Here is an 84,290-nt window from a genome sequence, read left to right as displayed (position 1 = left end):
CGGGGAAAGCCCGACAGGCTGCTAGCGCCAGTTCGAGGGCGGACCACGCGGGCGAGGCGGCAACAAAAAAACTAAATGGCTCGAAAATGTACGGATGCCAGATCTGGTGCCCAATGGAAGTGCGCATGATTACGTCCGATGTCGCGCTATCGCCGTTGACGCATCCGTTCCATTTCTCCACCGAGCTACTTCGCCAGGTGGTTCATCGCTAACATCCTCACCGGTGGTAAGCTACTACTATTGTCACATTTAACCTGAAGGGATTCCATGAAACCCCTGTTCTCCTCCGACGACGACGCGCAGGCAGCATCGGTGCCTCCAGTGGCTCCCGCAGCGAGCTTGCCGCCGCTATTCAATCCTGCCGGCACTTCGGACATGCTGCCGGCGTCGCGGCCGGAGGCGGGCGCGCCCGCGCCGGCGGTCCGTGTCGACATCTCCGGCATCGACGACAAAGCCATCGAGTCGCTGGGCGGCTCCACCGGCTCCGGCGTGGCCAAGGTGTCGGCCAAATTGCTCGGCACCGTGCGTGCGTCGGACGCGGACGTGTTCGGCACGCAGCTCAACGAACTGATCGCGACCTCGAAGGGCCTCGACCCGGCCAAGCTGCGTTCGGGCGGACTGATGTCGCGCGTCACCAACCTGTTCGGCTCGGTCAAAGAAAAAATGCTTTCGCAATACCAAGTGGTCGAATCCCGCATGGACACCCTGGTCGCCGAAATGACGCGCCACGCAAACGTGCACAAGGGCCGCATCCAGGATTTCGACGAGATGTACAAGGGACTCGAAATCTACTATCAAGGCCTCGATGCCGACGTGAAAAAGGGCGAGGGCTGGGCGCTTAAGCTTCAGGACGCCATCGCGCAGCAGGCCGCGCCGATGAACGCCTTCGAGGCGCAGCAGGCCACCGAGCTCAAGCGCCGTCTGGAGCGACTTGAAAAACGCATCGACGACCTGCGCCGCGCCATGCTGATGGCCACGCAAATGGTGCCGCAAATCCGGCTGTCGCAGGACAATGCGCGCTCCCTGACGGACACCTTCACCGATATCGTCAACGTGTCGATTCCGGCCTGGCGCAACGTGTTCTCGCTCTACCTGCTGCAGCTCGAGGCCAAGCAGAGCGCCGCCGTCGCCAACGCCGCCTACGACGCCACCGACGCGGCCTTCCGCGCCCAGGCCGACATGTTGCTGGAAAACACCGAGACGGTGGCCCGCGTCAAACAGCGCTCCCTGGTCAGCCTCGAAACGGCGCAGCACGTCCAGACGCAGCTCATTACCGCGTTCGACAAGCTCGAGCAAATCTCGAAGGAAGGCCAGCAGCGCCGCAAGGACGAGCTGCCAAAACTGCAGGAGCTCGAGCGCGAGTTGCTTGCGCGGTTCTCGCCGGCGGCGTAACCGCGGCAAGCGCCCATTGCGCCCGCTCCCCGTTCCAACCAAAATGCAACCTCCACAATAGAAGGAAAATCCATGCCGATTACTCTCGAAACTGGCCATCGCATCAACCTCGAAAAAACCAACCCCGGCCTCAAGCGCGTTCGCATCGGCCTCGGATGGAAGGTCAACGCGGCCGACGGCCAAGCGTTCGACCTGGACTCGTCCGTGTTCCTGTGCAAGAAGAACGCGGCCGACGATCCGGTCATGATCAGCAACGCCCACTTCGTCTACTACAACCAGACCACGTCGCCGGACGGCGCCGTCGTGCACTCCGGCGACAACCGCACCGGCGACAAGGATGGAGACGACGAGGTCATCACCGTCGACCTGGCCAAGGTCCAGGCGGAAGTGGTGGAGATGCCGATTGTCGTGACCATCCACGACGCCGAGGCGCGCAAGCAGAACTTTGGCCGTGTCAATGGCTCCTACGTCAAGGTGTACAACGACGAGACCGGCGAAGAGATCGCGAGTTACGACCTCAACGAGGACTACTCGGACAAGACCGCGCTGCAGTTCGGCTCGTTGTACCGCAAGGACGGCGAATGGCGCTTCCAGGCAGTCGGCGCCGGCTTCAAGCTCAATCTGGCGACCTTCATCCGCAAGCTTGGCGGCACCATTTAAGGACTGCCTGGCCCGGGAAGCACTGTTTCAATCGAAGCCAATGGCTCCCGACTCCGACTGCCGATGACAAACAAGACGCCCAAGGCATTCGACTTCGGAGAGGAGCCGGTGCCGTCCCCAGAGAGCATCGATCGCCCGGTTGCGCCAAAGGCGTTCGACTTCGGCGACGCCGAGGTTTCCTCGCCGGCGCCGCAACCCGCTGTGCCTGCCCTAGACGCCACGCCACCGAAGAAGCTGTCGTTTGACGACATGCCCGACGCGCCGGCGGCGAGCGTGCCCCCCAAAGCCGCGCCGAGCGCACTGTTCGACAGCGAGGACCATCCCGCAGTCCGCGATGCCTTGGCAACCGTCCGGTCCGACTACCCTGTGTTGTTCGCGCACTCGGAGCAGCGCTTCGCCGCCATGTTCCGGCGCGTCCTGCCGGTCAAGCTGTCACTGGTCACGGACTGGGCGGAGGCGCCATTGATGGAGCAGGCCGCTCTGCTCCAGCCAGTTACCGGGCTGGTCCGCAAATTCTCGGAAATGGGCGTGCCGGCACTGCTCGAGGACGCACTAGAGAGCGGCAAGGCGCCGACCGGCGTATTCGGCAAGCTGCTGCGCCGCACGACATCGCCGGCCCAGTACAAGCCAAAGCTGATAGCGTCCCGTGCGCAGCTCCAGCAGCTGATGGCGGACAGCGAGGTCGCAACGCGCAACTTGGACGAGTCGGCGAAGACCCTGACCTTGCACTGGGTCGCGCTTGCCGTTGTGTCGGAACTGGTCGGCGGCGCTTTGGATGCGACGCTGTTGGATGTTCTCCAGCAGCGCCGCGCGCTGATTCAGCAGGCGGTTCGCCAGGCGGAACTGTCGATGCTGCAAATGGGGCAGGTGCGTCAGCAAGCCGCCGAGCTGATCGGCCAGGTGTCATCCTTCCTGACCGTCACCTTGCCCGCGCTCGAGATGGCGCAGACCCAGAGTGGAAGCTAAGGAAGTTTTCGTTGGCGCACTTACAAGGACCGTTTGCAGACGCGGCTCGTCGACATCCCCCGCCAGCGCGGTGTGATACGCCAACAGATGCAGCGGAACCACGTGCATGATCGGTGAAAAAAGCGGTCGTCCGTGATGTGGATTCCAGTGCTTTCGCGACCGCTAAGACAAATCGTGCCACATCGGCTGCCACTCGTTGAATCCCGCCGAACTACGGCTCTGTCCGCCTGACCAGGGTCAACCCGCTCCCGTCCAGCATTACTAGAATGGTCCACACGCCCCAGGGTCTCTTCTGTCGCGGCGTCTATTCGCCCGTACTCTCGCCGGGCACATCTCAATGCACAAAGCCAAGGGGAAGAACATGTCGAACTCACACGACGACGCGGACGATTCATCGAGCCCGGAATTTAAGACGGTACTGGAAGCTCTCATTGCTGTGTACCGACCGATGCTCGAGGAAGATCTCAAGCGTGCGGATGACCTCGACGCGCTTAGCAAAGAGGCACATGGTGCGCCGCCCGACTGCGAGGCGGAACTGGCGGCCGCCGAGCGTCTGCTTGGCAGCTTTCCCGACGAGCAAGTGGTCATGGCGCTACTACCCGCACAGGCCCGCGAGCTGCTTGGGCCAATCGAGCGCTGGCGCTGGTGCCTGTTGCACATCCGCTGCTGCATGATCTTTGGCTGGCTGGTGTGCCGCCGGCCGCGCACCTTCCGGCTGTCGGCGTATTACCTGTACCGCTATTGGCTATGCGTGCGGCGTGCGGTTGGCGCTCCGGTCACGCCGGGCCAGCTGACGGCGCTGGAGCGGCGCGACCTGAATACCTTGGCCGAGGCACTGGCCAAGGCCTACCGGCCGTATCTGAGCGACCAGTTGGCAAGTATCGATTTCATCGACGGCCTGGCCGACGATGTTGCCGATGGCCAGCTTGACTGCTCCGAGGGCGAAGAGGAAGCTGCCGCCGTGTTCGAGCGGCTGCTGACAGTTGACACCGCCCAGGCATTACTAGGCGATGCGGCATTTGAACAACACAGCCGGGAACCTTGGTTCTGGTTCTGCCGCTGCTGGTGCCTGTGCGCCATCCGCTTTGGTTGCTGCCTGGCGCGTGCCAAGAACCTGGTCGATGTGTTCCGTTGCCTATTGCAATATCGGCGCTGCCTGCGCGCCTGTTTCAGGCCGCTCCGGTGCGAGCTGACCGGTCCGCACGATTGCATTGCCGAAGTCGTCAATCCGGATATTCCAGCGCTGGTGGTACCGATTCAAGGAACCGCGGCCGGCGCTGGCTTCGTGCGCTACGTGCTCGAGTGGTCGCGCGACAACGTTGTGTGGCACGCTGCCAACTTCGTCTATCCGCCTATCCCGCCTGGAAATACGACGCAGGGTACGACCCCGGTCGTTGCCGGCCTGCTGGGCTACCTGGACACCACCTTGCTCGATGCCGGCACCTATTTCGTACGTCTGACCGTGTATGGTGCCAATCATAGCTTGCCACCTTGTGGCCCGATCATCTTCTCGGTATTTAAAAAAGACGTGCGCATCCTTGGCGTCGATGGCAACTTCACGCTCGACAGCACACCGTACGACCCGGCAGCACGCTTTCTCGATCACGTTCCCGCGCTGTGCACCCGCGCCGCGGGCACGTTTGAAGCATCGTTTGGCACCTGCCTACAAATCTGGGGCGCCGCCTACCTGGGCGGCTGCGACGACAATCAGCGAATCAAGCGCTACGCGCTCGACTACAAGCCCGGCTACGAGACGGACTGCGGCACCGGCGGCTGGACCAACTTCTGGCAGGTCGAGTTCAACACTGCCGCCCAATATCGCGCCATAAACATGCGCACCGACACCTCCGTGCTCACTGCCAACTGGGTGCCGGACTGCCTAGTGCCGATACCGTTCCCGCCGTACTGCCTGTTGACCGATCCACAAGGGCGGCTGGCGCCGTCGTCGTGGAGCAGCAACGTGGGCGGCTGCCAGTTAAGCGGCTTGACCACGCTCCGCCTGGTGCTCGAAGACACGCTAGGCAACACCTACTGCGACACCCAACGGGTATGGATCGACAACAAGCCGATTACTGCGCTCATCCAGATCACCGCGGTGCCAAAGTGCGCCGACCTGTTCGTCAGTCAGTTTGCCTCACCGCCGGACTGCAGCATCCCCTGGCCGCTGCCAATTTCCGGCATTGCCTACGATGAGTACATCGACGAGACTTTGCCGCTGACCCGGCCCAATGACAATTTTGACCACTACGTGGTCAGGGTGGAAAAGCAGGGCGGTCCAACGATATCGATTCCGGGTCCTGGCGGCACCTGCTTCCATGGCACCTCCCGGGTGGGCGACCCCGGAACGCGCTGCGGCGCGCCGACCATACCTACCGTCATCGGCACACTTGCCTTGTTCGACCTGCGCGCGGTCGATCCGATCTGCCAGGCTTCTCTGCCCTATCCGGTGCAAGCCGGCTTTGAGTTGGCACGCGGCGAATGCTGCGTTTACATTTTCCACCTGACCGTGTACGACCGCACTGTCCGCGCCTGCGGAGTCAGCCACGCCACATCGAGTTGGCCGGTCAAGATCTGTAACGACTTGCCGCGGTCGTAAGCGAATGGACGCGCCTTGGTTCGGCTTCGTGCTGGGCTTGCTCGCCAGCTGGCGCCTAGCCCATCTGCTGGCGTACGAGGACGGGCCTTGGGACGTCCTGGTGCGCCTGCGGCGGGCGCTCGGCGGTGGCGTGCTGGGGAAGCTGATGGATTGTTTCTACTGTGTGAGCCTGTGGGTCGCCTTGCCGTTTGGCATACTGATCGGGCGTAGTACCCAAGAAAGCGTGCTCGCCTGGCTGGCCATGTCCGGCGCGGCCTGCCTGCTGGAACGGGTCGGATACAAACCGTTAACGATTGAGCCATTTCCCATGGAAGGAGAAGATCATGAGCTGTTGCGGCAGCAAGCGGGCGGAACTGAAAAACAGCCCCCGGACGAATGCGAACAGTAGCCAAGCGACAGTGCCGCCACCCGGTCGGGTAACAGGAACAATATCCGAGCCGGCTGCCCCTCCACCCCGCGTGGCGCCCCGGTCCGGCACGCACGCGCCCTTGGGCCAGGTAACGCTGCGCTACCTGGCCAGCCCACCGATCCGGGTAGTGGGACAAGTCACCGGTACCACCTATCGTTTTTCGCGCGCCGAACCGCTACAACGCGTCGCGCGCGGGGACGTCGAGCCGCTGCTGGCCAGCGGGCATTTCACGCGTGTGCTGTAACCGGTTCGTAGGCACCAAAACAACGGCTTCCGAGGGGGCCGTTTTATGTACGCCGCGGGTTTCAGTCAGCGCTAAGTGCAGTCATTCTTGGCGACTCTCACGAAATTCGCACCAAAGAGCACCAGCTTTCGCGGCGCCAGCAAATCCTGATGGTCGAGAGCATGGACGGATTGAATGCAACGCGCGCGCCTTATCGATTGTCACAGCGGACGATGGCGGCGCCGATTCGCGAGCACACGCCGATAGCAAGAGCGACGAGGGTCGGCAGTTGGATTGATGCCTTGGACGGCAACCTCGGCAGATCAGCGGCATTTGCAAATCGGGAAGCGCGAATTGAAAACGCTACGAACTGTCCAGATACCGCTGCGTCTCCGCTGAAATCGAACGTTTACTGCATCCCAAACGATTGCAGAGATAGCAAAGCTTCTAGCCGGCAATCATCATCGTTGAAGATGGCAGGGTCAATTTCGTCTCTGACTAATGCGCGCCAACACATGTAAGCCCCATACGCACGTTCTCGACGGAAGCGTGCCTCAAGTCCATTGTGGCGCTGTGCGTCTGCCATAAATTGCAAAATTTGGTCCGCAAACTCCTGGGTAATGGACGTGTACGAAAATCTATTCCGACTGAAATTCGACTGGGAGTTCATGAATACTCAAATGAAAAAAAAATGTCCAGTTCGGCTGCCGTTTAGTCCTGCATCTACTCTTTCGACAGTGAGGTTAAACATGCGTTCCTTGGAATTTCTGTGGCGCGCCCCTGATAAGGCTTGAAATTTGATACCATTAAAAATTCTCAAATTGCAGGGGAAAATGATGCTCAGCCGCAAGGAATGCGCCAGCGCAATTGATACTGCTCATGAAGAAATTTGCGAATTGATGGCGCAGATAATTTTTCACGATCCCAATGCCATCCCTGGGTCCAGTTCGGAGCTGTTAAATCGGCTGGCTAGCAGAATGAGGAGAATTCTAGGCAGAGACGAGTTTGATATTTTGCTCGACCGCGCGGCCAAGCGTTCAGGAATCGATTTATCGATGCTGAATTTTCAATTGCCATTGCGCCACAGCAATCGGCATTCCGAGAACACATCGAATTCGAATGAACGCGACCGGGAGCAGACTGGCCCGGAAACCTTGCTGCTTCTAATAACGTTATTTGACCTTCTATCGGTGTTGGTCGGAAGAACTTTGTCATTTCAGCTATTTCGAAATACAGTCCAATCTTTTTCGAACCACGACTCCTGACCCATAGTCATTCCTCCTGTCACATTCGGGGGTTTCGACTTCTTACGTCGCACCTTCTCGGTTTCTCCCCGCTCCTCTCGAAGCATTAGTGTATTTGCAACTCGTCTGCATCTCTGCTAAATTGAAACTTCTGGTAGGGAGCGAATATGCAAAACTATACGCGATACTTAGTTTCTCAGCACTTGGGGCGGATGGTTGCGACTGTCAGCATAAATGGATGCGATGCTGGCCAAGTTCGCCTTTCCGATGAGCAAGGGCGCGTCCAAGTCAACTTTTCATTTGATCCGAGGGCTGTCCAAGAAAAAGCAATCGCTTTAGATACGTGGCGAGATCTGGCGGTGAAAATAGCTATCGCACAAGCGCACCGAATTCATTCAAAGCAGAAAATCGAAACAGCCTTGAAAGAAATACTTAGTCTGGACGTGCAACCTTGGTTCGGTGATCTGTCATCTTGCCGAAGTGGAGGAGGCACACTTGGCGTTGAATCGAGAATTCGGGGCCCTCGGTGATGGGAACTACAGCTGACCAAGTACGCGCTGACTTTTCGGAGCGCTTAAAGGCATCTCTGCGCGCGGCAAATTGTTGCACCTCTGTCGCTACCGTAACAAGAGGATTTAACCTTAGGGCGGATGGCGCGCGCGTCAGTATTCATGCGGTTCGCAAATGGCTTGGAGGTGAGTCGATTCCGACTCAAGACAAGGTTCACATCCTTGCCCGATGGATGGGCGTTTCGGCTCAATGGCTGCGATTTGGGGAAAACAGCAACTTCCTTGGGGACGCCGTCGACTTCGAACCACGCGATCTTCAGCTCATCAATGATATTCGACTTTTGAGCGAAAGCGAACGAGATGTAATCGGATCGATGATCAGTTTGCTCTTGAGAGCGCGGCAAAATAGATGAGTCAATCGATCAGACTATTGCCGGTCGGAATCTATTTTTGACGCCGGCCGTGGGCGCGCTTCGTACCGTCGATGGTGTGGCGCTGAGGTCAAATGATTATGCGTTGTCGGGCGGGCACAGCTGAGCGCAGGAGTGTTTTCGCTGGGACATCGGGCCGCATGAAGTTTCGGGTGTTACGTGCCCAAGAACTGGAAAGTAATGTGCTCATCGCTGACGAGACTGAGACGCGCTCGATCAGCTCAGCATTAAAAATGCCCACGTGGCCGACTCAGGGCACACATGGGCTACTGCAGTGAGGTCTGCTTGTGTCAAACTTAATTGTTTCGTGCCAGACTTAATTGTTTTGTGTTGAACTTAATTGTTTGTGCACATCAGGATGCGAACCGGGAGGCCGATTTACTCAACCGTCACCGATTTCGCCAAATTGCGCGGCTTGTCGACATCGGTCCCCCGCGCCAGCGCGGTGTGATACGCCAGCAGCTGCAGTGCGACCACGTGCAGGATCGGCGACAGCAAACCGTAATGCTCCGGCAAACGGATCACATGCAATCCCTCGCCCGAGGTGATGCGCGAATCGACGTCGGCAAACACATACAACTGGCCGCCGCGGGCGCGCACTTCCTGCATGTTCGACTTGAGTTTTTCGAGCAGCGCGTCGTTCGGGGCGATGGTGACGACCGGCATTTCCTCGGTCACGAGCGCCAATGGACCATGCTTGAGTTCGCCGGCGGGATACGCCTCGGCGTGGATGTACGAGATCTCCTTGAGCTTGAGCGCGCCTTCGAGGGCGATCGGGTAGTGCATGCCGCGGCCGAGGAACAGGGCGTTCTCTTTGCGCGCGAAGTCGTCGGCCCAGGCCATGATCTGCGGCTCGAGCGCCAGCACGGCGGCGATCGCCACCGGCAGATGGCGCATTTCTTTAAGGAATTCGGCTTCGGCGTCGGGGCTCAGCTTGTCGTTGACCTGGGCCAGCGTCAGCGTCAGCAGGAACAGCGCGGCCAGCTGGGTGGTGAAGGCCTTGGTCGATGCGACCCCGACTTCGACCCCGGCGCGGGTGATGTAAGCGAGCGCGCACTCGCGCACCATGGCGCTGGTGGACACGTTGCAGATGGTCAGCGTGTGCAGCATGCCGAGGCTGCGCGCATGCTTGAGCGCGGCCAGGGTGTCGGCCGTTTCGCCGCTTTGCGAGATCGTCACGACCAGCGTGTTGGGGTGCGGCACGCTGTCGCGGTAGCGGTATTCACTCGCGATTTCCACATTGCATTGCACTTTGGCCACCGACTCGATCCAGTACTTGGCCGTCATGCCCGAGTAGTAGCTGGTGCCGCAGGCCAAAATCAGCACGCGGTCGACCTTCTTGAACACCTCGGCCGCGCCCTCGCCGAACAGGTCGGGCGTGATTCCGGTGACGCCCTCGAGCGTGTCGCCGATGACGCGCGGCTGCTCGAAGATTTCTTTTTGCATGTAGTGGCGGTACGGGCCCAGCTCGGCCGCGCCGGTGTGCGCATGCACGGTCTTGACTTCGCGCGTGACGGCGCGGCCGTCGGCGTCGACGATCCAGGCGCGCGCCAGTTGCAGGTCGACCACGTCGCCCTCTTCGAGGTAGATGATCTGGTTGGTGGTGCCGGCCAGCGCCATGGCGTCGGAGGCGACGAAGTTCTCGCCCTCTCCGAGGCCGACGATCAGCGGCGAACCCTGGCGCGCGGCGACCACGCGGTGCGGCTCCTCGCGGCAGAACACGGCGATCGCGTAGGCGCCGTGCAGGCGCTTGACCGCCTGCTGCACGGTGTCGAACAGGTCGCCGTTGTACATGTGGTCGACCAGGTGGCAGATCACCTCGGTGTCGGTCTGGCTCGTGAACACGTAGCCGAGCGCGCGCAGCTCGTCGCGCAGCTCGTCGTGGTTCTCGATGATGCCGTTGTGCACCAGCGCGATGCGGGCCGCCTCGTCGTTGGGCGAGAAGTGCGGGTGCGCGTTGTGCGACACCGGCGCGCCGTGGGTGGCCCAGCGCGTGTGGGCGATGCCGGTGAAGCCTTGCAGGCTGGCGTCGCCGATCTGGCTTTCGAGGTCGACCACGCGCGAGGTGCTGCGCGAACGCTGCAGCTTGCCGTCCACGTGCAGCGCGACGCCGCAGGAGTCGTAGCCGCGGTACTCGAGGCGCTTGAGGCCTTCAACCAGGACCGGGGTGATGTTTCTTTGCGCTACTGCGCCGACGATGCCGCACATAAAGACCTCTTATCAATTTGTTTTACACGATGCGCACATGCTAAACCATCGTCCTTGATGAGATATGAAATTTTCTAACTAAATGGCAGTTGTTTTGATATATTATTTCATCGCATATATTGCATGAAATAATATTTCATAAATAGCTTATTTTTTCTCTAATTGGACATGTCGAATGCCGGAAACCCTGCCAACACTCGACGATCTTGATCGTCGCATCCTCAACGCCCTCCAACTTGACGCCTCGCACACCAACGCCGAGTTGGCCGAGCTCGTGCACGTGTCGGCGCCCACCTGCCTGCGCCGGGTCAAGCAGCTCGTCGCCAGCGGCGTGATCCTGCGCCGGGTCGCCATCGTGGCGCCGGCCATGGTCGGGGCGCGGCTGTCGGCGATCGTCGAGATCACGCTCGACGTCCAGGCCGCCGAGCGCATGGCCGAGTTCGAGCTGCTCGCCGGCGCCGAGTCCGCCGTGCTGCAGTGCTACCGGGTCGCGCCCGGCCCCGACTTCGTGCTCATCGTCGAGGTCGCCGACATGCCGGCCTACCACGCGCTGGCGCACCGCCTGTTCGCCGCGCACGCCAACGTGCGCAATGTGAAAGCCTATTTTTCAACCTTCCGCAGCAAATTCGACACCCGCATCGCCGTCTGAAGCCCCCCTTGTGTAAGCGCAACGGCGTGCCCGTATGAACGGTGTTTACTTGGGCCACATGCGCCCCGGCTGGGGCCGGCAGGTGGATGCGAGGAATCACGATGAATGCGATTTGGAGGAACGGCCCCGCCCCCGCGGCCACGCCAGCCGGGCTAGTCCGCCTCAGCGGGGTGCACAAGCGCTTCGGCAACGGCCAGCAGCGCGTGCACGCCCTGCACGACATCAGCTTCGAGCTCGCCGCCGGCGAGATCGTGGCGCTGTTCGGCGCCAGCGGCGACGGCAAATCGACCCTGCTCAACATCGTCGGCCTGCTCGAGACGCCGAGCGAGGGCAGTGTGGTCATCGGCAATTTGCTCGCCTCCAAGATGTCCGAGCAGGCCAGGGTCGAGCTGCGCTGCGACATGATCGGCTACGTGTTCCAGTCGTGCAACCTGGTGCCGGTGCTGACGGCGCACGAGAACGTGCTGCTGCCGCTCATGCTGCGGGCCCGGCCCGGTCCGGCCGACATGGCCGCCAAGTGCGCGCTGGCGACCGAACTGCTGGGCCAGCTGGGCTTGTCGAAGCAGGCCGGGCACTATCCCAAGCGGCTCGACCCCAGCCAGAGCCAGCGGGTGGCGATCGCGCGCGCGCTGGTCACGCGGCCGCGCCTGGTCATCGCCGACGAGCCCGGCGCCCGGCTCAACGCGCGCGCGGCGCGCCTGATGATGGACCTGTTCGTGCGCTGCCAGCGCGACGATGGCACCGCCTTCCTGATCTCGACGCGCGACCAACGCCAGCTGGTGCGCGTCGACCGCACCCTGCAACTTTGCGCCGGGCGCCTGCGCGCCCCCTGCGCCGCCAGCGCGCGCACCACGCAGCGCCTGCCGCGATGAGCCCGCAACGCCTCGCCCTGCGCACCATATTGCTCGGGCGCGCGCGCAGCGTGCTGGCCGTGTTGCTGATCGGCGCCAGCCTGTGCGTGCTCGACCTGTTCGCCGGCCACCTCGGCGGCGTGCGCGCCCGCTTCGAGCAGCAGGCCGTGTTCGGCGAGCGCCTCGGCCACCTCGCCATCTTCCGCTCCGGCACCGCGCGCGACGGCAGCGCGCAAAGCAAGTCGTTCGACCGCGACGAGGCGGCGCGCGTGCTGCGGCTGGTGCGCGCGAGCGCGCTGGTGACGCACGTCGCGCCGCAAACCAACGTGCACGGGATCGCCTCTACCGGCCAGCGCTCGGCGCTGTTCCGCGGCCTCGGCGTCGGGCCGGCCGGCCCGGCCGCGGCGCGCGCGTTGCCGGCGCTTGGCGGCGACCTGGCCGGCGCGCCCGCCAACGGCGTCTTGCTCAGCGGCGAGCAGGCGCGCGCGCTCGGCATGCAAGCCGGCGACACCGTGGCGCTCAGCGCGGTCAGCGCCGGGGCGCCGGCCAGCACCCGCACGGCCGAGATGGTCGGGGTGTTCGAGGGCGACCCGTCCTCCGCGCAGGCGCCATCGCTGCTGATGCCCTTCGCCATGGCGCAGGAGATGCTGGCGCAGCGGCGAACCGAACGCTTCGTGGTGTTCCTGGCCGACCCGGACCGCCTCGAGCAGGGCCGCACCGCCCTGCTGGCGCTCCTGCGCGCGGGCGGCGTCAACGCCGAAGTGCTGGGCTGGCAGGATCAATCGGTCGCGTACATGCAGGCGCGCAAGGTGTCCGACCTCGCCTTCGACAGCGTGGCCGGGATGGTCATCGCGGTGATCGCGGCCACGGTCGCGTTCACCATTTCGATGAACGCGACCGAGCGCCGGCGCGAGATCGCGACCATGCGCGCGCTCGGCATGCGCAGCAGCACCGTGTATGTGATGTTTTCGGCCGAGGCCCTGTGGCTGGCCGCGCTCGGGATCGTGCTCAGCGTGGTCGCCAGCGGCGTCAGCGCCTGGGTCGTGAACCGGATCACGCTGTTGCGTACCGATGCGGCCGCCGCGGGCGGCACGCCGATGCTGGTCGAACTCGACCCGCACCGCATGCTCATGGCGGTGGTGACGGTGTTGTCGGTGACCCTGATGGCGGCCTTGCTGCCGGCCTACAAGGCGGCCCGGCTGCCGATCGCCGAGGCGCCGCCCGCCTGAAAGGCTGAGAGGTTGAGAGTCTTTCGATCATGCCCGCTCATCACGCCAGAAAGCGCCAGTTCGTCGTTGCAAATGCTCGCCATAGCCCGCTATGGCTGTGCTTTGCGCCTCGACCTGCCGCTTTCTGGCGGCCTGCTCGGACACGCAAGAAAAACTCTCAGCCTCTGAGGCGGCCGCCCCCGGCTTTGGCTTTGGAGTCGTTAAAAATAACTGCAACAATTGGATCGGCCCTGACGGGCGCGCTGCTGCGTTGTTCGTCGTCGCCATAGCTCGCTATGACTCCTTCTCGCGCCTTGCATCGCATTCCGCCAGAGCCGCCCAATTGTCACACTTATTTATTCACGGCTCCTTACTTCGGCTTCTTGACCGGGCGGGTCCAGCCTTCGATGGTCATCTGCTTGGTGCGCGAGATCGTCAGCTTGCCCGGCGGCGCGTCCTTCGACAACGTGGTGCCGGCCGCGAGCGTGGCGCCCTTGCCGACGGTGACCGGCGCGACGAGCTGGCTGTCGCTGCCGATGAAGGCGTCGTCCTCGATCACGGTGCGGTACTTGTTGGCGCCGTCGTAATTGCAGGTGATGGTGCCGGCGCCGATGTTGACGCGCGAACCAACCGTGGCGTCGCCCACGTAGGACAGGTGGTTGGCCTTGCTGTGCGCGGCCACCTGGCTGTTCTTGATTTCGACGAAGTTGCCGATGTGGACGTCCTCACCCAGTTCGGTGCCCGGGCGCAGGCGCGCATACGGTCCGATGACCGATTTCTCGCCCACCAGCGCCTGCTCGATGTGGCAGAACGGCTTGATGACGGCGCCGGCGGCGATGGTCGCGTCGACCAGCACGCTGTGCGCGCCGATGCTGACGTTGTCACCGAGCACCACGCGGCCCTCGAACACGCAGCCGACGTCGATCGTCACGTCGCGCCCGCAAACGAGCTCGCCGCGCACGTCGATCCGGGCCGGGTCGAGCAGGGTCACGCCCCGCTCGAGCATGGCGTGGGCCAGGTTGAGCTGGTGCCGGCGCTCGAGCTCGGCCAGTTGCACCTTGCTGTTGACGCCGGCGACCTCCCATTCGCCGCCCGGCTGCGCGCCGACCACCTCGACGCCGTCGGCCACGGCCCGCGCCACGATGTCGGTGAGGTAGTACTCGCCCTGGGCGTTTTTATTGGACAAGCCGGCCAGCCAGTTCTTGAGGTGGCGGGTGGGCGCGACCATGATGCCGCTGTTGATCTCGTTGATCGCGCGTTCGGCGGCGGTGGCGTCTTTTTCCTCGACGATGCGCACGATCTGGCCGTCCTCGCGCACGATGCGCCCGAGCCCGAACGGGTTGGCCTGCACCACCGTCAAAATGCCGAGCCGGTCGGTGCCGGCGGCGTCGATCAGGCCCTGCAGCGAGGCGGCGGCGGTCAGCGGCACGTCGCCGTACAGCACCAGCGTCGGCACCGATTCGTCGAGCACGGGCAGCGCCTGCATCACGGCGTGGCCGGTGCCGAGCTGGGGTTCCTGCAGGGCGGTGTCGATGGCCACGCCGCCGCGCGCGTTCTGCTCCGCGTTCTGCTCTTTAACGAGCGCGGGCACCGCTGCGCCACCATGTCCGTAAATAACGCATAATTTGCTTGGTGCAAGGGAACGTGCGGTATCGATTACATGGAGTAAAAGCGGTTTACCCGCCAACGGATGCAACACTTTTGGCAGCGCGGATTGCATGCGCTTACCCATACCGGCGGCGAGGATGACGACATTCATAGGCCGAAGAAGAGAAGAGTTATAGATGAAAAATTTTAACATGCATTCAACTACCATCCGGCGCTTTCGCGCCTTCTGCCTTATCGCCGTCGTCATGCTGGCGGCCGGCTGCAGCAGTTTCCGGCTCGGCTACAACAACGGCGACACGCTCATGTACTGGTGGCTCAACAGCTACCTCGACTTCGATTCCGACCAGTCCGGCACGGTCAAAAAGGACATCGCCAAGATCTTCCAATGGCACCGCAAGAGCGAACTCGACGACTACGGCCGCCTGCTGGCCAAGGCCAAAGGGCAACTGGCGGGCAATCCGACCCAGGCCGACTTGCTCACCAACTACCGCGAGGCGATGGTGCTGAGCATGCGCGTGGCCAACTACGCGATCCCGGAACTGTCCCGCATGGCGCGCTCGGCCAAGCCGTCCCAGATCGCCAACATGGAACAGAAGTTCGCCTCGACCAACGAGACCTACCGCAAGAAGTTCCTCAAAGGCGACGCCGAGAAGCGCCAAAAGGTGCGCTACAAGAAATCGATGACCCAGCTCGAACTGTGGTTCGGCAATTTCTCGAACGAGCAGGAGGCCGCGCTGCGCAAGGCGTCCGACGCGCGTCCGCTCAATAACGAGTTCTGGTACGAGGAGCGCCTGTTGCGCCAAAAGAACATCCTGGCCGCGCTGCGCAAGATCCAGAGCGAAAAACTGGGCCAGGAGGCGACCCAGACCGTCATCCAGAACCTGATCAAGGACATGTTCGCACGCTTCGAGGCGCCCGACCGCAAGCCCTTCTTCGACGCCTCGATCGCCGGCACCAACGAGATGGTCCTGACCGCGATCCGGATCGCCACCCCGGAGCAGAAGGCGCACGCGCAAAAGCGCATGCAGGGCTGGATCGACGACTTCAACGAGCTGGCCGCCAAAAACGGCAAGTAAAACGGCAAGCAGGGCGGCAGGCAGGGAGGCAAGCAAGGCGGCAAGCAAGGGGGCAAGCAAAGCAGGGCCGTGGCGGGCCCCGCGGAGGCGGCGGGCCGCCATGCTATAGTGCCGGCGATCAATTTCCGCGAACGCCATCATGCAAAAAAAACCAGCCAAAGTCCCGGTCCACCGGGCCCCGCCACCGAAGCAGGTGCGCATCATCGGCGGCCTCTGGAAGCGCAGCACGCTGCCGGTGCTCGACGCGCTGGGCCTGCGCCCCACGCCCGACCGGGTCCGCGAGACCGTGTTCAACTGGATCAACCATTTGTGGGACGGCGCGTGGACGCACAGGCACTGCCTCGACCTGTTCGCCGGCACCGGCGCGCTCGGCTTCGAGGCGGCCAGCCGCGGCGCCGCCGCCGTCACCATGGTCGACAGCCACAGCCCCGTCATCACCCAATTGCACGCGGTCAAGGACAAGCTCGGCGCCGACACGGTCGAGCTGATCCGCGGCGACGCGCTCGCCACCGCCCAGGGCATGGGCTTGCGCGGGCGCCGCTTCGACCTAATCTTCCTCGACCCGCCCTACCACCAGGATTTCCTGGCCAAGGCGCTGCCGCTGTGCCGCACCCTGCTCGCCGAGGGCGGGCTGGTGTACGCGGAATCGGGCGCGCCGCTGCCGTTCGCGCCCGAGGACGGCGGCGCCGCGCCCGAATGGCTGGCGCCGTGGGAGGCGGTGCGCGCCGACAAGGCCGGCATCGTGTTTTACCAATTGCTCAAACTACAAGAAGCGCTGCCATAGACACAAAACGGCATCGGGCCGGCGGCTCCGGCGGGGCCCGCCAAAATTTCAGGCATAATGCGCCTTCTATATAGGTGCATCTCTAGGGAGCCGCAATGGTTGTAGCCGTTTATCCAGGAACCTTTGACCCGCTCACGCGCGGCCATGAAGATTTGGTGCGCCGTGCCTCCGGCCTGTTCGACCAGCTCATCGTCGGCGTGGCGGACAGCAAGAACAAGCGCCCCTTTTTTTCCCTCGAGGAACGGCTCGAGATCGCCAACGAGGTGCTCGGGCACTACCCCAACGTCAAGGTCGAGAGTTTCTCGGGCCTGCTCAAGGATTTCGTGCGCAAGCACGACGCGCGCGTGATCGTGCGCGGCCTGCGCGCGGTGTCGGACTTCGAATACGAGTTCCAGATGGCGGGCATGAACCGCTACCTGCTGCCCGACGTCGAAACCTTGTTCCTTACACCGTCGGACCAATACCAGTTCATCTCGGGCACGATCGTGCGCGAAATCGCCGTGCTCGGCGGCGACGTCTCGAAGTTCGTGTTCCCGTCGGTCGACCGCTGGCTCCAGAAAAAAATCGCCGAAATGGCGCCGCCGGCGGCCTGACCGCCGGCACCACGGCACGCAAGCAATCAAGCAAGCAACAAAGAGCGACAACCATGGCCCTACTGATCACCGACGACTGCATCAATTGCGACGTGTGCGAGCCCGAGTGCCCGAACGACGCCATCACCATGGGCGCCGAGATCTACGAGATCGCCCCCAACAAATGCACCGAATGCGTCGGCCACTTCGACGAGCCGCAGTGCCAGCAGGTGTGCCCGGTCAGCTGCATCCCCTTCAATCCGGCCTGGCGCGAAACCCAGGACGAGTTGTTCGCCAAGTACACCCTGCTTCAGGCCGCCAAGGCCTGATTCACGCGCCGGATCGCGTTGACGGAGCAAATCAACATCGTCCTCGCGCAGCCGGCCGTCGCAAAACCCGATTGGACAGTCGCCGGACAGGAGCGGCCGCCTTGAATCTTCCGGAGAATTAAACAACATCGTCCCCGCAGAGGACGATGTGGATTTTATTCTGGCCGTGCGTCGACATCGCGAAGCCTGGCGCGCGCCCCATCACCGCGCACCCGCCTAAACAAGCACAACCCCCCTTGTCTCGCCGCCCACAAATTATTGTCGCAAGACAACGAACGATATATCCGATATCATTAAACCGCATAATGGTATCCGCCGCGCCACACAACACGGCGGAAATCACGTGAAAATTACTAGAATGGGTTCTGGCACGTAACTTCCCATAGGCAAGAGTGATATATTTGGGTCAAGGTTTTTAGCACGATCATACTTTTCCATGGCCGGTGCGGCCTGCGGGCGGCGGATTCAGCGCCCCCGAGGACGGGTATCCACCGGAGCGGCGATAATGATTATTAGAAACATGGGGATAGGGCAGCGCCTGGCCATCGGCTTTGGCGTCGTCATCGCCTTGTTGGTGATGCTGGCCACCATCTCCTACGGGCGCATCTCGAGCCTCAACACCGAAGTCGATTCGATGGTCAACGAGCGCTATCCAAAAACGGTGGCGGTCAACGGCATCAAGAACGACGTCAACGAGCTCACCCGCAGCATGCTCAACGTGCTGATCATGACCGACCCCGACCAGATCAAGGCCGAGCTCGCCAACATCGCCGCCAGGAACGCCGGCGCCGACCGCGCCCTCGGGGAGCTGACCAGGCACACGAGCGACGCCGAGGGCAAGAAGATCCTCGCCGCCATCGCCGTCATCCGCAACCGTTTCGGGCCGGCCACCGACGCCTTCGTCAAACTGATCAGCGAAGACAAGAAGGACGAGGCGCTGGTCAAGTTCCTGTTTTCGCTGCGCCCCCAGCAAAGCAAGTATTTCGTCCAGCTCGACGCGTTCGTCGCCCACCAGCACGGCGCGATGGTCATGGGCGGCAACGAGGCGTCGAGCTCGACCAGGACGACCCAGATGCTGATCCTGATGCTCACGCTGGTGGCAGGCGCGATCTCGCTGACGGTCGCCTACCTGCTCACGCGCAGCATCACGGCCCCGCTCAACGAGGCGGTCGGGGTGGCCAAGCGGGTCGCCGGCGGCGACCTGACCGGCGGCATCGCGGTGCGCCGCAACGACGAGACCGGCCAGATGATGGCCGCGCTCAAGGAGATGCACGAAGGCCTGATCCGGATCGTGGCCGAGGTGCGCTCCGGCACCGACTCGATCGCCGCGGCCTCGACCGAGATCGCAACCGGCAACCTCGACCTGTCCTCGCGCACCGAGGAGCAGGCCGCGGCGCTCGGCCAGACCTCGAGCGCGATGCGCGAACTGACCGACACGGTCCAGCAAAACGCCGACAACGCGCGCCAGGCCAACAAGCTCGCGGCCCAGGCCTCCGAGGTGGCGGTGCGCGGCGGCTCGGTCGTGACCCACGTGATCGCCACCATGGGCTCGATCACGGCCTCGTCGAAAAAAATCGTCGACATCATCGGCGTCATCGACGGCATCGCCTTCCAGACCAACATCCTCGCGCTCAACGCGGCGGTCGAGGCGGCCCGCGCCGGCGAGCAGGGCCGCGGCTTCGCGGTGGTCGCGGCCGAGGTGCGCAACCTGGCCCAGCGTTCGGCCGCGGCGGCCAAGGAGATCAAGGCCCTGATCGGCGACTCGGTGCACAAGGTCAACGAGGGCAGCGACCTGGTGGCCCAGGCCGGCGTGACGATGGAGGAGGTGGTCGCGAGCGTGCGCCGGGTCACCGACATCATGGCCGACATCACCGCGGCCAGCCAGGAACAGAGCAGCGGCATCGCCCAGGTCAACCTGACGATCCACCAGATGGACGAGTCGACCCAGCAGAACGCGGCGCTGGTCGAGGAGGCGGCCGCAGCGGCGGCCTCGATGCAGGACCAGGCGGCCAATCTGGCACGCGTGGTCAGCATCTTCAAGCTCGACGGCGAGGATGCCCACCCCCGCGCGCAAGCGCGCTTGTCCACCGGCAACGGTCGGCGCGCGTTAAAAGGGGACAGGAAGCCATCGACTGCCACGGGACCCAAGGCGCTTGCCCGGCAACAAGCCGCGGACGGGGATTGGGAAGAATTTTAGAATTGGCAGGACAACAAGAGCTTCGGCTTAATTTAACTTTGGAGACAACAATGATTTTATCGTACAAGGGCGCTTTCAAAACGCTGCTCGCCACCGCCTTCCTCGCATGCGCCATCGGCCAGTCGGCCAGCGCGGCCGAGGTCAACGGGATCAAATTCGACGAAACCGTCAAGGTCGCCGGCAAGGACCTCAAGCTCAACGGCGCAGGCATGCGCACCAAGTTCATCCTCAAGGTCTATGCGGCCGGGCTCTACCTGACCGAGAAAAAGACCAACACCGCCGATATCCTCAAAACCGAGGGCCCGCGGCGCGTCGCGATCACGTTCGCGCGCGACGTCTCGACCGACTCCTTCGGCGAGTCCTTCATGACCGGCATCAACAAGAACACCAACGAAGCCGAGCGTGCGCGCCTGGCCACCCAGTTCGCCAAGATCGGCGAGGTGTTCGGCATGCTCGACGGGATGAAAAAAGGTGACGTGATGAACATCGACTGGATCCCCGGATCCGGCACCCTGCTCACCATGAACGGCAAGAAAGTTGGCGACGTGCCTTCCGAAATCGCCGCCTACAACGCCATGCTGCGCATCTGGCTGGGCGAAAACCCGGCCGACGCCAGCCTCAAGCGGGCGATGCTCAACGCGCCCAACACCTGATCGACGAAGCACACGTTGAGGACCATCGCCGCCGCGTCTTGGCGGCGACGCAAGGCGCACGGCACGCGAGCTGGCATACTATGCCAGGCTTATCCGAAGTAAGATCTGAGCAAGAATCCTTACATCAACTGTGGAGACAAACAAAATGACAATCACCAAAATGACTTTCAAAAGCCTGCTGGCGGGCGCCTTCCTCGCCTGCGCCTTCAGCGTGCCGGCCGCCGCGGCCGAGATCGCCGGCGTCAAGTTCGAAGAAACCGTCAAACAGGCCGGCAAGGAGATCAAGCTCAACGGCGTGGGCATGCGCACCAAGTTCTTCCTCAAGATCTACGCGACCGGCATGTACCTGCCCGAAAAAGCCACCACGACCGAGGAAGTGCTCAAGATGGACGGCCCGCGCCGCATGTCGCTCGTGATGATGCGCGACGTCTCCTCGGACGAATTCGGCTCGGCCTTCATAACCGGCCTGAACGACAATTCCAACTCCGCCGAAAAGGCCAAGATCATCGCCCAGATCAGCAAGTTCGGCGAAATGTTCGCCCTGCTCGAGAGCATCAAGAAGGGCGACGAGCTGCAGCTGAACTGGATGCCCGGCGTCGGCACCATGAGCACGCTCAACGGCAAGAAGATCGGTGAAGTGCTCCCCGACATCGCCTTTTACAACGCCGTCACCCGCATCTGGCTCGGCGAGAAGCCGGTCGACAGGTCGCTCAAGGTCGCCCTGCTTGGCGGTAAGAAGTAGGCTTAAGTAGGCTTCGTTGGCGCCGGCCCCCGGGCCGGCGCCGGAACGACAATGCGGCGCCCGGTTTGCACCTGGCGCCGCATTGCGTTTGCGAACCGCCGCGGAACGCGGCGTCCGAAGCGTTTCGTCCGAAGCGGATGGTCAGTAGCGGGCGCCCAGGGCGCGCAGTTCCGACGCCTGGCTGGCGTCGCCGGCGGCGTTGATCATCCGTTGCAGCATCTCGGCGTCGCGCATGTGGGCGCGCGCGGCCAGCTCTTCCTTGCTCAGGCGCGGGTTGAGCATCAGCATGAAGGCGCGTCCGAGACCCGTCAGCAGCGGTTGGAACATGACGAACAGGGCTGAGAGCAGCGCCAGGCTTAGCAGAAATACGGTCATGGTCACGATGATGTTCCGGTGGATGGTAAGTTGATGTACAGAACTATAGTGCAGTGCGGTATATAAATCTAATTTCAATTTCCGATGACTATCATACGAATCGTGAATGGGTGCATCTATAATGGGTGTGCGCAACGTCCGATCGAATTGACCTTTTTTGCAGGCCAGCCATGAGCTTTCTGACCCTCGACTTGAACCTGTTGCGCGTCTTCGACGCTGTGATGACGGAACAAAACCTCACGCGCGCGGCCGGCCACCTGGCCATGACCCAGCCGGCGGTCTCGAACGCGATCAAGCGCCTGCGCGAGAGCATCGGCGACGAGTTGCTCATACGCACCGCCTACGGCGTCAAACCGACCCCGCGCGCCGAGGCCCTGTGGCCGGCCGTGCGGCTGGCCCTGTCGGGGCTCGAGGCGGCCGTCACGCCGGAGACCTTCGACGTGTCCAAGGCGCACGCGACCTTCCGCATGGCGATGGCCGACGCGACCGCCGCGTTCTGGCTGCCGTCGCTGATGCGATCGATCGAAAGGGAGGCGCCCGGCGTCAACGTGCGGATGGTGCCGCTGACCACGCGCGAGCCGCGCCCTATGCTGCTGCGCGGGGACATCGACCTGGCGGTCGGTTTCTTCCCGGGCGTCGCGGCCCAGCTCTCGAGCGACACCGGTTCGCCGATCCGGCACGAGCGCCTGTATTCGGGCAAGTACGTGTGCGTGATGCGCAAGGGCCATCCGCTGGCCAGGGGCGAGCTCACGCTCGACAACTATTGCGCGGCGAACCACCTGCTCGTGAGTTTTTCGGGGCGCGCGCACGGCCTGTCGGACGAGGCGCTGGCCCAGCTCGGACGCGAGCGCCGCATCCTGCTCACGGTCAACCAGTTCTTCACGGCGGGCCGGGTGGTCGCCAACAGCGACCTGATCACGGTGCTGCCGAAGCATTTGATCGCCTCGACCGGCATGACCGACGCGCTGGTCTACCGCGACCTGCCGTTCGCGCTGCCGGCGGTCCACCTCGACATGCTCTGGCACGAGCGCGACGCGCGCAGTCCGGCCCACAAGTGGCTGCGCAAGAACCTCGACGGAATGCGCTCGAGCGTGGTGGCCCCGCCCGACAGCGACTAAGCGGCTCCCTGCGAAGGCCGCGGGCTTGGCGCGGCGCCCGCGCGCGCCTTGATCCGGGCGATCGCGTTGCCCGCCTTGCGCGCGAGCGTAGACGCCGGATCGGCGCGCGCCTTTTCGAGCGCCTTTTCGAGCGCCCCCAGCGCCTGCGGCGAGCCTATCCGGCCCAGGCCGAACGCGGCCAGCTCGCGCACCAACGCCTGTTCGTCCTTCAGCGCCGACACCAGCGCCGGCACCGCGAACGGGGCGGCCGGTCCCATCATGCCCGCCATTCGCATGGTGGCGGCCCGTTTTTCGGGCGCCGCCGCGGGCAGTTCGGCGAGCGCGCCTTGCAATTGTTTGAGCGCCCCGGGCATGGCCGCGTTCGCCTGCGCGAGGCCGCCGGCGTCGCCCATGATGAAGGCGGGGACGAGGTCCGCCGGCTCAGCCGGCGCCGGCGCGCCGCCCGGCAGGGCGATCGCGCGCCGGGCGCGCTTGGCGAGCAATTTTTCCACGCCATCGCCGCGGGCGGCGAGCGCCGCCAGCGGGGCCGCCGCGGCGGCGGGCACGACCGTCATGTCGGCCAGCGCCACGAGCATCAGCTTGCGCACCTTGCGGTCCGGGCTGCGCAGGTGTCCCAGCATCGCGTCGACGGTGGCGGCATCGGCATCGTCGAGATCGCTCTGCGCGAACGCGCGCAGGAGCGATTCGCCGCAGTGTTTCCTGCCGCCCTTGCCGATCGCGTTCAGTATTGGCAGGGCGGCGGCGGCGCCCATCCCGCGCAGGCTGTCCTCCATGCCGCGCAGCTGGCCGTTGGGCCCGGCGGGGCCGCCGACGCCGATGTTGACCGTGGCCGGATCGCGCCTTTGTCCCGAGCACATCGACCTGACCATCGCCTCGGCGGCCGCGCGCGAGCCGCTGTTGCCGGCGATGACGGTGGCGGCCATCTCGGGCGCCATGGCCCATGCGCTCTTGCCGCCGGCCTGGAACACGATGGTGTCGCCGCGGTCCTGGACGACGGGTTTGGCGCCGTCCGCCGGCGCCGGCAGATACGCCAGCACCACCGGTTCGACGAGGCTGTCGGCGAAGGGCCGCGCGGCGTACGGGCGCCATTCGGCCAGCAGGGTCGCGCCCGCCAGACGCACCTGCGCATCGTCCGCCATCAGCGCCGGGGTGAGGGCGGCCGCGACGTCAAGCCTCTGCCGTGCCGCCGCCGGCGCCCAGTCGAGCTCCCTGAGCACTACGAACAGCATCTCGCGCGTGGCCTCGCTTTGCGTGCTGCCCACCTTGCCGATCACGGGCATGAGCACCACCGGGCCGAACTTGGCCAGCGCCCGGGCCGCGGCGCCCGCCAGGGCCAGCGCCTCCTCCCGCTGCGCGTCGGACATGGCGCCGGGCTGCGCGGCGCCGCGCTTGTCGGCCTCCAGCACCGTTTGCAGCAGCAGTTCGAGCACTTCGGGGGTGCGCCGGCGCGACAGGGCGGCGACGGCCTCGATGGCGCCGGTGCCGCCCGCCTTGAGCCGGGCCGCCTGCGCGGCCAGGTCGACCGGCGCCACCACCAGCTTGCCCGCCAACGCCTCGGTGGCGTTGGCGCGCACCTGCTGGTCGGCGTCCTTGAGCAGGGGGACAAGCACGGCGATGTCGGCGCCGTTGTGCTTGGCGAGCCGCCCGAGCGCGCTGGCGGCCCCGGCGCGCACCGGCGGCGCGGCGTCGGCGGCCGTTTTGACGAGAGCGGCATGGAGCCGGCCGAGCGCCGCCGGCGGCAGCACCGGCAACAGGTCGCCCCACCGCTTGTCGGCGTCGCGCGCGGCGGCGTCGACCAGCGCGCCCATCACCCGCATCGCGGCCACCCGCACCGGCTCGGCCGGGTAGTCGAGCAGCTCCACCAGCTTGTCCACCAAGTCGCCGCGCGGGTCCTGGTTCAGGCGGCCGTTGCGCAGCAGCTCGGCCAGCTTGTCGAGCAGGGGCACGCGCCAGTCGGCGTCGATCGGCCCCCGGTGGTCGCGGTTCAATTGCAACCCCGCCACCGTCGATTCGTACGACTGCCAGATTTCGGCCGAGGCCGCCGCGTCGCCGGTCGTGCCCGCGCCGGCGCCGGCGCCGGCCCCATCTTCCGGCACGTTGGGCCGGCGCGCCTTGTTGGCCACGGCGGCCTGCTCGAGGATGTCGCCGAGCACCACCAGTGCGCGGCTGGCGCTGACGTTGACGCCGCGCGAGGCCGCCATCTCTTCGGCCCCGCGGCTGCGTGGCGACCCGTTGCCGAGCCCGATCTGGTCGATCAGCGCGCCCACGGTGGGGCCGTCGTCCCAGCGCAACGCGGCGCGGCTTGGCAGCAGCTTGGCGATGCTGTCGTACTGGGCCGCGACCACGGTGGCGTCGTTTTCGGACCCGAGGGCCTTGAGCAGGGCGGCGAAGGCGGGCCGCGGGTCGCCCTTGACGCCGCCGAGCACGCCGGCGGCGCGGGCCCTGGCCAGCGCGAGCGGGTCCAGGGTCATCAATGCGATGACGAGCGCCTGCTCGTCGGCGCTGCCGGGGCCGCGGAAAAGCTGGGTCCCCAGACAGGCCGGCGCGACTTCCAATGCGAGCAGGGCGGCGCGCAGCTGCCCGACGCGGGTGGCCGCGGCGTCGTCCCCGGGCCGCGGCGCGGCGGCCGGAATCGCCACCTCGGCGCACGCCGCCTCGGCGGCGACAATCGGCGCCGCCGGCGCGCCCTGGTTGTTTGGCCGGCAGCCGAGCAACAAGAACAACGGCAGGCACACGGCCCAGCCGCGTGCGCGGCGCTTATCCAGGTTCGAACGCATGCTATTCCAGTTCTCAAAGGTGATGTTCGGCGCCGCCGGCGCGAAGCATAGCGCGCTACTTGATCGGCAGCTTGGTGGTGTTCTTGACCTCTTCCATGACGGCGTAGGTGTGCGTCTCGCGCACGCCCTTTTGCAGCAGGGTCTTGCCCAAAAATTCGCGGTAGGCCGCCATGTCCTTCACGCGCGCCTTGACCAGGTAGTCGAAGCCGCCCGCCACCATATGGCATTCGAGCACTTCGGGAATGGTTTGCACGCTGTGCTTGAAGGCGTCGAACACCTCGGGCGTGGTGCGGTCGAGCACAACCTCGATGAACACGAGCAGGGAGACGTCGAGCAATAGCGGATTGAGCTGGGCCGTGTAACCCATGATGTAGCCCGAGTCGTGCAGCTTGCGCACGCGCTCGAGGCAGGCGGCCGGCGACAGGTTGACCCGCGCGGCGAGCTCCACATTGCTGATGCGCCCGTCGCTTTGGAGCTCCGAAAGTATTTTCTTGCTTATCTTGTCGAGCATCTGAGTCGTCCCCGCCGATATATTATTCGGTTAAATTGTCTCACTAAAAACTATCTATGGCTAGTCTTCTGTAATTCCAGAATTAATCCAGAAGAATTCACTTTACAATCGAATCATCTTTCCGCGCCATACCGGGCGCGGTCCGGCTGTGATTTCCGTTTTATTTTCAACACTTTAAGAAGACTTGTTCATGCAAACTGCCGCCGCCCCGGCCCCCGCCTTCGTTCCATTTTCCGCGCTGCGTGTGGAAACCCAGCATCAGCCGAGCGCGCTGCGCGCCGCCATCACGGCCGCCTACCGCACCGACGAGCCCGCCGCAGTCGGCGCGCTGCTGGCCCAGGGCGCCGGCGACGACGCCGGCGCCAACGCCGACGCCCGCGCGCTGGCGCACCGGCTGGTATCGGCGGTGCGCGAAAAACGCACCCGCGCCTCGGGCGTGGACGCGCTGATGCACGAGTTTTCGCTCTCGTCCGAGGAGGGCGTGGCGCTGATGTGCCTGGCCGAGGCGCTGTTGCGCATCCCCGACAGCGAGACCGCCGACCGCCTGATCGCCGACAAGATCAGCAAGGGCGACTGGCGCAAGCACCTTGGCGAATCGCCCTCGCTGTTCGTCAACGCGGCCACCTGGGGCCTGCTCATCACCGGCAAGCTGGTGGGCACGAGCAGCGAGACCGGGCTTGGCTCGGCGCTCGGCAACCTGATCACGCGCGGCGGCGAGCCGCTGATCCGCAAGGGGGTCGACCTCGCCATGCGCATGCTGGGCAACCAGTTCGTGACCGGCCAGACCATCGACGAGGCGCTCAAGAACAGCCGCGACAACGAGCAGCGCGGCTACCGCTACTCCTACGACATGCTGGGCGAGGCGGCCCTGACCGAGGCCGACGCCGTCAACTACTACGCCTCCTACGAGCGCGCGATCCACGCGATCGGCAAGGCCTCCAACGGGCGCGGCATCAAGGACGGCCCGGGCATCTCGGTCAAGCTGTCGGCGCTGCATCCGCGCTACAGCCGCGCCCAGCACGCGCGCATGATGGGCGAACTGCTGCCGCGCGTGCGCAGCCTGGCGCTGCTGGCCAAGCGCTACAACATCGGCCTCAACATCGACGCCGAGGAGGCCGACCGCCTCGAGATCTCGCTCGACATGATGGAGTCGCTCGCGTTCGACCCCGAACTGGCCGGCTTCGAGGGCATCGGCTTCGTGGTGCAGGCCTACCAGAAGCGCTGCCCGTTCGTGATCGACTTTTTGGCCGACCTGGCGCGCCGCAGCGGCCGCAAGTTCATGGTCCGGCTGGTCAAGGGCGCCTATTGGGACGCCGAGATCAAGCGCGCCCAGGTCGACGGCATGCCCGGCTACCCGGTCTACACGCGCAAGGTCCACACCGACGTCTCGTACCTGGTGTGCGCCAAAAAGCTGCTCGCCGCGGTTGGCCTGCTGTACCCGCAGTTCGCCACCCACAACGCGCACAGCCTGGCCGTCATCTACACCTGGGCCAAGCGGGCGCGCATCGACGACTACGAGTTCCAGTGCCTGCACGGCATGGGCGAGACCCTGTACGACCAGGTGGTCGGCGGCGCCAACCTGGACAAACCGTGCCGCATCTACGCGCCGGTCGGTTCGCACGAGACCCTGCTCGCCTACCTGGTGCGGCGCCTGCTCGAAAACGGCGCCAACTCCTCGTTCGTCAACCAGATCGTCGACGAGGGCGTTAGCATCGACACCCTGGTGGACGATCCGTTCGCCGCCGCGCGCGCCGACGGCGGCGCGCCGCATCCGGGCATCGCGCTGCCGCCGGCCCTGTTCGGCGGCGAGCGCGCCAACTCGGCCGGCCTCGACCTGAGCGACGAGTCCACCCTGCGCGCGCTCGGCGCCGCGCTGGCCCGGCCGCGCCAATGGCAGGCCGCGCCGCTGATCGACGGCGCCACCGGCGCCGGCGCGCCCGCGCTCGACATCGTCAATCCGGCGCAAAAGGCCGATCTCGTCGGCCGGGTGCGCGAAGCTTCGGCGGACGAGGTCGAAACCGCGCTCGCCGCCGCCGCCGCCTACGCGATGGACTGGCAGACCACGCCGCCGTCGCGGCGCGCGGCGATGCTCACGCGCGTGGCCGAATTGTTCGAGCGGCACCGCGACGAGCTGATGGGACTGGCCGTGCGCGAGGCGGGCAAGTCGCTGCCGAACGCGATCGCCGAGATCCGCGAGGCGGTCGACTTCCTGCGCTACTACGCGGCCCAGGTGGACGGCACCCAGAACCTGCTCGCGCTCGGCCCGGTCGCCTGCATCAGCCCCTGGAACTTCCCGCTCGCGATCTTCACCGGGCAGGTGGCCGCGGCGCTCGCCGCCGGCAATGTGGTGCTGGCCAAGCCGGCGGAACAAACCCCGCTGATCGCGCACCGCGCCGTCGAATTGTTCCGCGAGGCGGGGGTCCCGTCCGGCGCGCTGCAACTGCTGCCGGGCCGCGGCGAAAGCGTCGGCGCGGCGCTGTGCAACGACGCCCGCGTCAAGGGCGTGATCTTCACCGGCTCGACCGGGGTCGCACAACTGATCAACCAGACGCTCGCCAAACGCGCGGTCCGGGAGTCGGCCGACATCGCCCTGATCGCCGAGACCGGCGGCCAGAACGCGCTCATCGTCGACTCGTCGGCGCTGCCCGAGCAGGTGGTGCAGGACGTGATGAGCTCGGCCTTCGACAGCGCCGGCCAGCGCTGCTCGGCGCTGCGGGTGCTGCTGCTGCAGGAGGAGATCGCCGACAAGACCATCAAGATGCTCAGGGGCGCGATGCAGGAGCTGCGCGTCGGCAACCCCGACCGCCTCGAAACCGACATCGGCCCCGTGATCGACGCCCAAGCCAGGCAAGAGCTGCTGGATCACATCGCGCGCCTCAAGCCGACCGCCAAGAGCCACTTCGCGCTCGAGCTGGCGCCCGAACTGGCGGCCCAGGGCACCTTCGTGGCGCCGACCGTGCTCGAAATCGGTTCGCTGTCGGAGCTCACGCGCGAGGTGTTCGGCCCGGTGCTGCACATCATCCGCTACCGCCGCGCCGACCTGCCCAAGCTGATCGACGCGATCAACGCGAGCGGCTTCGGCCTCACGCTCGGGGTCCATTCGCGCATCGACGAGACCATCGACTTCGTCGCCTCGCGCGCCCATGTCGGCAACATCTACGTGAACCGCAATATCGTCGGCGCGGTCGTCGGCGTGCAGCCGTTCGGCGGCGAGGGCATGTCCGGCACCGGTCCGAAGGCCGGCGGCCCGCTCTACCTCAAGCGCCTGCAGCATGGCGCGCCGGCGCTGCTCCAGCACGACCGCCACGCCAGCGCCGGCCTCGAGGCCCTGTTGGCGTGGGCCCGCAACCACGGCCACCAGCGCGTCGTCACGCTGGCCGAACAATACATGCGCACCACGCTGTTCGGCAGCACACTGACGCTGCCCGGACCGACCGGCGAGCGCAACAGCCTCGCGTTCGCCAGGCGCGGCACGGTGCTGTGCGCGGCGGCCGACATCGGCGTGCTGCTCAACCAGTTGGCGGCCGTGCTGGCCACCGGCAACCGGGCGGTGGTGGTGGCGCGCTCGCAGGACGTGATACCGAACGGCCTGCCGCCGCAGGTCAAGGAGCACATCGAATTCGTCTCCAGCGTCGACGCCTGCAAGCACGGATTCCAGCTCGCGCTGGTCGAGTCTTCGCTGGTGGCCGGGCTGCGTCCGGTGCTGGCGGCGCGCTCCGGACCCATCGTCGGCGTGATCGACACCTCGGAGGAGGGTGCGATCCCGCTCTGGCGGCTGGTGGCCGAACGCGCCCTGTGCGTCAACACGACCGCCGCTGGCGGTAACGCAAGCCTGATGACGCTGGGCCTGTAATGATTGACGACTGTAATGATTGAAGAATTGGATGCGCGACATCCAAATTAAACCACCCGCCGGTCCGATTCCCGGCGCCGGCGGGCCAGTAGCAGCACATCTTGGAGGATGACATGATTGTAGGCGTACCAAAAGAGATAAAAAACCACGAGTACCGGGTGGGCCTGACCCCGCCGAGCGTACGCGAACTGACCCTGCGCGGCCACCAGGTGCTGGTGCAAAAAGACGCCGGTTCGGCGATCGGCCTGTCCGACGACCAGTATGTCGCGGCGGGCGCCAGCATTGTCGAGACGGCCAAAGAGATCTTCGCGCGCAGCGCCATGATCGTCAAAGTCAAGGAGCCGCAGCCGGGCGAATGCGCCATGCTCAGCGAGGGCCAGATCCTTTACACCTACCTGCATCTCGCGCCGGACCCGGAACAGACGGCGGCGCTGGTCAAATCGGGCGCGGTGTGCATCGCCTACGAAACCATCACCGGCGCCGGCGGCGGCCTGCCGCTGCTGGCCCCGATGAGCGAAGTGGCCGGCCGCATGGCGATCCAGGCCGGCGCCGCCCACCTCGAAAAATCGAAAGGCGGCATGGGTTTGCTGCTCGGCGGCGTGCCGGGCGTGGCCCAGGGCCACGTGGTCATCATCGGCGCCGGCGTGGTCGGCACCAACGCCATGCAGATGGCGGTCGGCACTGGCGCGCGCGTGACGGTGCTCGACAAAAGCATCGAGCGCCTGCGCCAGCTCGACCTTGTGTACGGCAACCGGATTTCGACCCTGTACTCGAACGCGCATGCGATCGAAGAATCGGTGCTGTCGGCCGACCTGGTCGTGGGCGGCGTGCTGGTGCCGGGCGCGGCCGCGCCCAAGCTGGTCACGCGCGCCATGATCTCGCGCATGAAGCCCGGCGCGGTCGTGGTCGACGTGGCGATCGACCAGGGCGGCTGCTTCGAGACCTCGCATGCGACCACCCATGCCGATCCGACCTACGTGGTCGACGGCGTGGTGCACTACTGCGTGGCCAACATGCCCGGCGCGGTGGCGCGCACCTCGACCTTCGCGCTCAACAACGCGACCATCGGGCACGCGGTCGCGCTGGCCGAAAAAGGCTGGCGCCAGGCGATGCGCGACGATCCCCACCTCAAAAACGGCCTGAACGTATGCCTGGGCAAGGTGACGTACGGCGCGGTCGCGGGCGCGCTCGGTTTCGACCACGTTCCGGCCGACAAAATGCTGGCCTGATGCGGTGGCAGCCATCGCGCCAGGCCGGGGCGGCGCGATGGCCTTCTAACGGGCTGTGCGAAATGGCCGGCGGTCGTATAATCGGACCCTGATCAGCCGTTATCAATCCGCCATGCCCCTCGACAAACAAACACAACCGACCGAACCGCTCGCGCCGCCCGACCTTAATGACGACGGTGATTTTTCCGACATGCTCAGCGAGTTGCGCATCCTGTTGCCGGGCGCGCAGATGCTGACGGCCTTCCTGATCATCCTGCCTTTCAACGGCGGTTTCAGGCAGATCCAGCACCTGGAAAAAATCATCTTCCTGGCGACGTTCGTGTTTTCGCTGGCCAGCCTGGTCCTGCTCAGCGGACCGGCGATCCAGCACCGTTTGATGCGTCCGCTCCAAGACCGCGCCCGCTTCAAGCGCATGGCCACCAGGCAGATCCTGTTTGGTGCGCTCAGCCTGGCTTGTTCGCTGATATTGGGAACCAACCTCGTGATATCCGAGGTGTTTGGCCTCGCCATCGGGCTGGGCATCAGCGGCATCATGGCCACACTCATCATTTGCGTGTGGTGGCTGTGGCCCGTCTATCTCAAGAATAAACACGGCTACTGATCCGGTCCCGCCCGGCGGTCGCTACCTGCTGGGCGCCTTGGCTTTCATGTCGACGCAGAATCGATGAATGATGTGCAAGGCATAGAGCGAGGCGACCGATTTCACAAAACGCAGAAAGTTGTTTCCTGCATCCTCATTCGCACTTTCGGAAATCGTCCTGATGCCCGCAAACGGCACGCCCAGTTCAAAACACACCTGGGCCACCGCCGCCCCCTCCATCTCCACCGCCAGCAAGCCCGGAAGCGATGCACCTAGCTGGGCGAGGTGCGCGCGGTTGCTGATGAACTGATCGCCACTGGCCACGAGCCCACGGTGCACCCGCGGCCATTCGAGTTTGAACTCGCGTCGATCCTTGCTTTGGATGACGCTGGAAAAATCGATGTCGAAGAAGTCGTCCGCCGCCTGCCCCAGTACATTGCTCAGCTCTGGATCAGGCTTGAAGTGCGATTGGCCCGTGAGCGGCACTTCAAATTTTGGAAACTGGGGGCGGCAGTCCATATCGTGTTGAACCAGTGCTTCCGCGATAACAACATCGCCGACACGCACCTTTGCATCGCCCGCGCCGGCGACGCCGGTGAAGATGATGTGGGTAACTTCGAACTTCTCCACAAGCACGGTCGCCGCCATCGCTGCGGCAACCTTGCCAATGCGCGAGACGACGCACACAGCCTCGATACCCCACAACTGGCCTAGTGAGTAGTCACGCATGCCGTGCGTGAGCCTGGCGGGGCCTCCCATGGCCTCTATTAAGCCCTTCTGTTCATCAGGGAGGGCGCTAATGATCCCCAAGCGCATTTTTTTTGACGTTTTCATAGGGTCTGCAAGCCTGCTTTTCGGGTGTTTCCGGGGTTGTTCACGGGGTTTGTCCTGTTTACTGTTTTATATAAAAGGTATGTATACAAATTTAGTAGTGATAGTAAACGACGCTTTTTTTGTGGATAAGTCAAAAAAAAGTAACAATATCATCGGTTTACGCGAATTTAAAGTAGCAGGATAAGCCTTGTATCCAACGGGGACGGTTGTTGGATAAAAACTTGCCTGTGGAAAAAGTAGTGACTTCTTCACAGTTCACCCTGTGGATATCCAGCGGCTTATCCACAGGCGTCCGTGAATCTGTGTCGAAAAGCAACATTATGCCCGTTTGATCTCAACCTTGAACATGCCTGCGTCAAGCTTAGGTTGACTAAAGTGCTTGTAGGCAAGGATCCATCTTGGCGAACGGTTTGGCGTGCATTCCTGTTAAGTTTCGATGACACGGGACGTGGACCGTTTTTTTTTCGTTTGGCGTGGCTTCAGGGTCGTCAAAAGTGGGGCCATTTTGTCTTCAGGGGGTCCAGGTGCCGTTTTAGGCCAAGATTGCGATGTCCGGGGTGAACGGTCTTGCAGTCGAGGTGGCGATGCCTTAGATGGCTTGTGCTTGCTTGTTCAGTTTTTCAGGATGAGGCTTTCTTTGGCCCTGGTCTTTTTTTTGATCTTCGGGGTTTGCTCGCGCTTCGCTGTCTTTTCTTGTTTACTCAAAAAGTGTGTATACAAGTTTAGTAATAGTTGTTAACAGGGGGTGTTTTCTGTGGACAAGCGTAAAAATTTGAAGGAGATCAATGGTTTATGAGAAGTATAACTGGCTTAGCTAGTCTGTATGCTCGAAGAACACTTTCTGGATAAAAAATGGCGTGTGGATAAAGTCTCGTTTATCCACAATCGATACCTGTGGATATGCATAGAGTTATCCACAGCCCGCTTGCGGTGTTCACAGCGCGGATTGGCGCTCCCTTGGTCGCGCCTTCTGCTAATCTTGTCATGTTCGCAGCCGAGGAGAAGCGCATGAATCTGCAAGCCTTGTGGAAATTTCCCATCATTCAAGGGCCGATGGCGGGCGGGGGTAGCACGCCTGCGCTTGCCGCGGCCGTATCGAATGCCGGTGGACTCGGTTCGCTCGGATGCGGCATGCTATCGCCCGACGCTATTGCCCAGCAGGTTGCCGAGCTGAGGAAATTGAGCGACCGGCCCTTCGTGCTCAATCTATTTATTCAGGACAGGCCGAGCCCGACTGCCGACGAGATTGTGCGTGGGACTCAATTATTGCGCCCCGTCTTCGAGGGTCTGGGTTGGGATTCGTTGCCGCTGCCGTCTTCCTGGTGCGAGGATTTCGCGGCGCAATTGGACACGCTGATAGCGCTCAAGCCGGCTGTCGGCAGCTTTACTTTCGGAATTCTCAACGAGGTTCAAATTGAACGGCTGCACGACGCCGGCATCATCGTGATCGGCACCGCGACCACGGTCGACGAGGCGCAGGCGTGGGAGGCCGTGGGTGCCGATGCGGTCATTGCGTCGGGTATAGAGTCGGGTGGCCACCGCGGCACCTTCATGGGGCCGCAGGAGGCGGCCAACCTGCCTGCGCGCGAGCTCTGGTCCGCCGCGGCGGACGAGGTGCGCATCCCGCTGATCGCCGCTGGCGGCATCATGACGGGGGTCGATATCAACGAGGCGCTTCGGCTCGGTGCGTGCGCGGTGCAAATGGGCACGGCCTTCCTTGTTTGCGACGAGTCCGGTATCAACCCGGCGTACAGGCACGCGCTTGTCAATGCGGGCGGTATCGACACCCGTTTGACCCGGGCCTTCACCGGCCGTTATGCGCGCGGCCTGGTCAACGGTTTTATGCGGCGCATGCAGGCGGTCGAGTCGCAGGTGCCCAATTATCCCGTGCAAAACGCCTTGACGGCGGGTATCCGCAAGGCGGCCGGGCAAAGCGGCGATACCGACAATATGTCGTTGTGGGCCGGGGCCGAAGTGCGCAGGGCCAGGCCGATGCCGTGCGCGCAGTTGATGCAAACCCTGGTCGCCGAAATGCGCACCCAATGAAGGAGTACTGATTGGAATCGGCAGGAGAATACGACTACATAATCGTCGGCGCCGGCACCGCCGGTTGCGTGTTGGCAAACCGCCTCACGAAAGACAAGAAGGCCAAGGTGCTGCTGATTGAAGCCGGCGGCAAAGATGATTACATCTGGATCCATATTCCGGTGGGCTATTTGTACTGCATCGGCAATCCCCGCACCGATTGGCTGTTCAAAACCGAACCGGACGCCGGCCTTGGCGGGCGCAGCCTGGTCTACCCGCGCGGGAAGGTACTGGGTGGAAGTTCCTCGATCAACGGCATGATCTACATGCGCGGGCAATCCCACGATTACGACCGCTGGGCCGAGGCCACGGGCGATCCGTCCTGGGCCTGGGACAAGGTGCTGCCAATTTTTATGCGCAGCGAGGATCACCACGCTGGCGCTTCTGACGAGCACGGCGTCGGTGGCGAGTGGCGTGTTGAGAAGCAGAGGCTGTCCTGGGAAATACTCGACGCCTTCCGCGACGCGGCCGAACAGAGCGGCATTCCCAAGACCGCCGACTTCAACCGTGGGGACAATGCGGGGTGCGCCTACTTCGAGGTCAACCAGAAACGCGGAATCCGCTGGAATACGGCGAAGGCCTTCCTCAGGCCGATCGCGTTGCGTCCCAACCTGACCATCATGACGGGATGTCATGTCGAGCGTCTGTTGATTCAAAATGGTGTCGTGGGCAAAGTCTGCCGCGGTGTCGAATTTACCGGCGGCGGGACGGCCTACCGCGCGCTCGCTCGCAGGGAGACTTTGCTCACTGCGGGCGCCATCGGTTCACCCCAGCTGTTGCAGCTGTCCGGGATCGGGCCCGCAGCGTTGCTGCATGGACTTGGGGTAGGGGTGCAGGTCGATTTGGCCGGCGTTGGCGAGAATCTGCAAGACCACCTGCAGCTGCGCATGATTTACAAGGTCGCGGGGGCGCGGACCTTGAATACGACCTCAGCCGGTTGGTTTGGAAAAATGAAGATCGGGCTCGAGTATGCGATGTTCCAAAGCGGACCGATGTCGATGGCGCCGTCCCAACTCGGCGCGTTCGCGCGGTCGACGCCGGCGCAGGCCACGCCCGACCTCGAATACCACGTCCAGCCGCTGTCGCTCGAAAGATTCGGCGAACCGCTGCACGCCTTCCCGGCATTCACGGCCAGCGTGTGCAACTTGCGGCCGACATCGCGCGGCCATGTTCGCATCGCCGGCGTCGATTCCTATGCCGCCGCGAGAATCACCCCCAATTACCTCAGCACCGCCGAGGACAGGACGACGGCCGCCGCGGCCCTGCGCCTGACGCGGCGCATTGTCGCGGCGCCTGCGCTGGCGCGTTTTTCGCCCGAGGAATTCAGGCCCGGCATCGGCTACAGCACGGAGGAGGAGCTGGCCCAAGCCGCCGGACTGATCGGGACGACGATCTTCCATCCGGTGGGCACGTGCAGGATGGGGCGCGTGGACGACCCGAACGCCGTTGTCGACAGCGCCTTGCGGGTGATCGGTGTTGGGGGACTGCGGGTGGTCGACGCGTCGGTCATGCCGTTTATAACCTCAGGCAATACCAACGCCCCGACCTTGATGATTGCCGAGAAGGCGGCGGCGCTGATCGCCGCCGCCTGGGTGTGAGCCCGCTTGCTATTTGCCGCGTGACAGCGTGGCCATCGTATCGACCAATTTTGCCGTCAGCGTGGCTTCGGCGAGCGTGCGCCCGCCCAAGGGAAGCATCAGTCGCGCGGTAGTGTCCGCCTTGCCGCTGCGGCGCATGAAATACATGGATTGCGTGCCGACCTTGACCGGGTTGACTTTGTTTTCCGGGCAGGCTTCGGCGTTCTCGGGATAGGTGTATTCAAGCACGCCGAGGGGTTTGCCCTTGAACACGCGGGCCGGTTCTATCGTGGCCTTGAGTGTAGGCGTGTTCGCTTGCGCCACGCGGCTGATGTTGACCACCTTGCCGACGAAGACCGCATCTGCGAGTCGGTATTCGGCGCTGGCCTTGACCAGCATCGTGGATGGCGTGCCGGGTGGCGGGGGCGGTTCGCATGCCAGGACGGGGAGGGAGAGGCAGACGGCGACGGCGGCCGGGGCGAACAAAATGCGGCTGGTCATAATGATCCTTCAAATGGAAACAGGCAGTTTGTTGTTACGTACACAATTAATGTTTTCGCCTGTTACGTTTGATAGTAGCTGATTTCGGACGCCATGTGTGTTTACTACGTTGTCTACGGGCAACGACTTTAAGCGGGCTAGAGCGCGGCCGAATAAATCGCGTGGGCGTCGGCGCGGTTCAATTCGCGCGGATTATTACCGAGCAGCCGGGTTTGCAGCATCGCGTCGTCGGCCAGGCGGTCGAGGTCGGCTTCGCCGATGCCAACTTGCCGGAGCGTCGTTTCGATCCCTGTCTGCGCTGCTACTTGTTGCATTGCAACAATCAGAGCGTTGGCGCGCGCTTCGACGGTGCCGGTCGCATGCGGCGCGACGATGGCCGCCAGGTCGGCGTACTGCTCGGATGCATGCTCGAGGTTGAAGCGCAGGACGTGCGGCAGGACCAGGGAATTGGACAAACCGTGCGGCACATGGAAGATGCCACCGATCGGGTAGGCCAGCGCGTGCACCGCCGCCACCGGCGCGTTCGAGAACGCCTGCCCGGCGAAGTAAGCGCCCAACAGCATTGCCTGCCGTGCCGCAAGATCGGCGCCATTCTCGCAGGCATTGACCAGGTTGGTCGACAGCAGGTGCAGGGCCTGCCTGGCCAGCATGTCCGACATCGGGTTTTTTTTGTGCTTGGTGGTGTAGGCCTCGATCGCGTGCACCATCGCGTCGATCCCGGTGGCGGCCGTGAGTGTGCGCGGCAGCCCGAGGATGAGCTCTGCGTCGAGCACGGCCATGTCGGCGTAGAGCTGCGGCGCTACCACGCCCATCTTGCTCGACTCCCCCGTCGTGACGATCGCGATGTTGGTGACCTCCGATCCGGTGCCGGCGGTGGTCGGCACTTGCACCAGCGGCAGCCGGTCGCCCTTGACGTTGCCGATGCCGTAGATCTGGGCCAATGCCTGCTCGCCGCCTGCCAGTACGGCGATCAGTTTGGCCACATCCATCGAGCTGCCGCCGCCAATGCCGATCACGATGTCGATTGCCGCGTCCCGCGCGGCGGCGACCGCGCGCAAGACCACCGCCTCCGGCGGATCTGCCTCGACGTCCGAGTAGACCATCGCCGCGATCCCGTGCGCCTCTAGACTAAGGCGCGGCGCGTCGACCAGGCCGGTACGTAAAAAGCCGGGGTCGGTCACGAGCATGGCGCGTCGTACCGACGGGAAGCGGTTGGCGACATGCTGTCCCATTTCCTTGACCGCGCCCGGGGCGGAGATCAGGTGGGCCACGGTGCTGAACGTAAATGGAGCGATGTGCATGCGGCTCTCGTCGGGGTGGGTTTGGCAGTCGGGGTGGGTTTGACATCAAGCTTACACCAATGTCGAGCGGCTCGGTCGCCTCTCGGCCACGGCTTTCTTTTGTACAATGTATGCCTCGACAGGCAGGCGATTCGCGTTAAGGGCAGCGTCATGGTGGATGTGGTATTTCTTTGCGTGGCAGCCTTTTTGGCTGGACTGGTCGACGCCGTGGTTGGCGGCGGTGGATTGATCCAGCTGCCGGCGCTGTTCTCGATATTCCCGAAGGAGGCGCCGGCCACGTTGTTAGGGACCAGCAAACTCGCCGGCATTTTTGGCACCGGTTCGGCGGCGATCGATTACGCGCGCAGGGTGAGGGTGGCTTGGAGCGCGGCGGCGCCCGCGGCGGTCGCGGCCTTCGTCCTCGCCTTCGCCGGGGCGTGGACCGTGACCCGCGTGCCCTCCGATTTCATGCGCACGCTGTTGCCGTTCGTGTTGGTGTTGGTGGCCGTCTACACCTTTCATAAAAAGGATCTGGGGTCGGTGCACGCACCGCTGCATACCGGATGGAACGAGCGGCTGGCCGCGGCCGGCATGGGCGCGTGCATCGGCTTTTATGACGGCTTTTTTGGCCCCGGCACGGGCAGCTTCCTAATCTTTCTCTACGTGCGGTTTTTCGGCTTCGATTTCCTCGGCGCCTCCGCCGCGGCCAAGTTGGTCAATGTCGCCTGCAATTTTTCTGCGCTGATGTGGTTTGGCTACAGCGGGCATGTTCTGGTGCAACTCGGGCTGCTGATGGCCGCCTGCCAGATCGCCGGATCGCTGTTCGGCACCCGGCTCGCGATCCGCAACGGCAGCGCCTTTGTGCGTAAACTGTTCCTCGTGGTCGTCTCCCTGTTGATCCTCAAGACCTCCTACACGGCGGTCATGACCTGGCTGAACTAGCCGTGGAGTGTTCCACGTGGAACATCGGACCGGTTTTCCCGCCCCGTCCGCTATGTTCCACGTGAAACAATAGTAGAGAGGGCGGCCCAATATCTGCCCAAAAAAGAGTCGTTGGAGCAAAAAGACTCTATAATCCGGCCTCATATCCTCGCTTCACACTTCCATCATGCTATTTCCTACAGAATTCGACGTCATCGTCGTCGGCGGCGGTCACGCCGGCACCGAGGCGGCCCTCGCCTCAGCCCGCATGGGTCAGAAGACTTTGTTGCTTACGCATAACATCGAGACCCTCGGCCAGATGTCGTGCAACCCGTCCATCGGAGGCATCGGCAAGGGGCACCTGGTCAAGGAACTCGACGCGATGGGCGGCGCGATGGCCATCGCGACCGACGAGGCGGGCATCCAGTTCCGCATCTTGAACTCGTCCAAAGGCCCGGCCGTGCGCGCCACCCGGGCCCAGGCCGACCGCATACTGTACAAGCAGGCGATCCGTTCGCGCCTCGAGAACCAGCCAAACCTGTGGCTGTTCCAGGGCGCCGTCGACGACCTGATGGTCGAGGGCGAGCGCGTGGTCGGCGCCGTGTTGCAGATCGGGCTCAAGTTCCCGGCCCGTTCGGTGGTGCTCACGGCCGGCACTTTCCTCGACGGGAAGATCCACGTCGGCCTGCAAAACTACTCGGCCGGCCGCGCCGGCGACCCGCCGGCGATCTCGCTCTCGGCGCGACTGAAGGAACTCAAGCTGCCGCAAGGGCGCCTCAAGACCGGCACGCCGCCGCGCATCGACGGGCGCAGCATCGACTTTTCGCAAATGGCGGAGCAGGGCGGCGACCTCGACCCGGTTCCCGTGTTCTCGGTCATGGGCACGGCCGCCATGCACCCGCGCCAGGTGCCGTGCTACGTCACGCACACCAACGCGCAGACCCACGACATCATCCGCGCCGGCCTCGACCGCAGCCCCATGTACACGGGCGTGATCGAAGGCGTCGGCCCGCGCTACTGTCCGTCGATCGAAGACAAGATCCACCGCTTCGCGGGCAAGGAGTCGCACCAGATCTTCCTCGAGCCCGAAGGCCTGACCACCAACGAGTACTACCCGAACGGGATCTCGACGAGCCTGCCGTTCGACGTGCAGATCGACCTGGTGCGCTCGATGAAGGGCATGGAGAACGCCTTCATCCTGCGTCCCGGCTACGCCATCGAATACGACTACTTCGACCCGCGCGGCCTCAAGACCTCGCTCGAGACCAAGGCCATCGCCGGCCTGTTTTTCGCCGGCCAGATCAACGGCACCACCGGCTACGAAGAGGCGGCCGCCCAGGGAATGCTGGCCGGTATCAACGCCGCCTTGCTCACCCGCGGCCAGGACGCGTGGGTGCCGGGCCGCGCCGAGGCCTACCTCGGCGTGCTGGTCGACGACCTCACGACCCAGGGCGTGGCCGAGCCGTACCGCATGTTCACCAGCCGCGCCGAGTACCGCCTGAGCCTGCGCGAAGACAATGCCGACATGCGCCTGACCGAAATCGGCCGCAAGCTCGGCGTGGTCGGCGACGCCCAGTGGGCCGCCTTCGAGGCCAAGCGCGAGGCGGTCGCGGTCGAACTCGAACGCCTGCGCTCGACCTGGGTCAACCCGCGCATCCTCGCCAGCGCCGAATCGGAGCGCGTGATCGGCCAGGCCATCGAGCGCGAATACTCGCTGGCCGACCTGCTGCGCCGTCCCGGCGTCGAGTACCAAAAGCTGATGAGCATCCAGGGCCTCGACGGCCAGTCGCTGGCCGGGCCCGGCGTGAGCGACAGCGCGGTCATGGAGCAGGTCGAAATCCAGCTCAAATACGCCGGCTACATCGACCGCCAGGCCAAGGAGGTCGAACGCCACGACCACTTCGAAAACCTCAAGCTGCCGGCCCAATTCGACTACCTCGACATCGGCGCGCTGTCGATCGAGGTGCGCCAGAAGCTCGACAAACAGCGTCCCGAAACCCTGGGCCAGGCCTCGAGAATATCTGGAGTGACACCGGCCGCGATCTCGCTTTTGCTGGTACATTTGAAGAAGCGCGGCGCCAAAGGCTTCACGCCCCTGAACCAGGAGCTGACCCAGTGAAGCATTTCGACCGCGCGGTAATCGGCCGCATCCTGGCCGACGGCATCAAAGAACTCAAGCTCGAGCTGGACCCGCAACAGCACGAGAAACTGCTCGACTATCTCGCGCTGCTATTCAAGTGGAATGCGGTGTACAACCTGACCTCGGTGCGCGACCCGCTGCAAATGGTCACGCACCACCTGCTCGACTCGCTCGCCGCCGTGCCCGCGTTCGCGGGCGCGGTCAGCGTGCTCGATGTGGGGGCGGGCGGTGGTTTGCCGGGCATGGTGCTGGCGATCGCGCGGCCCGACCTGAAGGTGGCCATGATCGACACGGTCCACAAAAAAACGGCCTTCCTGACCCAAGTGAAGGCCGAGCTCGGATTGACCAATGTAAGCGTGCACACGATGCGCGTCGAGCAGCTGCAGGTGCCCCACAAATACGACGTCATCACCTCGCGCGCCTTTGCCGACCTTTCCGACTTCGTCAACTGGTCGGGCCATCTGCTGGCCGAGGGCGGGCGATTCATCGCATTGAAAGGGGTGGAGACGCCGAGCGAGCACGAAAATTTGCCGGCACCCTGGAAAGCGACCGAATTGCGGCAATTGCAGGTGCCGGGCCTGCAGGCCGAACGCCACCTCGTGTTCATCCAAAAATCGGAAACCGAGTAAACCATATAAACCGAATAGTCGATTTATACCAAATAAACTAAATAAACCGAATAAACGGTTTAAATAGTATAAATGGTATAAATCATTATTGTTGCGTCCACGATAAGAATGAACCATGGCCAAGATATTTTGCGTTGCAAACCAAAAGGGCGGGGTGGGCAAGACCACCACCAGCGTCAACCTGGCCGCGGGCCTCGCCAAGCTTGACCAGCGGGTGCTGCTGGTCGACCTCGACCCGCAGGGCAACGCCACCATGGGGGCAGGCATCAACAAGGCGGGCCTGAAGGCCTCGACCTACGAAGTGCTGCTAGGCGAGGCCAACGTGGACGCCGCGCGCCAGCGCTCCGAGTCCGGCGGCTTCGACGTGCTGCCGTCGAACCGCGAGCTGGCCGGCGCCGAAGTCGAGATGGTCGAACTCGACCAGCGCGAACGGCGCCTCAAGGACGCGCTGGCCGTGGTCGACAAGGAGTACGACTTCATCCTGGTCGACTGCCCGCCGGCGCTGTCGATGCTGACCCTCAACGGCCTGTGCGCCGCGCACGGCGTGATCATCCCGATGCAATGCGAGTACTACGCGCTCGAGGGCTTGTCCGACCTTGTCAACACGATCAAAAAGGTGCACGCGAACCTGAACCCCGACCTCAAGATCATCGGCCTGCTGCGGGTGATGTTCGACCCGCGCATGACGCTGTCGCAGCAGGTCTCGGCGCAGCTCGAGGAGCACTTCGGCGACAAGGTATTCAAGACCATCATTCCGCGCAACGTGCGGCTGGCCGAGGCGCCGTCCTACGGCGTGCCCGGCGTTGTCTTCGACCCGCTCTCGAAAGGCGCGCAGGCGTACATCGCCTTCGGCGCCGAGATGGTCAAGCGAATCAAATCAATGTAATCAAAGTAATAGGACGGACACGAACCATGGCGACCAAAAAACTCAAGGGCCTCGGCCGCGGCCTCGAAGCACTGCTCGGCGGCGACGTCGACCTCAACACGGCCGACGCCGGCACGCCGTCGTCGCTGCCGGTGTCGCAGATGCAGGCCGGCAAATACCAGCCGCGCACGCGCATGGACGAGGGCGCGCTGGCCGAGCTGGCCGCCTCGATCCGCACCCAGGGCATCATGCAGCCGGTGCTGGTGCGCCCGGTCGGCCAGGACGTGCTGACCGGCGCCATCAAGTACGAGATCATCGCCGGCGAGCGCCGCTTCCGCGCGGCCCAGCTGGCCGGGCTCGACCAGATCCCGGTGCTGGTGCGCGACGTCGACGACCAGGCCGCCGCCGCGATGGCCCTGATCGAGAACATCCAGCGCGAGGACCTCAACCCGCTTGAGGAGGCGCAGGGGATCGGACGGTTGATCTCGGACTTCAGCTTCACGCACGAGCAGGCGGCCACCGCGGTGGGGCGTTCGCGCAGCGCCGTGTCGAACCTGCTGCGCCTGATGAACCTGGCGCCGCCGGTGCAGACCATGCTGATGGCCGGCGACATCGACATGGGCCACGCGCGCGCGCTGCTGGCGGTCGACGCGGCCAGCCAGATCAACCTGGCCAACCAGGTGGTCGCCAAACGCTTGTCGGTGCGCGAAACCGAAAAGCTCGTCACGCGCACGATGGACGAGCAGGCCAACCCGCCGACCCCGCGCGAGAAGGAAAAATCGGGCGACATCGCGCGGCTCGAGGAGGAGTTGTCGGACAAGCTGGCCACACCGGTGCTGTTCAAGATGGGCAGCAAGGGAAAAGGGCAGATGATCATCGATTTCGCCGACCTCGATGTGCTCGACGGGGTGCTGGCGCGCCTGCGCGCCTGACGCAGTTGCCCATCAATAATTGTGTTGCGCACGAGGAACTAATCCTCCGGCGGTGATGACTGCCCCGAATTAGGAGGATGGCACTAAAATCAGGTGGCATATCACCACACTTTGCCTCTTGCGCGGTGCAGCAACGTTTGACGCATAAGGGCGTATCGCCTTATAATCCCGCTGATTCACTTAAACCCAACAGTCGAAACAGCTTATCCGATGGCTGGCGCGAAGAACAAAAAATGCTGCGCTTAGTCTCCCTGCAATTGATCGTGACCGTGGTCGCCGGCCTGGTCGCCGGGCTTCTGGGAGGGTGGCACGCGCTGGTGTCCGCGCTATTCGGCGGTTTGTGTTGTGTGGTGCCGAACGCGATCATGGCGGGGCGCCTGTTCCTCAACACGATGCGCCCGGGCGGCGCCGACCCGATCTCGTTTTTTATTTGGGAATTCATAAAGATTGCATTGACGGTGGCGCTGATTGGCGCGGCCGCGTGGCTGTACCGCGATTTGAACTGGTTCGCCCTGCTGGGTGGCTTCATCGTGGCGCTCAAAAGTTACATCATTTTATTATTTAGGCACTGACACCATGAGTTCAACAGTTGAAGGCGCAGCGGCGCACGCACCAACCGCGTCAGAGTACATCAAGCACCACCTGCAGCATTATTCGAACCACCACCAGACATCTGTGGTCGATTTCTCCGTTATCAATATGGACACGCTGTTTTGGTCCATTTTCTGCGGCGTGCTCGGCAGTTTGCTGATGTGGATGGCCGCGCGCCGCGCCACCTCGGGCGTGCCGGGCCGCTTCCAGGCCGCCGTCGAAATTCTGTTCGAAATGGTCGACAACCAAGCCAAGGCCATCGTGCACGGCGACCGCAGCTTCATCGCCCCGCTGGCGCTGACCGTGTTCGTCTGGGTCGCCCTGATGAACTCGATGGACTTCCTGCCGGTCGACGCGCCGTCGGCCCTGATCAACCTGCTTGGGCTTGGCACCGTGTTCCCCTACCAGCGCGTGGTTCCCACCGCCGACCTGAACGGCACCATGGGCATCGCGCTCGGCGTGTTCGCCCTGATGATCTACTACAGCATCAAGATCAAGGGCTTCGGCGGCTGGATGCACGAATTGTTCGCCGCCCCGTTCGGCATCGCCATGGCGCCGTTCAACCTGCTGTTGAACATCATCGAGTACGCAGCAAAAACCGTGTCGCTCGGCATGCGACTGTTCGGCAACATGTTTGCTGGCGAACTGCTGTTCATGTTGATCGCTTTGTTGGGTGCGATGGCAACCACGTTCGGCTTTTTCGGCCACGTGATCGCCGGGTCGATCTGGGCTATTTTCCACATCCTGATCGTGTTCTTGCAGGCATTCATCTTCATGATGCTCACGCTGGTGTATCTCGGCCAGGCGCATGAGGGCCACTGACCGGCGCGGCACGACCGGCATTCAAAGATAGTTGTAGTAACCAAGTTTGATTTTTAATTTTTTTATTTTACTTTTTGAAGGAACACTCATGACTGACCTTTCTTTTGTTGCTCTGGCTTGCGGTTTGATCATCGGCCTGGGCGCCATCGGCGCCTGTATCGGTATCGCTATCATGGGCGGCAAATACCTCGAAGCTTCGGCGCGTCAGCCTGAACTGATGAACACCCTGCAGACCAAGATGTTCCTGCTCGCCGGTCTGATCGACGCCGCGTTCCTGATCGGTGTTGGTATCGCAATGCTGTTCGCATTCGCAAACCCGTTCGTCCCACCTGTAGCCTAAGTTCGGCACTTCGCTGGTAATGAATTGCCGAACCCGCCGGGTTCGGCATCCGTTTTTTTGAGAAGGATATTCCCGTGAACTTAAACGCAACCTTGTTTGCACAGTTCGTGGTCTTCTTCATCCTGGCGGGCTTCACGATGAAATTCGTGTGGCCGCCACTGATGAAAGCGCTCGACGAGCGCGCCGAGAGGATCGCGAACGGCCTCGCCGCCGCCGACCGTGGCAAGGCCGAGATGGCCGCCGCCGCCAAGACCGCCCAGACCGAACTAGCAGCGGCCCGTGACGAAGGCCAGAAGCGCATCGCCGACGCCGAAAAGCGCGCCCAGATGATCGCCGACGAAATCAAGGCGAACGCCCAGGCCGAGGCGGTCCGCATCGTCTCGCAAGCCAAAGCCGATGCTGACCAGCAACTTGCCAAGGCCAAGGAAGCGCTGCGCTCGCAGATCGCCGGCCTGGCCGTCAAGGGCGCCGAGCAGATCCTCAAGCGCGAAGTGAACGCAGCGGCCCACGCCGACCTGCTGTCGCAATTGGCTGTCGAGCTGTAACCATGGCCGAACTCGCAACCGTCGCCCGTCCCTACGCTGAAGCAGTGTTCCGTGTCGCCCAAGGCGGCGACATGGCCGCCTGGTCCACACTGATCGACGAACTGGCGCAAGTCGGCGCCAATGTCGACGTTCAAAACTACGCCCGCAATCCGAACGTCTCGGAGGCGCAGGTCGCCGACGCGTTCGCGTCGCTGGTCAAGGCGCCACTGTCGGCCGAAGCGAACAACTTCGTCAAGATGCTGATCGAAAACCACCGCGTGCCGCTGCTGCCGGAAATCGGCGCCCAGTTCGCGGTGCTCAAAAACGCCCAGGAAGGTGCCGCCGACGCCCACATCACGAGCGCGTTCGACATGGCCGCGCAACAGGTCTCAGACCTGGTCCGGACGCTGGAAAAGAAATTTGGCCGCAAGCTCAACCCAACGGTGACAGTGGATCCCTCGCTGATCGGTGGTGTGCGCGTGGTCGTTGGTGATGAAGTGCTCGATACCTCGGTGCGCGCCCGCCTGCAACAGATGAACGTTGCGCTCGCGTCGTAAAGAAATTCGCACGGAAGACCGGCGCCCTCGCCCCTTGCCCTACGCATCAAGAAACTATTAGGAGTTAGCATGCAACTTAACCCATCTGAAATCAGTGAACTGATCAAGAGCCGGATCCAAGGCCTCGAAAGTTCCGCTGAAGTTCGCAATCAAGGCACGGTTATCTCCGTGGCCGACGGTATCTGCCGCATCCATGGTCTGTCGGACGTGATGCAGGGCGAGATGCTCGAATTCCCTGGCAACACGTTCGGTCTGGCGATGAACCTGGAGCGCGACTCCGTCGGTTCCGTCATTCTGGGTGCTTACGAGCACATCTCCGAAGGCGACACGGTCAAGTGCACCGGCCGCATCCTGGAAGTGCCGATCGGTCCGGAACTCAAGGGCCGCGTGGTCAACGCGCTGGGCCAGCCGATCGACGGCAAGGGTCCGATCAACGCCAAGCTGACCACCCCGATCGAAAAAATCGCGCCGGGCGTTATTGCCCGCCAGTCCGTCTCGCAGCCAATGCAGACCGGCCTGAAGTCGATCGACTCGATGGTGCCAATCGGCCGTGGCCAGCGCGAGCTGATCATTGGCGACCGCCAAACCGGTAAATCGGCCGTGGCGATCGACGCGATCATCAATCAAAAGGGTCAGAACATGACCTGCATCTACGTCGCGATCGGCCAGAAGGCGTCGTCGATCAAGAACATCGTGCGCTCGCTCGAGATCCACGGCGCGATGGAATACACGATCGTTGTTGCCGCCTCGGCTTCCGAGTCGGCCGCGATGCAGTACATCTCCCCGTACTCCGGTTGCGCCATGGGCGAATACTTCCGTGACCGCGGCGAAGACGCGCTGATCGTCTACGACGACCTGTCCAAGCAAGCTGTTGCTTATCGTCAGATCTCGCTGCTGCTGCGCCGTCCACCAGGCCGCGAAGCGTATCCTGGCGACGTGTTCTACCTCCACAGCCGCCTGCTCGAGCGCGCAGCACGCGTGAACCCCGACTACGTCGAGAAGTTCACCAACGGCGAAGTCAAGGGCAAGACCGGTTCGCTGACCGCGCTGCCGATCATTGAAACGCAAGCCGGCGACGTGTCCGCCTTCGTTCCAACGAACGTGATTTCGATCACCGACGGCCAGATCTTCCTCGACACCTCGCTGTTCAACTCGGGTATCCGTCCCGCGATCAACGCCGGTATTTCGGTCTCGCGCGTCGGTGGCGCCGCCCAGACCAAGGTCATCAAAAACCTGTCTGGCGGTATCCGTACCGACTTGGCGCAGTACCGTGAGCTGGCCGCGTTCGCGCAGTTCGCCTCCGACCTCGACGAATCGACCCGCAAGCAGCTCGACCGCGGTGCCCGCGTTACTGAATTGCTCAAGCAAGCCCAGTACTCGCCACTGTCGATCTCGCTGATGGCCGTGTCGCTGTTCGCCGTCAACAAGGGTTACTTCGACGACCTCGAAGTCAAGCGCGTGCTGGCATTCGAAGCCGGCCTGCACGGCCACTTCAAGGCCACCCAAGCCGCGCTGCTGGCCAAGATCGAAGAGACCAAGCAACTCGACAAAGATGGCGAAGCCGCCATGGCTGCCGCGATCGCCGACTTCAAAAAATCCGGCGCATTCTAACTATCGCGGGAGCGCGGTGCGAACCGCGCCCCCGGTTTAATGCGACGAACGGCTGGATATAAGGAGTAAGGACTCATGGCAGTAGGCAAAGAGATACGTAACAAGATCAAGAGCGTAGAAAATACGAAGAAGATCACGAAGGCGATGGAAATGGTCGCCGCGTCCAAAATGCGCAAGGCGCAGGACCGGATGCGGGCCGCCCGTCCCTACAGTGACAAGATTCGCAATATCGCCTCCAATCTTGCGACCGCGAATCCAGAGTACACGCACCCCTTCATGGCGCAAGCCAAGGGCGTGCAGGCGAAGGCTGTCGGTTTCATCATCGTCACGACCGACAAGGGTCTGTGCGGCGGCATGAACACCAACATCTTGCGCATGGTGACGCAAAAAACACGCGAGCTGGAAGCAGCTGGCAACAAAATTGAAGCAGTTGCCATCGGCAACAAGGGTTTGGGTTTCTTGAATCGGGTTGGCGTCAAGGTGGTCTCGCATGCGATCCAGATTGGCGACACACCGCACCTCGACAAACTGATCGGGCCGATCAAGGTCATGCTCGACCAGTACGAGGAAGGCAAACTCGACGCGGTATACATCTGCTACACGAAGTTCATTAACACGATGAAGCAAGAGCCGATTGTGGAGCAGTTGCTGCCACTGTCGGCCGACAAGCTGGTAGGCGACAAGGGCAACCACGCCTGGGACTACATCTACGAGCCGGAAGCGCAATCCGTGATCGATGAACTGCTGGTGCGCTACGTCGAGGCATTGGTGTACCAGGCGGTCGCCGAAAATCTCGCATCCGAGCAATCGGCGCGGATGGTCGCGATGAAGTCGGCAAGCGACAACGCAGGTAGTGTCATCGGTGAGCTGAAGCTGATCTATAACAAGACGCGTCAGGCCGCGATTACCAAAGAACTCTCCGAAATCGTCGCCGGTGCGGCAGCGGTTTAACCAGAATTAACTATAAACGAAGGAACGAACATGGCTGATGGCAAAATCGTTCAGTGTATTGGCGCTGTTGTTGACGTTGAGTTTCCGCGCAACGCAATGCCTAAGGTTTTTGACGCACTGAAAATGGAAGGCTCCGAGCTGACCCTCGAAGTACAACAGCAGCTCGGCGACGGCATTGTCCGTACCATTGCTCTGGGTACCTCCGACGGCCTGCGTCGCGGCATGATGATCCAAAACACCGGCAAGCCGATCATGGTGCCGGTCGGCAAGGCAACCCTGGGCCGCATTCTGGACGTGCTGGGCAACCCGATCGACGAATGCGGTCCCGTCTCGCACGCGCAAACCGCGTCGATCCACCGCGTCGCTCCCGCGTACGACGAGCTGTCGCCGTCGCAAGACCTGCTCGAGACCGGCATCAAGGTGATCGACCTGGTGTGCCCGTTCGCCAAGGGCGGTAAAGTCGGCCTGTTCGGCGGCGCCGGCGTGGGCAAGACCGTCAACATGATGGAACTGATCAACAACATCGCCAAGGCGCACTCGGGTCTGTCCGTGTTCGCCGGTGTGGGTGAGCGCACGCGCGAGGGTAACGACTTCTACCACGAGATGGCCGACGCCAAGGTTGTGGATCTGGAAAACCCGGAAAACTCCAAAGTGGCCATGGTCTACGGCCAGATGAACGAGCCGCCAGGCAACCGTCTGCGCGTCGCGCTGACCGGCCTGACGATCGCCGAATCGTTCCGTGATGAAGGCAAGGACGTGCTGTTCTTCGTCGACAACATCTACCGCTTCACGCTGGCAGGCACCGAAGTGTCCGCACTGCTGGGCCGTATGCCATCGGCTGTGGGTTACCAGCCTACGCTGGCCGAGGAGATGGGCCGTCTGCAAGAGCGCATCACCTCGACCAAGACCGGTTCGATCACCTCGATCCAGGCCGTCTACGTCCCTGCGGATGACTTGACCGACCCGTCGCCGGCGACCACCTTCGCCCACTTGGATTCGACCGTCGTTTTGAGCCGTGACATCGCATCGCTCGGTATCTACCCGGCGGTCGACCCACTCGACTCGACCTCGCGCCAGCTGGACCCGCTCGTGGTCGGTCAGGAGCACTATGACACCGCGCGCGCCGTCCAGGGCACGCTGCAGCGCTACAAGGAATTGCGCGACATTATCGCGATTCTGGGCATGGACGAGCTGGCACCGGAAGACAAACTGCTGGTCGCGCGCGCACGTAAGATGCAGCGTTTCCTGTCGCAGCCTTTCCACGTTGCCGAAGTGTTCACCGGCGCGCCTGGTAAGTACGTTTCGCTCAAAGACACGATCAAAGGCTTCAAGATGATCGCGTCCGGCGAACTCGACCACCTGCCAGAGCAAGCGTTCTACATGGTTGGCACGATCGAAGAAGCAATCGAAAAAGCCAAGAAGCTCAACTAAGACAGGCTAGGGAGCCGCGCCTGAAGGTGCGGTTCCTCGACCCGATAGGACACACATGGCACACACAATTCACGTCGACGTCGTTTCTGCTGAAACCCTGATTTTTTCGGGCGAAGCCGAGTTCGTCACGTTGCCGGGTGAGGCGGGCGAGCTGGGGATCTATCCCAAGCACACCCCGCTGATCACGCGCATCAGGCCTGGTGCTGTACGGATCAAGGTTGCCGGCCGCGCGGAAGAAGAGTTCGTCTTCGTCGCCGGTGGCATCCTCGAAGTGCAGCCGGACGCAGTGACGGTCCTGGCCGACACCGCGATCCGCGGTGGCGACCTGGACGAAGCAAAAGCGATCGAGGCCAAGAAGCAGGCCGAAGAAATGATGGTCAACAAAGACTCGAAGATCGACTACGCCAAGGCGCAAGCCGAACTGGCCACCGCGATCGCCCAGTTGGCCGCCATCGCCAAGCTGCGTCAGAAAAATCGTTAAGCACCACACTCGCCGCCTCGCGCAGCGGACAAAAAAAAGCAGCTTCGGCTGCTTTTTTTTCGACCAAATTCAACTGACCATCCCGAAAAACCGGCCCTTTGCGCCTTCCGGGACGCAATTCGTCGGATCGTGGCCATTTAGGCAAAGAAGTTGCCCTATATTGGCGATTCCACGGGATCACAAGCCTTGGCGCACCGAGTCCCACCAACATAAAAATAGGAAACGAAACCATGCTCAAACTCTCCAGCCTTTGCATCGCCGCCGTCCTTGCGCTGCAAGCACCGTGCAGTGTTGCCCAGGAAGCCCCCATGTCGGCCGCGGCCGAACAGGCGCTGGCGGCGCAAATCGACGCCAGCATTTCCCGCCACTACAAGGCCGATGCGCCTGGCGCGACCGTCATCGTCACGCGCGACGGCAAGACCGTGTTCCACAAGGCCTACGGCATGGCCAGCGTCGCCAAAAAGCAGGCGATGACGCCGGACATGACTTTGCGCATCGGTTCGATCACCAAGCAGTTCACGGCGGTGGCCATCCTGATGCTGGTCGAGGAGGGCAAACTCGCCCTGTCGGACGACATCACAAAATTCCTGCCCGACTACCCGACCAAGGGCAAGAAGATCACTGTCGAGCAATTGCTCACGCATACCTCGGGCATCGTCAGCTACACGGGCAAGATGGACTTCGCCGCCAATAACACCAAGGACCTGACGGTCCAACAGATGATCGACACCTTCAAGAACGATCCGCTGACCTTCGAACCGGGCACCAACTTCGCCTACAACAACTCCGGCTATTTCCTGCTGGGCGCAGTGATCGAGAAGGTCTCGGGCATGCCCTACGCGAAATTTTTGGAGAAACGCATCTTTGTGCCGCTCGGTATGAACGACACGGCCTACGAGGGCTATGAGCGCTCCGCCGCGACCAAGGCGGAGGGCCATTCCAAAAAGGAGGCCGCTTACACGCCGTCGGCCCCGCTGAGCATGAGCCTGCCGTACGCGGCAGGTTCGCTGGTATCGAACGTGGACGATTTGGCGCGCTGGGAGGCGGCAATCACCGGTGGCAAACTGATCAACGCGGCCAGCCTTGCAAAGGCGTTCACGCCATTCAAGCTGAGCGACGGCAGCGCGCGCGATTACGGCTATGGCTGGCAGATCGGCAAATTGCAGGGAAACCAGACAATCGGCCATGGCGGCGGGATCAATGGATTTGTCTCATACGCCTTGCGCATACCGCAGAGCAAGGTATTCGTCGCCGTGCTGAGCAACGCCGATTCGGGCATCGCGGCGCCGGAAATGGTGGCGCAAAAAGCCGGCGCGATCGCCATGGGCAAGGCATTTCCAGAGTACAAGGCCATCAAGCTCAATGCCAAGGCGCTCGACGCGTTCGCCGGCGTCTACGCCATCGACGACAAGAGCAAGCGCATGATCTGGCGTGAGAACGACCAGCTCGTGATGCAACGCACCGGACGCGGCATCACGCCACTGCTGGCCCATTCGGCCAACGGTTTCTTCTTGGAAGACTCGCTCGTGCACATGGAGTTCGTCCGCGATGCGAGCGGCGCGGTGACCAAAGTGACGGTGCACCAGAACGGCGCCGCCGACGACAATGTGCGCACCGCCGAAGCGTTGCCGGTACGCACCGCGGTCAAGGTCGCGCACGCCGTGCTCGATACCTATGTCGGGCGCTACGAGCTTGCGCCGGGTTTTATCATGACCATCACGCGCAACGGCGATCGGTTCGGCGCCCAGGCGACCGGCCAACCAGGGTTTGAATTGCACGCGCTGAGCGACACGCTGTTCTTCCCGAAAGAGGTCGATGCCAAGGTCCGCTTCGAGAAAAACGCGGAGGGCAAGATCTCGCAACTGGTGCTGCTGCAGGGCGGGCGCGAGATGCCGGGCAAACGGCTGCCGTAAGCGTTTGACACAGGAATCCAAAAAGGCGGCTTGGGCCGCCTTTTTGTTTTTTCTTGCGGCGATCAACGACGCGCCATGGCTCGATGCAATTCTGATATTCTGAATCGATCAACCCGAACTCGACCGAGAATAATGAAAACCATTCCCGAAATCCTCAAGACCACCAAGACCATCGCCGTGGTCGGCATGTCCAACAAACCCGAGCGCGCCAGCCACCAGGTGGCCGAGTACCTCCAGCAGCACGGCTACCGCATCGTCCCGGTCAACCCTTCCTACGCCGGCCAGCAGATCCTCGGCGAACACGTGTACGCCAGTGTGCCCGAGGCCGCCGCCGCGATCGCGCCGGTGCGCATCGACCTCGTCGACTGCTTCCGCAAGTCCGAAGACATCGTCCCGATCGCGCGCGACGCCGTCGCGATCGGCGCGGCATGCCTGTGGATGCAGCTCGACGTCGTCAACGAAGAGGCCGCCCGCATTGCCAAGACCGCCGGCCTCGACGTGGTGATGGACCATTGCGTCAAAATCGAACACAAGGCGGTATCGGCATGAGCGCGCGCACGCTGTTCCGCGCGTCCGCCAAGCCGAGCCTGCGCGAGGAGGATGCCCGGGCGACCCCGCTGCGCGATGCGAACCAGGACGAAAAACTGAGCAAGGCCGAGATCAAGCAGCGCGACCGCGCGCTGACCGCCGCCCTGACAGCCCAAATCGCCGTCTGCCAGGAGAAGCTGTACGCCCAGCGCAAGCACAAGGTGTTGCTGGTCCTGCAGGGCATGGACACCTCGGGCAAGGACGGCACCGTCACCGCCTTGTTCACCGGCATCAACCCGATGGGATTGCGCGCGGTCGGGTTCAAGGCGCCCACGTCGGCCGAACTGGCGCGCGATTATCTGTGGCGCGTGCACCAGCATGTGCCGGTGTGGGGCGAGATCGCGATCTTCAACCGCAGCCATTACGAGGATGTCTTGATCACGCGCGTGCAGGACATGATCGACGAGAACGAATGCAAACGGCGTTACGCGCAGATTCGCGACTTCGAACGCATGTTGTCCGAGACCGGCACCATCATCATCAAGGTCTTCCTGCATATCTCGAAAGAGGAGCAGCGCGAGCGCCTGCAGGAGCGCCTCGACGATCCCGAAAAGCAGTGGAAATTCGATGCCAACGACATGGTGCAGCGCCAATCGTGGGATGAATACCAGCGCGTCTACGAAGCGGCCATCGGCGCCACCGATTGCGACCACGCGCCCTGGTACATCATTCCGGCCGACTCGAAAACACACCGCAATCTCGCGATCGCTAGCCTTTTGCTCGAGATCGTGCAGGACCTCGATCTCAAGTTTCCCCAGCCCGCCCCCGAACTGAGCGGACTAAGAATCACGTAAGACGCCGTCCGACGCGCGCGCCGTGGCCGGCGCACGCGGCGTGCCGAATTGGCATAGAATGAAATCCCGTCTATTCATTCCGCATGGAAATCTCTATGTTCAAGCCACCAGCACTGCTCTTCGTCTCCCTGTGCGCCGCCGCTGCGGCCACCATGACCGCCCATGCCCAGACGCCGGCTGCGCCCGCAGGCGCGCCGGTGGTGGCTGCGGCGGCCTGCCCGGCGGTGCTCAAGCAAACCTTTAACCGCCTGCAGGACGACGCGCCGCAGAACCTGTGTCAATACGCGGGCAAAGTGGTTTTGGTCGTCAACACGGCCAGCTATTGCGGCTTCACGGTCCAGTATGAGGGGCTCGAAAAACTGTACGCCAAATACGGTCCCAAGGGCCTGGTCGTGCTTGGATTCCCATCCAACGATTTCGGCAAGCAGGAACCGGGCAACGCGAAAGAGATCGCCGACCTCTGCTACAACACCTACGGCGTGAAGTTTCCGATGTTCGCCAAGAGCCAGGTCAGCGGCAGCGCGCCCAACCCGCTGCACGCGCAGCTGATCAAGGACACCGGCATAGCGCCAAAATGGAATTTCACCAAATACCTGATCGACCGCCAGGGCCGCGTCGTCGAGCATTTCCCCAGCAAGGTCAAACCGGACGACAAGCAGTTGGTGAGCAAGGTCGAACAGGCGCTGGGGTTGTAGACGGCCATGCCCAAAAAGCAGTCACACGCGGCCGACCTGCTGGGCGCCTCGCGGCTCGCCGTCGAGGCGGCCGCCGGCTTGACCGAGCTGGTCGAGGCGGTCCACATGACGGTGCTCCACAAGGCGGTCGGCCCCAGGCTCGCGCGCCCGGTGGCCGGCGTCAGCAAGCTGGTGTACCGCGGCGTCAAGGGCGTGACCCGGATGGTCGGCGTGAGCATCGAGTCGGTGCTGGCCCGGCTGGTCCCGCTGCTCGGCGAACAAAATGGCTGGACCGGCCGCGAGGCCCTGCTGGCCGTGCTTAACGGCGTGCTGGGCGACCGCCTGGCCGCCGGCGCCAATCCGCTCGCCATCCCGATGTCGCTGCGCCGCGGCGGCGAGCCGCTGGTGGTGGAGCGCGCGGCGCTGGCGCAAGCCATCCCCGACGCCTCGGGCCGCATCCTGGTGCTGGCCCACGGCTTGTGCATGAACGACCTGCAGTGGCAGCGCCAGGGGCACGACCACGGCGCCGCGTTGGCGCTCGAACGCGGCTACACGCCGGTCTACCTGCACTACAACAGTGGCCGCCACGTGGCCGACAACGGGCGCGAACTGGCCGCCTTGTTGCAGGCGATGGCGCAGCAATGGCCGGTGCCGCCGCAAGAGATCGTCATTTTATGCCACAGCATGGGCGGCCTGCTCGCGCGCAGCGCGTGCCACTACGGCGCCGAGGCCGGCCACGCCTGGCTGGCCCACCTGAGCAAGATCGTCTTCCTCGGCACGCCGCACCACGGCGCGCCGCTCGAACGCGGCGGCAACTGGGTGCATGTGTTCACCGATTCGACCGCCTACAGCGCGCCGTTCTCGCGGCTCGCCAAATTGCGCAGCGCCGGCATCACCGACCTGCGCCACGGCAGCGTGCTCGCCGCCGACAGCGGCGACGACCGTTTCGCCCATGCCGGCGCGCTGCCCGAATGCCCGCCGCTGCCCCCAAAAGTTCGTTGCTTCACGGTGGCCGCGACCATGGGCAAGCAGGCCGGCGACCTGCACGACCGGCTGGCCGGCGACGGCCTGGTGCCGCTCGCGAGCGGGCTGGGCCAGCATGCCGATCCGCTGCGCCAGCTGCGCTTCGATGCGGCCGACCAGGCCGTCGTCTACCAGACCGGCCACATGGCGCTGCTCTCGTCGTCCGAGGTTTATACGCTGCTTCGCGGCTGGCTGTAGAGCGCGCTGGCGTCACCGAAGGTGCTTCGCGCGCACGTCGGAGATCAGCCGCTGGCGTGAGCTGCGCGCGACTTCGTGCGGTGCGAACTGCGCGCTTGCCGAATCGAGCAGGTCGACCGCCTGTTGCAGCGCGGCACATTGCGTCGAAGTGAGCGCACGCTTATCTGCCTCGGCGAGGATTTCATCGATCATCATCGCTGCCACCTCCTTGGTGGCGATATCATCCGGCAGGCCGCTGCGAGTGCACAGGCCGTAGGTCCCATTGAGAAAGTGCTCCCACTCCGAGCGCAGGTGCGCCGCCATGCCCGCGTTGAGTTTCTCGTGCCGGGGAGCGATGCCGCAGTCCATCAGTTCCTGCGCGCGGCGGCGGTAACGCGTGGCGAAGCGCTCGAAGGCGCAGCCATCGTCGGCCAGCGTTGGCAGGATGCCGACCCAATCCACATAGCCCTTGGCATAGTAGGCGATGGCGGATTGTTCACTGTGCGCGCCGAACACCGAATCGCAATCGACACGCAGGCGCAGGTGGTAGGAGGGCAGGGGCATGATCCGGCGTTGCTGAAGCTGCGCGAGCGTGCCGGCGTCGATCTGGCACGCGGCGAGCAACTGGTTTTCCGTGAAAAACGTCTCGTTCAGATAGTGGATCAGTTGCATTGCGGCGCCTCGATGGTGGTGACGCCATTTTAAGGAGTCCCGGCGACAAAAGGGTTCGGCTGCGGCCGAACTGGCATAGACCCCGGCAATGAAATAATTTCACGAGCGGCGCGGCCGTCGCCAGCAACTAGACCAAGTCGCGCCTTGATTTCTTAACCGGGGTCTGACCCCACTTAAGGAATTTTTGGGTTAAAAATCTAACGAACCAGGTGGTTCTAGGGCTACGCTCGGCGCCAGCCTGTTCGCAGGCGCATTTAATTTCGCAATCGGGGTCAGACCCCGGTTACAAAATACTACGCCATGCCAATTTCCTGCTCCGCCCCCGGTTACGAAACAATTCTCGGCGCGTGCGGCGGCCTTAGCGGCCGGACCAGGATTGCACTGTGGCCCGCAACGGTCCGCGCAAGGCATTGCAGACGACGATCTCGCGGGCCCCGTCAAGCATGGCGCGCGTGATCACGCGTTCGCGGGCATTCCAGGCCGGGTCGGCCAGCAACACCTCGCGCATGATTCCGGGCAGTACACCGGACGCGAGCGGCGGCGTGAACCAACCGTCTTCGAGCCGAACGAACACATTGCTGCGCCCCCCTTCGGTCAGCTCGCCGCGCTCGTTGAAAAACAGTGCGTCGAAGCCGCCGCGTGCCTCGGCATCGCGCCAGGCGGCGTCGTAGCGCGCGCGGATGCTGGTTTTGTGGCGCAGGAAGATATCGTCCGACCGCACCCGCTGCGCCGCGATGAACACGCGCACAGGTTCGGGTAAGGACAGCAGCGGCGCCGTCACCACGCTGACCGCGCCATCTTGTTTTAATCCGAGTCGCAGCCGGTGCGCACCCTCCCCGGGCAGTGCGGCGCAGGCCTCGTCCAGCGCCGCGTCCACAGCGGCGGCCGGAAACGCGAAGCCGAAGCGCAGCGCCGACGCGGCCAGCCGCGCCAGGTGCCGCCCGCGCAGCGCGCAGCCATCGGCGCGCGAGGCGCGCATGGTCTCGAACAGCTCGAACTCGTTGGCAAGCCCTGTCAAAAAACGCGCCTTGAGGCGGCATTCGGCAAATTCATCCCGCGCGTCGCTGTCGTAGACGATGCCGGCGCCAACACCCATCTGGCCGGCGCGCACGCCGTCACGCTCGGCCTTCAGGGCCAGCGTGCGGATCGGCACCGACAGGCAGAAGTCGCCGATGCCGCGGCCCTGCGCGGGCGGATCGAACCAGCCGATGGCGCCGGTATAGATGCCGCGCGCGGCCGGTTCGAGCTCGCGGATGATCTCCATGGTGCGCCGCTTGGGCGCGCCCGTGATCGAGCCGCACGGGTAGAGCGCCCGGAACACCTCGGCCAGCGTGACCGTCTCGCGCAGCCTGGCGCGCACCGTCGAAGTCATCTGCAGCACGCTGCCATAGCGCTGCACCTTGAACAGCGCCGGGACCTCGACCGAGCCGGTCACGGCCACGCGCCCCAGGTCGTTGCGCAGCAGGTCGACGATCATCAGGTTCTCGGCGCGGTTCTTGGCATCGTGCGCCAGCGCCTCGGCCCGCAACAGGTTGTCGGCGTCGTCCGGGCCGGCCGGCGCCGTGCCTTTCATCGGGCGCGTGAGCAGCTCGCCCGCCGCATGCCGCACAAACAGCTCGGGCGAGAGCGACACCACGGCGCTGCCGTCGGGCAGGGCCACCAGCGCGCCGTACGGCACCGGCTGGCGCGCGCGCAGGCGCGCGTACAAGGCCGGCAGCGAGCCGAAGGCGTCGAAGCGCAGCCGGTAGGTGTAATTGACCTGGTAGGTGTCGCCGGCCGATATGTAGTCGTGGATGCGGCCGAGCGCGCGCGTGAACTCGGCCTCGCCGACATTGGCCTCGACCCGCCCGATGCCGGCCGGCGCGGCCTCGCCCTGGGTTCTGCTTGCGAGCCACGCGGCCACCTGGTCCGGCGCCAGGTGCTCGCATTTATCGAACAGCAGGATCTGCCCCAGCGGCGCGTCGAGCGCGTGCGCGTCGATCCCGAGCAGGTGGCCGCCAAGCTCGTACGTCAGCAGCGACACCGCATGCAGCCCGCGCGCGAGCGCCTGCTGCATCTGCTCGAGCAGCTGCGGCCACTGCGCCACGTCGGCGCATGCGAGCGTGCCGGCGTGCCCCGTGTACAGGCGCGAGCGCGCATGCAGCGGGTCGAAGGCGCTGGCGTCGTCGAGCAGGGCGAAGCAGTCGGTCCTATCCATGAACGCAGTGTGCGCCGGCTATGCGGCCAGCATAAGCGCGATTTGCAGTCCCGTGCCTTCGGTCGGATTTTGCCTGAAGCCGCTCTTGGCGAAACGGTGCCAGCGGCCCACCACGTAGCTCACCAGCAGCCCGGCGCGCGCGGCCACGTCGGCCTCCTGGCCGTGGCCTTGGGTAACCGCCAGGCGCAGCGACTGCTTGAAGGCCAGTTCGACCTTGTCGTAGAACTGGTTCATGCGCAGCTGCAGGCGCTCGTCCTCGTTGACCAGCGCGTCGCCGATGAGCACGCGCGTCATGCCAGGATTGTTCGCCGCGAACGAGAGCAGCATCTGCAGCGAGGCGTGGGCCTGGTCGACTCCGCCCGCCTCGTGCTCGGCGATCTGGTTGATCAGCCCGAACACGCTCGACTCGATGAATTCGATCAGGCCCTCGAACATCTGGGCCTTGCTGGCGAAATGGCGGTACAGCGCCGCCTCCGACACCTCGAGCCGGGCCGCGAGCGCCGCGGTGGTGATTTTTTCGCCTTTTGGCTGCTCGAGCATCGTGGCCAAAGCCTGGAGAATTTGCAGCTTGCGCTGACCCGGCTTGGTGCTTGCCATGTGGTCCCGGTGAGGTTAGGTTGAGTGGTTCAGCGCAAGCTCTGGAGGCGCCGTAAAAGTTGCAGTACGGATTTTACTTTGACATCGACGTAAGCGGGTTGTTTTAGCATCCTCGGCAGCGGCGCCTGGCCGATCGGGTCGCTCATCTTCAGGTACTGGGTGACCCAGACGGTGCGCACCCCGAGCTGCTTGGCGCTGCGCAGGTTGGCCAGCGTGTCCTCGACCAGCACCGCGTCGCGCGCCGCGCAGCCGTGCTTGCGCAGTAGGCGGCGCAGCATCAGCTTGGACGGCTTGGGCCGCAGCCGCCCGTGCACGTGCATGTTCTCGATCGCCACATGGTGCGCGAAATGGCTCCCCAGCCCGAGGTGGCGCACCACGTCGGTCGAGTAGCGCGTGGGCGCGTTGGTGAGCAGGATTTTGCGCCCGGGCAGGCGCCGCAGCAGGCGCCCGAGCCCGCGTTCGGACCTTATCATCTGGCGCAGGTCGGCCAGGTCGTGGGTCTCGCGCAAAAAGTCGGCCGCGGCCACATCGTGGTGCCGGATCATGCCGAGCAGGGTGGCGCCGTAGCGCTTCCAGTAGCCCAGCCGCGCCACGTCGACCTCGGCCTGGGTCGCCGCCGTGCCACCCGCCCCCAGCACGCGCGCGATATAGATGTTCATGTTGGCGCTGATCAGCGGAAAAATCGCATGCGAGGCGTCATGCAAAGTATTGTCTAGATCAAACAGCCAAAGCGGTTGGAAACGTTTATTATTTGCCACGGTATCTTTACAAAAACAACCATCAAGGAAAACACATGCGAAGCAAGATTATAGTGATGTTCCTGAGCCTGGCGATGCTGGTGCCCTCGCCGGCCTGGGCGGCCGACCGCGGCGCGCTGTTCAAGGTCACGTCGGGGGCGCACACGCTGCACCTGTTCGGCACCATGCATGTCGGCAAGGCCGATTTTTATCCGCTCGAGTCGCGCATCGCCGGCGCCATCGCCGGCGCCTCGGTGGTGGCGTTCGAGGTCGACCCCATGACGGACCCGGCGCTGATGGCCGGGCCGATGCGCACCTATGGCATGAACGCCCCCGGCGGCGACGCGTCGCGCGACATGCCGGCCGGCCTCAAGGCGCGCCTCGAGCCCGTGATGAAGAGGGCGGGGCTCGACATGAAACTGGTCGAGATGTTCAAGCCGTGGATGGTCACGATGCTGCTCGGGCTGCACGAGTACGCCGCGCTGGGCTACGGCCCGGAGATGTCGGTCGACATGCATGTGGCGAAACTGGCGCGCACGGCCAAGGCGTTCGTGCTCGAACTCGAATCGGCCGACGCCCAGCTGGCGCTGTTCGGCCGCATGCCGCGGGCCGACCAGTGGCGCATGCTCGAGGAGTCGGTCGCGATGATCGAGACCGGCCGCCAGCGCGTCGAACTCGATGAAGTCATCCACGCCTGGCGCAATGCCGATCAGGCCATGTTCGACAAGGTGGCGCTGCGCCTCGAAAGCGACGACAGCGTGGGCGGGAAGTTTTTCCAGAAGGTGCTGCTCGAGGAGCGCAACGGGCCCATGGCCGACAAGCTCGCCAAGCTGCTCGGGGAGCAGAAGAACAGCGTGGCCGCGATCGGCGCGCTGCATCTGGTCGGCAAGCACGGCCTGCCCGAACTGTTGCGCAAGCGCGGGCTGAAGGTGGAGCGGGTGTATTAAGGGCTAAATTAGGGGCTGAATTAAGGGCTGAATTAAGGGTTGAATTAAGGGTTGAATTAAGGGCTGAAGCGAGGGGGTGCTGCGCGGCGATGAAGCGTGGTGCCCTTTACGTGGATTGAACACGTGGCCTCTCCCTTACCAAGGGAGTGCTCTACCACTGAGCTAAAAGGGCGTTCTGGGTGGCGCGCCGCCGCTGTTAAGGCCGCGCCACAATTTCTTAGTGCGAGCGGATCATAGTGCCAAACGCCTGTTCGGTCAAGACTTCGAGCAGCAGCGAGTGTTCGATGCGCCCGTCGATGATGTGAACCGTGTTGACGCCCGACTTGGCGGCGTCGAGCGCGGACGAGATCTTCGGCAGCATGCCGCCCGAGATGGTCCCGTCGGCGAACATCTCTTCGATCTCGCGGGCCGACAGGTCGGTCACGAGCTTGCCCTTTTTATCCTGCACGCCGGCGATGTTGGTCATCATGATCAGCTTTTCGGCCTTCAGAATCTCGGCGATCTTGCCGGCGACGACGTCGGCGTTGATGTTGTACGCCTGGCCGTCCTGGCCGAAGCCGATCGGCGAGATGATCGGAATGAAGGCGTCGTCCTGCAGCGCCTTGACCACCGCCGGATTGATCGCGTCGATCTCGCCGACGAAACCGATGTCGATGAACTGGCCCGGGTTTTCCTTGTCGGGCATGGCCATCTTGCGGGCCCGGATCAAGCCGCCGTCCTTGCCGGTCAGGCCGACGGCCTGGCCGCCGTAGTGGTTGATCAGCATGACGATGTCTTGCTGGACCTCGCCGCCGAGCACCCACTCGACCACTTCCATGGTCTCCTCGTCGGTGATGCGGTGGCCCTGCACGAAGCTGCCCTGCTTGCCGAGCTTTTTGAGGGCGGCGTCGATTTGCGGGCCGCCGCCGTGCACCACGACCGGGTTCATGCCGACCAGCTTGAGCAAGATGACGTCGCGCGCGAAGCCGTGCTTGAGGCGGTCCTCGGTCATGGCGTTGCCGCCGTACTTGATGACGATGGTCTTGCCGTGGAAATTGCGGATGTACGGCAAGGCTTCAGCCAGGATCTGCGCCTTGATCTGCGGCGAGACAGAGGTAAGATCGTTATTCTGGTTGTTCAGATTGGTCAAGTGAGCAGTCATGGCGGGGTCGGAAAAGGGAAATTTTGCGAGATTCTACAGGCAAACCGGGTCGGTCCTGTAGGCATTATAAATCCAGCTTGTTGTATTTTATGCGCTGATCCACTACGCTGGGGTTTTCGAAGCCGGCCCATGACCACAGCGACCCTTCTCCACGCCCAACTCGAGGCCATGCGACCCCAACTGGTCCGCTTCGCCCAGCTCCAGTTGCGCAACGCCGCGCTGGCCGAGGACGCGGTCCAGGACGCCCTGCTGGCGGTGCTCGAAAAGCCCGACCGCTTCAACGGCCAGTCGTCGCTGCGCACCTATGTCACGGGCATCCTCAAGTACAAGATCATCGACAACCTGCGCCTGTCGACGCGCGAACGCCAGCTCGAGCCGGCCGACGACCAGCACGAGGACGAGCTGGTCGACGCCCTGTTCGTGGCCGACGGCCACACCCGCGACAGGCCGCGCCAGTGGGGCGAGCCCGACGGCGTGCTTGAACAAAAGGACTTTTTCCGCGTGCTCGAGGTGTGCCTCGAGAAGCTGCCCCGGAAAACGGCGCGCATTTTCATGCTGCGCGAGTGGCTCGAGCTCGAGACCGAAGAAATTTGTAAGGAATTGGCGATCACCCCGGCCAATGCCTGGGTGCTGCTGTACCGCGCCAGGTTGCGGCTGCGCGAATGCCTCGACCTGAACTGGTTCGGCAATCTGCCCGCGCAGCCAGGCACATGAGGGGAACACGGCGATGAACAAGCACAACGAGGGCTTCAAACCGACCTGCAGGGAGGTGCACCGGCTGGTGTCGGAGGGCATGGACCGCGAGCTGGGGCTGGTCGAGCGGGTGCGCGTGCGCCTGCACTTGATGGTGTGCCAGGCATGCACGCGCTTCGGCGGCCAGATGGACCTGATCCGCGGCGCGATGCGCAAGGGCCCGCCGGACGGGCCGCTGCCGTGAGCGCCTGCAGCGCCTGCGGCGCCCAATTCGGCTGCGCCATGGCCGACGGTGGCGACGCGCCCTGCTGGTGCACCGCGCTGCCGCCCGTGGTGGCGGTGCCGGGCGCCAATGCCGGCGCCGGTTGCTGGTGCCCCGCCTGCCTCAGGCAGCACATCGAAAGCGCGCGGCGCGACGCTGCGGAAGGTCCGGATCTGACTTAAAATGGCGTGGCCATTGCAAAGTTGTAAAACAAAAACATCCCGGACCAGCGCATGAACCTCAATATCGACCACCTCGGCTTCGCCGCCGCCGTGTGCACCACCAGCGCGTTCATTCCCCAGGTGCTGCTGGTGTGGCGCGAACGGGGCGCTCCGGGCGTGTCGACCGGCATGTATCTGATTTTTATCTTCGGCGTCGCGTTGTGGTTCAGCTACGGCGTTGCCATGGGCGCCTGGCCGATCATCGTGGCCAATGGCCTGACGCTGCTGCTGGCCGCCTCGGTGCTGGGCATGAAGTGGTATTTCGAACGCGTCATGCCCGGCCGTACGTCGACCGAAACCGCGCCGTAGGCCGCCTGGCCGGCGCACCAAAGCGCGCGCCGCCTGTCAAAGCCAGTACGCACAACAATGAGAGGTCGGGCAGATGAACTTTGTCGTGAATCTTGACGTTGACGACCTGGACAAAGCCACCCGGTTCTACGTCGCCGCCTTCGGGCTGCGGGTGGGGCGCCGCTTTGGCGACTTCGGGGTCGAGTTGCTCGGCGGCCCGGCGCCGATCTATGTGCTGTTCAAACCGCAGGGCAGCCATGCGGCGTCGACCACGGCGCAAACGCGCAACTACGCGCGCCACTGGACCCCGATGCATCTCGATGTCGTTGTCGACGACATCGAGGCGGCGGTGCAAACGGCGGTCACCGCCGGCGCCAAGCTGGAGCAGCGGCCCACCACCCAGCCGTGTGGCAAGCTCGCCTTGCTGGCGGATCCGTTCGGACACGGGTTTTGCTTCGTCGAGTTTATCGGGCGGGGATATGACGAGATTGCCGACCAGTAGGCCAATGTGGACTGACGCTGCTTGATGGTCGACACGCCGATTTACGGCCACTTGCATCATTCGCAAACACGCGGCACCCCGGCGTGGCGAAAGGCGATGAACAGCCTTCAGATCGAGTGTATTGGTCCGGGGTAATGTGCAAGTACGAAATCTGTTGTCAGTAGTGTAATGCCCTCAGCTGTAGCCTGTGCGACGAGCATACGGTCAAACGGGTCCTTGTGAATTGGTGGCAAGCCGATGATTGCTACGGCGTGTTGACTACTGATTGGCAGTTCGATATAGCCGTTGTCCAGCAAACCCTGGCGCAATGCCCTCGGGTCGACTTTAAAGTCCTCTCGGCCCAAGTCGTGCTTTATGGCGATTTCCCATAGACTCGCTGAACTGAAAAATAGGGCGTTTTCGGCAGCTTCGATCGGCGCGCGTGCATTCGCGCCCAACCGAAGCGGGTCACCCGCTGCCCATAGTAGGAGCTGGGTATCCAACAAAAGCTTCATTTTTCGCCGAAAATGGCTTCAATTTCTGTACGGGTCAGATCATTGAAGTCATCAGGTACGACTATTTGCCCAGTCATAAAACCGATGCGCTTCGCATGATTGGTCGCCGGCGCATCGCATGCGACCACCTTGACGAGCGGCTTGCCGGCCTTTGCAATGATGAAGGACTCCCCTTGCGCCGCCTGGTCGACGAGCCACGAAAGATTGGCCTCGACCTCATGGATATTTATCGTTTTCATCACGCCCTCATGGTGAACCTAACAAATTTAGTCTAGGAGCCTGTCGGACTCAGGGAGTCGAAGCGAAATATGGACCGTCCAGCACTTTTTGCAGCCGACGATCCTAAGTCCGACAGGCTCCTAGCTCAGCCCCTTTTGACGTGCAAGTCAGAGCCCAAGCGAACACCCTGCATACGAGCCGCTCGACGCTGTAGGTCAACATCCTCGGATTTTCACGGAACGTTCGACGAGCGAGTCGGACATCGTTGTTCCTTCAGGTGAGCTGTCGTTTCAAAGCCGAACTGACGCTTATGACGCCCGCTTTTTAAGCGGGATTGCAATATGCCCGGTCAACGCGCCGTCTTAAAAAACCGCATCATCTCGCGGCTCGCATCGGGCCCCTTGCCGTCCGTGTAGGTGCCGTGCGCGCTGCCGCCCGACCAGGCGTGGCCGGCGCCGTGGATGGTCCAGTGCTCGGCCTGGGGCGAGCCGTCCTCGCGGTGGTGCACCGTGCGCGTGTAGTTGTGGCCGTGCGGCACCGACCCCGGCTCGACCACGGGCGCCTTGCCCGCGTGGCGCGCGCCGCGCGCGGCGAGCTCGTGGCCGTTGGCCGGATGCACGGTGGTGTCCCGGTCGCCGTGGAACACGATGATCGGGACCGCCGCTGCCAGGTTGCCGCTCATGTTCGCGTTGCGCGCCAGGTTGCCCTGCATGGCCGCCATGGCGGAGGGCAGGTCGTGCGCCGCCGCGAACGGCAGGCCCGAGTGCACACCGACCGCCGCGTACAGATCCGGATACAAGGTGCCCATGATGGTCGCCATCGCGCCGCCGGCCGAGAGGCCCGCCACGTAGACCTGGCCGCGGTCGACCGCGTATTGGTCGGCGACGGTGCGGGTGATGCCGGCGATGATAGACGGCTCGCCCTGGTCGCGCTGCTGGTCGGCCGCGTTGAACCAGTTCCAGCAGCGCGACACGTTGGCCTGCTGCGACTGGGCCGGATAGACGACCAGAAAATGCATTTCTTCTGCCAGCGCGTTCATTTGCGTGCCGGTGGCGAAGTCGTCCGGGTTCTGGGTGCAGCCGTGCAGCATCACCACGAGCGGGGTCGGCGCGCCGGTGTAGGTGCTGGGCACGTACAGCTTGTAGCTGCGCGTGCCCGCGCTGTTGCTGAAGCTGGCGTCGATGAACTTGCCGGGCAGGGCGGGTCCGGCGCTCGCCGATCCCCCGCCGGGCAGCTCGAACGAGGGCATCTTGAAGCCCGACAGGCCCTCGGTGCCGAGGCGGTCGAGTCCGGCCATGAGCTCGGGCACGAGGTCCTTGAGCGCGGCGCCGCGCTCGCGCATTTTGGACGCGGCCTGGTTCTGGAAGGGCGATTCGAACCCGCCCACGAACGGCGGGGCCGGCGCCTTGGCGCCCGCTTCGGGCGGCGCTTGGCGCTGCGGCTCGGGCCTGGCCGACTCGGGCTTTGGTCCGGGTTGCGGCGCGGCGCCGCCCGCCGGCGGCGGATTGATGTCGCGCATCACGTGCGCCTCGGCCTTGGGCGCGGCGTCGGGCGCCTCTTTGATGCCGCGCAGGGCCTGCTGGATCGCGGCGGTGGCCGCCTTCGGGCCCTGGCCGATCAGGGATTGGGTCGCCTTGCGCATTTGCGAGAGCATGTTTTGATTCAGTTTCATGGGAATAGTCCTTTTGTTAGCGCATCAGAGGATGCGGCCTGCCAAAGCGGTCTTGACGGCGCTGCTCGCATGCAGCGCCCCAAGCACATAAATGGCGTCGATCGTCGCCAGCGCCAGCTCGGGCGAGACGTCGTCGGCGATGCTGGCCATGCCCAGTACCTGGATCTGCAGGCGTTCGCCGGCAGCGAGCGCGGCCTCGAGATCGCCGCGCGAGTAATGGTGCATGCCCAGTGCCAAACTCTTGCGTGCAACGGTTTGCCGGACCACGTCGGCATGGGTGTTGAGCTGGTTGCGGATCGCCGTGCGGATGAGGTCGGTGCGGTTCGAATAAAACCCCTCGTCGACCAACAGGTCGACTTGCCCGAGGTCGATGAGACCGAGGTTGATCGTGATTTTTTCCGATTCCGCCATCTTAGGTTTCAGGTCGCGCGTGTTCATAATTCTCCGTCAATGTCTGTTTGTATCATCCACACACCATCTGCATGGATGGTAGTGTACGCGTCCCGGCGGCCACGTCAAGCGCGATTCGGTAGCTTTTTCGCGACGGTATGCAAGAATGTATGGCAGCGCTTCGGGCTATGCATTTCTGAATAGCGCGGCGGACCCCGTCCCGGCGCCCCGCTTTCGCGGCATAATATGGGTCGCGCCGGCGCCCGACCCCCGGCGGCCCCCCAGCAACGAGATACCCGACAAAGCCCAGCAATGAGTCCCGACCTCCAACCCGGCCTGCGTTTCGAATGGCGCTACACCGTTCCCGCGCGCGCCACCGTGCCGCAGCTTTACCACGACACGCCGTTTTGTCGCGACATGCCCGGGGTGCTCGCCACCGGCTACATGGTCGGCATCATGGAGCTCGCCTGCATCGACGCGATGATGCCCTTCGTCGACTGGCCGCGCGAGCAGAGCCTCGGCACCATGGTCAACTTCGCGCATTTCGCGCCCACGCCGGCCGGCATGGAGGTGCTGGTCAAGGGCGAGGTGACATCGGTCGAGGGGCGCCGCGTGCGCTTTCGGCTCGAGGCCTGGGACGAGGCCGAGCGCATCTGCGAGGGCACGCACGAACGCTGCGTGATCGACCCGCCGCGCTTCAATGAAAGGGTCGACGCCAAGTTCGGCGCCAGGGCCGGCGCAATGGCCGCGCCGGCGCGGGGGGCGGCATGAGCGCGCCGTCCGGATTGCCATCGCCGGTGCCGTCGCCCTGCATCAGCCTGTGCGAAATGGCGCCCGACACCGGCTTGTGCCGCGGCTGCCTGCGCACGATCGACGAAATCATCAACTGGAGCAGCGCCGGCGAGGATTACAAAACCGCGGTTTGGGCCGAAATCAAGCGCCGCGAACAAAACCTGGATTTCTGACATGATCAATCTGTACCAGCCCGAAAAGGCCGTCACCGGCCCGGCCTATGGCAACGGCTTCAAATGCACCGCCACCTTCATCACGGTCGTCTTGTTCGGCTACGCCGCGAGCATCGCGACGCGCTTCCCGCTGCTCCAGTACGGCCTTGGCGTCAAGGCGCTGCTGCTGGGCGGGGCGTCGCTGATGCTGCTTAGCTATTACTGGTTCCTGCGCTCGAAGACGACGATCGACGAGACCGGCATCCGCCAGACCTGGATGTTCGACAAACGGGTCGAATGGCGCGACGTGCGCAGCGCCAAGATGATCGGCATTCCGTACGCGAGCTGGCTGTTCCCGCCGCGCCTGGTGGTGCGCACGGGCGTCTCGTTCGTCACCTTCAACGGCGGCTCGCGGGACGTGCTGGTGGAGTTTGCCAAGCTCTCGCTGGCGAGCCAGATGAAAAAGTGACCCGCGCCGCCGCCACGCTGGCGCGCTGGGCCGCGCAGGCGCCGCTCAAGGCTGGCGCGGCGCGCATCGACGGCGCCGACCTGCGCAAGCGCGGCGTGCAAGCGCCACCGACAGGCGGCTAGTCTTTTTCCATGTTCTCGACCGCGCGGCGCAAGGCGGCGCTGGGGGCGAGGCCCTTCTTCTCGTGCTCGGCCTGGCGCGCCATCAGCCACTCGTGGGTGTCGGAGTTGAAGTAGGGCGAATCCGGATTGAGGTTGTTGTGGCGGGCCCGCACCTGGGCCATCAGCGCGTCGTACTCGGTGGCCTGGTTCGGGGCGGCGACCATGGCCACCGCCGGCTGCTGCTGCACCTCCACATACGTCTGCTGTGGCGCGGGCGCGGCACGCACGATCGCCGCGACCGGCTGCGTGTACACGGGCGGGGTGGCCACCGTGGCGGCGGGAGCCTGCCGCTGCATCGGCACCGAGTCCGCCTGCACCATTTTGCCAAGCGGGCCGATGCCCATCTGGGCGCTAAAAATATTGGCGCACTCCTCGCCCGAAATCTGCAGCTCGCGCTTGAGGCGGGCCGCGCTGTTTGCCATCATTCCCTCATACGTCGGCGGGTTGACCGTTTTGTTGAAGCCCAGGTTGCAGTAACCCTTGGCCACGACGGTTTTGCTTTCGGTGTCGATCAGGCGTGCCGACGCCGTATAGGCCAGGCCGTAGCTGTTCCACGCCAGCGGCAGGTAGGTGATCAGCCATGAAAAGGTGCGCACATCGAGCGCGAAACGGGCCGAAGCACGGGCCGCGTCGGCGATCGCCGCGACCTCGGTGCTGGCGACCGTGATGGTTTGGGGCAGGACGCGCGAGCCTTGCGATGCGGCCAGCGACGCGCCCAGCCTGGCGCTCATGGCGGCGGCAGGATCGACCACGCCGAAGCCGGTGATCATTTCGTCCTGGACCGTCATATTGAGATATGGCTGTAGCGGGTTGAAATTGGGCCGCAGCACGGTGAAACCCAGCGCCCGATTCCCCGTCCGCACGATTTGCTGACCTTTCAGGTCGGCCAGACCTTTCGCGTTGATTGCCTGGTCGCCCATGTGCGAGCAGCCGGCGGCCAGAATGGCTGCCATCGAAATCGGTAGTAGCTTGGTCATGCGGGACTCTTTTCCTTGTTGGGAGTGAACGGGTATGAACGCTGCCAAAGCAGCGGGCGGACCCGTAATCATCTCATCGGCGCGATGTGCCTGTCCCCCCATCTGCGCCAGCGCGCTGTAAACCGGCCTGCAATGTTGTTTATTTGCACGAAATGCGCTGCGCCGATTTCGGGGCGCGGGCGCGCCTTGGCGCCGCCAGGCCCCGGGACGCCACCCCGGCCGTGCGCGCTTTAGAGCCGCCGCTCCATCTTTCCATCCGCACAACAAGCACGGTCGTTCTTTTTTGGCCCTATAATGGGCCGTTGCCGTCCCTATCCACATTTTTGTCTGTGAGCCCGACATGACCTTGCCCGTCGCTTTGCAAAACCTCTCCCTTCCCGTCATCGCCTCGCCGATGTTCATCGCCAGCGGACCGGCGCTGGTTGCGGCGCAATGCAAGGCCGGCATCGTCGGCTCGTTCCCGGCGCTCAACGCGCGCCCGGTCGAGATGCTCGACACCTGGCTGAGCGAGCTCAAACGCGAGCTGGCCGACTACCAGGAGGCCCATCCCAACAAGCGGGTCGGCCCGATCGCGGTCAACCAGATCGTGCACCAGTCGAACGACCGGCTCGCGCACGACGTCGAGATGTGCGTGCGCCACCGGGTGCCGATCATCATCTCCTCGCTGCGCGCGCCGCCGAAGGACATGATGGACGCGATCCACGGCTACGGCGGCATCGTGCTGCACGACGTGATCTCGATCCGGCACGCCGAAAAGGCGCTCGAGGCGGGCGTCGACGGCTTGATCCTGGTCGCGGCCGGCGCCGGCGGGCACGCGGGCGCCCTGTCGCCGTTCGCGCTGGTGGGCGAGGTGCGCAGGATGTTCAAGGGGCCGATCGCGCTGTCGGGGTCGATCGCGACCGGCGACGGCATCCTCGCGGCGCAGGCGATGGGCGCCGACTTCGCCTACATCGGCTCGCGCTGGCTGGCCACGAAGGAGTCGAACGTGACGGACGAATACCGCGAGGCGATCGTCGAGTCGAGCGCGGCCGACGTGGTCTACACCAACCTGTTCACGGGCGTGCACGGCAACTACCTCAAGAAATCGATCCTCAACGCCGGGCTGGACCCGGACGCCCTGCCCGAGTCCGACAAGAGCAAGATGAGTTTCGGCTCGGGCACGGCCAAGGCCTGGCGCGACATCTGGGGCGCCGGCCAGGGCGTGGGCATGATGGACGACGTGCCGAGCGTGGAGGAGATGGTCGAGCGGCTCAAGCAGGAATACAACGCCGCGCGCGCGCGGCTGGCGCTGTAGGGCGGGCCGCGCCGTTCGGCCGCGCCGCACGGCCGCGCCGAACTGCAGCGCCGGACGGCCGGTCCACGGCGTCGGCCGCTGCCGGGCCGGTCGGCGATGCTGTTCCCGGATTTGAAAAGTCGGGCGGATTCACGCCAGCGCGATTTCGCGCTGCAGCTTTTTGCTCAGTTTGGCGAAAGTCAGTTCGTAGGCGCGCCGCAGCAGGGCGGCCGCCTCGTCGTCGCTGATCGCCGAGGCGTCGTTGACGCACACCCAGCCGATGCGCGCCATGTAGGGCGCCGGGATGATCCCGGGGCGGTCGGTCAGTTCGAGGAAGCGCTCGGCCTCGGCCTTGAAGCTGATGCGCGCGGCCGGCACCTCGAGGTCGGAACAGGCGAACATCTTGAGCCCGACCGAGAACACGGCCACGTGGCCCCACTTGACGTCATCGACCGCGCCCGGAAAAGTGCGGCACAAGGCTTTGGCGGTTTCAAAATCCATCGATTGCTCCTGTGGCCAGCCAGCGTTTCCGGCGCAAGACCCGCGCCTCTAAAAGATTGTCCCAGGGACCGAGGCCTGAAGATTCATTGTACGCGTAGATGCAAGCTCGCCATCGGGCAAACGCAAGCGTTTGCGCCATAGCGCGCCTTCGCGGGGATGACGTCGATCCTAGTGGTTGTAAATTCGCTTTCACGATTTCTGAGGCTTCGTGGCCCGATTTGGCATCGGTTCGAAGTCAAGTTATTTGCCGCGGACAAGATTGCGCCTGAACCGGGGTCTGACCCCACTTATGCGATTTGGCATCAGTTCGGAGTCAAGCTATTTGCTGCGGACAAAATTGCGCCTGAACCGGGGTCTGACCCCACTTATGTGACCCCACTTATGCGATTTGGCATCAGTTCGAAGTCAAGTTGTTTGCAGCGGACATGATTGCGCTTGAACCGGGGTCTGACCCCACTTATGAAATTGTTTTTGCTGGAAACGGAGCGAGGCTCGCGCCTGCTCCTGCCGGCCCATTTCGCGATTTGACCCGGAAAAAATTGCGCTATCGGGGTCTGACCCCGATAGCGGAACTATTTCAGCTCACCAGCGCGGTTTTGCAACCGGTGTCCGAGCGCGTATCATAGAAAGCATGAACGATTCCGCCACCATGCCGCCCATGTCAACATCCGGTTCCCACGCCTCCCGCGCCAAGCGTCTTGCCGCCTTGCGCGCCGCCATGCTGCGCCACGGTGTCGACGCCGTCGTCGTGCCCTCGGCCGATCCGCACCTGTCCGAATACCTGCCCGGCTTCTGGCAGGGCCGCGAATGGCTTTCCGGCTTCACCGGCTCGGTCGGCACCTTCATCGCCACCGCCGGCTTCGCCGGCGTCTGGACCGATGCGCGCTACTGGACCCAGGCCGAGACCGAACTGGCCGGCACCGCCGTCGCGCTCATGAAGATCCCCTCCGGCGCCAGCCTGCTGCACATCGACTGGCTCGCCGCCAACGTCGCGCCCGGCCAGTGCGTGGCCGTCGACGCCCGCGTGCTCGGCCTGTCGACGGCGCGCCTGCTGGCCGATGCGCTCGCCGCGCGCGGCATCACGCTGCGCACCGATATCGACCTGCTCGAGGAGGTCTGGGACGCGCGCCCGGGCCTACCCCAGGCCGCCGTGTTCGAACACCCCGAGCCGTTCGCGACCATGAGCCGCGCCGCCAAGCTGGTGGCCACCCGCGCGGCGATGGCCAAGCTGGGCGCGCGCCAGCATTTCATCTCCACGCTCGACGACATCGCCTACCTGTTCAACCTGCGCGGCGCCGACGTCAATTACAACCCCGTGTTTTTGGCGCACGCGCTGGTCGGGCCCGACGAGGCGACCTTGTTCGTCGCCCACGGCAAGGTATCGCCGGCGCTGGCCAACGCGCTGCGCGAGGACGGCGTGCTGATCGCGCCCTACCACGCCGCGGCCGCCGCGCTGGCGGCGCTGGCGCCCGGCGACGGCCCCGCCCACGCGCTGCTGATCGACCCGCGCCGCGTCACCGCCGGCATGCGCGCCGCGGTCGCGCCCGGCGTGCCCGTGGTCGAGGCGACCAATCCGACCACCTTCGCCAAATCCAAAAAATCCGAGGCCGAGATCGAACTGCTGCGCGCCACCATGGAGCAGGACGGCGCCGCCCTGTGCGAATTTTTCGCCTGGCTCGAGACCCAGCTCGGCGAATGGCTGCGCGCCACCCTGACCGAGGTCGACATCGACACCCGCATCACGGCCGCGCGCGCGCGCCGCCCCGGCTTCGTCTGCCCCAGCTTCGGCACCATCGCCGGCTTCAACGCCAACGGCGCGATCATGCACTACCGCGCCAGCGAGCACACCTGCGCCGAAATCAAGGGCGACGGCCTGCTGCTGATCGATTCGGGCGGCCAATATCTGGGCGGGACCACCGACATCACGCGCGTGGTGCCGGTCGGGACTCCGTCGGCGGCGCAAAAGCGCGACTTCACGCTGGTGCTCAAGGGCTTGATCGCGCTGTCGTCGGCCCACTTCCCGCAGGGCACGCGCGCGCCGCTGCTCGACGCCATCGCGCGCGCGCCGATCTGGGCCGGCGGCGCCGAATACGGCCACGGCACCGGCCACGGGGTCGGCTTCTTCCTCAATGTGCACGAGGGCCCGCAGTCGATTTCGGCCTCCACCATGCCCGAGCCGCACACGGCGATGGAGCAGGGCATGATCACCTCGATCGAGCCCGGCATCTACCGGCCCGGCCGCTGGGGCATCCGGCTCGAGAACCTGGTCGCCAACCGGCGCGCGCAGGAGACCGAGTTCGGCCAGTTCCTCGCCTTCGAGACGCTGACCCTGTGCCCGATCGACACCCGCCTGCTCGACCTGGCGCTGCTGCGGCCCGACGAGGCGGCCTGGCTCAACAACTACCACGCGACGGTGCGCGCGCGCCTTCTGCCGCATGTGGCCGGGCCGGCCAAGGCCTGGCTCGAACAACGCACGGAGGCGATCTGATGCCGGGCGCGCGTTCAACCCGCGCCAGCGCCGCGCTCGACCGCCTCAAGGCCCGCAGCGGCAATGCCGGCTATTCGATGGCGCGCACCGGCGACGGCCTGTTCTTCCTGAGCGAGAAGCCGGGCGCGCCGCCGCTGTGCGCGCCGCTCGAACTCGACGCCTTCGTCGCCTTCGTCAACGGGCTCGGGCCGCAGACGCCAAGGCGCGTGAGCAAACTCGACGTCGCCTTCGAAAAACAGCTGGTCCGCAAAAAACCATGACGAAAACCATGACGAAAGAGGCGCATGACCTTTGATCTACTGCTTTCCTATTGGTCCCGGGGGGAGGTGGCCACCAACGGCCTGATCCTGCTCAACCTGCTCGGCGCGCTCCTTCTCGGCCTGCTGGTCGGCTACGAGCGCGCCTACCACGGGCGCGCCGCCGGCATGCGCACCTACGGCCTGGTGTGCATGGCCTCGGCCGCGCTGACGATCATCGGCGGATATCCCGACTTCTGGTTCGGCGGGCATGGCAACACCTTCGCCGGCATGACCGACCCGACCCGCATCATCCAGGGCGTGGTGACCGGCATCGGCTTCCTGGGCGCCGGCGTGATCATGCGCGAGGGATTCAACATCAGCGGCCTGACCACGGCCGCCTCGATCTGGGCCTCGTCGGTGATCGGCATCTTGGTCGGGGTCGGCTTCTACCTGGCCGCGATCGGCCTGGCGGTGATGTGCATGCTCGTCATGATCATGATGTCGAAGGTCGAATCGTTCCTGCCGTCGCGCCATGCGGTGGCGATCACGATGCGCTTCAAACCCGACTACCTGCCGCGCGAGGAGGTGCTGCGCCGGATCGCGCTCGAACGCGGCTACGAAATCGCCGGCGGTTCGCTCACCATCCGCGGCCAGGAGGGCATGCAGGAATGGCGCTTCGTGGCGTTGGCGCTGTCCAAGCACAGCGGCACCAGGCTGTCGGAACTGGCGCGCGAGCTGTCCCTGTTCGAAGGCATCGACAGCTTCAATCTTTCGCACGCACGCAACTGACACGCAACTAAGGACCGCCCCATGCACGACGCTTCATCCATGCCAACCGCCCAGGACGTGCTCGATTTTTGGTTTCTGCCGCCGGGCGACCCGGCCCACGGCACCCAGCGCGACGTATGGTTCCGCAAGGACGCCGCCTTCGACGCGCAGGTCGCGGCGCGCTTCGGCGCGGCGATCGGGCAGGCGCTGTCGGGCGGCCTGCGCGAGTGGGACGCGCTTGGCGCGCAGGGCGCGCTGGCGCGCATCCTGGTGCTCGACCAGTTCACGCGCAACGCCAGGCGCGACACCCCCGGCGCGTTCGCCGGCGACGCGCTGGCGCTGGCCGCCGCGCAGCAGCTGGTCGCCGGCGGCGCGCACCTCGGGCTGATCCCGGTGCAGCGCCTGTTCGCCTACCTGCCGTTCGAGCACGCCGAGAACGCGGCCATGCAGGCCGAATCGGTGGCGCTGTTCACGGCGCTGGCGCAGCGGCATCCCGGCTTCGACGGCGTGCTCGATTACGCGCACCGGCACCGCGGCGTGATCGCGCGCTTCGGGCGCTTCCCGCACCGCAACGCGATCCTCGGGCGCAGCTCCACGGCTGAGGAGGCGCTGTATCTGGAGCAGCCCGGGTCGGGATTTTAAAATGGCCCTCGCGCGGCGCCCGACGCTCAACCTGATCGGCGCCGGCCATGTGGGCCGCGTGCTCGGACGCCTGTTCGAGGCCAGCGGCGGCTTCGAGGTGCAGGACGTGCTGACCCGCTCCGGGGCCACGGCGGCGGCGGCGGTGGGTTTCATCGGCGGCGGGCGCGCGGTGGACGGCCTAGGCCAGATGCGGGCCGCCGACGCCTGGATGCTGGCCGTGGCCGACGACCAGATCGGTCCCGCCTGCGCGGCGCTCGCCGCCGGCCACGCCCTGCGCGGGGCGCTGGTGTTCCATGTGAGCGGCGCCAAATCGTCGGCCGAACTGGCGCCGGCGGCGCGCGCCGGGGCGCTCACCGCCAGCGCCCATCCGGTGCGCAGCTTCGCCGACCCCGATGCCGTGGCGCGCGACTTCAACGGCACCTTTTGCGGCGTCGAGGGCGACGCCGGCGCGCTCGCGCTGCTTGGCACCGCGCTCGCGGCCATCGGCGCGCGCGCGGTGCCGATCGACGCCGCCGCCAAGACGGTGTACCACGCGGCCTCGGTGTTCGCGTCCAACTACCTGGTCACGGTGCTCGACGCCGCGCTGCGCGCGTACGCGGCGGCGGGCATCCCCGAGGCGCTCGCGCGCGAATTGGCGCGGCCGCTGGCCGAGGAGAGCATGGCCAATGTGTTCCGCATCGGGCCGGCGGCGGCCCTGAGCGGGCCGATCGCGCGTGGCGACATGGCGACGGTGGCGCGCCAGCGGCAGGCGCTGTCGGGCTGGGACGCGCCGACCGGCGCCCTGTACCAGGCGCTGGTGGCGCCGACCGCCGCGCTGGCCCGGCGCAAGCGCGAAGGCTGAGAGGCCGCGAGCCCGTCCCATGGATTTGTTCTCCGCAACTAATACGCTCACGCCGATCCCGTTCGAGGATGGCGAACTGGCGTTCCTCGGGCAACTGGCCCTGTCGCAAAGCAACGCGGTGGTCATGGCGCGCCTGGTCGCCGAGACCGCGTGGCGCGCCGAATCGATCACCTTGTGGGGCCGGCAACACCTGCAGCCGCGCTTGAGCGCCTGGCACGGCGCGGCGCGCTACCGCTATTCGGGCCTGCTGCTCGAACCCTTGCCGTTCACCGAGCTGCTGCAGGAAATCCGCGAGGCCGTCGAAGGCGCCTGCGGGCGGCGCTTCAACAGCGTGCTGCTCAATTATTACCGGGACCAGCGCGACAGCATGGGCATGCACAGCGACGACGAGGCCGAGCTGGGGCCGGCGCCGGCCATCGCCTCGCTCAGTTTCGGCGCCACGCGGACCTTTATTCTCCAGCACAAACGCAGCAAACGGACCGTGAAACACGATCTGAGCGATGGCAGCTTGCTCTTAATGGCGGGCTCGACGCAGGTAAATTGGCGCCATGGAATAAATAAATCGCGGCGCCCCATCGGACCGAGACTGAATCTAACGTTCAGGTACGTCTACTAAAATGTCGCCTTCGTGGCGTCAAACAGCAAAAAATATAGATGAACGCAGGGTCAGCAATTGGCGTCCCCGCTTACATTTTGTCACAGTTCTTACCGTTTTCCGACGTAGTTGCCTTGATGCCGGTGCTATCTTGGCGACTCTGCAACTCACTGTGACTTGCGGACCAGACTGAACAATATTAAAAAGGACTCCGTATGAAAAAGCTCATCATTGCACTCGTCGCCGGCACCACCCTCATGGGCGTCGCCCAAGCGCAAACCCCTATGATGCAACGCCCCTACCTGGGTGTTGGTATCGCAACGGCCGACCGCATCCAGAGCCTGGGCGGAGACGGCGATTGGAAGGCTGGCTTCAAGCTGTTCGGCGGCTACGAAATGTCCGACACCCTGGGCATCGAGGCCGGTTGGGTCGATTTCGGCGAGGAGGACTACACCGTCCTCACCGGCGGTGTCGCGAACCGGGTCGAATCGGACGGCGAGTCGTTCTATGTGGCCGGCCGGATGAATCTTCCGATCAACCAGCAGTTCTCTGCTTTCGGCAAGCTCGGCATCTCGCACAACCGGGCGGAACAGACCGCCAGCCTGTCGGGCTTCAACCGCAAAGATCGCGACACGCATTTGTATGCGGGCGTCGGCGCCCAGTTCAAGCTGAGCGAGCAGATCGCACTGAGCGTCGAGTACGAGCGTTTCGGCAAAAAACAGGACTTCGGTCCTAAGCCAGATGTCTTCACCGTTGCCGCCCGCTACAACTTCTGATCGAACGGTTGCAGAGAAAACCAAAGGCCCTTCGGGGCCCTTTTTTTGTCTTAACGTTTCATTTTGGTGTCATTTGACGCGTCCCTCGGCCAAAAAACGGTGGATCGACGACCAAGGCCAGTGCTCGGCCCGCGCGCAGAAGCCGTGCCGCAAGGGGTTGGCGTGGATGTAGTCGACGAGTGCGGCGTAGTCGGCCCCGCCGTCGACGGCATGCTGCTGGAAATGCCGGGCCCAGATCGCGTCGCCGGTGGGGGCGCGCGACGCCGCCTTGCGCAGCGCCTTGGTGAACGCGATCTTGACCGCGTTCCAGCGTCCCGCGCAGTCGTCGTCGCCCGGCGGCAGGGTCCAGATCGCGTGCGCATGGTCGGGCAGCACGACCCAGGCGTCGACGTGGAACGGTTTGCGCAGGCGCGCCTGCCGGATCGCCTCGCCGAAGGCGGCGATGTGCTCGGTCAGCAGCGCGCTGTGTTGGTCGAGCAGGCGCACCGTGAAAAAGAACGTGCGCCCGGGCACCCGGTTGTTGCGGTAGTCGTCCATCCGGCCAGTTTGCCGGCGCTGGCGAGGCCGAATGTCGATTCGCGCAATCGGGCGGCAAGGTCAGCGTGATAAAAAAACTCCCCGAAGGGAGTCTGGCGCACCATCGCGCTGGGGCCGCGGCATCACCTGGCCGCGGCCCCGCCGCCGAAAGCGACCATCAAGTTCAGGCCCTTGGGTAGCACGAGACGGCGGTCGAGCTCTTGCAATAGTTTCCACCCCTTGCCGTTGTGGCCCTGGACTCGCTCATCGATCGTCTGCACCTGGCAACGCGGGCATGCAAGCAAGTGCGCGTCGATCCGCAAGGCGCCGTGTTCGGCTTTTTGCACACTCGCCTCCGCCCGTATCATCTCGGCGAAGGCGTGCCCATCGGCGGGCAAGGTGAACAGGGTATCGAAATAAGCCGACGCCGCGCTTGCGTCGGCATATCCCTTGCGCTTGCTTGCGAGCTCATCTAGGTAAAGTTCGCAGGAGGCGCACATCGCCTTCGACGCGAGCATGATATAGACAACCCCGGCGCCGATCAGAAATCCGCCAAACTGGATCGCCGCCAGGAAATAACCGAAACCGCCCGCCTCTTGGGCCGACGAGCGTCCGACCGCGTAGCTGGCCTTGGTCAGCGAAATATGTAGGAATTGGCCGAAGGGCAAAATGTCGGCCACGTAGCCGCCATCCCCAAAGCGCATCATTCTGTATCCCAACCAGTAAATCAACAACATGGCCAAACCGGCGATGACGAGCATCTGAACCAATAAAACCTTGCCTGGTTTCCTATTGAAACGGATAGACCCGAAGTGGTAGCCGGAGGCCGCCACGAGGCCAAGAAGGATGGCGCCGACCGGGACGATCACCCAGAACGAAAGCTTGAACAAGTTGAAATCAAAAAGGTAAGCGATGCCGACGTTTATCAGCGCAGCCAACACCGAGGTGGCCACACCGCACGCCGCGGCGGCCAAGCCAGCAAGCAGATTTTTCATGTCGTCTCCTTGTTAAAGGAGCAACATAGCATGCGGAAAAAAGGGTGCATTGCGAAAATACATGCACCCTTGGAGCAACTTATATCAGCAGCTTGCCAGGAGGCTGCCAGGGGCCTCCCGCCCCGACCTATACGGTCAACGGCTTGTAGCGGATCCGTTTCGGCTTGGCGCCTTCCTCTCCGAGACGCTTCTTCTTGTCGGCTTCGTATTCCTGGTAGTTGCCGTCAAAGAAGCTCACCTGCGAATTGCCCTCGAAGGCGAGGATGTGGGTTGCGATCCGGTCGAGGAACCAGCGGTCATGGGAAATGACCATGACGCTGCCGGCGAATTCGAGCAGCGCATCCTCGAGCGCGCGCAAGGTTTCGACGTCGAGGTCGTTGGACGGCTCGTCTAGCAGCAGGACGTTGCCGCCCTGCAGCAGCGTCTTGGCCAGGTGCAGGCGGCCGCGTTCGCCGCCGGACAGGTTGCCCACCAGTTTCTGCTGGTCCGAACCCTTGAAGTTGAAACGGCCGAGGTAGGCGCGCGACGGCATGTCGAAGCGGCCGACCGTGAGCATGTCGGCGCCGGCGGCGACGTCATCGAACACGGTCTTTTTATCGGACAGCTCGTCGCGGTTCTGGTCGACGATCGACACCTGCGCGGTCTTGCCGAGCACGACTTCGCCGCTGTCGGGCTGCTCTTTGCCGGTGATCATCTTGAACAAGGTCGACTTGCCGGCGCCGTTGGGGCCGATGATGCCGACGATCGCGCCCGGCGGAATGACGAACGACAGGTTGTCGATCAGCAGGCGGTCGCCGAAGGCCTTCGACACGTTCTTGAATTCGATCACGTCGTTGCCGAGGCGCTCGGCGACCGGGATGAAGATCTCGGAGGTCTCGTTGCGCTTCTGGTATTCGTGTTCGGACAGCTCGTTGAAGCGCGCCAGGCGGGCCTTGCTCTTGGCTTGGCGGCCCTTCGGATTCTGGCGCACCCATTCGAGCTCCTTGGCGATCGTCTTCTGGCGCGAGGACTCGGTCGCCTCCTCCTGCTTGAGGCGGGCGCCCTTTTGCTCGAGCCACGAGCTGTAGTTGCCCTTCCATGGAATGCCATGGCCGCGGTCGAGCTCGAGGATCCATTCGGCGGCGTTGTCGAGGAAGTAGCGGTCATGGGTGATGCCGACCACGGTGCCCGGGAAGCGCAGCAGGAATTGCTCGAGCCAGTCGACCGATTCGGCGTCGAGGTGGTTGGTCGGCTCGTCGAGCAGCAGCATGTCGGGTTTAGACAGCAGCAGGCGGCACAGCGCGACCCGGCGCTTCTCGCCGCCCGACAGGATGCCGATCTTGGCGTCCCAGGGCGGCAGGCGCAGCGCGTCGGCGGCCATTTCGAGCTGCAGGTTGAGGTTGCCGCCGTCGGAGGTCGAGATGATCGCCTCGAGCCGCGCCTGCTCGGTGGCGAGCGCGTCGAAGTCGGCGTCCTCGTCGGCGTAGGCGGCGTACACGGCCTCGAGCTTGGCTTGCGCCTCGAACACCTCGCCGAGGCCCGATTCGACGATCTGGCGCACGGTCTGCTCGGGGTCGAGCTGCGGCTCCTGCGGCAGGTAGCCGATGTTCAGGCCCGGCATCGGCACGGCTTCGCCCTGGATGTCGGTGTCGATGCCGGCCATAATTTTGAGCAAGGTCGACTTGCCGGAGCCGTTCAGGCCCAGCACGCCGATTTTCGCGCCTGGGAAAAACGACAGCGATATATCTTTCAGGATTTGGCGCTTGGGCGGGACGATTTTGCCCACGCGGTTCATGGTGTAGACGTAATTTGCCATTGGTGGTATCTCGGGATTGGTGCGGAAGGTGAACAGGATACAAAACAATTGGGGCCGGAGTCGAATAATTCGGCGAATTTTTGCGTTTTTCAGGATCAGCGGGCCGATTTTTAACCGTTTCACACCAAATTCACATCCCCCGGCGCAGGCTGGATGTTTTAAGGGGAAAAATCATGCTGAAGAAAATCCTGCGCGGCGTCCTGTGGGCGCTGGGAACACTAATGCTATTGTCGGCTTGCGGCTATGGTTATTGGCAGGGATTCGGGCTCGACGAGCGGCCCAAGCCAAATACCGCGGCGCGCGCCGCCGATCTCGACCTGATGAAGAACGCGGTCGCGGTCAAGCGCGGCCGGATCCTCGCCGTCGTGAGCAGCACGCCGAGGATCGGCGGCACCAATAAAAAGGCCGGCTACGAGCTGACCGAACTGTCGCGCGCGTATTACACCTTCCGCGCCAACGGCTACGAGGTCGACATCGCCTCGCCGCGCGGCGGCGTGCCGCCGGTCGACGAGGACGATATGGGCGAGGCCGATTTCGCCTTCCTCAACGACGCCGGGGCGCAGGACAAGGTGGCCAACTCGATTCCCCTGGCCAAGGTCGACAGCGCTGCCTACGCGGCCGTCTATTTTGTGGGCGGCAAGGGCGCGATGTTCGATTTCGCCGACAATCCGGACATCGACCGCATCGTGCGCGATGTGTACCGGCGCGGCGTGGTCGGCGCCGTGTGCCACGGGCCGGCCGCGCTGTTGAATGTCAAACTCGACAACGGCAAGCCGCTGATCGCGGGCAAGAGAATGACCGCCTTCTCGAATGCGGAGGAATTGTTTCTGATGGAAAATGCCCACGACCTGTTCGGGTTCCTGGTCGAGGACCGTGCCAGCGCGGCGGGCGCGCGGTTTGTGGCGGGACCGCAGGTTCTCGACAACACGGTGGTCGACGGGCGCCTCGTTACGGGGCAGAATCCGTGGTCGACGTGGAGCGTCGCGGAGGCGATGATCACCGCGCTCGGGCATGCACCGGTCGCGCGCCGGGCCACGGCGGAGGAGGTGAACGTTCACTTGCTCGCGACCTACTACCGCTCCGGCCTGGCCGCCGCGCGCGCCGAGCGCGACCGGATGGCGCAGCCGGACCGCCAGCTCGTGCTGATGCATGCCATCGTCGCCGGCATGCAGTGGCGCCTGGTCGACGCCTTCAACCTCCAGCGCCTCGCGCGCCGCCAGTCCCTATGAATGCGGCAATGGCAGGTGGTAAGCTTGGCCGGGTTTGGTTCCCTTAACAGCAGGAATGACATGCCGCTTCATGTACTCGTGGTCGAAGACAACGCACTGCTGGCGCGCAACCTCGCCGACTGCCTCGAGCAGCAGGGGCACAGCGCCGACTTCGCCGGCAATGGCGTGCTCGGACTGCGCCTGGCGCTGGAGAACCACTACGACGTGATGATCCTGGACCTGAACCTGCCGGGCATGGACGGGCTTGAAGTGTGCCGCCGGATGCGCGCGCAGCAAAGCCGGCACCTGCCGGTGCTGATGCTGACGGCGCGCGACACGCTCGGCGACAAGCTTAGCGGATTCGAACACGGCGCCGACGACTACCTGGTCAAGCCGTTCGCGCTGGAGGAAATGCTGGCGCGCTGCCAGGTGCTGGCGCGCCGCAACATGCTGCAGCAAGCGCTGGTGCTCGCGGTGGGCGCATTGCAGATCGATCGCAAGGACCGGACCGTGACGCGCGAAGGGCAGGCGGTCAGGCTGAGCCAGACGGGCTACCAGATCCTGCTGGCGTTGGCCGAGGCGCACCCGCGGATCCTCACCAGATCCGAGCTGAGCCAGAAGCTGTGGCACGACGCCCCGCCCGATTCGGACGCCTTGCGCAGCCACCTGTACCTGCTGCGCCAGCAACTCGACAAGCCTTTCGCGAAGCCGATGCTGGTGACGGTGCACGGGGTCGGCTTCCGGCTGGATGCGCAAGCATGAGCGCCGTGCGCCATGGCCTGCGGCGCCGCGTGGTTGCGGCCTGCGCCCTGTCGACCCTGGTCACGGCGGCGCTGTTCAGCGCGCTTGCGCTGATGTTCGCGTACACGGTCGAGGATAGCGGCCTGCGCCGGCAATTGGTGCAAGAGGAGGAGCACCAACTGAAAAGCTGGAACGCGCGCGGAAAACTGGCAACCCCGATGCGCGGGTTCGTCACCCTGCATACGAGTTCCGCCACGTTTCCCGCCGACCTGCGGCGCCAGCTCGCCTCGGCCCGGCTTGCGCGCTTCGATGCGCGCGCGCTCGGTCCAGAACTGGTCGCCGGGGGAAACGAATTTTTCGGCGAGCAGGGGCGCCACTATCATGTGCGCGTGATCAGCCCGGGCGGGCGGTATGCGTATCTGGTCGCCGAGGTGTCGAAGGAACTGGTGGTGCGTCGGCGCCTGGCCTCACTGCTGGGCTTTATCGGCTGGCTGTCGCTGGCGGTGCTTGTGTGCACGCTGGTGCTGGCGAACTGGCTGGCGCGGCGCGCGACCGCGCCGCTGACCCTGCTGGCCGAGCTCGTCTCGAACGCCGCGCCGGGCAGGCTGCCGGACAATTTCGCCAGCCAGTTTCCGGACAACGAGATCGGCGTCGTGGCGCGCAATCTAGAGCAATCGATGCAGCGCATCGCCGACTTCATCGAGCGCGAGCAGCATTTCACGCGCGACGCCAGCCACGAACTGCGCACGCCGCTGGCGGCGATCGAGGGCGCGGCCGACTTGCTGTCGGGCCAGTCCCTCACGCCGCAAGGTGCCGACCAGTTGCAGCGCATCCGCACCGGAGCCGCGCATATGAGCCAGACGGTGGCGACGCTACTCGCCCTGGCGCGCGAAGAGTTGCACGAACGGGTGGCGGAGCAGGTGATGCTGTTGCCCGTGATCGAGCGCGCGATCGTCGATTTCGCCTTTCTGCTCGACGGCAAGCCGGTCGAGGTGATCGTGACGGTGCCGGCAGGGGCGCGCATCGAGGGGCACCGGACGGTGCTCGCGATCGTCGTCTCGAACCTGATCAGCAACGCGTTCAGCCACACGATGCAGGGCGAGATCGGGGTGCATCTCGAGAACGGCGCCCTGGTGATCGCCGACAGCGGGCCGGGCATCGCGCCCGGGCTGCGGGCGCGACTGTTCGAAGCGGGCGTCAAAGGCGAGGGCAGCAGCGGCTTCGGGCTGGGCCTGTCGATCGCGCGGCGCTTGGGCGAGCGTTTCGGCCTCGGCTTGCGCATCGAAGACGGCGCCAACGGTGGCGTCCGCGCCATACTTCGCTTCCAGCAAAATTCCT

General features: G+C 64.1%; 85 protein-coding genes and 1 tRNA gene. 63 read left to right on the top strand and 23 right to left on the bottom strand.

The annotated features are described in order from the left end of the window. The 7 genes from C7C56_RS29255 to C7C56_RS27860 form a co-directional block, all read left to right on the top strand. Positions 1 to 212, top strand: a 212-nt coding sequence (locus C7C56_RS29255; RefSeq protein WP_219933085.1) for a hypothetical protein, incomplete at its 5' end; no start/stop codon positions are given. A gap of 55 nt (positions 213 to 267) precedes the next feature. Further along, positions 268 to 1,392, top strand: coding sequence for a toxic anion resistance protein (locus C7C56_RS01385; RefSeq protein ID WP_106755708.1), 1,125 nt, complete (start codon positions 268 to 270; stop codon positions 1,390 to 1,392). 72 nt (positions 1,393 to 1,464) lie between these two features. Beyond that, entirely contained in the window at positions 1,465 to 2,052 is a 588-nt protein-coding gene (locus tag C7C56_RS01380; protein ID WP_106755707.1) for a TerD family protein, read from the top strand. Between the two features lie 63 nt (positions 2,053 to 2,115). Continuing rightward, positions 2,116 to 3,018 carry a hypothetical protein gene (locus C7C56_RS01375; RefSeq protein ID WP_106755706.1) on the top strand — a complete coding sequence of 301 codons (903 nt, stop codon included), beginning with the start codon at positions 2,116 to 2,118 and terminating at the stop codon, positions 3,016 to 3,018. Between the two features lie 337 nt (positions 3,019 to 3,355). Next, positions 3,356 to 5,614 (top strand): hypothetical protein, encoded by a 2,259-nt coding sequence (locus C7C56_RS01370; protein ID WP_106755705.1) that lies wholly within the window; start codon positions 3,356 to 3,358, stop codon positions 5,612 to 5,614. Positions 5,615 to 5,618: 4 nt separating this feature from the next. Continuing rightward, on the top strand, positions 5,619 to 6,002 hold the full coding sequence (locus tag C7C56_RS01365) for a DUF1360 domain-containing protein (protein ID WP_109246547.1): 384 nt from the start codon (positions 5,619 to 5,621) through the stop codon (positions 6,000 to 6,002). Positions 6,003 to 7,079: 1,077 nt separating this feature from the next. Then, positions 7,080 to 7,511, top strand: coding sequence for a hypothetical protein (locus tag C7C56_RS27860; protein ID WP_146204228.1), 432 nt, complete (start codon positions 7,080 to 7,082; stop codon positions 7,509 to 7,511). A 1,297-nt stretch (positions 7,512 to 8,808) separates the two neighbouring features. Here the strand turns inward: C7C56_RS27860 and glmS are convergent. After that, positions 8,809 to 10,638: a glutamine--fructose-6-phosphate transaminase (isomerizing) gene (gene glmS, locus C7C56_RS01355; RefSeq protein WP_106755703.1), complete on the bottom strand. Its 1,830-nt coding sequence runs from the start codon at positions 10,636 to 10,638 to the stop codon at positions 8,809 to 8,811. A 175-nt stretch (positions 10,639 to 10,813) separates the two neighbouring features. Between glmS and C7C56_RS01350 the strand changes: the two genes are divergently transcribed. The 3 genes from C7C56_RS01350 to C7C56_RS01340 all read left to right on the top strand — a co-directional run bounded on the left by C7C56_RS01350 (position 10,814) and on the right by C7C56_RS01340 (position 13,367). Then, positions 10,814 to 11,287: an Lrp/AsnC family transcriptional regulator gene (locus C7C56_RS01350; protein WP_106755702.1), complete on the top strand. Its 474-nt coding sequence runs from the start codon at positions 10,814 to 10,816 to the stop codon at positions 11,285 to 11,287. A gap of 101 nt (positions 11,288 to 11,388) precedes the next feature. After that, the gene (locus C7C56_RS01345; RefSeq protein ID WP_181372969.1) at positions 11,389 to 12,159 is read left to right on the top strand and encodes an ABC transporter ATP-binding protein; all 771 of its coding nucleotides are present in this window, start codon (positions 11,389 to 11,391) and stop codon (positions 12,157 to 12,159) included. After that, complete coding sequence (locus C7C56_RS01340; protein WP_146204227.1) at positions 12,156 to 13,367, top strand: ABC transporter permease; 1,212 nt, start codon at positions 12,156 to 12,158, stop codon at positions 13,365 to 13,367. The genes C7C56_RS01345 and C7C56_RS01340 overlap by 4 nt, the downstream gene beginning before the upstream one ends. Positions 13,368 to 13,716: 349 nt before the next feature. Here C7C56_RS01340 and glmU read toward each other — a convergent pair whose 3' ends face one another. Continuing rightward, on the bottom strand, positions 13,717 to 15,105 hold the full coding sequence (gene glmU / locus C7C56_RS01335; RefSeq protein ID WP_106755699.1) for a bifunctional UDP-N-acetylglucosamine diphosphorylase/glucosamine-1-phosphate N-acetyltransferase GlmU: 1,389 nt from the start codon (positions 15,103 to 15,105) through the stop codon (positions 13,717 to 13,719). A 25-nt stretch (positions 15,106 to 15,130) separates the two neighbouring features. Here glmU and C7C56_RS01330 point away from each other — a divergent pair, with 25 nt between their 5' ends. From C7C56_RS01330 to C7C56_RS01300, 7 genes are all read left to right on the top strand, one after another. Continuing rightward, positions 15,131 to 16,030 (top strand): DUF6279 family lipoprotein, encoded by a 900-nt coding sequence (locus tag C7C56_RS01330; protein WP_181372968.1) that lies wholly within the window; start codon positions 15,131 to 15,133, stop codon positions 16,028 to 16,030. Positions 16,031 to 16,169: 139 nt separating this feature from the next. Beyond that, positions 16,170 to 16,814 (top strand): 16S rRNA (guanine(966)-N(2))-methyltransferase RsmD, encoded by a 645-nt coding sequence (rsmD, locus tag C7C56_RS01325; RefSeq protein ID WP_106755698.1) that lies wholly within the window; start codon positions 16,170 to 16,172, stop codon positions 16,812 to 16,814. A 95-nt stretch (positions 16,815 to 16,909) separates the two neighbouring features. Beyond that, on the top strand, positions 16,910 to 17,407 hold the full coding sequence (coaD, locus tag C7C56_RS01320; RefSeq protein WP_106755697.1) for a pantetheine-phosphate adenylyltransferase: 498 nt from the start codon (positions 16,910 to 16,912) through the stop codon (positions 17,405 to 17,407). A 53-nt stretch (positions 17,408 to 17,460) separates the two neighbouring features. Then, the gene (locus C7C56_RS01315; protein WP_106755696.1) at positions 17,461 to 17,715 is read left to right on the top strand and encodes a YfhL family 4Fe-4S dicluster ferredoxin; all 255 of its coding nucleotides are present in this window, start codon (positions 17,461 to 17,463) and stop codon (positions 17,713 to 17,715) included. A gap of 505 nt (positions 17,716 to 18,220) precedes the next feature. Next, entirely contained in the window at positions 18,221 to 19,912 is a 1,692-nt protein-coding gene (locus C7C56_RS30445) for a methyl-accepting chemotaxis protein (protein ID WP_106755695.1), read from the top strand. A 50-nt stretch (positions 19,913 to 19,962) separates the two neighbouring features. Then, a complete protein-coding gene (locus tag C7C56_RS01305) occupies positions 19,963 to 20,565 on the top strand; it encodes a chalcone isomerase family protein (RefSeq protein ID WP_106755694.1) in 603 nt (200 codons plus the stop codon). A gap of 145 nt (positions 20,566 to 20,710) precedes the next feature. Further along, the gene (locus tag C7C56_RS01300) at positions 20,711 to 21,307 is read left to right on the top strand and encodes a chalcone isomerase family protein (protein ID WP_106755693.1); all 597 of its coding nucleotides are present in this window, start codon (positions 20,711 to 20,713) and stop codon (positions 21,305 to 21,307) included. A gap of 141 nt (positions 21,308 to 21,448) precedes the next feature. Here C7C56_RS01300 and C7C56_RS01295 read toward each other — a convergent pair whose 3' ends face one another. Further along, positions 21,449 to 21,688 carry a hypothetical protein gene (locus C7C56_RS01295; RefSeq protein ID WP_146204226.1) on the bottom strand — a complete coding sequence of 80 codons (240 nt, stop codon included), beginning with the start codon at positions 21,686 to 21,688 and terminating at the stop codon, positions 21,449 to 21,451. 164 nt (positions 21,689 to 21,852) lie between these two features. Here C7C56_RS01295 and C7C56_RS01290 point away from each other — a divergent pair, with 164 nt between their 5' ends. Continuing rightward, a complete protein-coding gene (locus C7C56_RS01290) occupies positions 21,853 to 22,800 on the top strand; it encodes a LysR family transcriptional regulator (protein WP_106755691.1) in 948 nt (315 codons plus the stop codon). On the opposite strand, the gene C7C56_RS01285 is transcribed toward C7C56_RS01290, so the two are convergent. Beyond that, on the bottom strand, positions 22,797 to 25,577 hold the full coding sequence (locus C7C56_RS01285) for a HEAT repeat domain-containing protein (RefSeq protein WP_106755690.1): 2,781 nt from the start codon (positions 25,575 to 25,577) through the stop codon (positions 22,797 to 22,799). The two genes, C7C56_RS01290 and C7C56_RS01285, sit on opposite strands and share 4 nt — an antisense overlap. Positions 25,578 to 25,632: 55 nt before the next feature. Further along, positions 25,633 to 26,088 carry an Lrp/AsnC ligand binding domain-containing protein gene (locus C7C56_RS01280; RefSeq protein WP_106755689.1) on the bottom strand — a complete coding sequence of 152 codons (456 nt, stop codon included), beginning with the start codon at positions 26,086 to 26,088 and terminating at the stop codon, positions 25,633 to 25,635. 190 nt (positions 26,089 to 26,278) lie between these two features. Here C7C56_RS01280 and putA point away from each other — a divergent pair, with 190 nt between their 5' ends. The 3 genes from putA (at position 26,279) to C7C56_RS01265 (ending at position 31,771) form a co-directional block, all read left to right on the top strand. Then, positions 26,279 to 29,941, top strand: coding sequence for a trifunctional transcriptional regulator/proline dehydrogenase/L-glutamate gamma-semialdehyde dehydrogenase (putA, locus tag C7C56_RS01275; RefSeq protein ID WP_106755717.1), 3,663 nt, complete (start codon positions 26,279 to 26,281; stop codon positions 29,939 to 29,941). Between the two features lie 113 nt (positions 29,942 to 30,054). Continuing rightward, positions 30,055 to 31,170, top strand: coding sequence for an alanine dehydrogenase (gene ald, locus C7C56_RS01270; protein WP_106755716.1), 1,116 nt, complete (start codon positions 30,055 to 30,057; stop codon positions 31,168 to 31,170). A 112-nt stretch (positions 31,171 to 31,282) separates the two neighbouring features. Then, positions 31,283 to 31,771 (top strand): DUF6328 family protein, encoded by a 489-nt coding sequence (locus C7C56_RS01265; protein WP_106755688.1) that lies wholly within the window; start codon positions 31,283 to 31,285, stop codon positions 31,769 to 31,771. Between the two features lie 21 nt (positions 31,772 to 31,792). Here the strand turns inward: C7C56_RS01265 and C7C56_RS01260 are convergent, their stop codons facing one another. Next, positions 31,793 to 32,584 carry a 5'-methylthioadenosine/adenosylhomocysteine nucleosidase gene (locus C7C56_RS01260; protein WP_229457852.1) on the bottom strand — a complete coding sequence of 264 codons (792 nt, stop codon included), beginning with the start codon at positions 32,582 to 32,584 and terminating at the stop codon, positions 31,793 to 31,795. A gap of 1,008 nt (positions 32,585 to 33,592) precedes the next feature. Here C7C56_RS01260 and C7C56_RS01255 point away from each other — a divergent pair. Continuing rightward, entirely contained in the window at positions 33,593 to 34,630 is a 1,038-nt protein-coding gene (locus tag C7C56_RS01255; RefSeq protein WP_106755715.1) for an NAD(P)H-dependent flavin oxidoreductase, read from the top strand. Positions 34,631 to 34,641: 11 nt separating this feature from the next. Further along, a complete protein-coding gene (locus C7C56_RS01250; protein WP_106755686.1) occupies positions 34,642 to 36,267 on the top strand; it encodes a GMC family oxidoreductase in 1,626 nt (541 codons plus the stop codon). Between the two features lie 9 nt (positions 36,268 to 36,276). On the opposite strand, the gene C7C56_RS01245 is transcribed toward C7C56_RS01250, so the two are convergent. Continuing rightward, positions 36,277 to 36,747, bottom strand: a complete 471-nt coding sequence (locus C7C56_RS01245; RefSeq protein WP_106755685.1) for a hypothetical protein — start codon at positions 36,745 to 36,747, stop codon at positions 36,277 to 36,279. 137 nt (positions 36,748 to 36,884) lie between these two features. Next, the gene (locus tag C7C56_RS01240; RefSeq protein ID WP_106755714.1) at positions 36,885 to 38,042 is read right to left on the bottom strand and encodes an iron-containing alcohol dehydrogenase; all 1,158 of its coding nucleotides are present in this window, start codon (positions 38,040 to 38,042) and stop codon (positions 36,885 to 36,887) included. 156 nt (positions 38,043 to 38,198) lie between these two features. Between C7C56_RS01240 and C7C56_RS01235 the strand changes: the two genes are divergently transcribed. The 19 genes from C7C56_RS01235 to C7C56_RS01145 all read left to right on the top strand — a co-directional run bounded on the left by C7C56_RS01235 (position 38,199) and on the right by C7C56_RS01145 (position 56,012). Further along, complete coding sequence (locus C7C56_RS01235; RefSeq protein ID WP_106755684.1) at positions 38,199 to 38,969, top strand: sulfite exporter TauE/SafE family protein; 771 nt, start codon at positions 38,199 to 38,201, stop codon at positions 38,967 to 38,969. A 166-nt stretch (positions 38,970 to 39,135) separates the two neighbouring features. Beyond that, entirely contained in the window at positions 39,136 to 41,067 is a 1,932-nt protein-coding gene (mnmG, locus tag C7C56_RS01230) for a tRNA uridine-5-carboxymethylaminomethyl(34) synthesis enzyme MnmG (RefSeq protein WP_106755683.1), read from the top strand. Continuing rightward, the gene (rsmG, locus tag C7C56_RS01225; protein WP_106755682.1) at positions 41,064 to 41,717 is read left to right on the top strand and encodes a 16S rRNA (guanine(527)-N(7))-methyltransferase RsmG; all 654 of its coding nucleotides are present in this window, start codon (positions 41,064 to 41,066) and stop codon (positions 41,715 to 41,717) included. The genes mnmG and rsmG overlap by 4 nt, the downstream gene beginning before the upstream one ends. 115 nt (positions 41,718 to 41,832) lie before the next feature. Next, positions 41,833 to 42,603, top strand: a complete 771-nt coding sequence (locus C7C56_RS01220; RefSeq protein ID WP_106755681.1) for a ParA family protein — start codon at positions 41,833 to 41,835, stop codon at positions 42,601 to 42,603. 26 nt (positions 42,604 to 42,629) lie between these two features. Further along, the gene (locus tag C7C56_RS01215; RefSeq protein ID WP_106755680.1) at positions 42,630 to 43,514 is read left to right on the top strand and encodes a ParB/RepB/Spo0J family partition protein; all 885 of its coding nucleotides are present in this window, start codon (positions 42,630 to 42,632) and stop codon (positions 43,512 to 43,514) included. A 77-nt stretch (positions 43,515 to 43,591) separates the two neighbouring features. Next, positions 43,592 to 44,086: an ATP synthase subunit I gene (locus C7C56_RS01210; RefSeq protein WP_370660172.1), complete on the top strand. Its 495-nt coding sequence runs from the start codon at positions 43,592 to 43,594 to the stop codon at positions 44,084 to 44,086. Positions 44,087 to 44,090: 4 nt separating this feature from the next. After that, a complete protein-coding gene (gene atpB / locus C7C56_RS01205) occupies positions 44,091 to 44,927 on the top strand; it encodes a F0F1 ATP synthase subunit A (RefSeq protein ID WP_106755678.1) in 837 nt (278 codons plus the stop codon). A gap of 88 nt (positions 44,928 to 45,015) precedes the next feature. Continuing rightward, on the top strand, positions 45,016 to 45,267 hold the full coding sequence (gene atpE / locus C7C56_RS01200; RefSeq protein ID WP_106755677.1) for a F0F1 ATP synthase subunit C: 252 nt from the start codon (positions 45,016 to 45,018) through the stop codon (positions 45,265 to 45,267). Between the two features lie 74 nt (positions 45,268 to 45,341). Next, the gene (locus C7C56_RS01195; RefSeq protein WP_106755676.1) at positions 45,342 to 45,812 is read left to right on the top strand and encodes a F0F1 ATP synthase subunit B; all 471 of its coding nucleotides are present in this window, start codon (positions 45,342 to 45,344) and stop codon (positions 45,810 to 45,812) included. 2 nt (positions 45,813 to 45,814) lie between these two features. Continuing rightward, on the top strand, positions 45,815 to 46,348 hold the full coding sequence (locus tag C7C56_RS01190; protein ID WP_106755675.1) for a F0F1 ATP synthase subunit delta: 534 nt from the start codon (positions 45,815 to 45,817) through the stop codon (positions 46,346 to 46,348). A gap of 69 nt (positions 46,349 to 46,417) precedes the next feature. Further along, the gene (gene atpA / locus C7C56_RS01185; protein ID WP_106755674.1) at positions 46,418 to 47,959 is read left to right on the top strand and encodes a F0F1 ATP synthase subunit alpha; all 1,542 of its coding nucleotides are present in this window, start codon (positions 46,418 to 46,420) and stop codon (positions 47,957 to 47,959) included. Between the two features lie 75 nt (positions 47,960 to 48,034). Further along, the gene (gene atpG, locus C7C56_RS01180; RefSeq protein WP_106755673.1) at positions 48,035 to 48,910 is read left to right on the top strand and encodes a F0F1 ATP synthase subunit gamma; all 876 of its coding nucleotides are present in this window, start codon (positions 48,035 to 48,037) and stop codon (positions 48,908 to 48,910) included. A 30-nt stretch (positions 48,911 to 48,940) separates the two neighbouring features. Then, on the top strand, positions 48,941 to 50,341 hold the full coding sequence (gene atpD, locus C7C56_RS01175) for a F0F1 ATP synthase subunit beta (RefSeq protein ID WP_106755672.1): 1,401 nt from the start codon (positions 48,941 to 48,943) through the stop codon (positions 50,339 to 50,341). A gap of 55 nt (positions 50,342 to 50,396) precedes the next feature. After that, positions 50,397 to 50,822 (top strand): F0F1 ATP synthase subunit epsilon, encoded by a 426-nt coding sequence (locus C7C56_RS01170; protein ID WP_106755671.1) that lies wholly within the window; start codon positions 50,397 to 50,399, stop codon positions 50,820 to 50,822. A 230-nt stretch (positions 50,823 to 51,052) separates the two neighbouring features. Continuing rightward, entirely contained in the window at positions 51,053 to 52,735 is a 1,683-nt protein-coding gene (locus C7C56_RS01165; RefSeq protein WP_106755670.1) for a serine hydrolase, read from the top strand. A 132-nt stretch (positions 52,736 to 52,867) separates the two neighbouring features. After that, the gene (locus tag C7C56_RS01160; RefSeq protein ID WP_106755669.1) at positions 52,868 to 53,284 is read left to right on the top strand and encodes a CoA-binding protein; all 417 of its coding nucleotides are present in this window, start codon (positions 52,868 to 52,870) and stop codon (positions 53,282 to 53,284) included. Continuing rightward, entirely contained in the window at positions 53,281 to 54,117 is an 837-nt protein-coding gene (locus C7C56_RS01155) for a PPK2 family polyphosphate kinase (protein WP_181372967.1), read from the top strand. Before C7C56_RS01160 ends, C7C56_RS01155 begins: the two co-directional genes overlap by 4 nt. Before the next feature lie 95 nt (positions 54,118 to 54,212). Then, a complete protein-coding gene (locus tag C7C56_RS01150) occupies positions 54,213 to 54,812 on the top strand; it encodes a glutathione peroxidase (RefSeq protein ID WP_106755668.1) in 600 nt (199 codons plus the stop codon). Between the two features lie 6 nt (positions 54,813 to 54,818). Then, on the top strand, positions 54,819 to 56,012 hold the full coding sequence (locus C7C56_RS01145) for an esterase/lipase family protein (protein ID WP_106755667.1): 1,194 nt from the start codon (positions 54,819 to 54,821) through the stop codon (positions 56,010 to 56,012). Between the two features lie 12 nt (positions 56,013 to 56,024). Here C7C56_RS01145 and C7C56_RS01140 read toward each other — a convergent pair whose 3' ends face one another. The 4 genes from C7C56_RS01140 to C7C56_RS01125 form a co-directional block, all read right to left on the bottom strand. Next, complete coding sequence (locus C7C56_RS01140; RefSeq protein WP_106755666.1) at positions 56,025 to 56,663, bottom strand: DUF6058 family natural product biosynthesis protein; 639 nt, start codon at positions 56,661 to 56,663, stop codon at positions 56,025 to 56,027. 358 nt (positions 56,664 to 57,021) lie between these two features. Then, positions 57,022 to 58,860, bottom strand: coding sequence for an aminodeoxychorismate synthase component I (gene pabB / locus C7C56_RS01135; RefSeq protein WP_106755665.1), 1,839 nt, complete (start codon positions 58,858 to 58,860; stop codon positions 57,022 to 57,024). 18 nt (positions 58,861 to 58,878) lie between these two features. Next, positions 58,879 to 59,457 carry a nucleoid occlusion factor SlmA gene (slmA, locus tag C7C56_RS01130; RefSeq protein WP_106755664.1) on the bottom strand — a complete coding sequence of 193 codons (579 nt, stop codon included), beginning with the start codon at positions 59,455 to 59,457 and terminating at the stop codon, positions 58,879 to 58,881. Positions 59,458 to 59,486: 29 nt separating this feature from the next. Then, a complete protein-coding gene (locus tag C7C56_RS01125; RefSeq protein ID WP_229457850.1) occupies positions 59,487 to 60,215 on the bottom strand; it encodes an HAD-IA family hydrolase in 729 nt (242 codons plus the stop codon). A gap of 35 nt (positions 60,216 to 60,250) precedes the next feature. Between C7C56_RS01125 and C7C56_RS01120 the strand changes: the two genes are divergently transcribed. Next, positions 60,251 to 61,141 carry a TraB/GumN family protein gene (locus C7C56_RS01120; RefSeq protein ID WP_106755663.1) on the top strand — a complete coding sequence of 297 codons (891 nt, stop codon included), beginning with the start codon at positions 60,251 to 60,253 and terminating at the stop codon, positions 61,139 to 61,141. Positions 61,142 to 61,238: 97 nt separating this feature from the next. Here the strand turns inward: C7C56_RS01120 and C7C56_RS01115 are convergent. Continuing rightward, positions 61,239 to 61,313: transfer RNA gene (locus C7C56_RS01115), tRNA-Thr, on the bottom strand. Between the two features lie 45 nt (positions 61,314 to 61,358). After that, complete coding sequence (argB, locus tag C7C56_RS01110) at positions 61,359 to 62,282, bottom strand: acetylglutamate kinase (RefSeq protein WP_106755662.1); 924 nt, start codon at positions 62,280 to 62,282, stop codon at positions 61,359 to 61,361. A 129-nt stretch (positions 62,283 to 62,411) separates the two neighbouring features. Here argB and C7C56_RS01105 point away from each other — a divergent pair, with 129 nt between their 5' ends. The 5 genes from C7C56_RS01105 (at position 62,412) to C7C56_RS01085 (ending at position 64,248) form a co-directional block, all read left to right on the top strand. Continuing rightward, positions 62,412 to 62,996 carry a sigma-70 family RNA polymerase sigma factor gene (locus C7C56_RS01105; protein ID WP_106755661.1) on the top strand — a complete coding sequence of 195 codons (585 nt, stop codon included), beginning with the start codon at positions 62,412 to 62,414 and terminating at the stop codon, positions 62,994 to 62,996. Positions 62,997 to 63,009: 13 nt separating this feature from the next. Beyond that, complete coding sequence (locus C7C56_RS01100; RefSeq protein ID WP_106755660.1) at positions 63,010 to 63,219, top strand: zf-HC2 domain-containing protein; 210 nt, start codon at positions 63,010 to 63,012, stop codon at positions 63,217 to 63,219. Further along, positions 63,216 to 63,419, top strand: coding sequence for a cysteine-rich CWC family protein (locus C7C56_RS01095; protein ID WP_106755659.1), 204 nt, complete (start codon positions 63,216 to 63,218; stop codon positions 63,417 to 63,419). The genes C7C56_RS01100 and C7C56_RS01095 overlap by 4 nt, the downstream gene beginning before the upstream one ends. 51 nt (positions 63,420 to 63,470) lie before the next feature. Next, positions 63,471 to 63,767: a SemiSWEET transporter gene (locus tag C7C56_RS01090; RefSeq protein WP_106755658.1), complete on the top strand. Its 297-nt coding sequence runs from the start codon at positions 63,471 to 63,473 to the stop codon at positions 63,765 to 63,767. Between the two features lie 85 nt (positions 63,768 to 63,852). Further along, positions 63,853 to 64,248, top strand: a complete 396-nt coding sequence (locus C7C56_RS01085; protein WP_229457841.1) for a VOC family protein — start codon at positions 63,853 to 63,855, stop codon at positions 64,246 to 64,248. A gap of 107 nt (positions 64,249 to 64,355) precedes the next feature. Here C7C56_RS01085 and C7C56_RS01080 read toward each other — a convergent pair whose 3' ends face one another. The 4 genes from C7C56_RS01080 to C7C56_RS01065 form a co-directional block, all read right to left on the bottom strand. Beyond that, a complete protein-coding gene (locus C7C56_RS01080) occupies positions 64,356 to 64,742 on the bottom strand; it encodes a type II toxin-antitoxin system VapC family toxin (protein WP_106755656.1) in 387 nt (128 codons plus the stop codon). Further along, complete coding sequence (locus tag C7C56_RS01075; protein ID WP_106755655.1) at positions 64,739 to 64,981, bottom strand: type II toxin-antitoxin system Phd/YefM family antitoxin; 243 nt, start codon at positions 64,979 to 64,981, stop codon at positions 64,739 to 64,741. The genes C7C56_RS01080 and C7C56_RS01075 overlap by 4 nt, the downstream gene beginning before the upstream one ends. A gap of 329 nt (positions 64,982 to 65,310) precedes the next feature. Then, positions 65,311 to 66,633 (bottom strand): extracellular catalytic domain type 1 short-chain-length polyhydroxyalkanoate depolymerase, encoded by a 1,323-nt coding sequence (locus C7C56_RS01070; RefSeq protein WP_229457832.1) that lies wholly within the window; start codon positions 66,631 to 66,633, stop codon positions 65,311 to 65,313. Positions 66,634 to 66,657: 24 nt separating this feature from the next. After that, positions 66,658 to 67,071 carry a ribbon-helix-helix domain-containing protein gene (locus tag C7C56_RS01065; RefSeq protein ID WP_106755654.1) on the bottom strand — a complete coding sequence of 138 codons (414 nt, stop codon included), beginning with the start codon at positions 67,069 to 67,071 and terminating at the stop codon, positions 66,658 to 66,660. A 264-nt stretch (positions 67,072 to 67,335) separates the two neighbouring features. On the opposite strand from C7C56_RS01065, the gene C7C56_RS01060 reads away from it, so the two are divergent. The 4 genes from C7C56_RS01060 to C7C56_RS30265 are packed head-to-tail and all read left to right on the top strand — an operon-like array spanning position 67,336 to position 68,558. Next, positions 67,336 to 67,794 carry a thioesterase family protein gene (locus tag C7C56_RS01060; RefSeq protein WP_106755653.1) on the top strand — a complete coding sequence of 153 codons (459 nt, stop codon included), beginning with the start codon at positions 67,336 to 67,338 and terminating at the stop codon, positions 67,792 to 67,794. Continuing rightward, positions 67,791 to 67,988, top strand: a complete 198-nt coding sequence (locus C7C56_RS01055; protein WP_106755652.1) for a DUF1289 domain-containing protein — start codon at positions 67,791 to 67,793, stop codon at positions 67,986 to 67,988. The genes C7C56_RS01060 and C7C56_RS01055 overlap by 4 nt, the downstream gene beginning before the upstream one ends. A gap of 1 nt (position 67,989) precedes the next feature. Further along, the gene (locus tag C7C56_RS01050) at positions 67,990 to 68,436 is read left to right on the top strand and encodes a hypothetical protein (RefSeq protein ID WP_229457830.1); all 447 of its coding nucleotides are present in this window, start codon (positions 67,990 to 67,992) and stop codon (positions 68,434 to 68,436) included. Further along, the gene (locus C7C56_RS30265; protein ID WP_267874662.1) at positions 68,433 to 68,558 is read left to right on the top strand and encodes a hypothetical protein; all 126 of its coding nucleotides are present in this window, start codon (positions 68,433 to 68,435) and stop codon (positions 68,556 to 68,558) included. The genes C7C56_RS01050 and C7C56_RS30265 overlap by 4 nt, the downstream gene beginning before the upstream one ends. On the opposite strand, the gene C7C56_RS01045 is transcribed toward C7C56_RS30265, so the two are convergent. Further along, positions 68,555 to 69,574 (bottom strand): hypothetical protein, encoded by a 1,020-nt coding sequence (locus C7C56_RS01045; protein WP_146204225.1) that lies wholly within the window; start codon positions 69,572 to 69,574, stop codon positions 68,555 to 68,557. The two genes, C7C56_RS30265 and C7C56_RS01045, sit on opposite strands and share 4 nt — an antisense overlap. A 340-nt stretch (positions 69,575 to 69,914) precedes the next feature. Here C7C56_RS01045 and C7C56_RS01040 point away from each other — a divergent pair, with 340 nt between their 5' ends. Then, positions 69,915 to 70,868, top strand: coding sequence for an NAD(P)H-dependent flavin oxidoreductase (locus C7C56_RS01040; RefSeq protein WP_106755650.1), 954 nt, complete (start codon positions 69,915 to 69,917; stop codon positions 70,866 to 70,868). A 129-nt stretch (positions 70,869 to 70,997) separates the two neighbouring features. On the opposite strand, the gene C7C56_RS01035 is transcribed toward C7C56_RS01040, so the two are convergent. Further along, a complete protein-coding gene (locus C7C56_RS01035) occupies positions 70,998 to 71,348 on the bottom strand; it encodes an MmcQ/YjbR family DNA-binding protein (RefSeq protein WP_106755649.1) in 351 nt (116 codons plus the stop codon). A 631-nt stretch (positions 71,349 to 71,979) separates the two neighbouring features. Here C7C56_RS01035 and C7C56_RS01030 point away from each other — a divergent pair. The 7 genes from C7C56_RS01030 to C7C56_RS01000 all read left to right on the top strand — a co-directional run bounded on the left by C7C56_RS01030 (position 71,980) and on the right by C7C56_RS01000 (position 77,697). Beyond that, complete coding sequence (locus tag C7C56_RS01030) at positions 71,980 to 73,836, top strand: aminopeptidase P family protein (RefSeq protein ID WP_229457821.1); 1,857 nt, start codon at positions 71,980 to 71,982, stop codon at positions 73,834 to 73,836. Next, positions 73,836 to 74,096, top strand: a complete 261-nt coding sequence (locus C7C56_RS01025) for a hypothetical protein (RefSeq protein WP_106755648.1) — start codon at positions 73,836 to 73,838, stop codon at positions 74,094 to 74,096. The genes C7C56_RS01030 and C7C56_RS01025 overlap by 1 nt, the downstream gene beginning before the upstream one ends. Positions 74,097 to 74,120: 24 nt before the next feature. Then, positions 74,121 to 74,864 (top strand): MgtC/SapB family protein, encoded by a 744-nt coding sequence (locus tag C7C56_RS01020; protein WP_106755647.1) that lies wholly within the window; start codon positions 74,121 to 74,123, stop codon positions 74,862 to 74,864. Positions 74,865 to 74,885: 21 nt separating this feature from the next. Continuing rightward, the gene (locus tag C7C56_RS01015) at positions 74,886 to 75,485 is read left to right on the top strand and encodes a DUF924 family protein (RefSeq protein ID WP_106755646.1); all 600 of its coding nucleotides are present in this window, start codon (positions 74,886 to 74,888) and stop codon (positions 75,483 to 75,485) included. Position 75,486: 1 nt separating this feature from the next. Further along, a complete protein-coding gene (locus C7C56_RS01010; RefSeq protein ID WP_106755645.1) occupies positions 75,487 to 76,326 on the top strand; it encodes a Rossmann-like and DUF2520 domain-containing protein in 840 nt (279 codons plus the stop codon). 19 nt (positions 76,327 to 76,345) lie between these two features. Next, positions 76,346 to 76,942 (top strand): alpha-ketoglutarate-dependent dioxygenase AlkB family protein, encoded by a 597-nt coding sequence (locus tag C7C56_RS01005; protein ID WP_106755644.1) that lies wholly within the window; start codon positions 76,346 to 76,348, stop codon positions 76,940 to 76,942. A 194-nt stretch (positions 76,943 to 77,136) separates the two neighbouring features. Beyond that, positions 77,137 to 77,697, top strand: coding sequence for a porin family protein (locus C7C56_RS01000; RefSeq protein WP_106755643.1), 561 nt, complete (start codon positions 77,137 to 77,139; stop codon positions 77,695 to 77,697). 69 nt (positions 77,698 to 77,766) lie between these two features. Here the strand turns inward: C7C56_RS01000 and C7C56_RS00995 are convergent, their stop codons facing one another. The 3 genes from C7C56_RS00995 to ettA form a co-directional block, all read right to left on the bottom strand. Further along, a complete protein-coding gene (locus C7C56_RS00995; RefSeq protein ID WP_106755642.1) occupies positions 77,767 to 78,234 on the bottom strand; it encodes an REP-associated tyrosine transposase in 468 nt (155 codons plus the stop codon). Positions 78,235 to 78,356: 122 nt separating this feature from the next. Then, a complete protein-coding gene (locus C7C56_RS00990) occupies positions 78,357 to 79,208 on the bottom strand; it encodes a hypothetical protein (protein WP_106755641.1) in 852 nt (283 codons plus the stop codon). 127 nt (positions 79,209 to 79,335) lie between these two features. Then, complete coding sequence (gene ettA, locus C7C56_RS00985; RefSeq protein ID WP_106755640.1) at positions 79,336 to 81,003, bottom strand: energy-dependent translational throttle protein EttA; 1,668 nt, start codon at positions 81,001 to 81,003, stop codon at positions 79,336 to 79,338. Between the two features lie 173 nt (positions 81,004 to 81,176). Between ettA and C7C56_RS00980 the strand changes: the two genes are divergently transcribed. The 3 genes from C7C56_RS00980 to C7C56_RS00970 all read left to right on the top strand — a co-directional run. Next, the gene (locus C7C56_RS00980; protein WP_106755639.1) at positions 81,177 to 82,232 is read left to right on the top strand and encodes a type 1 glutamine amidotransferase domain-containing protein; all 1,056 of its coding nucleotides are present in this window, start codon (positions 81,177 to 81,179) and stop codon (positions 82,230 to 82,232) included. A gap of 60 nt (positions 82,233 to 82,292) precedes the next feature. Further along, positions 82,293 to 82,973, top strand: coding sequence for a response regulator transcription factor (locus tag C7C56_RS00975; RefSeq protein ID WP_106755638.1), 681 nt, complete (start codon positions 82,293 to 82,295; stop codon positions 82,971 to 82,973). Next, positions 82,970 to 84,290 (top strand): sensor histidine kinase (locus tag C7C56_RS00970; RefSeq protein ID WP_106755637.1); only part of this gene is annotated, 1,321 nt, incomplete at its 3' end. The genes C7C56_RS00975 and C7C56_RS00970, both read left to right, overlap by 4 nt.

The organism is Massilia glaciei, assembly GCF_003011895.2.
Taxonomy (GTDB): domain Bacteria; phylum Pseudomonadota; class Gammaproteobacteria; order Burkholderiales; family Burkholderiaceae_D; genus Telluria_A; species Telluria_A glaciei.
This window is presented reverse-complemented; position numbering and strand designations above follow the sequence as displayed.

Coding starts and splice junctions, on each gene's coding strand:
- C7C56_RS01385 (WP_106755708.1), top strand. CDS start 268: ATGAAACCCCTGTTCTCCTCCGACGACGACGCGCAGGCAGCATCGGTG.
- C7C56_RS01380 (WP_106755707.1), top strand. CDS start 1,465: ATGCCGATTACTCTCGAAACTGGCCATCGCATCAACCTCGAAAAAACC.
- C7C56_RS01375 (WP_106755706.1), top strand. CDS start 2,116: ATGACAAACAAGACGCCCAAGGCATTCGACTTCGGAGAGGAGCCGGTG.
- C7C56_RS01370 (WP_106755705.1), top strand. CDS start 3,356: ATGCACAAAGCCAAGGGGAAGAACATGTCGAACTCACACGACGACGCG.
- C7C56_RS01365 (WP_109246547.1), top strand. CDS start 5,619: ATGGACGCGCCTTGGTTCGGCTTCGTGCTGGGCTTGCTCGCCAGCTGG.
- C7C56_RS27860 (WP_146204228.1), top strand. CDS start 7,080: ATGATGCTCAGCCGCAAGGAATGCGCCAGCGCAATTGATACTGCTCAT.
- glmS (WP_106755703.1), bottom strand. CDS start 10,638: ATGTGCGGCATCGTCGGCGCAGTAGCGCAAAGAAACATCACCCCGGTC.
- C7C56_RS01350 (WP_106755702.1), top strand. CDS start 10,814: ATGCCGGAAACCCTGCCAACACTCGACGATCTTGATCGTCGCATCCTC.
- C7C56_RS01345 (WP_181372969.1), top strand. CDS start 11,389: ATGAATGCGATTTGGAGGAACGGCCCCGCCCCCGCGGCCACGCCAGCC.
- C7C56_RS01340 (WP_146204227.1), top strand. CDS start 12,156: ATGAGCCCGCAACGCCTCGCCCTGCGCACCATATTGCTCGGGCGCGCG.
- glmU (WP_106755699.1), bottom strand. CDS start 15,105: ATGAATGTCGTCATCCTCGCCGCCGGTATGGGTAAGCGCATGCAATCC.
- C7C56_RS01330 (WP_181372968.1), top strand. CDS start 15,131: ATGAAAAATTTTAACATGCATTCAACTACCATCCGGCGCTTTCGCGCC.
- rsmD (WP_106755698.1), top strand. CDS start 16,170: ATGCAAAAAAAACCAGCCAAAGTCCCGGTCCACCGGGCCCCGCCACCG.
- coaD (WP_106755697.1), top strand. CDS start 16,910: ATGGTTGTAGCCGTTTATCCAGGAACCTTTGACCCGCTCACGCGCGGC.
- C7C56_RS01315 (WP_106755696.1), top strand. CDS start 17,461: ATGGCCCTACTGATCACCGACGACTGCATCAATTGCGACGTGTGCGAG.
- C7C56_RS30445 (WP_106755695.1), top strand. CDS start 18,221: ATGATTATTAGAAACATGGGGATAGGGCAGCGCCTGGCCATCGGCTTT.
- C7C56_RS01305 (WP_106755694.1), top strand. CDS start 19,963: ATGATTTTATCGTACAAGGGCGCTTTCAAAACGCTGCTCGCCACCGCC.
- C7C56_RS01300 (WP_106755693.1), top strand. CDS start 20,711: ATGACAATCACCAAAATGACTTTCAAAAGCCTGCTGGCGGGCGCCTTC.
- C7C56_RS01290 (WP_106755691.1), top strand. CDS start 21,853: ATGAGCTTTCTGACCCTCGACTTGAACCTGTTGCGCGTCTTCGACGCT.
- C7C56_RS01285 (WP_106755690.1), bottom strand. CDS start 25,577: ATGCGTTCGAACCTGGATAAGCGCCGCGCACGCGGCTGGGCCGTGTGC.
- C7C56_RS01280 (WP_106755689.1), bottom strand. CDS start 26,088: ATGCTCGACAAGATAAGCAAGAAAATACTTTCGGAGCTCCAAAGCGAC.
- putA (WP_106755717.1), top strand. CDS start 26,279: ATGCAAACTGCCGCCGCCCCGGCCCCCGCCTTCGTTCCATTTTCCGCG.
- ald (WP_106755716.1), top strand. CDS start 30,055: ATGATTGTAGGCGTACCAAAAGAGATAAAAAACCACGAGTACCGGGTG.
- C7C56_RS01265 (WP_106755688.1), top strand. CDS start 31,283: ATGCCCCTCGACAAACAAACACAACCGACCGAACCGCTCGCGCCGCCC.
- C7C56_RS01260 (WP_229457852.1), bottom strand. CDS start 32,584: ATGAAAACGTCAAAAAAAATGCGCTTGGGGATCATTAGCGCCCTCCCT.
- C7C56_RS01255 (WP_106755715.1), top strand. CDS start 33,593: ATGAATCTGCAAGCCTTGTGGAAATTTCCCATCATTCAAGGGCCGATG.
- C7C56_RS01245 (WP_106755685.1), bottom strand. CDS start 36,747: ATGACCAGCCGCATTTTGTTCGCCCCGGCCGCCGTCGCCGTCTGCCTC.
- C7C56_RS01235 (WP_106755684.1), top strand. CDS start 38,199: ATGGTGGATGTGGTATTTCTTTGCGTGGCAGCCTTTTTGGCTGGACTG.
- mnmG (WP_106755683.1), top strand. CDS start 39,136: ATGCTATTTCCTACAGAATTCGACGTCATCGTCGTCGGCGGCGGTCAC.
- C7C56_RS01220 (WP_106755681.1), top strand. CDS start 41,833: ATGGCCAAGATATTTTGCGTTGCAAACCAAAAGGGCGGGGTGGGCAAG.
- C7C56_RS01215 (WP_106755680.1), top strand. CDS start 42,630: ATGGCGACCAAAAAACTCAAGGGCCTCGGCCGCGGCCTCGAAGCACTG.
- C7C56_RS01210 (WP_370660172.1), top strand. CDS start 43,592: ATGGCACTAAAATCAGGTGGCATATCACCACACTTTGCCTCTTGCGCG.
- atpB (WP_106755678.1), top strand. CDS start 44,091: ATGAGTTCAACAGTTGAAGGCGCAGCGGCGCACGCACCAACCGCGTCA.
- atpE (WP_106755677.1), top strand. CDS start 45,016: ATGACTGACCTTTCTTTTGTTGCTCTGGCTTGCGGTTTGATCATCGGC.
- C7C56_RS01190 (WP_106755675.1), top strand. CDS start 45,815: ATGGCCGAACTCGCAACCGTCGCCCGTCCCTACGCTGAAGCAGTGTTC.
- atpA (WP_106755674.1), top strand. CDS start 46,418: ATGCAACTTAACCCATCTGAAATCAGTGAACTGATCAAGAGCCGGATC.
- atpG (WP_106755673.1), top strand. CDS start 48,035: ATGGCAGTAGGCAAAGAGATACGTAACAAGATCAAGAGCGTAGAAAAT.
- atpD (WP_106755672.1), top strand. CDS start 48,941: ATGGCTGATGGCAAAATCGTTCAGTGTATTGGCGCTGTTGTTGACGTT.
- C7C56_RS01170 (WP_106755671.1), top strand. CDS start 50,397: ATGGCACACACAATTCACGTCGACGTCGTTTCTGCTGAAACCCTGATT.
- C7C56_RS01165 (WP_106755670.1), top strand. CDS start 51,053: ATGCTCAAACTCTCCAGCCTTTGCATCGCCGCCGTCCTTGCGCTGCAA.
- C7C56_RS01160 (WP_106755669.1), top strand. CDS start 52,868: ATGAAAACCATTCCCGAAATCCTCAAGACCACCAAGACCATCGCCGTG.
- C7C56_RS01155 (WP_181372967.1), top strand. CDS start 53,281: ATGAGCGCGCGCACGCTGTTCCGCGCGTCCGCCAAGCCGAGCCTGCGC.
- C7C56_RS01150 (WP_106755668.1), top strand. CDS start 54,213: ATGTTCAAGCCACCAGCACTGCTCTTCGTCTCCCTGTGCGCCGCCGCT.
- C7C56_RS01145 (WP_106755667.1), top strand. CDS start 54,819: ATGCCCAAAAAGCAGTCACACGCGGCCGACCTGCTGGGCGCCTCGCGG.
- C7C56_RS01140 (WP_106755666.1), bottom strand. CDS start 56,663: ATGCAACTGATCCACTATCTGAACGAGACGTTTTTCACGGAAAACCAG.
- pabB (WP_106755665.1), bottom strand. CDS start 58,860: ATGGATAGGACCGACTGCTTCGCCCTGCTCGACGACGCCAGCGCCTTC.
- slmA (WP_106755664.1), bottom strand. CDS start 59,457: ATGGCAAGCACCAAGCCGGGTCAGCGCAAGCTGCAAATTCTCCAGGCT.
- C7C56_RS01120 (WP_106755663.1), top strand. CDS start 60,251: ATGCGAAGCAAGATTATAGTGATGTTCCTGAGCCTGGCGATGCTGGTG.
- argB (WP_106755662.1), bottom strand. CDS start 62,282: ATGACTGCTCACTTGACCAATCTGAACAACCAGAATAACGATCTTACC.
- C7C56_RS01105 (WP_106755661.1), top strand. CDS start 62,412: ATGACCACAGCGACCCTTCTCCACGCCCAACTCGAGGCCATGCGACCC.
- C7C56_RS01100 (WP_106755660.1), top strand. CDS start 63,010: ATGAACAAGCACAACGAGGGCTTCAAACCGACCTGCAGGGAGGTGCAC.
- C7C56_RS01090 (WP_106755658.1), top strand. CDS start 63,471: ATGAACCTCAATATCGACCACCTCGGCTTCGCCGCCGCCGTGTGCACC.
- C7C56_RS01080 (WP_106755656.1), bottom strand. CDS start 64,742: ATGAAGCTTTTGTTGGATACCCAGCTCCTACTATGGGCAGCGGGTGAC.
- C7C56_RS01075 (WP_106755655.1), bottom strand. CDS start 64,981: ATGAAAACGATAAATATCCATGAGGTCGAGGCCAATCTTTCGTGGCTC.
- C7C56_RS01070 (WP_229457832.1), bottom strand. CDS start 66,633: ATGAAACTGAATCAAAACATGCTCTCGCAAATGCGCAAGGCGACCCAA.
- C7C56_RS01065 (WP_106755654.1), bottom strand. CDS start 67,071: ATGAACACGCGCGACCTGAAACCTAAGATGGCGGAATCGGAAAAAATC.
- C7C56_RS01060 (WP_106755653.1), top strand. CDS start 67,336: ATGAGTCCCGACCTCCAACCCGGCCTGCGTTTCGAATGGCGCTACACC.
- C7C56_RS01055 (WP_106755652.1), top strand. CDS start 67,791: ATGAGCGCGCCGTCCGGATTGCCATCGCCGGTGCCGTCGCCCTGCATC.
- C7C56_RS01050 (WP_229457830.1), top strand. CDS start 67,990: ATGATCAATCTGTACCAGCCCGAAAAGGCCGTCACCGGCCCGGCCTAT.
- C7C56_RS01045 (WP_146204225.1), bottom strand. CDS start 69,574: ATGACCAAGCTACTACCGATTTCGATGGCAGCCATTCTGGCCGCCGGC.
- C7C56_RS01040 (WP_106755650.1), top strand. CDS start 69,915: ATGACCTTGCCCGTCGCTTTGCAAAACCTCTCCCTTCCCGTCATCGCC.
- C7C56_RS01035 (WP_106755649.1), bottom strand. CDS start 71,348: ATGGATTTTGAAACCGCCAAAGCCTTGTGCCGCACTTTTCCGGGCGCG.
- C7C56_RS01030 (WP_229457821.1), top strand. CDS start 71,980: ATGAACGATTCCGCCACCATGCCGCCCATGTCAACATCCGGTTCCCAC.
- C7C56_RS01025 (WP_106755648.1), top strand. CDS start 73,836: ATGCCGGGCGCGCGTTCAACCCGCGCCAGCGCCGCGCTCGACCGCCTC.
- C7C56_RS01020 (WP_106755647.1), top strand. CDS start 74,121: ATGACCTTTGATCTACTGCTTTCCTATTGGTCCCGGGGGGAGGTGGCC.
- C7C56_RS01015 (WP_106755646.1), top strand. CDS start 74,886: ATGCACGACGCTTCATCCATGCCAACCGCCCAGGACGTGCTCGATTTT.
- C7C56_RS01010 (WP_106755645.1), top strand. CDS start 75,487: ATGGCCCTCGCGCGGCGCCCGACGCTCAACCTGATCGGCGCCGGCCAT.
- C7C56_RS01005 (WP_106755644.1), top strand. CDS start 76,346: ATGGATTTGTTCTCCGCAACTAATACGCTCACGCCGATCCCGTTCGAG.
- C7C56_RS01000 (WP_106755643.1), top strand. CDS start 77,137: ATGAAAAAGCTCATCATTGCACTCGTCGCCGGCACCACCCTCATGGGC.
- C7C56_RS00995 (WP_106755642.1), bottom strand. CDS start 78,234: ATGGACGACTACCGCAACAACCGGGTGCCCGGGCGCACGTTCTTTTTC.
- C7C56_RS00990 (WP_106755641.1), bottom strand. CDS start 79,208: ATGAAAAATCTGCTTGCTGGCTTGGCCGCCGCGGCGTGCGGTGTGGCC.
- ettA (WP_106755640.1), bottom strand. CDS start 81,003: ATGGCAAATTACGTCTACACCATGAACCGCGTGGGCAAAATCGTCCCG.
- C7C56_RS00980 (WP_106755639.1), top strand. CDS start 81,177: ATGCTGAAGAAAATCCTGCGCGGCGTCCTGTGGGCGCTGGGAACACTA.
- C7C56_RS00975 (WP_106755638.1), top strand. CDS start 82,293: ATGCCGCTTCATGTACTCGTGGTCGAAGACAACGCACTGCTGGCGCGC.